We start from the raw sequence: 115,343 nt of genomic DNA on the forward strand, positions 1-115,343 counted from the left end.
CTATTAACGACTCGGATTTCAGAAGCTTTAGAAAAAAATAAAAAAAAGTGAATTAGCGAGATTTGGCTAGAAAAATTGGAGAAAAGTAGAAAAAAGCGCTCAAGTTTCTTAGATTCACGCCGAGCGGAATGTTTTGTACATAAAACAACCAAAAGCGAATAAAAGCAGTCAGTTAGAGCGGTATCAGTAAGGAGGTTTGCTGGAAGATAGAAAAGAAAAAGCCCCTTTTCCTTTGAGAGAACCGGGGCTAGGTTGGTAGCCAGAGCCTATGTGGAGATCAAGAGAAATGAACACATATCCGACACACCGGGTGCAACCTTACATTGAAAATGATTGGCAGGTGAGAGATGAGAGAGCCGCACATTCTATTATAAAGTTGCTTGCCAAAAGCCTGCATTCCCATCCACGTCTGAATGTATTGAGTACAGGCTAGGTAAACTACTGCAATAGTGACATCGCAGAGTTTGGCAATTGTTTCGCTTGAGCAAGAATCGAAGTACCTGCTTGTTGCAAAATTTGCGCTTTGGTCATTTGCGTTGTTTCTTTCGCAAAGTCCGTATCTTTAATTCGGCTGTTAGACGCATCGACGTTTTCTTGGATGTTTGCCAAGTTGTTGATGCTGTGGCTTAGACGGTTTTGCTTCGCACCTAGGTCCGCACGTTGTGAATCAACATACTTAAGTGCTGAATCCAATACTGAAATCGCGTTTTGAGAACCTTGCACGGTTGTCATATCGATGTCTTGTACTGATGTACGTACTGGCTCGTCACTTAAACCCAAATCAGAAGCTAGACCACCAGAGATTGAAATCTCACCTTGAACGTTCGGGTGCGCTACAAATACTTGCAGCTTGCCGTCTTCACTCACCGATGCGTTAATCATATCAGATTGACCGTTGATGTACGTTGCCAACTCTTCAATATCATCGCCTGCTTTCGCATTGATGCTGATTTCTAGATCATCTGGGTTGCCATCTTCATCTTCACCCATACCTGGTAGTGTGATTTTTAGATCTGCTTTAGCAGGATCAACACCCCAGTCTTTGTCTTTGCCATTCTCAGAGAAGAAAGTCACACCGCCCATACGTTGGTCATCCGCACGGATGCTTGTTAGGGCCATGATCATTGCTTCACCAGAGCTTGAACCAATTTGGAATGCTGCTTCACCAAACGAACCGTTCAATAGACGACGACCACCAAATGATGTCGTTTCTGCGATACGGTTTAGTTCATCCGTCAACGCTGATGATTCTTCGTTGATCGCCTGACGCTCAGCCGGAGAGTTAGTACCGTTTGAAGATTGGATCGCCAAGTCACGCATACGTTGCATTACTGACGTCGCTTCGTTCATCGCACCTTCTGCCGTTTGGGCAATCGAGATACCGTCGTTTGCGTTACGCATTGCCACATCTAGACCACGAGACTGAGCCGTTAGACGGTTAGAGATCTGTAGACCTGCTGCGTCGTCTTTTGCACTGTTAATCTTGTGACCAGATGAAAGACGTTCCATCGAAGTATTAAGTTCGTTGGTCGCCTTGTTTAAATAACGCTGCGCGGTCATCGCGGAGACGTTAGTACTAACTGTTACAGCCATTTTGCTCTCCTTTTGAGTTCGCAAGCTTTTGCGAAGCGGCCAGCTTTACTCTCATTTGGATAAGCACTGACCGTAAAAATTACTTGCTAAATCTGCCTATATGGCAGGGTTTAGAATCTCGTAAGTCTGTTCTGACAACATTAATACAATTTGTGTGCCAACTTGAATTTAATAACTCACTCTTTTAAAAACGAGCAAATAAACAACAAGTTAGTTCAGCAATGAAAGGGCGTATTCGCCTTATCCTTCTGCTGAGTTACGTTATCAGCCAGTTGTTGATCTATTGCCGCTTGATTTGCCGCGAACCTCATTGCCGCTTTCGGTAAAATCGTGCCGCTTGGCTCGCATTACTCGGCATTTTCCGTTGATTTCTCGCGCTTAAGGCTTTGCACATAAGGCATTAAAATTACGGATTAAAGGCGTTACTCTTCCATTCAGATGCTATGGGCATCTCGCTAGGTTTCAGCAGCGCTAGATCGAATTAAGTGTCGCTAAATATAGTTAAATAGCGTTAGGTCTTTGGTTTTACCAAAAGCCTGTTGCGAGGCTTGCAGTGCACGTGAGTTCTCGCTGAACTCGATGACCGCCTTGGAATAATCCAAATCCTCAAAATTGCTCTTCGCTTTCGCCAGAGACAAATTAAAATCTTCGTGGTTTTGCTCTTGAATATCGAGCGTGCTCAACTTAGCACCCAAATCGGTTCTTACTTTGTTCATGTGAACAAATGCCGCTTGGAATTCTTCTGTCATTTGATGCAGCTTCGCGGTCGCCGAAGCGTCTGATACTGAGCTCTCCGACCATTGCATGGTTTCTCTAAACGCATCAAAAATACTAAAGGTTTGGCGTGGCTCTAACGTAATGCTGTCGCCAGCCGATACTTGACCTTTAAGCTGAATATTCACGCCTTCGTATTTGATGCCATCAACAGGTGAATAATCATCAACCTGCACGATGCTGCCATCTTTTTCTAACTGATAACCAAACTTGCCGTTACTCATATCCACAAAGGTCACTTTGTAGTTTGAGTTATCTTCTGACGCACTCGTTGCTTGACCAAGCAACAACTCAGAGCCTTCTTGTAAATCGTATTGTGGTTCGAAATCACCAAATGGATTCGGGATCTCTGAAAACAAGTGGTTACCCGGGTAGTTGATGCCTAGCTCAATATTGCTCGCAATCTTCATCTTGCGTTGGTAATCATCGCCGGTGTACACAACGCTGCCATCGTTATCTCTAAAAAACGGCTGAGTTTTCGGCTTAGTACCGGCAAAAACGTAGTTACCTGATTCATCTTGAGTGTTCACTAGCGCCAAGAAGTTATTGGCAATCTCTTCAAGCTCGCGCTTTTTCGCGGCACGGTCTTCTGGAGAGTAAGCACCGTTGATCATTTCCATCGAAATACGCTTCGATTCATCGGTGAACTCCTCAGCATTGGCAATCACGACCTCTTGGTTTTCTAGTCGGTTACGAACCAGAACGATTGCATCAAGGTACTGCTTTAGCTGTTCTTCTTGTTGACCAATACTCTGTATGTAGTGCGTCGCCAACGGGTTATCGCTCGGCTTGGTCAACTGCTTACCAGAAGCAAGTTGCTCCTGATTGTGGTGAACTTTGTTTTCCTGACGGCGCAAATCGTTTTGCACCGACTGGTAGTTATGGAAGCTGGAAATTCGAGTTAACATCTACGGCCTCCTGTTATCGCAATTGCAAGATGGTGTTGAAGGTGTCATTTGCCGCCTGCATCACACGAGAAGAGGCCATATACGCCTGTTGGAACTTCATCATGTTTGCCGCTTCTTCATCGAGGTTTACCCCCGAGATCGACGCCACTCGCTCTTGCGCTGCTTCACTTTCTAATTGAGCGACATCGGCTAAACGACTTGCAGTAGATGTCTTCAAGCCCACATCTGTGTTCAAGTTGTAGTAAAGACTAACCAGAGTCGACTCATTGCCGTTCATCTTCTTGTCGGTTTGAATATTCAGCATCTTACGTAAGTTGCCGTTATCACCTTCAGAAGGCACAAGGTTAGCCGTAAACTTATCGTTAGGTAGTGCACCACTCGTGAGCTCAAATACCGTCGCGCCACCGTTTTTATAACCCGGATGGTTACTTGGTAGGCTTACCGACACAGGTCCAGTTGGTGGGTATGGCTGCGGAGCCATAAGCACATTGCCTTTGGTGTCCGTAACAGCAAATTGATCGCCGGTAGGAGAAACCACTACCTCAAACTCTCGTAGGTCACCTGCGTCAACGATTTCAAACTTCGCGTTGCCTTGAGCGAATGTGGTTGACGCTTCATAGCTCTGCGCTGCAATGGCTTTTGGGTCGTTGGTTTCAACTTTTATTTGTGCCGCACTGCTGCGCGTTGGGCGAAGTAAAATGTGCTCACCGACTTTAGGTTCATTGCGCACTTCCACTCGCATACCATCAAGATAGAACGCATTCCCTGAATCGGTGTTCAGCTTAACGGTTTCACCATTCGGCTTCGTCACACTGTAGCTGTCGCCATCGTAACGAAGCGAATACTCACCGCCTTTCAGCGCACTAATGTCGTTGATGTATACCGCCATATCAGCAGTAGATTGAGGTCCGGCTACCACACGAGATTTCGCTAACGGCTCTGAGTTCACATCGGTAAACAAAGGGTCACCGACATTGCCGTAGTGGTCCAAACCTTGTGATTGCAAGTGGTTCACTTCACTTGAAAAAGCAACCGATAGGCGACCAAGTTCATCCATCACTTGAGGGATGTGCTCGTCGCGCATTTTCAATAGTGCCCCAATTTTGCCGTCAATATCGTCCGATTTGATCGCTTTAATGCCGCCACCTTCAACCATAGCAAGACGACGTTCATGGACGTCAGGAAAGCCATCAATCATCTTCAGCTGGCTAGCTTCAGTGCCTGAAACAAGCGTATGTCCGTTACCAATATGCACATTGAAACCTTCAGCGTTTTTTCGCGGGGTCACGGTAACTTTGGTGTATTCAGACAGCTCTTTAATCAGCTTTTCATGTTGGTCCATCAAATCGTTATGAGGACCAGGGGTTCGCATCATCAATCGATGAACATCGCGGATCTCAACGGCAAGTTGGTTCACGCGTTCAATGCCCATATCCAGTGACTTATTCGTCACATCGGATTGCTGACGTACGGTTTCGTGGAATTCGTTTAAGGTATCGCTAAGCAGTTTGGCTTTTTCCAACACGACTTTACGCGCCCCCATGTCATTGGGAGTGTCCGCCATGGTTTTCACAGCATCAAACCATTCGTTCATGTTCTCTGGGATCTTTTTCGATGCCACAGAAGACAACATGCCAGACAGCAAATCGAGGTTCTTTTCGTTATCTAGCTTATTGGCGTAGTTGGTGGTGGACAAATTAAGCTCTTTAACGGCAAATTCATCCCATGAGCGGCGAACATTTTCCACATGCACGCCCATGCCGTAGGTAGATCCGCCAAATTGGCGTGGGTCATTGGTGCCTTGGATAACAGACTGACGGCTGTAACCCTCTGTATTAGCATTAGAAATGTTATGACCAGTCGTATTCAACTGTCGCTGAGCAGTAAGCACACTTTGTGTACCCACATTCAACAGATCTGACGCCATACATGCCCCCAAAAACGAAATAAAATCGGTATTGACCGATCACCTAGTTAGCATTTAGCAAAAGATGTGCCAGTTTAGAAAAGAAAGAGAAACCTAGGAAAAAAGAAAGGCTTGCACCATAGCAAGCCTTATCAAGAAGTGTCTTAAGCATTCAAAATCGTTATGAATTACATGCTCTCGATTTTCTGCTTCACCTGCAGTACTTTGTCTGCGTAATTTGGATCGGTTGCGTAACCTGCACTATGGATACCACGAATAAATGATTCCGAATCACCTTTCTGTTGAAGAGCGGTTTCGTAGCGCGGATTTTCATTCAAGAAACGCACATAATCATTAAAGCTGTCTTGGTAGTTAGAGTAAGAGCGGAATGCTGCAGTCTCTTTCACTGGCGTATTGTCATGGAATTCCAAGGTTTGAGTCGTTACCTTATCACCCTGCCAGCTTCTGTCCGCTTTGATGTTGAATAAGTTGTTGCTGCTACCACGCGCATTCTTCACCACCTTTTGCCCCCAGCCTGTTTCTAGCGCGGCTTGAGCAAGCAGTAATGACGGCTCGACACCCAGTGCTTTTGCTGCGCGATCAGCGTAAGGCTTCATCGAGTTAACGAAGGATTCTGGTGTATCAAAACGTGACGGCTCTGAACCAGGACGAGACAGCTGACCCGATTCAATCAAGCGCTGCTCAATCTCGCGCGCTTTTTTAGGGTCTACACGACGATATTCCACAGCATTGTTTGCCGCATCGCGCATTGCTGTTTCACTCTTGTCATCGCCCTGGCCTACCGTCAACTGCTTAACAATCATGTCAGCTAGCCCCATTGAACCTGAAGCACTCAGTTCACTTGCCATTTGTTCATCAAGCATTTGGCGGTAGAACTTTTCGTTCTGACTATTCATGAAGTTCGATTCGAAGCCTTCATTCGCCTCACGCATTGATTTCAGCATCATCGACGTAAAGATAGATTCAAACTGACGAGCAGCCGCACGCAGTGCTTCATGCTCGCCGTCTTTGCCTTCTTTTACGGCTTTCTGACGCAGCGTATCAAGGGAGCTGATGTCGTGAATAAAGCCGATATCGTTAGGATTGTTCACCATGGTTTGCCTCCTAATCGATTAGATGATGATCAACTGGCCTTCAATGGCACCAGCTTGTTTTAATGCTTGCAGAATCGCCATTAAATCAGAAGGTGCTGCACCAACTTCATTAACCGCACGAACGAGATCATCCAGTGTCAAACCCGGTTCAAACTTGAACATCTTGCCTTTTTCTTCACTCACTTCGATATCAGAATCCGGCACGACAACCGTTTGACCACCAGAGAAGCTGTTCGGCTGACTAACGTTAAGGTTTTCTTTGATTGCGACTGTCATACCACCATGCGTTACGGCCGCTGGTTTAAGACGGACATGCTTACCGACCACGATAGTGCCAGTGCGAGAGTTAACAATGATCTTTGCTGCGCCATCTGCCGGGTCAAACTCTAGGTTCTCAATTGCCGATAGGAATGCAACGCGTTGGCTGATGTCTCGTGGAGCACGAACACGCACAGACGTGGCATCGACAGCACTTGCCATCTGAGGACCAAGGAAGTTGTTTACCGCATCAGCCATACGCTGCGCAGTTGTGAAATCAGAATCCAGTAGGTTAAATGTGATGTAGTCGCCACGCCCAAATGGGTTTGGGATTTCACGCTCTACTGTCGCACCGCTAGAGATAAGACCGACCGTCGGGTTGTTACCAACGATTTTTGAGCCGTCGGCACCTTCTGCACTGAAACCACTGACAACAAGATTACCTTGAGCAACCGCATAAACTTGTCCATCTAGACCTTTTAGGAAAGTTTGTAACAAGGTACCGCCACGTAAACTTTTCGCGCTACCGATTGAAGAAACCGTCACGTCAACTTGCTGACCCGGTTTCGAAAACGCAGGTAGCTCAGCCGTTACCATTACTGCGGCAACGTTTTTGATCTTTGGCTTTGTGCCCGGCGGCATCTGAATGCCGAAGTTTTGCAGCATTGCCGCGAAGCTTTGTTCTGTAAACGGATTGGATTCACCCGTTCCTGGTAAGCCCGAAACCAAGCCATAACCCACGAGTTGGTTACTACGCACACCAGCCACCTGCGCGACGTCTTTGATACGTGCAGCATGGGCTGTGGTTGCGAACAGTGCAACGCTCATCAGTGCTAATAGGATTCTTTTCATGCTTACTTAATCTCTTGCAGTCAAATTGCCGTCAATGCGGCGTTTTATAGGGCTACATTAAAGAATCGTGCCAAGAAACCAGGCTCTTGCATATCTTGTGGTAGACCCGTGCCAGAGTATTGAATTCTTGCGTTAGATACGCGATTTGACGCAATAGTATTGTCGAAGTTGATGTCATCAGGACGAATTGTGCCGCTCAGGCGAATGTACTCGTCACCCGTGTTTAGCGTCATCCACTTTTCGCCACGGATCACTAGGTTGCCGTTTGCCAGCACCTCAATCACTTCCACCGTAATGTAACCGCTGATGCTGTTACTCTGTTTCGCCGAAGAATCGCCAGCAAACGTGTTGGTGTTGTTCAAATCGTAAGAGAAGTTGTACTTACCACCCACTTGCAGCTCTTGACCACCCACCGACAGCGGTTCCATCTTCGCGTCGTTGGTTTTCGATAGATCCGCATTTGCGCTCTTAGTCGCACGAGTCGTCTCATCGAGCGTCACGGTAATGATGTCACCAATGCCACGAGGTTTAGAGTCATCGTACAGGTCAGTAATGTGTTCTGCGCTAAACAAAGAGCCCGTTGCTGCCGCGTAATGCTCTGGCTTTTGCTTAGGATGAATCGGGGCCCATGCCGGATCGCCTGCTACTGGATCGCTTCTGCCACGCAGAGTATCAATGATGCCGCTGCTCTCGTCTTTCGACTTATCGCCTTCAACCGCATCAACCACTGTTGTTGCTTGGCTGACTTCATCTGTTTCGATAGGCTCTAGCATCGTACAGCCAGACATCGTAGCGATAAGTGCAAGTAGACAAATACGTTTCATCATTGGCTCCTAAATCCCGATTCTAGCGATTAAAGCTGCTGGTTAACGAAGCTCATCATCTTGTCGACAGATGAGATCACTTTTGAGTTCATTTCATACACACGCTGCGCTTCGATCATGTTGACCAACTCTTCAGTCACGTTCACGTTTGATGCTTCAAGCATGGATTGACGAATTTCGCCCAAACCATCAAGACCAGGGACACCTTCTTGTGGGTCACCGCTTGCGCCTGTTGGTAGGTAAAGGTTTTGACCGATTGGCTCTAGACCACCAGGGTTTACGAAATCGGTAATGGTTAACTGACCAACCACAACGTTGTTTTGCTCACCACGGATACGTACAGAGACTTCACCGTCAGTACCGACAGTAATCGAGATAGCATCTTCAGGAATCACGATCTCTGGCTCAACTGGGTAACCGGAGCCAGAGGTCACTAGCGTACCTTCGCCGTTTAGCGTGAACTGACCGTTACGAGTGTAACCAATGTTGCCGTCTGGCAGTGTCACTTGGAAAAAGCCATCACCCTCTACCATCATATCGAGAGCGTTAGTTGTAGTTTGCGCGTTACCGTGCGTGTGCACTTTTTGTGTCGCAACCACTTTAGAGCCGGCACCCAGCATCAAACCACTTGGCAGTTCAGTGTTTTGAGACGATTGACCGCCAGGCTGGTTAATGTTTTGGTAGAAAAGATCTTCGAATACCGCGCGGCTTTTTTTGTAGCCCACGGTAGAGGCGTTCGCCAAGTTGTTCGAAATCGTTGCGATGTTGGTCTGCTGGGCATCTAGACCCGTTTTACTTACCCATAGTGCTGGATGCATTGTGAACCTCTAACTCTGTTAACTCATACGAAGCAATGAATCTGAAGATTTATCCATCTCTTCAGCGGTGCTCATCATCTTGACTTGCATTTCAAACTGACGCTGAAGGTCAATCAGAGCAGTCATTTCACCCACGGCATTTACGTTACTACCTTCAATTGCACCAGTTTGGATGCTGATAGTGCCGTCTGCTTCGTAAGGCTGGTTTGGAGTTTTATGGCGGAATAAGCCATTGGTATCTTTAAATAAGCTTTGATCGTCTGTGCGTACAAGCTTAATACGATCAACCACTTCTAATTCTTCGGCCGGCGCACCTTGAGGCAGTACAGAGATGGTGCCATCACGACCGATTTCGATTTTGGAGACTGGAATGGGCAACGTAATTGGCGCGTCGTTTTCGCCCAGTACCACATGACCACTAGCGTTTGTCAGCAAGCCATTTTGATCAACTTTTAGGTTACCGTTACGCGTCAAACCTTCTTTACCAGTTTGGTCCATAACCGCAATCCAACCGCTGCCTTCCACTGTAATATCAAGATCGCGACCTGTAGTGATCACACTACCTTGCGCAAAGTTGTGCCCTGGACGTTCCGTCATGCTGAATACACGTGAAGGTAAACCTTCACCATAAGCTTGCATAGAACGAGCTTGTGCCAAGTCAGCACGGAAACCCGTTGTACTCACGTTTGCCAAGTTGTTGGCACGCAATTGCAGGGCCTGCATATTTTGCTTGGCGCCGCTCATTGCGAGAAACAGTGCGCGATCCATAAATTACTCCAAAAATTCTCTGTACGAAGGAGTAAAAGCAATAGTTATGCCAACATTAAAATAATGTTATTAATCAAAAGCTTGAATATGAAATGTAGTCTTTAAGATGGCAATTCAATGAGAATCAACCAAAAGAGAGGCAATGTTTTGATCCGCTTAGCGGCAATAGCGGCAAGCTGGAGATCAAAGCATGCCCAACCTGAATTGAGGTAATTTCAGGTTGAGCATCAGATGAATGTCATGATGTTATCAAACGAAGCGGCAAGCGCAGCGTTTGATTAAACAGATTACCTAGTGAGCTATCAACTAGCGCTCTAGCGAATCTGCAGGATATTTTGTTGTAGCTGGTTATGTACTTCTAGCGCACGAGAGTTCGCTTGGAAGTTACGCTGAGCAGAGATCAGATCCACCAGCTCCTGAGTCATATCAATGTTTGATTGCTCTAGCATACCGTTGTTAATAGTACCGAAAGAGCCCTTGTTAGATTCACCCCAGATCTTGTCACCAGAGAACTGTGTTGAATCCCATTGAGTACCGCCTTTTTTATCCAAACCTTGCTCGTTAGGAACACGAACCAGCGCTACACGACCCAATGTTACGTTTTCGCCGTTTGAGTAAGTACCCAACACGCTACCGTTCTCATCAAAGTCGACTTTGGTTAGGAAGCCTGTTGTCGCACCATCTTCATCGAACTTAGTTAGCTCAAATGGAGCGGCAAACTGTGTTGCTGAACCTAAACCAAAGTTAAGTGTTTGCGCAATGTCCGCACCGTTCAGATCAAGTGGTGTCGTGTTTGTCGCAGGATCGCCCAACGCTACCGATGTGATTGGCTGACCATTGTTTAGGCTCGCCAATGTACCGTCGTTGTTGAACTTCATTGTGTGACCAACATGACCCGTTGGCGTTGCCGCATCACCGTTTGCGATGTTCAATGGCTTCTCACCACCTTTATCTGTCACGGTGTAGTAGGTTTGCCACGTGTTCGGTTGAGTTTGGTCTTTCAAGTAGTACGTAGTTAACTTGTAAGACTGACCCATTGAGTCATAAATCGTCGAAGACGTAGAGCGGTTATATGTATCCGGGTCAGAAAAATCAAACTGAGTTGGATCTTTCAAATCACCGTTAGCAGGTAAGTTCACACCCACTTCAATGTTCGCTGTTTGTTTTGGCTTACCAAATTCTGCAGGAATATTGATTGGTTGTGGCTCGTAAGATGAAACCTCACCAGACTCTGGGTTTACTTGGTAACCAAGTAGGAACTCATCGTTCGCTGTTACCATGTAGTTGTCTTTGTTCAAATGGAATGCACCGTTACGTGTCATTTCATTTTGTTGTGGGATAAGACGATCTTTCGCTACCGCGAAGAAGCCCGTGCCCGATACACGCAAATCCATTGGGTTATTGGTGTAAATGCTTGAACCTTCGTGGAACTGTTGCGCCACTTGGTTCGCTTGTGCACCGCCACCCGGAGTGGTTTTTGCGTTAGTGAACAAAGAGTTTGAGTACACATCGCTGAATTCCGCACGAGACTCTTTAAAGCCGTACGTGTTGGCGTTCGCAATGTTGTTACTGGTGGTGTTCAAATCCAGTTGAGCGGAGGACAAACCGCTTAAAGATACATATGACATTCCAAAATCTCCTAACCTGACGTGCTATTGATTACGCTTTGCCAACTTCCAAAACTTCTGCAAGTCGAACTGGCGATTCAAAGCCTGCCAGATTGAGTAATACGTTACCGTCACCCTTGCCTAGCAACACACTGTTCACGTTCGCGTAAGTAGATACTGGGAACTCTTGAGACTCCCCTTCTACCAAGCCAGACGCTTTCACATTGTATTTGCCAGCAGGCATCGGATTACCGTTTTCATCATTACCGTCCCAAAGTACACGAGTATCACCGGCTGGTTTCGCACCTACCTCAAAAGTACGCACCAGTTGGCCCGCTTCGTTTTCTACTCGGACAAATAAGTTGTCGATCGGTTGTGCTAGCTTAACCATTGCCGCCATTGCCGCATTGTCTTGCTTCACACCCGCCGCACCTGGGACCAATACGTCACGACCAACCAAAGAGGAAGCTTGTAACGCTTGGTTTGATGTCATTGACGAGTTTAAGCTCTCGAACTGAGAGTTCATCTTGCCAATACCATCTACGGTCGCAAATGACGCCATTTGCGCAATCATCTGGTCATTACTTACCGGCTTAAAAGGGTCCTGTTGAGACAATTGCTTAGTGAGCAAAGATAGGAAGTCTTCCTGTTTCAGATCCTGCTTACCAGTACTCTCTTCAGTCTTCTTGTTCTCTTGTAGGCTTTTAAGCTGGTCGATATAGGACAAGCCGCTTTGACCAACGTTGTTAATTCCGGCCATACGCTACCCCCTTATCCTTATTGACCCATCTGCAGCGTACGCAGCAGCATTTGTTTACTAGAATCAGCCACTTGCACATTAGTTTGGTATGCGCGAGAAGCTGAAATCATGTTTGCCATTTCTTCCATTACATTCACGTTAGGCTTGTAGATGTAGCCTTCCTCGTTTGCAAGGGGATGGTCAGGGTTGTACTCCGCACTAAGCGGTTTATCGCTTTCTACAATACCCATCACTTTCACTGGCACCGTATCACCGCCACGCATGGCGTTACTTAACTCAGCACCAAACACAGCATGACGAGCCTTATAAGTGTCTTTCGCAGAACTGCTGACACTGTCGGCATTCGCCAAGTTGCTTGAGGTAGTATTCAGACGAACAGACTCAGCGCTCATTGCGGAACCTGTCACATTGAAAACGTTAAATAAGCTCATCTAAATTATTCCCCTTTGATTGCTTTGGTTAAGTTCTTGAATTTGCTGCCTAGAAAGTCGAGTGATGCTTGGTGTCTAATTTGGTTTTGCATAAACAAGTTACGCTCTAAATCCAAATCAACCGTGTTGCCATCGCCCGTATCTGGTTGCGTAGGTAGACGATATAACTTGTCCCCGACCAACGTTGTAGTGGCAGGAATGTGCCGACCATCTGTGCGGCTAAGACCAATGCTTGCCCCAGATGTTGCCGCCTGCAATTCCTTGGCAAAGTCTAAACCTCTTGCTTTATAACCAGGCGTGTTTGCTTGCGCGATGTTGGTGGAAATCACCTCCGCGTTGCGCTCACGTACGCCCACCGTGTACTGGTGGATGCCTAGTGCGTTGTCAAAAGATATAGCCATGTTTGCCTCTACATTAAGAACTGACCGTAATTAATAACTAAAAAGCAATTAGCGTGCCAAAAATAGAACATGCCATTTTGCCGCTTCAGTTATCGACGTAATGGTTTGCAATAAGCAAGCCAATGTTATTGATGGAGTGTCATACGAATCGAGTAATCAGCTCGACTCTTTAAAAAATATACACCCTATGGTCGGGAGCAGGCAAAAATGGCGTGAGCTTTTAGAACAAGGGCGCGAAAAAGCGATGTAAGAATAAGAGACGTGAAAAAGACAAGGAAAAAGAAAATCGAATAAAAAAGAAAAGCCTGACACAAGGTCAGGCTTTGGAATGGGTTAAAGAGTCCGCTATTTTAACTTGTAAATAATGCCAGGGTTGCAGCGCACCATTTCAAATCGGTCAGTCAAACCTGTTAGCGATTCTGACGCACCAAGCAATAAGTAACCACCGGGGTTAAGGCTGTTTGCCATTTGGTTTAGTACTTTAGACTTCATCTCTGGCGAGAAGTAAATCAGTACATTGCGACAGAAGATGATGTCGAATTTGCCCATAAGTGCATAACTGTCCATCAAGTTCTGAGGACGGAAGTTCACTAGGCGTTTTACGTTGTCTTTCACTTTCATGCGGCCGTCTCCCGCATCTTCAAAGAAGGTGCGGCGACGCTCAGGAGAAAGACCACGTCCCAATGCTAGGTTGTCGTACAAACCCGCACGACACATATCCAACATGCTCGATGAGATGTCCGTAGCCGTAATCGATACGTTCGGAAGCAGTCCTGGTTTACGCTGTTGTGTTTCCAGAACAGTCATCGCCATTGAGTAAGGTTCTTGACCTGACGAGCTGGCTGCAGACCAAATTTTGATTGGTCGTTTGTTTGCCGCCATCTCCGGCAATAGTTTATCAGCTAATACCGTGAACGGATAAGTATCTCGGAACCACAATGTTTCGTTAGTCGTCATTGCATCAACAGCAGCAATACGCAGCTCACGATTGCGACCTGTCACGACATCACGCAGCAGATCCGACAAAGAAGCAAGCTTGAACTTAGTCACAAGCGGGCTCAGTCGACTGCGCACTAGGTACTGTTTGCTGTCACCTAATACGATGCCACATTGTGATTCTAGAAAACGGCTAAAGTCACGATACTCTTGATCACTGATTGTAATAGCAGTCATTAATGTCTCTTTTATTGTGTTAAAGCAGATTTAACCGCGTTACCCAATTCGTCTGGGTTAAATTTCGCAATGAAGGTGTTCGCACCTACACGCTCAACCATAGCTTGGTTGAAGACGCCACTCAATGAGGAGTGAAGGATAACATAAAGGTTCTTCAAATCTGCATTTCTGCGAATTTCAGCTGTTAAGGTATAGCCGTCCATCTCTGGCATCTCGATATCCGAAATCACCAAGGAGATCTGATCGTAGATACTACCCTCTTGTGCCATTTCGATCAGCTTATTGTACGCTTCTTTACCATCTTTCACAGAGACAACTTCAAATCCGATAGAAGTAATTGCTCTTTCAACCTGTTTACGCGCAACCGTAGAGTCATCCGCAATCAAAATACGACGTACGATTGGCTTTTCTTGTTCTGCGACTGCAATTTCTTCACCGATGGTTGAATCCATGGTTTCATCTACTGGTGCAATCTCAGCCAAGATCTTCTCAACGTCCAGAATTTCAACTAGCTCGTTGTCGATGTTAGTGACTGCCGTTAGGTAGTGTGCTTTACCTGCGCCATCTGGCGGCGGCAAAATCGCTTCCCAGTGCATGTTAATGATACGCTCAACAGAAGATACCAAGAACGCCTGGATTGTTCGGTTGAACTCAGCGATCACAACAAAACACTTGTCGATATCAGTCGTCGGACGACCACCAATAGCCAAGCTTAAATCGATCACTGACACGGTATGGCCACGGATATGAGCGACACCTTTAACCAGCGGGTGTAGATTTGGCATCGAAGTCAGCTTAGGGCACTGAAGTACTTCTTTTACTTTGAATACGTTAATGCCGTAGCGCTGTCGACCCATCAATCGGAAAGTAAGTAGCTCCAATCGGTTTTGGCCGACGAGTTGCGTACGCTGATTCACCGAGTCAAGAATCCCCGTCATATGCTCATCTCCATCTCAAACTTTTTGTTTTTAAATGATACTCTACCACTGGCAGGCATAATACCAGAGAAACAGTATGGCGTATCATAATATGAATTCGACACCATTTACTATGACAATATGTAGAGCGTTATTTACAAAGTACGCTAAGTTTATCGGCATTTTGCTCAGTATGTTTAGCTTTTTTGTTCATTCAGCAACGGAAAGTCAAATTGAGCAAATCAGAACCGCCGCTGAACAGCACATTCTTAGCACGGTAGAGCAGCCAGCGGGAGGGAAATTAACAGTCAATGCGGCAAATATTGATCCACGTATCAAAGCCACGGATTGCCCAGAGCCACTGGAAACGTCTGCATCATCAACCAGTAGCACACGTAGCAACATCAACGTCTTAGTCGAGTGTCTGGCTGACAACTGGAAAGTTTATGTCCCAGTTAGGATCTCAGCGTCAGTGCCAATGATCGTTTCTACCCGCCAATTGGGTCGCGGCGAGATCATTAGCGCTTCAGATGTCACCACATCAATGATCGAGCTTCAGCGTTTTCGCAAAGATGGCTTTACTAACTTTGAGCAAGTAGTTGGCGCAAAGTTAAAACGCAATGTTCGCTTGGGTGACGTGGTCGAACGTAACGATGTGTGCGTAGTTTGCCGAAATGAAAAAGTGACGATTCGAGCCGTAAAAGGCGGCATGACCATCACCACACAGGGTACGGCATTGCAAGATGGATCATCTGGTGATCAAGTAAGAGTGAAAAATGATAAGTCCCAACGTATAATAGAAGGAATTGTGACAGGTATTGCGGAAATCACCATCACCTTCTAAGGTAGGCTGGTGTACGGCAAATCGATCAATAAAAATGCAAAAAATCTCTAAAGTTATTTTGCGCTTGGTCGATAGTCTGGATACCAGTATTACGATACGAGTTTAAGGTTGAGATATGGCAGGTATAGATAATATACGTTCAGGTCAGATGATGACGACGACAAGTCGCGCTCCTGCACGTACTGATTCTAGTGCGACCAGCACAACAGAATCAAAGAAAGCGCCAGCACAACAAGACGCGGTATCATTAAGCCAACAAGGCAAAGCAGTCAGCAAACTCCAAAAGGATATGGCAGCTTCTCCGGCTTATGACAGCGCGAAAGTGGCGGCAATTAAAGAAGCAATTGCAAACGGTTCATACAAAGTTGACCCAGAAAAACTGGCTGACAATATGATTAAGTTTGAAAATGAATTGCAAGGCAAAAGCTAACTGACTTAGGCCCAAGGTAAGTATTCATGGCAGCATTAGTCGATCTTGTAAACTTCCAACTAGAAAATGCAAAAGCACTTTCTGGTGTGTTACGTCAAGAAACACAGGCGATCAGCGCTCGTGTATCTACTGAGATCGAAAAACTCGCCAAGGAAAAGATGACACTCATTGGTCAACTAAGAACCACCGACCAGCGAATCGCCTCTCACCCGCACGTCAATCAACTTACCGAAGATGAAAACCTGAGTCAGGTTGTCGCTCAAATCCAATCTATCGTTCTCGATTGTCAGCAAGTAAACCAAATGAATGGTGAATCGCTCAATCGTGCCCAATCGAGTTTCAATAAACTCAACAACATGCTTCAACGCACGCACGGAAAGGTCGGCATGACTTACAACTCCGGCGGTAAAACTCACACCATCTCCACACTAGGCACCAACATCAAAGCCTAGCTCTTTTCTTCTGTCCCTCAGTCTATTTAAACTGCCGTCTAATACAGCAAGCTTATTAGCTTCACTCATTCCCAAAAAGTATCACGCATAAAAAAGCGACCAATTGTTGCCAATCAGCCGCTCAAAAAGATCATCTGTTTAGTGAAGATTGAATTAGAACAAGGTCTGCTGACGCTTCTCAGGCACCTGCTGCACTTCACCGTAGTCGCGCAATTTATCCATCTTACGGATATCCAAACGCAACTCTGTCACATAGCTGTCTTCAACTAAGTAACTACGTACCACTTCTGCACCACGAATCACACCGTCTACAGCACCGCTTGTGCTTTCAATGCCTAAACGTTGGTCTTCCAACTGCGCACGACCACTTACACGCATACCATATACTTGCTCGGCAAGTTCGCGGTACGCATCGATCTTAGATGCACGCATTGCACGAACGCGCTTCTCTTCCATTGTGCGACCGGTTTGTTCACTAACGCTTGCATAACCCACCGCCACTAAAATTTCGTCTTGACGCATCTGCTGCAGAGGCTGACAACCCACCAGCACTAAGGTCGCGATAATAAATAATAACTTCTTCATGTCTGTTTCCTACGGGCGGAGAATCACTGTGTATGGCTGACGGATGGTTGGGTCAGAACGAATCAACACACCATCTTGAGTACGGATGCTATTAAGCGTATCCAGATCACGACCGATACGGTCCGCAGGTAAGAAGCCTTGCGCCGTAGCAACAACAATGCGGCTCTGCATACCGACAATGCGTGCGTTGACGAGGACACCGCCTTCTTGACGTAGCATTGTGCCCGTCAATACGTACTGGATCTCTTGCTCTTGTGCCAGATCTTGCCAATCTCGGCTCAGAGCGAAATCACCCTGTTGGGTTACTTGGATTGAACCTGTCGTTTTAAAGTCGACAACTTTAAAACCGCGACGTTGGAACTGGTGGATAAACCCTTCCGATACTGAGTTACCCAACCAATTGGTTGAATCCATGTTTTGCAGGTCGACAAAAGAAGTAATCGCAACGGGCGTACGTGACGACACTGCAACGTTTGAAACCATCAACTCTTCAGTCATGCTTTCAATAAAGAAATCCATCGTATGGCGTGGACTGTCCATTAACATGAACTGACTGCCAGAGTACGGTTCTTTACCATTATAAATTGGTGAGTATGCGCACGATGTTAAAAGCGTCATCATCGATGCGGCAACAAGCCATCTTTTCATGGTTTGATTCTCCAGATAATCTTAGGTGTTACTGCTCTTTACTGACTTCATTTCTATAAAGTGCAATCTTGGAACAGTCTTTGCTTTTCTTCTGTTTGTCGAACGAAAGAAAGCTCACCAAACTTCACTGAAATTGGTAAAGCAATATTTATACCCGAACGGTTACAAACAATGAAAAAATTATTTTTTAGCCTTATATCAATCACTTTTATATTGATCCTACCATTTCGTGCGGTGGCATCTTGGTATGAAGTGACAGGCGTTGCCACGATCGTTTCTTCAGATGAAGCGGCAAGGCTACATGCGTTAGAGGACGCACTCTTTAAAGCCGTCAACTTTTCGGGTGCGGATATCGGTAGCATCAGTAACTTGATGCCACTGCTAGAAGAAAGCCGTAAAGAGTACCAATTCACGAACCATGAAGTACGTTACATCTTGGTAGAATCTGAACGTAAACGTGGCGGCAAGATGGAAATGAGGATCCGAGTGGACATCTATCCGTCGGCAACGGGTTGCCACGTGAATCAATACAAGAAGACGGTATTAGTCGGCAATATTGATGTTGCCTCTCCGCAGCAAGCGGTGATGGGACAGATCTACAACGTGGGCAATGATTTTAGTCACGTCGTCAACCGCCAGTTAGATCAAACATCGCGCAGCTTTGTTTCTGTCGGCACCACAGACTATTCGATCTCAGCGAAGTCACCAGAACGCACCCAGATGATTGCTCAAGATAATGGCGCTCAGTACATCATCGGTGGTGTGATTACAGACTTAACGGCAACCATTGATGCCAAACTACTCCAAGATGATGTGATCAACCGTCAGTTTGCACTAGAGATGAAAGTCTTTGATGGCAAAACAGGTCACGAGGTCTACCACAAAAACTATCGTGAAGTGGCACACTGGCCTTTTGCAAAAACCAGTCAAGTAGATACTCGTAGCGCACGTTTCTGGGCATCGACTTACGGTGAGATGATGCTGCGTGTGAGCCGCAATATCATGCTAGACCTAGAATCAGAGCTGTCTTGTAAGATCACACTTCCTGAAGTCGTTGCAGTATTTGGCAATACCGTAACCATGGATCTTGGTCGTATGCACGGCGTAAAAGAAGGCGACCAGCTACAACTTTGGCACACGGCGTCGTTCATCGATCAAAATGGCTTGCCGCGTAACAAGGTGTCTCAGAGTGAAATTACCCTAACGGTTTCTCGTGTTTACGAACACGAAGCGGAGCTCACGATTGACCAGCCAAACCTTGCGTCTAGCGTGCAAATTGGCGACGTAATGAACAAGATGTTGTAGATGCACGTATAAAGCATTGCCATATGCCTACTTTTGAATATCATAGGCAACGCATCTTATTTGATTACGCCCCCATGGCACAGCTGGATAGCGCAGTCCCCTCCTAAGGGACAGGTCGTAGGTTCGAATCCTACTGGGGGCGCCACATAGATCAACGCCTTAGCTATAACTTTAGCTAAGGCGTTTTTGTTTGTATCCACAAAATGTCCATGCATTGAGGTTGATGCCCCGAATTCTCCCAATAAGCAAACCTTACTCAAGGTAAAACTGAGCCATCCATTCTTTTAAGTCTTCATAACTCATTTCATATTCTTTTTTGAAGGCGATCTTTGCTTGTCAAAACGTTAATAAACGATTGTATGATGACGCCTTGCCTTTATCGACTACTCTTAGCAGACAAACTTTTTGCCGGCTTTGAGGGAGTGCCTAACTCAAGAATTCTGTCTTGATTTAGATGTATCAGAAAAGATTCAATACTCATGCTATTTACAGTTTTGTATTTTATTACTTTAATTATCTATGAGTTTTGCTTACCCTTTTAGCTATTAACAAAACTATTAGTTAGCACTATGTCTAAGAGCAATTTAATTACAAACACTGGACACCGCTTCATCTCGAAGGGCAAAACGGCCTTCAAGATTCATATCCACACACCGGATGACACGGTTTTACACCGCTCCGTAGGTTTCGTTCGCATTGGAGAAAAGAAAGGGCTTAAAAAGGCTATCAAGCTGCGTAACGAGCTTGGACGGGAGATGTGGGGTAAATTTTGGCGTCGTCTGTTGAAAGACCCTTATTTAATGACCAGACTGCCGCATAGCGTCGAACCAAAGATTGTCCATAAGCCTAACCCTACCCTAGAGGATCCTGATAATAGAGACACCTGCTACATTGCGAAATGGCGTGAGTTTAACGATGCTGGCGAGTACAAATATAAAACGGTCGTGCGCTCTATTAACAAGTACGGCAAACTGGCCGCCTATATGCAAACAAAGAAAGCGTTGCTGGATGCACACAAAGATAACCTGGAAATCCTGACGTTTATGGGGCGTCTCAACAGCATTGACCTCAAGTGACCTTTATTCCTTCCTTTCATTGAGTGTTCTTCGCTGATAAACAGATATACCTAAGTAACCTCGAGATGCTGGGTTCAGCGAGAATGACTTGGTTTGTAGACGCGGCGACGATTTAAAGGTCTAGTGGACCTAAATCAAGAACCGACAACAAAGTATACAAGCCAAGGTTCTTACTATTTGCAAAGAGTACCCTTTGGGAGTGTGTCATTGACTCGCTTTTTTATTAAACCAATGGCTGCGTCAAACAACTTGGAAAGAGCAGGTACGCTACGTTGTTTTCCTTGCTTGCTTTCGGTAAATAGGGAATCAATGACAACGCTCTGAACCCGGAATCTTAAAGTCACTTGGATATATAGAAAAAGCCCCAAAAGAGCGAACTCTTTGGGGCTTTTCGTATCTAGCTTTCTAACGGTTAGTGTTAGATTTCGCGATTATTGTTGAACTTGGTATTCAAACTCAGGAACAACGATTTCTACGCGACGGTTTTGCTCACGACCTTCACGAGTGTCGTTTGAAGCGATTGGGTTGTTTTCACCTTCACCACGAGCGTGAATGCGAGAAGCATCGATACCTTTCTCTACAAGAGCATTTGCTACAGATTCAGCACGCTTCTCAGAAACTTTTAGGTTGTATGCCGCTGGACCAGAAGTATCTGTGTAGCCAATTACATCAACGTTTGCTTGTGGGTACTCGTTTAGGAACGCTACTAGGTCGTCTAGTTTTGCTGCGCTCGCAGGTTTAAGCGTTGTGCTGTTTAGCGCAAAGCTACCTGTACCGATTGTTTGAGTTTCGAAAGTTTTCGTTACAACAACTGGTGCAACAACTTCTTCTACTACTACTTCTTCAACTACTGGCTCTTCTTCAACAACCACTTCGTCTTGACCGCCAAACTTGAATGACACACCTAGAGTTGCTGTGTTACCCATTGCTTTTACTGAATCGTTGTTGATATCAGTGATTGTTTGGTATTCCGCACGTGCTGTTACGTTTTGGCTAACGTTGAACTCAAGACCAGCCGCACCTAGGTAAGAGTAATCGTCTTTACCGTCGTTCATCATTAGATATGCGCCACCAACTTTACCGTAAAGAGCAATGTCTTCAGTGATTGGTAGGCTGAATTTAGGAGCAAGAGTGATTGCTTCTACGTGACCGCCGAAAGAAGTTTGGTCAAAATCACCAAGGTTGTCGAAGCCTGCTTCTACTGAGAAGTAGTCATTCATTTCGTAACCAACAAAAGCACCTAGAGTAGAGCCATCTTTGTCACAAGCTTGACCAGCTACACAAGCGTCTTCCATCCAAGACTTACCCATCTTACCGCCCACGTACACTTCTGCGTGTGCTGCTGAAGCCATAAGTAAAGAAGCTGAAATTACCGCTGCTAGTTTTTTCATTATTGATTCCTCTAAAAGAAGTTCTCTTGTTCGTAACGAAATGCGCCGCCTGACTGACGTTGTATTTCAATTCTTTTATTCAAATCCTTTGATTTTGATACCGAAGTAACTTCCGCAATTTTGCATAAAAGTTACTTGGGTATGGTTCCTGACCAGTGATGCATATTGCTGCTTCACTGACGGCGAGCACTATAACTCCAAGAAATCCCAAGACAAATCCCAAAACTGTCAATTTAATGTCATCGAAAAGCATGACTTTATGTGATCTAGAGCACTCAAATACGAGTGATAGCAATGACGCAAACGTTTGCGTGTCATTTCAAAATAAAATAAGTAAAGCAAATTAACTTCTCATTAATGAGACGATATTTAAGGAACTTTATGGATTTTGGTGCTAAGTCAGAGAGATATTTTGTATTGAAAGGTCAAAAAAACATTCGCCGAGGATATATTTGGATAAGTAAAACTTATTAACTTTTCGAACTATTGTTGGGAAAACATACAGATTTCGACGTCATTTATGTTGAGTTAAGATGTTTTCTTAACGTCAGGCACAAAAAAGCCGCGAAATATATCGCGGCTTTCTGATTATGTATTCAAGTAATTATGCGTTTGCTTCGCGCTCAGCGATGAACTCAAGAGCCATTTTGATACGTGCAACACAACGCTCTTTGCCAATCAGTTCCATTACTGCGTCTACAGAAGGAGACTGACCGCCACCTGTTACTGCAACACGCAGTGGCATGCCGATTTTGCCCATGCCGATTTCTAGCTCTTCGCACACAGCTGCGATAACACCATCTTTGATGTTCGCTGTCGTCCACTCAGTCAGTGCTTCAGCTTTCGCTAGAGCAAGCTCTAGAGGCTCTTTAGCTACGCCGCGTAGATGCTTCTTCGCTGCGCCCGCTTCAAACTCAGAGAAATCTTCGTAGAAGTAACGGATCTGCTCAGCTAGCTCAACAAGCGTGTTGCAACGCTCACCAACAAGCTTGATCACTTCCGTGATAGCTGGACCATTAGTTACGTCTAGTTTTTGTTGATCTAGGTGCCATTGTAGGTGCTGTGCAACGTACGCTGGATCTGAGTTTTTGATGTAGTGGTTGTTCAACCATTGCAGTTTGTCAGTGTTGAATGCAGACGCTGACTTAGATACTGCATTTAGGCTAAATAGGTTGATCATCTCTTCTTGAGTGAAGATTTCTTGATCACCATGAGACCAACCAAGACGCACTAGGTAGTTGTTTAGCGCAGCAGGTAGGTAACCCATATCGCGGTACTGCATTACAGATACTGCACCGTGACGCTTAGACAGTTTCGCGCCGTCATCACCTAGGATCATTGCACAGTGCGCAAATGTTGGTACTGGCGCACCTAGCGCTTCGTAGATGTTGATCTGACGAGGCGTGTTGTTGATGTGGTCTTCACCACGAACAACGTGAGTGATACCCATATCCCAGTCGTCAACCACAACGCAGAAGTTGTACGTTGGAGAGCCGTCAGTACGACGAATGATCAGATCATCCATTTGGTCGTTGCGGATTTCAATGCGACCACGAATTTGGTCATCAAATACTACGCTGCCTTCTTTCGGGTTACGGAAACGGATAACACATGGATCGCCATCTTTTGCCGCTTCGTTTGCCGCTTTGATTTTTGGATGGTTAGCATCGTAGCGAGGCATTTCTTTGTTTGCTTCTTGCTCTGCACGAACTTCGTCTAGCAGTTCTTTAGACGCGTAACATTTGTATGCTTTGTCTTCTTCTAGAAGCTTATCAACCATCTCGTTGTAACGATCAAAACGTTGAGTTTGGAAATAAGGGCCTTCGTTCCACTCAAGACCTAGCCATTCCATACCTTCTAGGATCGCATCAACCGCTTCCTGAGAGTTACGCTCAAGGTCAGTATCTTCGATACGTAGAACGAATTCACCACCTTGGTTTTTAGCGTATAGCCAAGAGTAAAGTGCAGTACGAGCACCACCAACGTGTAGGTAGCCAGTTGGGCTAGGAGCAAAACGAGTTTTAACCGTCATTTGAGTTCCTTAGGGATAATGAGCAACGAGAAGGCTCTCGTTGTAATGTCAAGGATAAAAGTGGCGACATTTTACCACCGTAAGTCAATACTACAATCCTTCCTTGTGGTTTAACGCCAGAAATAAAAACGGGCAGCCACCGAACACGGTGCTGCCCTTTGATTTATCTCTTAGCTAGATAACTACTATCGCTATAGAAAGCCTATATAAAAGAAGAAAACCAGATTACTTTAGGTTACGCATTGCCCATTGCATGAACTCTTGCTGCTCTTCACGGCTTAGGTCGTTGAACGACTCTTTCAGTGTTTTTGTTACCGCTGGAGAAGCTGCAATGCTCGCTTTTGTCGTTTGCTTGTTCATTGCTTGGTTGTAGTCAGCGACTTCACGTTCGTAGTCACGGAAACCTTGTAAACCACCTTTGCGAAGTTGAACCATTGAGAACTCAACGTCTTTGCCGTTCGCATCTTTTAGCGTCAGTTTAGGGTCCATTTCAAAAGCCTTGGCTTCTTCAATAGTGCGGAACTTGTTGTATGTCAGCGTAAGCTCAGCATCTTTAGGTGCATCAAATTCAAGTAAAAGCGGCTGTGAATCAAACTTACGACGCTTGCCATCTTCAAACACAATTTGACCAACATTTACAGCAAGTTGGTTTGCACCATCTTCAACTTTGATGCTGTTGTTGTCAGAGATCCACTCAGGGTAGACGAACTCACTGTTGAGAACGCGAGGAACCAATTCCGCTTGCAGAGTCAGTTGAGCAGCAAATGCAGGCGCAGAAAGGATTGCGCAAAGTCCTAATAGTGTGGTTGTTTTTTTCATCATGGTTTTCTCGTTTTATACCAATTTAGATAAGCCACTGAAACTAACAGGCCAGTCATTCCAATGGCTTATGTGAATAAGTATCAAGACAAAAAGGGCGTTTCCGCCCTTTTAGCTGCTTCTTTATTAGAAGTAGTATTCAACACCTACAGAGAACTCGTCGTAGTCAGCTGACTTCCAACGTGCTTCTGTTGGCTTGTCTAGTTGAGACGCACCGTCACCGAAGTCTAGAGTACGTGCACGAGCGTAAAGTACTGCGGATGGGTCTACGAAGTACATGATCTGTGCAGATAGTACATCATCTGCTGTGTTGTCGATTGTCTTACCGTCACGTTCTAGGTCAAAGTTTGCTGCGTAACCCAGTTTGTACTGCCAGTCACCTGTTGTGTACATAAGACCTGCAGACATTGCATCTTGCTTCTCGTTTACACCGTTGCTTGCGTCAGCTTCCATGTATTTGTATTGAGCGAAGAAAGAGATGCCGTTTTCAAACCAACCTTGAACACCTACTAGGTACGTGTTGTTTTCCCAAGTTTGACCTTCACCTTCGATGTTGCGGTTACCTTCGTACGCAGCATCCAATTGTAGTGGACCTAACTTGTAGTGAGCCGCGATGCCGCCCCAGTAATCGTCACCTTCACCTAGACCAGCTTTGTCACCTGCACCCGCTGCGATATCTAGAGAGAATTTGTCAGCAAACATTGGAGAGTCCCAACGGATTGTGTTTGATTGACGGTCTTGGTACTTAGCACCACCGATCGCACCACCCCAGTCGTAAACATCGCCTAGACCTGGGTTCGATGCTGGCCAGTCAACCAACTCGTACATTGGAGTAAGAACACGACCTAGACGAACTTGACCCCAAGAAGCGCTTTCAAAACCTACGAATGTATCACGCTCACCAAGACCTGCACCTTCACCACCGAAACTTGGGTCTACGTAACCACCTTCAATTTGCCAAATGAACGTTGGTTCAAAGTTAGCGAATTGCTTTTTACCACGGAAGCCGATACGTGATTCGTTGTTTAGCTGCATGCCGCCCAAATCGTCGTCAGTTGCTTTGCTACCAGAATCGTAATCGCGGTACGCGGCCTGCATCGCGATAATGCCGTAAACTTCGTAAGAGAAAGAGTCTTTAGTTAGGTACTCTTTCGCTGCATCACTGTTTGCACCATCAGCAAAAGCTGAACCACTGAACATCATGCCTGTGATTGCAGTAGCAAGTAGGCTTTTCTTTAGGTAAGACATTTTAAACCCCTATATTTTTAGTTTTTTCCATTTTCAAATTCGCTAACTAGGACATTGCAGGAACTTGAAACAATGTGTGGACGGGGCAAATATGACAAACTTTTTTCGCAGTAAAAAACTTTCCCAGCGGCAATCTGAGCAAGTTCAAAATGAGAAGATCAAAAAGAATATAAATCTTTAAATAACAGTTATTTATAGTGACAAATAAAAATATAAAAACGTCAAAACCGTTCTAATCAACTTCGTTTTTATATAAAAAGCTCAAAAATCGTGAGCGACTTCACTCAGGTTTTAGGCGTTTTAACGGAACTTTATATTCAGAGAGAAAAAACTTTGAGATAACTCGCAACAATAGGGGCGTAAGGTCGGCTCAATAAAGTGGATTTTGACGAATTTGTTTCGCGTCGAAAAACTTGACCTTCCCCTTGCAGGAAGGTTTATGCTCTGCACATTACTATTATTGAGGACAAATTATGTATCAGTTTGTTGTACCTATGTCGGGACTCAACTGCATGGGCTGTGCGAGAAAAGTTGAGAAAGCTTTACATGCCAATCACAGTGTTGAGATCATTAATTTGTCCCCGACGATGGTAGAGGTGAAAACCGAATCTTCACTCTCTTCTATTATCGAATCCATCGAATCGCTGGGCTACCGCGCCGGTCACCAATATCAATTCCATTTGACGGGTTTGAGCTGTGGTGGCTGCGTGAAAAAGCTCTCTTCTTTATTAGAATCAAATCAAGACGTCATTACATTCCAAGCCTCTACAACACAACTTGACATCACAACCCTACTCTCTGAGCAGCAAGTGATCGATCTCGTTGCGACATTGGGCTATACCGCTAGCATCGAGACTATCGAGGCTAAAGAAGAAGTCACAGAGCAAATAACGCCCGCAATAAAAGAAGCGCATCTCGATCGTAACCAACCCGAATCTGCCAATGTTCAGCTACAGATGCTGATTCAAGGCATGACATGTGCCAGCTGTGTATCTTCGGTCGAGAAAGCACTCACTAATGTCGAAGGCATAGAGAAAGCACAGGTCAATCTTGCAGAGCAGAGCGCGTTAATATTTGCAAACCAAGATAGTGAAATGCTTCATCAAGCCATCATCGAGTCGGTAAAACAAGCGGGCTATCAAGCAGAAATCCTTCAAGACGCAGCAACGCAACAAGAAAAACAAGCAGCACAGCAACTTGCTCAACAAAAGCGCTTTAAACTTGATGCTATCGCAGGCTTAGTCGTTGGTGCACCATTGATGCTCTGGGGGGTATTTGGTGGCAACATGGTTATCCGAGATGCCAGTGATCAAATGGTTTGGGGTGCGATAGGTATTCTCTGTCTATTATTGCTGGCGACAGCAGGTAAGCACTTCTTTACTAACGCATGGTTAGCAGCCACTCACAAACGTGCCACCATGGACACTTTAGTTGCCCTAGGTACTGGTGCCGCGTGGTTCTATTCAATGCTTGTGGTGATTTTTCCTGATTGGTTCCCACTCGCCTCTCGCCATGTTTACTTTGAAGCAAGTGCGATGATCGTCGGTCTGATTTCTCTTGGTCACTATATAGAAGCAAAAGCAAAGGCAAATACAACACGCTCATTGCAAGCTCTGATTAACCTACAACCTCAGCAAGCCACCGTCATTACTGAAAATGGCGATCAGCAAATTGCGGTTGAGCAAATCACGTTGGGCATGAAGCTACGCATCAAACCGGGTGAGAAAGTGCCCGTTGATGGTATCGTGATTCAGGGGGAATCATACATTGATGAATCTATGCTAACTGGTGAACCCGTACCCGTGTTAAAAGCGCAAGAGGCTCAAGTCTCTGCGGGCACACTAAATACCGATGGCGCTCTAATTATTGAAGCCACCGGCATCGGTGCAAATACCATGCTAGCGCGTATTATCCGTATGGTGCGCACCGCACAAAGCAGTAAGCCAGCAATTGCCAAATTAGCGGATCAGATTTCTGCTGTATTCGTCCCTGTGGTTGTCGGTATCGCAATCCTTGCTGCTTTGGTTTGGTTCGCAGTAGGTCCAGAACCTAAAGCCAGCTACATGCTTGTGGTAACGACGACTGTACTGATTATTGCCTGTCCTTGTGCTCTGGGCTTAGCAACACCATTGTCGGTCACCGTAGGCGTGGGCAAAGCCGCAGAACTGGGTATCTTGATCAAAGACGCAGACGCACTGCAATTGGCGAGCAAAGTCGACACCGTCGTATTCGACAAAACCGGTACGTTAACTCAGGGCAAACCCAGTGTGCAGCAAGTATTTACTCACGCCACCAGCCAAGAACACTTGTTAGCATTAGCATACGCAGCAGAGCGTCAATCTGAGCACCCATTAGCAAAAGCCGTGTGTGATTACGCTAAGGAAAATGCGGCTGAAGATATCGAGTTGGACGCTTTTGAAAACATTCGCGGTCGCGGCATTCTTGCAACTTACCAAGCACAGCCACTGCTGATTGGTTCATTGCAGTTTATGCAAACAGAGCAGGTAGATACTTCCGCGATGGAGCAAGCCATTCAAGATTGCGCCAACAACGCATGGACACCGGTTGCCATTTCCCTCAACAACGAACTGATTGGTTTAATTGCCATCGCTGATCCAATTAAATCTGATGCCAAACAAGCAGTCACTGCACTAAAATTACAGGGTATCAACACAGTGATGCTCACTGGTGATAATCAACACGTAGCGACAGCCATCGGCAACGAATTAGGCATTGATGAAGTCATTGCTCAGGTGATGCCAGATGAGAAAGCGCAACATATAAAACAACTACAATCACAAGGACAAACCGTCGCCATGATTGGTGATGGTATTAATGACGCACCCGCTCTCGCCCTCGCCGATCTCGGCGTTGCAATGGGCAGCGGCAGTGATGTGGCAATCGAAAGTTCACAAATGACGATTCTTAATACATCACCAATGGCAATTGTTCATGCCATCGAACTGTCTCGTGCAACATTGAAGAACATGAAACAAAACCTGTTTGGTGCCTTTGTTTATAACTCGTTGGGTATTCCAATCGCCGCTGGTGTGCTCTACCCAGCATTCGGATTCCTACTCAGTCCTGTTGTTGCTGGCGCAGCAATGGCACTGTCTTCAATCACAGTCGTGAGTAATGCAAATCGACTACGACTGTTTACCATTAAGTAAGCGACACTTCTTATAGAGGATATTATGAAGTTGAAACTATTGACCTTTACAATGCTTGCTGTCACATCGGCGAACGTATTAGCCGCTGATGTCATCAACCACAAATCGCCATACTGTGGCTGCTGTGGAGAATGGACGAAACACATGGAAGAGAACGGCTTTACCGTCGAAGAAAAGCTGCACGATGACATGAACGCGGTTAAACGCGACTTGGGCATCAAGAATGAACAGCTTTACTCGTGCCACACCGCAGAAATTAATGGCTACGTATTTGAAGGTCATATTCCTGCTGACGACATTAAAGCCTTTTTAGAAAACCCACCTCGCAACGCAAAAGGTCTTGCGGTACCCGGCATGCCTATGGGATCACCGGGTATGGAGTATGGCGATAAAAAAGACAGTTACGCCGTCTACGCCTATAACGACAAAGGTCAGGTTTACGAATACCGCTTCCACAAAGGCAACGACCAGTAAAAACAAAGCCCAGCGAGACATACCGCTGGGCTTTTTCTTAATGGACAGTTAAGACAAAACTCTTTAATTAGAAGCCGTAAGACGCACCAAATACGAATGCGTTGTTCACTAGGCTATCACCCGCCGCATTTTCCGCACCGTGTGCTTGGCTACGGAACTCGAAGTAAGGCTGAACGCCCTTACGAGTCCATGTTGCACGTAGCTCGTGGTCCATCGTTTCTGCTTCAATCATGTAAACGTTGTTGTAGCTCAAAGTCACATCTTCGTTCATTACGTAACCAATGCGGTTATCCATACGGTAGTCTGTTTTCGCGTCTGCAGACGTTGCATCGATGTGCGCGCGAGTACGGTTGCTCAATGAGATGCCGTTATCAAAGTTGTAGCCGATCTTTACAAGTGGACGGTACTGGATGCTCTCACCCGCAGAGAATAGGTGTTGGTAGCCCGCAGCAACCCATAGATGATCAGTGATGTTGAAAGATTGCTCACCACCTACAGTGATGGCTGGCGTTGTGTTGCCTGCGCCGCCATTTTCAGTTTCTAGTTTGCCTAGCTGAATACCATCAAACTCAGTGTAAACCGTAAGACCGCCGAATTGGTTATCAAACGTATGACCCGCTTCTAGCGTAGATGTCATGTCTGAGCCGTGAATTCGACCGTCATCGTGGAATTGGATGTTACCAGTTACATAAGATGAACCCGCGAAAGCGCTTGAAGCGAAAACAAGAGAAAGTGCACTTAGTGCTAAAACGTTTTTCATAATTACTGCCTTTATTTGTTCACGTTATGCGACGAGTTTTTTGGCTATCACTTGCCTCTCATCACATACTTTGGGATGTGCCTCCCTGGCGACGGCAATACTGCGCAATTTAATTCGCATTGAAAAATAAATCGTTTAAAACAGTGATCAAATTCAAATCGTGATTTTCGAAATTAAAAAAAGTTTATTAAATACAGTGGGTTGATATAAAAACTAAAAATTCGTCAAAAAAATAAAGTGTGAAGTAAGGCATATCTCCCCTTTTATTTGACAGTTAAATACACATCCAGATCACACTATGACAGACATCCTAAATTAGAAACTTAATTATCAATAAAAAATAATTAGACATTGATCACGCTTATTTTCCGAAGAAAAATAAACAAAGCCCCCAACATAAGTTGAGGGCTTTGAGTAAGGAACTATGATTTTAGTGAATACTGAGCGCTATTATTTCACGCTAGTGATACGGCTTACCTTCTCACCTGTCGCAGATACCGAGCGGATGAAGACTTCACCAGTTACATTTGGACGAGCGTTGTCTGCATAAGTCAACCAGTTCTCACCATCCAGAGAGTATTGAAGCGTTACGCCAGGGAACTGAACGTTCATTGCTAGCTTACCATCCTCTACTTTTGCACCTGGTACTGGTAGGCGGTAGTCGATACCTGATTTTTCTAGCTTAGCCAGTTCACGTTGACCAAGTACGTTCGCAAAGCGGTTGTAGTCTTGGTTTAGCGATGCTTTATCAACTAGATTAGAGTTTTGCGAGTACTCAACACCAACTTTGTAGTCGTTTTCCCAGTCAGCACGGTGCCATGCACGCTCAGCAGCAGCGAGGACGCGAGGGAATACCATGTACTCGTATTGCTCGTCGTTACGTACTGTCTCAGACCAAAGTTGTGCAGATAGACCGTAGAAAGGTTTCGCTTCGATTTCACCTTTACCAGTAAAGCCATTGCCATCGCGATCTACAGAAGTTTCTGCGTTTTGAGGCATGTTCTCTGGTGCAAAGCCAAACATCTTACGAGTATCCGTTGCACGTGTTGCCCAGTAGTAACCACGCTCTTTCGGGTCAACTTCGTATGGCATATCCATGTACACGTAATCTGGGTTAGAAACAATCACGTCGTAACCTTTCTTAGACCACTCGTACACTGACGAAGTACCGCCCCAGTAAAGAACGTCCCAGAAGTTTACGCGAGTATTTTCTGTAGCGAACGCTTTTTCGCCGTCACTGTATTTCAAACCATCTTGCCAAGCTTGGAAGTTTGGAATGCCTTTCTCAGCAACAATCTTCGACACTTCTTCCGCGAAGTGGCTTGGTAGGTGAGCAAAGTCACTGACTGTGCCATCTGTAATTAGCGTCTGACATTGTGGAGACTGTGCAAACGGCTTGTCTTGTTTAGACAGGTCAATCGTGCCTTTCCAGCTTACTTTATCTTCTGCGTTAACGTCTTGGAAACCAGCACCTAGCTTGATGTTCTTCGCTTCGTCACCACCGAAATGCCAAGTTGTTAGTGGAGCGCCAGCTTCTTGGTGCATTGCTGCCACTTCTGAAATCACCTTATCAACAAAGCGAGTTGAAGATTCCATACATGGGTTGATGAAGCTTTGCTTATTGTAGAACTGAACCGTCGTTACGTTTGATGTATCTTGAGGATCCATCAGACGGTATTCGTTCGCTTCAGCTTCTTTACCTTCTTCCATTAGGCGGTCGTAACGAGCTTCCATTGATACTACTGCTGCACGAGCGTGAGCTGGCATATCGATTTCTGGAATCACTTCAATGTTACGTGCTTTTGCGTATTTCAAGATTTCCACGTAGTCTGCTTTGCTGAAGTAGCCAGAGCCAAAGTTGTCTGTCGTTGGACCAGAGCCAAGCTGAGGCAGTAAACAGCTTTTCTCTTGTGTATCGAAACAACGGTTAGCGCCCACTTCTGTCAGCTCAGGCAGACCCGGGATTTCTAAACGCCAGCCTTCATCATCGGTTAGGTGAAGGTGAAGTTTGTTCATCTTGTACGCTGCCATTTGGTCTAGCGTTGCAAGGATTGCGTCCTTAGAGTGGAAGTTACGAGCCACATCCACCATCACACCACGGTAATCAAAACGAGGCGCATCTTTAATAGACAGTTGTGGTAGAGAATCAGCATTTTGGCTATCTACCAGGCCAAAGATAGATTGTACTGCGTAGAAAGCGCCAGCTTGGTCGAACGCTTTAATCACAATACCGTCGCCTTTGATGCTCATCTCGTAAGCACCAGATTTTGCTAATTCACCGGTGAAGTCTGCAGGAACAACAGTGATGCTTACAGGAAGCTCACCACGAACATCCACACCTACCACTTCTGCACGATCTTGAATCGCTGCAAACTGAGTCGCATCGAATGCGTCTTTAGGCAGCGCAATACCATCCGCGATATCTACTTTGCCTTTACCCGCTTCAACGTGCATTGGTGTTGGTAGTAACGTGGTTGATACGTCTTGTGTTGCTAGGTCTTCGTTTTTCTCAAAACGAGACACAGCGTTTGCAAATACATTGTTGTCGTCTGGTGTACGTTTTAGGTTATTACCTTCAAGACCCGTCACAAAAGACGCAACATCTTCAGTATTTAGAGAAGCAATCATCTTAGGTTCTGCGTTTGGAGCAGAAACGAATGCACCTGGCATGAAGTCAGTTTCAAATAGTTGCCAGTATTCACCAACCAATGGAAGAACAACCTCTTCACCGGCAGCGAAGCCGTCAAACTTATCTGTTGGTTCTAGCTTATGTAGGTCACCCGTTACACGAGAGATTTTGAACTGCTCGTTGTCAACATCCAGAATCAGACGAATGCTGTGGAAGTAAATAGCCCAATCTTTTGAGTCAACAGCTTCACCTTGGTTAACAAGCGTCATGTTTACTTTGTTACAGGAAGCCCATTCTGCGCCCATATCTTGGCACGCAAGACCTTCGTTAGCACCATGATTAGTTAACACTTCATATTGGATATCAAGGTTATCAGCCAGTGAGTTTACAACTTGTTGCTCAGAGCTCTGTAGTGAAGAGCAGCCTGCCAATGTAGCGATAACAGAAGCAGCAATCAGACTATGTTTCAACATCTTACTTTCCCCAAAAAGTCAGTGGTTCAAAACGACATTTATTAAAAATGGTGAGCACCTAAATGCGAGGCGCTTAACAGTTGCATTCAACATACAAGCAGTTATTTCTAAGCGTAAAATTAATAAAACTAAGAAGTGATCTGGCTCAAATTAAGCCAAGCATTCAAAAATATAAACATAATAATTTCAACAAGTTAAACTTGACGTTAAAAGCGGCTAACTTTTTTTGACGAGTTTGTTGCGATCTCAATCACGAATATCGATGGGTTTCGACTGATTTTGTAGGATTCTGATCACTATTGGTTATTAAGTGAACCATTAACAACAAACTCAATTGAAACACTTTCGTGAATTACCTCTCATTTCCTAGCCGTTAAAACTCGTCAATTTTTTAAAAAATGACGATTTTGCCGAACCATGTTATAGATAAAGTGCTTATTGAATTCGAGGAGCAAAATATGTTTCGACTCTTGTCCGTTATGTCATCTCTGATCGTCTTTTTTACTTCTTATTCTGTTCAAGCCGAACCACAACACTGGCTGGCAAAGAAGGGCGAGACGGAATACATGATTATCGGGTCTGTACATGTCGGCGATAAAAGCATGTATCCATTACCAGAAGCTGTGACTCGGTTCCTGACAAACAGTAATGGTTTAATCATCGAAGCAGACATTCGAAATACAGAAGGGGTGACTTACCCGGAAACCTCGCTTCACGCTAGGGATGTTTTAGATAAAACACAGCGCAAACATCTTGCTGAAATAGCCAATGACCTAGGTCTACAAGAAGCACAGTTACTCAATGCACCGCCATGGTCTGCGGCTTTGACAATCCAATTAATGTTGGTGAACAAACTTGGTTACGCGTCTGATCAAGGTGTCGACATGCACCTAATTAACTTAGCTGACCAACAAAAAGTACCAGTACTTGCTTTGGAGAGTGTGCAATTCCAATTGGACTTAATCACAGGACAAAAAGATGGCGGTAAAGAGTTTCTGCTCTCTTCTATTGAAGAATATGACGGTGGCGACAAACTGGTACAATGCTTAATCGACAGTTGGAAGAGCGGCGATGGTAGCTCACTTGAAGCAGCATCGGCGAGTGAACAATCAAGTGATGAGTTCAATGAAGCCTTTCTCTATTCCCGTAACCGCGACTGGGCTCAGAAACTCGATACAGGTAGTGTACTACCGAAAAAATCCGGTAAATACACCGTGGTGGTAGGCAGCTTACATCTAGTAGGTAAAGACAATGTAATCGAACTATTAGAAAAACGCGGTTTCACTGTCAAACCACTAGCAAAAACTCACAAAGCAGACTGCGATATTGGATAAAGAAGATAGCTCCATTTGCTGGTATGCTTACATCTACTTATCGTGTTGTATTTGTAGGCAAATGACGCTTACGTCACGCTGACAAATGCGGTCACCTATTGGATACTATCGAGTCAATCCTTAAACAACTTCAAATTTGATAAGAGCCTTTATGACGTTCAAAGCCTCATTATTATGCCTTGCTAGCGCGCTACTATTGCCATCGCTTGCCCATGCAAAATCGTCTTGTACGATTGAAGACTTCCAACCTATTGATATTACGCCGGATACAAAAGGCGGTGTTTTGGATAAAGAAAGTGGACAGTTTCTCATTAACCAAAAGCCTATGATGCGTTGTGCAAACATCACTTTTTCAACCGCCCATACTCGTAACCGCGTCGCTCATATGATGAACCAGAACTTTGAAGCTACTTACTTTGATGGCAAAACTGGTCAGTCTCATTCCGCTACTTTTGATGAAGATGAGCTAAAAGCTGGGTACATTAAAATCGGTCCAAACCATCCAAAAACGGCTTACGTTTGTTTCACGACGTCCGAAACTCCGATTAAAGACATTAGTTGTGATGTGAACTAGCGAAAAGCGCAGTTTTATCATATCACTCAGAACAATAGAGAGATTCCCGACTGCGCTCCTTCGTCGCTTTCGGGAATGACGCCTTTGAATTCAGTGCTTTTTATTCGTCATCCTCAAGAGCGAGGGACGAGCGAGTTGGGGATCTCTTACGTTTTCATTTACCAGTTGATGAAAGCTGATTTGCCTCAAAGCGTTCCTTCTCTCGCATCTCGAAGAGCAGAGTCTGTTCCCGAAGCGAAGCGTTCTCGATTCAAAAAGCCGTAAAACGCAAAAAAGCCGTAGCATTTCTGCTACGGCTTTCTCTAATACGGTCGGTGAAGAGCCATATTCTAACTTCAGGCGAACCCCATTTGGTTCACTACTATCAAAGCCAAATTTGCGACCGCTAAAACGACGAAAGCCTGCTCATTGAGCAGGCTTTCTGAAAGTGGTCGGTGAAGAGGGATTCGAACCCCCGACCCTCTGGTCCCAAACCAGATGCGCTACCAAGCTGCGCTATTCACCGAGATGTTTAACTGAGGACTTATCCCCGTCAACGGATGCGTATATTACGGATTCTTTAGTTAGACGCAAGCGCTTTTTACAAAAAAACGTAATGTCTTAATTCATTTGACGATTTACTGAACACTAGCACGTGAAATGTGACTAAGAACCCACAATAAAACACAGTTTATTAACCTTGGCAACATAATTGATCCAGATCAGTGTGCAAAAAAACACCACCCATTAACGTTATCCATGTCGGAAATATCTTGGAGGAAACGTATGGACTTTTGGCTTGATCTCCTATTTGGTAATGCGGTGGGACTATCGTCAATGATAGTAATCTTTGGGGCAATTGGTCTGATGTTGTTTTACGGCGGTTTCTTCATTTACAAGATTATGAACGACAAATCTCCTCACTAGATCTCGCTTAGCTCTAGAAACGCTTTGCACCGGAGTTGGTTACTTGCCTGCTCCGGTTTTTTATTTGATCTCAATGCACTACTCATTGATATAATCTTACTATTCCTACCCTGTTCTTTATGAGATTGCCGTTATGTCTCAAGACGACGATTTTGATCTGTTTCAACAGATGATGGGCGACGTAAAGCCTATCGACCACGATACTGCAGAGCACAAAAAAGTGCACCAAGTGACGGACGCTCAGATGGCGAAACGCGAAGCCGCAATTTGGCTTACTGAAGACGACCCAGAGTACCTGTCGATTGACCATGCAGAAATGCTCAAACCCGATGACTTTATCGAGTTCAAACGGGATGGTGTACAAGATGGTGTATACCGCAAACTACGCCTTGGTAAATACCCAATTCAAGCTCGACTTGATCTGCACCGTAAGACACTGAAAGAAGCACGTGACGAAGTAGTCAAATTCCTCAAGCAATGTATTGAGATGGATATCCGTACCGTCGTGATCGTACATGGTCGTGGCGAGCGCTCTAATCCACCAGCATTAATGAAAAGTTTCGTCAGCAGTTGGTTACAACAGATCCGTGAAGTGCAATGCGTGCATAGTGCACAACGATTCCACGGTGGCAGCGGCGCCGTTTACGTTCTATTAAGAAAGAGTGCTGAAAAGAAAATGGAGACGCGTGAACGTCATCAAAAACGTTTAGGCTAACTCGAATCTCGGTGCTAGAATGCCCGACCTTATCTTGTCTTGCTGCAATTAACTGCGGCAAGACAACCTTTATTAACCGCCGTTGTGAAACGTTAGGAGACCAACATGTCACAAGACAACGCAAAACGCTTAAACAAATACATCAGCGAAACGGGCTTCTGCTCACGTCGTGAAGCCGACCGTCTTATCGAGCAAGGTCGTGTCACCATTAATGGTCAACAACCAGAAATGGGAACAAAAGTACTTCCAGGCGATGACGTTTGTGTCGATGGAAACCCTGTTGCAGCAAAAGAAAAACCGATTTATATAGCGTTGAACAAACCAACGGGCATCACCTGTACAACTGAACGCGACATCCCGGGCAACATCGTTGATTTCATTGGTCATAAAAAGCGTATCTTCCCTATCGGTCGTCTGGATAAGCCCTCAGATGGTTTGATCTTTCTGACTAACGATGGCGATATCGTAAATAAGATTCTGCGTGCAGGTAACAACCACGAAAAAGAATACGTGGTGCGTGTTGATAAGCCTATTACTGGCGAATTCCTAAAACAGATGTCGAGCGGTGTGAAAATCCTCGATACAGTCACGCTACCTTGTCAGGTAACAAAAGAAACCAAATTCTCTTTCCGCATCGTGTTAACGCAAGGTTTGAACCGTCAAATCCGTCGTATGTGTGAAGCGCTCGGCTACGAAGTATTTAAACTGCGTCGCGTACGTATCATGAACATCTCACTTGATGGCATTCCAAATGGTAAATGGCGTTACCTGAGTGACGATGAAGTGGCAGAGATCCTAGCAATGTGTGAAGGTTCAGTGGGCACAGAGGAAGCGTCAAAGACAGATTCTAAAGGTCGTAACATTCGTAAAGCGACCGATGCCAAACTATTTGATAGCCGCGAAGAAAACCAAGGTTCAACGGCACGTCGTAACCAAAAAACACGTACCTTCCGTGGTAACAACGCGGATGAATTCCGCCATGCGCCAAATTCTAAAAAAGGTCAGCAAAAACGTCGCCAACGTGATGATGAGAATGCACGCCCTGCAAAAGAGCACTACAAAGCGAAACCACAAGGTGAACGCAGTAAGCCTCAAGGTGATCACAATAAACCTCAATCACCGAGCAAGCCTAAGCAGCATTACATGAATCCAAATGCAGCGAAGCCAAGCAAACCAACGAAACGCACAGGCGGCACGTTGAGCCTGAAGAAGTAACCATTCGCTCCATCACAAGATCAAAAAAGGACGCTCATCAGCGTCCTTTTTATTGGTCATGTATACCCAAGTAACCTCGAGATGCTAGGTTCAGCGAGAATGACTTGGTTTGTAGACGCGGCGACGATTTAAAGATCTAGTCACTCTAAATCAAGAATCGGCAACAAAGTATACAAGCCAAGACAACTCGCCCTTCGGGAGCGTGTCATTGCCTCGATTTCTGCGTCAAACAACTTGGAAAGAGCTGGCTATTACGCGGTGTTGTTTTCCTTGAACTCGAATCAATGACAACGCTCTGAATCCTGCATCTTGAAGTCACTTGGGTATATTTACAGACAAAGAGGAGCAAATTGACCACGTGTTAGACTCAACAAATCTTTGGGTGCCAATTCAATTTCTAAACCACGCTTACCTGCGCTCACACAGATCGTCTCTTGCTGTGTTGCACTTTCATGCAGAAAAGTAGGCAGCGCTTTCTTCTGCCCCAATGGGCTGATTCCACCCACAACATAACCTGTGGTCTTTTGAGCGATGTCAGGATCTGCCATGTCCGCTTTCTTACCTTTCGCAGCTTTCGCCGCCAATTTTAGGTTCAATTTTTGATCGACAGGAATGATCGCAACGGCAAGGTTCTTAGGCTCGCCGTTTAAGCAAAACAGCAAAGTCTTAAATACTTTCTTTGGATCTTGTCCCAATACTTCTGCTGCTTCTAATCCGTAGCTGTCTGCTCTTGGATCATGCTCATATTGGTGAATGGTGTGTGAAACTTTTTTCTTTTTCGCAAGATTAATGGCCGGAGTCATCAAGATTCTCCTTATAAAACAAAAAACGCTGCCCCTAGTGAGGAGCAGCGCTTTAAGTTAATGGTATCAGCGACTTTGAGTCAATCGCTTTTTACTTGTAAACCATCTCACCTGAAGGCGCGTATTCGTTTACGTCAATTGGGCTGTGTGACTCTAGGTACTCTTTCAGTACTTCAGCATCCGTAAAGCCTGTATTTACGTAACCTGGGTGAGTGTTAACTTTCGGGTAGCCGTCACCGCCTGAAGCGTTGTAACTTGGTACAGTAAAGCGGTACTCACCATCAAGTCGAAGCTGTTTGCCACCGATAAATACATTTGCTACTTTGCCATTCTCAACAGTCATTGAAATACCAGCGAACTGAGCGTAAGCGCCAGAATCAACAGGTTTCGTTGCAACAACATTTAGGTAGTCTAGTACTTCTTTACCAGACATATCTACGTAAGAAACCATGTTGCCAAATGGTTGAACGGTCAGCACATCTTTGTACGTGATGTCACCCGCTTCAATTGAATCACGAACACCACCTGAGTTCATTACAGCGAAGTCTGCTTTCGCACGCTCCATGTGTGCTGTTGCGATCAGACGACCAAGGTTCGTTTGTTGGAAACGTACCACATTACGATCACCTTCCAGTTTGCCATTGGATTCTGCAATCTTAACGTTTAGCTTGCCTTGACCTTTTTCTTGGTAAGGACGTAGGAAATCAAGCATAGCTTCATCTTGCGCGATCTCATCTTGGATAAGCACGCGTTGAGATTTACCATCAACTTTGATCTTCTTCTTCAGGTTCACAGGGATCAGATCGTAGCTCACCATAGACAATTCGCCGTTGCGGAATTCGTAATCAGCTCGACCAACGTACTTACCCCACTCGTACGCTTGTACGATGTAAGTGCCGTTTTGCTCATCTGGTTTACACTCTTCACCCGGCTTGAAGTTCTTCTTAATAACGTTTGGACCTTCCATACATACAGGCTCTTGTGAGTGACCACCCACAATCATGTCCAAATCACCTTCATTTAGGTAGCGAGCCAACGCAACATCACCCGGAGCGTTCACACCACGGTTGCCGTTTTCGTAGTGACCCATATGTGTCACTGCAAAGATAAGGTCTGGCTTCTCAGTTTCTTTTAGCTCAGCGATCAGCTTCTTCGCTTCTTCTTTCGGATCACGGAAGTCAACTTGACCAATGTACTCTGGGTTACCTAGTTTTGCTGTGTCTTCTGTCGTTAGACCGATCACGGCAATCTTGATGCCTTGCTTATTGAACATTGCGTAAGGTTGGAACAAGCGCTCACCGGTTTCCTTATCGTAAATGTTCGCAGACAGCATTGGGAAGTTAGCCCACTCTTGCTGCTTGAATAACACGTCAAGTGGGTTATCGAACTCATGGTTACCCAACGCCATCGCGTCGTAACCAATTTTGCTCATGCCTTTGAAATCTGGTTCCGCATCTTGCAGATCTGATTCAGGAACACCTGTATTGATATCACCGCCTGACAGTAGAAGAACGCTGCCACCCTCTGCTTGAATTTCTGTACGTAGCTCGTCGATCAGTGTCTTACGAGCTGCCATACCATACTCACCGTATTTGTTTTGCCAGAAGCGACCGTGGTGGTCGTTCGTGTGCAGTACAGTCAGTTTGTATGTTGTATCTTCATTCCATTCATGTGCTGGTTGCGTTGCACATCCGGCAAGAGTTGCCAGAATCGCCGCGCTCAAAGCGGTTTTTACAATCAGGCGTTGCTTCATTGTTTTACCTTTTTATCGTCTGGGGTCCACTGCAGACGCTCTTAACCCTTTAAAGGAACTCCGTCCATATAATTAAGAGCGCTAAAACTTGACGTAGTTTATAGGAAGAATTGCACGCTAACATATTGATTTCATAATTATGATGCATGGATCACTAATGACTATTTTAACAACTGCAACTCTGACGCTACGTTTCAACAGATTATAGACCCATTCACAGGCAATCGTTTTGCTGTGATATTGGCAGGCATTTCAATGCAATTGGTAAGCGAGAAGCGAGAAGCGAGAAGCGAGAAGCGAGAAGCGAGAAGCGAGAAGCGAGAAGCGAGAAGCGAGAAGCGAGAAGCGAGAAAAGAATAATTTGGCAGAATGAATATGCCAATACAAAAATGGTCAGCACATTGGCTGACCATTTCCCACAAACATTCAGTAAACTGATTATTTGATATCGATGCTGTCGAAGCTCTTAATTAGGTCATCTAGTGACTTCATTTGCGCTAGGAATGGCTCAAGTTTATCTAGAGGCAGTGCAGACGGACCATCACAGCGAGCTTGATCTGGGTTCGGGTGCGCTTCAATAAACAGACCTGCGATGCCTGTTGCTAGACCCGCTTTCGCAAGTTCAACGGTTTGCTCACGACGACCACCAGATGCCGCGCCCGACGGATCGCGCATTTGTAGCGAGTGCGTTACGTCAAAAATGATTGGGCTGCCTTTTGATGCGTTCTTCATGACACCAAAACCAAGCATATCAACCACTAGGTTGTCGTAACCATGGCAAGAGCCGCGCTCACATAAAATGATGTTTTCGTTACCACACTCAGCAAACTTCTCAACGATGTTACCTACTTGACCAGGGCTCATGAACTGAGGTTTTTTAACGTTGATCACCGCGCCTGTTTTCGCCATTGCTTCTACAAGGTCAGTTTGACGAGCTAGGAATGCAGGAAGTTGGATAACATCAACCACATCAGCGACAGGTTGAGCTTGTTCCTCAGTGTGAACATCAGTGATGATCTTCACGCCAAACGTGTCTTTCAGCTCTTGGAAGATTTTCATGCCTTCTTCCAGACCAGGACCACGGTATGAATGAACAGAACTGCGGTTTGCTTTATCGAACGATGCCTTGAACACGTATGGGATGCCAAGTTTGTCGGTTACTTTTACGTAGTGCTCACAGATCTGCATAGCAAGATCACGAGACTCAAGAACGTTCATACCTGCAAATAGGGTGAATGGCTTGTCGTTAGCAACCTGAATGTCGCCAATATTAACGATTTTCTGTTCCATTTTGATTCTCTTTTGTCTGTCTTCAACACGCCGCTTTCAGCATGCCGATAAAATTTAGTGAAGCGTAACGTGCTTTTCGCTCATCGCGTTAACTTGTGATTTTAGTAGCTCTGATGCCGGATCGTCTGGGCATTGGTCAATAAAGTACTGAAAATCTGAAACCGCTACCTGATGGCACTCCAATTGTTGGAAGATAAAGCCTCGGTCACGAATCTCGTATGGGTCGTCCGGTACGAAAGTCAGCGCAAGGTTGGTGCACCGTAGTGCTAACGTATAACGCTCTTCACGCAACATCGCACTTTTAATTAATGCCAACCAACGACCTATTACTGTTGGGTTATCCGCTTCTTCAAAGTGCTCAGGCTTCAAGGTTGCAAGTGGACCTTCTTGACCAATCAGCCAAGCTTGAAGGATTTTCTCACCGACGTATTCACCGTTAAATGGATTAATGTAGTCCGGCGTTTTGTGCATCCAATCTACTTTGATCAAAAATTGCGTCGGAAAGGTCACGCCTTTCATCGGAAAACCAAGTCGGTTCCCCAAGTAAAGTAGGACCGCCCCCAAACTAACGGGAATGCCTTTTTTACGCTCCAACACTTTATCAATGAAGCTATTGTCAGAGATAAAGTACTCTTGATCGTCGCCTTTAAAGCCCCATTCATAAAAGAACAAACGGAGAAACGAATCAAAACGTTGTTCTTCGTCCGTCTCGTGAACCAGAATAGCTTCCGCTTCTTTATAAAGACGTTCTAATTCTTGCTTTGCCCAATGCACATTAGTGTCTGGATTGATGGAGTGGTTCAGTTCTAACGCGCCTTCCACCAACGCCATGTTGTCAAAATCTTCGTCAAAAAACTCAAGCATGAAGATTACCCAAATAAGTTTGGATTTTTAGATACGGCAATATTAGCGGCCATCACTAGCCAGCCTAGAGCACCAAAGAAGGCGAAAATTCTCAGCAGCTTGTTCTTTGCCATCTTTAAAGCAAAGAAACCAAGAGCAATGTACGCAAGCACACAAGTGATCTTGTTGGTTAACCAAGGCGCTGCATCCGTAAATGGAATAAAGCCTGTCACCATGATCAAACCAATACCGGAAAGGAGTAACGCGGTATCAACAATATGTGGGAAAACTTTTAGGAATCGGTTGTTGCGCTTTGGAGAATCCATCATCAACAATACGAATCGGATCGATAGTAGCGTCGCGCTCAATGCGATCGTTACTAAGTGAATGTGTTTTAGAGCTACGTACATTTCATTTCTCTTTTATAAGTTACTGCTGACTTGCTCGTTATTATGAAGGCTTGTAACAACCAAGTGTCACTCGGTCGTTACCGCCGTAGTCTTTTTCCGTGACTACTTGTTCAAAACCAAAATGAGTCATGATCTCACGAACAGCTTCGCCTTGGTCATAACCATGTTCAAACGCGAGCCACCCATCTTCTTCCAAATATTGACGAGCGAGATCAGAGATATGGCGAATATCCGCCAAGCCATTCTCATCCGCAACGAGTGCCGATTTTGGCTCAAAACGCACATCACCTTGCGCGAGATGTGGATCTTTTTCGTCGATATACGGTGGGTTGGAGACAATTAAAGCAAACTTTGTTCCGCTGGCAATAGGCTCGAACCAACTACCTTGATCAAACGTCACATTTTTGATGTTTAACTGCGATGCGTTGTACTCTGCGAGGTCTTTCGCTTCATGTTTAAGGTCAACTCCCATCACTTGGCGCTTGGGTAACTCAGACGCCAATGCCAATGCAATCGCCCCAGTGCCAGTGCCTAAATCAAGGATTGGTCCTGTCTGCTCGTAAGTTTTATCCAATGCAACTTCAACCAAACGTTCCGTGTCCGGTCTTGGAATTAATGTGGATGGAGAGACTTTAAGAGGTAAAGACCAAAACTCGCGTTCACCGATAATGTAAGCCACAGGCTCACCCGTGATACGACGAGCCAATAACGCATCAAACTGAGCTTGTTGCTCGGGGTCCAATGCTTTTTCAGGCCAAGTCAGAAGATAGGTTCTTGGTTTGCCAAGGACATGGCAAAGAAGTACGGCTGCATCGAGAGAAGGCGACTCTTTGCCGCCTTCAGTCAATATTGCCGTCGCACTTTTCAGCGCTTGCTCAATAGATTGAACTTGGCTCATCGATTAGTTGTTCTCTGCGAGCGCCGCAAGTTGGTCTGCTTGGTGCTCTTGAACCACAGGATCAATCAAACTTTGCAGGTCACCTTCCATCACTTCGTTCAAACGGTAGATGGTTAGGTTGATGCGGTGGTCAGAAACACGACCTTGTGGGTAGTTGTAAGTACGGATACGGTCACTACGGTCACCAGAACCTAATAAGTTACGACGTGTATCAGAAACTTCTGCTGCACGACGTTCTTCTTCTGCTTGAACGATGCGAGCAGCAAGCACTGCCATCGCTTTTGCTTTGTTCTTATGCTGTGAACGCTCGTCTTGACACTCTACTACTGTACCAGTTGGTAAGTGGGTAATACGGATTGCAGAATCCGTGGTGTTAACGTGCTGACCACCCGCGCCAGATGCACGGAATGTATCGATTTTTAGGTCTGCTGCCTTGATTTCTGGCAGATCCGCTTCTGGGATTTCCGCCATAACCGCTACGGTACACGCAGAAGTATGAACACGACCTTGAGATTCTGTCGCTGGTACACGTTGCACACGGTGACCGCCTGACTCAAACTTCAGCACGCCGTATGCGCCGTCACCGCTCACTTTCGCGATCATCTCTTTGTAACCACCGTGTTCAGCTTCGTTTGAAGACATCACCTCGATACGCCAACCACGCTTTTCTGCGTATTTGCTGTACATACGGAACAGGTCACCAGCGAAGATACCCGCTTCGTCACCACCCGCACCTGCACGGATTTCTAGGAAACAGTTACGGTCATCGTTTGGATCTTTTGGAAGAAGAAGAATTTGTAGCTCATCAGTTAGACGCTCAATCGTTTCTTTTGCTTCTTTGATTTCTTCCTGCGCCATTTCACGCATTTCTTCGTCGTCTTCGTTCGCCATATCTTCAGCAGCGACAAGATCGTCTTGCGCTTGTTGATACGCTTGGAAGCACTTAGTAACTTCTTCTAGCTGAGAGTACTCTTTTGATAGAGCGCGGAATTTATCCTGATTTCCAATTACATCAGGATCACCAAGAAGATGTTGAACTTCTTCGTAACGTTCTACTAGCGTTTCTAGCTTAGTCAGAATAGAGGCTTTCATAGTGTCGTTTTCTTAATAAAAAGCGTGAGTTACAGATCATCCAAACCAAGGGTCTGGCGGATAACCGTTAATTTTGCTGGTTCGCCCTGCTCTGCCGCACTTTGCAGCGCGCGAGTTGGAGCGTGAATCAGTTTGTTGGTGAGTTTATTACTAAGTTCGCGCAGCACTTTCTCTGGGTCTGCACCGGTTGCCAATGATTGTAGGCTTTTACTTAGTAAGTCTTCACGAATTTCGTTGGCCGATTTACGATAATCACGAATGCTGTCCACTGCTTGAAGTGAACGCAGCCACGTCATAAATGCCGCGCTTTCTTCGCTAACGATCGCTTCTGCTTGAATGGCTTCTACTTTACGTTGTTCGATGTTGCTATCAATGATCGACTGTAAGTCATCCACCGAGTACAAGTAAGCGTCACTCAATTCCCCAACCTGAGCTTCCACATCGCGAGGTACTGCGATATCGACCAATAACATCGGTTGATGACGACGTTTCTTCAACGCGGTCTCAACCATGCCTTTACCAATGATAGGTAGAGGACTCGCCGTTGAGCTGATGACGATGTCTGCTCTTGGTAAATGGTCAGGAATTTCATTCAAGCTGATCACTTCTGCTCCAAATTGCTCTGCTAGACCAAGAGCTCGCTCTCGAGTTCGGTTTGCAACAATCATCTTAGTACAGCCGTTCGACGCTAAGTGTTTTGCCACCAATTCGATGGTTTCACCTGCACCAACCAACAGTACGGTTGAGTCAGACAGTGATTCAAAGATGTGTTTCGCCAATGTACAGGCAGCATAAGCCACCGACACGGCGTTACCACCAATATCAGTTTCTGTTCGAACACGTTTTGCGACTGAGAAAGTCTTTTGGAACAACTTATCAATCGACGCATCCACCGCCTGATGATCTCGGGAATCAGAAAACGCTTGTTTTACCTGACCCAAAATCTGAGGCTCACCTAGTACCAGTGAATCAAGGCCGCAAGAAACACGCATCAAGTGCTTAATCGCCGCTTGCTCTTCATGGACATAAAGGCTCGGCATCAAGTCTTCTTGACTAACTTGATGGAACTGGGCTAACCAGTCGATAAGCTTATTTCGCGCTCCTTGCTTCACGTCGCAGTACACTTCGGTACGGTTACAGGTAGAAACAATCACACTGCCATTGACGGCTTCATGGTCTCTGAGTTGCTCAAGTGCTGGTCCCAATTTATCGGGTCCGAACGCCACTTTCTCTCGCAAGTCAACAGACGCTGTATTGTGATTGATTCCAATAGCAAGCAAGGACATCTAACGTGGTATCTCTGAGATCGGTTATAAAATAGGTTCAGAATTTTACTGTAAGCACGCATTTATTGAAAGGGTAAGCCGGATTTGTTTTCCTTCACTCGGCTTTTCAATGCTATAGTTGTGAGCGATTACCGATGAAACTGATTAATAAGCCATCAAACATGACCTTACGCTCCTTTCTCATCTTGCTCATGTCGAGCATTGTTCTCGCAGGTTGTAGTTCTGTTCCTGAAAGTGTCACCAGCGTAGAGTGGCAGGCACACGAGCAGCGACTTGAAACCATTAAAAATTTTCAAGCCACAGGTAAACTTGGCTACATTGGTCCCGATCAAAGACAAAGCCTGAATTTCTTCTGGAAGCACTCTTCGTCATTAAGCCAGTTACGCTTAACGACCTTACTTGGTCAAACCGCATTAAAGCTCACTATTACGCCACAAGGCGCAACCGTCGAAACCTATGATGACCAAGTACTCTCCGCTCGTGATGCTAACCAACTGATTTACCGATTAACCGGCTTAATGATGCCAGTTGACCATTTACCTGATTGGCTACTTGGCTTACCAACAGATGCCGACTCTTTCCAACTATCACCGACCAATACTCTCCAAGCACTGGACAAACAGATCGGTTTGAACGACTGGAATATTGCTTACCAACGTTACGGTGATATTGAGTGGCATAACCAGACGTTACCTCTCCCAAACAAGCTAAAACTCAGTACGTCTGACGTAAAAATTAATTTAGTGATCACAAAATGGAACATCACCCAATGATCGATCTTTCAACCCGTTGGCCATCACCAGCGAAATTGAATCTCTTTCTTTATATCAATGGTCGGACCGAAAACGGTTACCACGAGTTACAAACTCTATTCCAGTTCGTCGATCACGGCGATGAACTAACCATTCAAGCGAACGATTCAGGTGAGATCACGATTTCGCCAGAGATCGAAGGTGTTCCTCTGCAAGACAATTTGATCTGGAAAGCGGCGACCGCACTTCAACGTTATGCGAAATGCTCGTATGGGGCACATATCGATCTTCATAAGATCTTACCAATGGGCGGTGGCATTGGCGGCGGCTCATCCAACGCAGCAACTACTTTGGTTGCGCTCAATTACCTATGGCAAACCCATCTTAGTGATGATGAATTAGCCGAAATCGGTCTTGCACTTGGTGCAGATGTGCCTGTATTTGTGCGTGGCTTTGCCGCATTTGCTGAAGGCGTTGGCGAGAAACTTTCTCCTGCTCATCCAGATGAGAAATGGTATTTAGTTGTTCGTCCAAATGTTTCTATTGCAACCGCCGACATATTCGGACATCCGGACTTGACTCGAAACACGCCAAAACGCGATTTAGAAACGCTTTTGAACACGCCAAGCGTAAACGATTGCGAAAAAATTGTACGAATGCTCTACCCAGAGGTTGATAAGCAACTTTCATGGCTGCTACAATACGCGCCGTCAAGATTGACGGGGACAGGATCTTGCGTTTTTGCTGAATTTTCGAGCAAATCCGAAGCAGAAACTATCCTTGCACAACTCTCTGATAAAGTCTCGGCATTTGTCGCTCAAGGGCGAAATATTTCGCCACTAAAAGAGACTTTGGCTGAATACCAATCAGCCTCACACCGACCTATTTAAACTGGACGCAAACCCGAGGTTTCCACCGTGCCTGATATGAAGCTATTTGCTGGTAACGCAACACCTGAACTAGCCCAACGTATTGCTGATCGTCTTTACATCTCTCTTGGTGATGCATCTGTTTCTCGCTTTTCTGATGGCGAAGTTGCAGTTCAAATCAATGAGAACGTTCGTGGTAGTGATGTTTTCATCATTCAATCCACTTGTGCACCGACTAACGACAACCTAATGGAATTGGTTGTTATGATTGATGCAATGCGCCGTGCTTCAGCAGGTCGTATCACTGCAGTAATTCCTTACTTCGGCTACGCTCGCCAAGACCGTCGTGTACGTTCTGCGCGTGTGCCAATCACTGCAAAAGTTGTTGCTGATTTCCTATCTAACGTTGGCGTAGACCGCGTTCTAACTATCGACCTACATGCTGAGCAAATTCAAGGCTTCTTCGATGTACCAGTTGATAACATCTTCGGTACACCAGTACTTCTAGAAGACATGCAATCTCGTGGTCTAGAAAACCCAGTAGTGGTTTCTCCTGATCTAGGTGGCGTTGTTCGTGCTCGTGCAACTGCAAAAGCGCTAGGCGACATCGACATCGCTATCGTTGATAAGCGTCGTCCACGTGCAAACGTTTCTGAAGTAATGAACCTAATCGGTGACGTTGAAGGTCGTGACTGTGTGATCGTTGATGACATGATCGATACAGGTGGCACTCTATGTAAAGCAGCTGAAGCGCTAAAAGAGCGCGGTGCTAAGCGTGTATTCGCTTACGCAACTCACGCTGTATTCTCTGGTAACGCTGCGGACAACATTAAGAACTCTGTTCTTGACCAAGTTATCGTGACTGACTCTATCTCTCTATCTAAAGAGATGGCTGCAACTGGCAAAGTAACCACACTAAGCCTATCTCGCATGCTAGCTGAAGCGATTCGTCGTATCAGCAACGAAGAGTCAATCTCTGCAATGTTCAACTAATACGAACATTTCAGTTAAACTGATTTCAAAAGCACCCCTCTTTGGGGTGTTTTTTTATTTGTATCGATAGGCAGAAAATCCCTTGGTCGCCCACTGCGAGAATTCTGTGCTATCATACTGCGCTTTTTGAGATTCCAGAGAGATCCTAACCTTGACTCAACCAATCAAACTTCTTGTTGGTCTTGCTAATCCGGGACCAGAATACGCCAAAACTCGCCACAATGCGGGCGCTTGGGTTGTAGAAGAATTAGCACGCGTTCACAACGTTACCCTGAAGAATGAACCAAAATTCTTTGGCCTAACAGGACGCATTATGGTCAATGGCCAGGATCTCCGTTTGCTAATCCCAACCACTTTCATGAACCTCTCTGGCAAAGCAATCGCAGCACTTGCGAAGTTTTACCAAATTAAGCCAGAAGAGATCATGGTTGCTCATGACGAGCTAGACTTACCGCCAGGTGTCGCTAAGTTTAAGAAAGGTGGTGGTCACGGTGGTCACAATGGTCTGCGTGACACTATTAGCAAACTGGGCAATAACAAAGATTTTTATCGTCTTCGTATCGGCATTGGCCATCCGGGACACAAAGATAAAGTGGCGGGTTTTGTACTAGGCAAAGCTCCAGCGAAAGAGCAAGAGCTACTAGACGCCGCAGCTGACGAATCAGTGCGCTGTCTAGATATCCTAATTAAGGATGGTCTATCAAAAGCACAAAATCGCCTCCACACGTTCAAAGCTGAATAAGGTTACTATCATGGGTTTTAAATGTGGCATCGTTGGTCTACCTAACGTTGGTAAATCAACTCTGTTTAACGCACTAACTAAAGCGGGTATTGAAGCAGCAAACTTCCCGTTCTGTACCATTGAACCAAACACTGGTGTGGTTCCTGTGCCAGATCTACGTCTAGATGCTCTAGCAAAGATCGTTAACCCACAGAAAGTTCTACCTACCACAATGGAATTCGTAGACATCGCTGGTCTAGTTGCGGGCGCATCTCGTGGTGAAGGTCTAGGTAACAAATTCCTAGCGAACATCCGTGAAACTGACGCAATCGGCCACGTTGTACGTTGTTTCGAAAACGACAACATCGTTCACGTTGCAGGTAAAGTATCTCCAATCGAAGATATTGAAGTTATCAACCTTGAACTAGCAATGGCTGACCTTGATTCTTGTGAACGCGCTATCCAGCGTAACGCTAAGAAAGCAAAAGGCGGTGACAAAGACGCGAAATTCGAACTGACGGTTCTAGAAAAACTGCTTCCTGTACTAACAGAAGGTGGCATGGCGCGTACTGTTGATCTTGCAAAAGAAGAGCTAGCAGCAATTGGCTACCTAAACTTCCTAACGCTAAAACCAACAATGTACATCGCTAACGTGAACGAAGATGGTTTTGAAGACAACGCATACCTAGATGCAGTACGTGAGTTTGCAGCGAAAGAAAACAACGTTGTTGTTCCTGTATGTGCAGCTATCGAATCAGAAATGGCTGAACTAGAAGATGACGAGCGTGAAGAGTTCCTAGCAGACCTAGGTATCGAAGAACCAGGTCTAAACCGCGTTATCCGCGCAGGTTACGAACTACTGAACCTACAAACTTACTTCACAGCTGGCGTGAAAGAAGTTCGTGCATGGACTATCCCTGTTGGCGCTACGGCACCAAAAGCGGCAGCGAAGATCCACACAGACTTCGAAAAAGGCTTTATCCGTGCTGAAGTTGTTGGTTACGACGATTTCATCCAATTCAACGGTGAAAGCGGCGCGAAAGACGCAGGTAAATGGCGTCTAGAAGGTAAAGAATACATCGTTAAAGATGGTGATGTTGTACACTTCCGCTTCAACGTATAATTAAGTGAATGAATTCTAAACACTTCATTTACATAAAAAGCCGGCCATAGCGCTGGCTTTTTTTATACCTTTCTAAAACAACAAGAAATTAAGTCCCTTAATGCAAGCCATTTTATTTCCAGTTTTAGATCATAAACGCGCCTCTTTGTTTAAAAAGGAAGCGAACGATGGATTTTGCAGGATTTATTGAAAAAAACTGTTGACGGATCTCACTCAACTTCGCATAATGCGCGCCGTTCCCGACGACAAGGCAACTTAGCGACGAGAACGAGAAAACATGGTTTTGGCTACGTAGCTCAGCTGGTTAGAGCACATCACTCATAATGATGGGGTCACAGGTTCGAATCCCGTCGTAGCCACCATTCCTAAAGGTTCTTTTTTAAGAGCAATTAGGAATAGATGCGGAAGTGGCGGAATTGGTAGACGCACCAGATTTAGGTTCTGGCGCCGCAAGGTGTGAGAGTTCAAGTCTCTCCTTCCGCACCATGTTTTAAGTGGTTTTACGACTACTGTCTGCAGGTCTATCGCCAAGCGGTAAGGCAGCGGCTTTTGATGCCGCCATTCCCTGGTTCGAATCCAGGTAGACCTGCCATTATTTAAAGTGGGATTCCTTTGACAAAAAGGGTTGTCACTTAGAGCGTGAAGGTTTATATTGTCTCGCTCAAAAAGATGGCTACGTAGCTCAGCTGGTTAGAGCACATCACTCATAATGATGGGGTCACAGGTTCGAATCCCGTCGTAGCCACCATTCTTTCTTTTGAAAGACAAAATTTAGTTGTTAGTTTTTACCAATTAACTGATAGCTTATAGAGTTCAAGATGCGGAAGTGGCGGAATTGGTAGACGCACCAGATTTAGGTTCTGGCGCCGCAAGGTGTGAGAGTTCAAGTCTCTCCTTCCGCACCATCTTGAAATGCTCTAAACAATATATGCGGAAATGGCGGAATTGGTAGACGCACCAGATTTAGGTTCTGGCGCCGCAAGGTGTGAGAGTTCAAGTCTCTCTTTCCGCACCATATATTGAATAGTCTTTTGACTATTGCCTGCAGGTCTATCGCCAAGCGGTAAGGCAGCGGCTTTTGATGCCGCCATTCCCTGGTTCGAATCCAGGTAGACCTGCCACTATTTTGATTATTGAGTTTACTCAGTAATTATGCGGAAGTGGCGGAATTGGTAGACGCACCAGATTTAGGTTCTGGCGCCGCAAGGTGTGAGAGTTCAAGTCTCTCCTTCCGCACCATTATTTGATATGTCTTAGGACTATCGCCCGTAGGTCTATCGCCAAGCGGTAAGGCAGCGGCTTTTGATGCCGCCATTCCCTGGTTCGAATCCAGGTAGACCTGCCATATTCAATGCTATTGATGTTTTACCAATTACATCAATAACTAAAGATCAAGTTGCGGAAGTGGCGGAATTGGTAGACGCACCAGATTTAGGTTCTGGCGCCGCAAGGTGTGAGAGTTCAAGTCTCTCCTTCCGCACCATACTTGATTAAAGAATATAGAATGGCTACGTAGCTCAGCTGGTTAGAGCACATCACTCATAATGATGGGGTCACAGGTTCGAATCCCGTCGTAGCCACCATTAATATAGATTTTAGATGCGGAAGTGGCGGAATTGGTAGACGCACCAGATTTAGGTTCTGGCGCCGCAAGGTGTGAGAGTTCAAGTCTCTCCTTCCGCACCATCTAAAAATAATCTATACTTTGCGGAAATGGCGGAATTGGTAGACGCACCAGATTTAGGTTCTGGCGCCGCAAGGTGTGAGAGTTCAAGTCTCTCTTTCCGCACCATACTTTCCTTTATCGGAAAGCACTTAGTTGAAAGGCTAAGACTAGTAGGGCTATCGCCAAGCGGTAAGGCAGCGGCTTTTGATGCCGCCATTCCCTGGTTCGAATCCAGGTAGCCCTGCCATTACACAACGTTGTTGAGGTTTTACCAATTACCTTGATAACTACAGAATAAGTTGCGGAAGTGGCGGAATTGGTAGACGCACCAGATTTAGGTTCTGGCGCCGCAAGGTGTGAGAGTTCAAGTCTCTCCTTCCGCACCATTCTTAAGAAACCCAGCATTAGTTTGCTGGGTTTTTTCTTTTTTCTGATTCTGGACTCGGTAGATCTCTGATTTATCGAATTAAAAAAGCGAGCTCATGGCTCGCTTTTTTTCTATCTATTGCTTTCCTATCGACCGCTTTCTATGTGATCAGAAGTCTTTTACATACCTAGCGCATACTTCAATACTTGCGCTTTGATCGGTCCTGAGTTTTCCGCCAGCTTCAATGCTGCATTACGAGCGAACTTCAATGGACCTAAATCATTACTAAAGCCTTTGTAGAACACATCCATGCCCGTTTGCATTAATAAGTTATCTGGTCGACGGGCGCGCTCATACTTGGCGAGCAAAGCATCATTAAGTTGCTCTTGCTGATTGGTAACCGAAAGCAGAACATCAACATCTTTGAAGCCGAGATTCACACCTTGCCCAGCAAGTGGGTTGATTGTATGAGCAGAATCCCCCACTAACACGCAATTCTTGTTTGAATAGCTTTGGGCATGGCGACGAGTGAGTGGGAATGAGCCAAATTGTAAAACTTCAATATCGCCTAACTCAGCAGGGAAATGACGTAGGATCTCCTCTTTTAACTGAGGTTTCGTCATCGCACACAATTGTTTAATGCGTTTTGGCGAGTCATACCACACCAGCGACCCCTGCCCGACTTCTTTACCATCCTCAGTTAGTGAGCATAACGGCAAGAACGAACGTGGACCTGAGGGAGTAAATTGTTGCCAAGTGATGTCTTGTTGAGGAAGTTCGGTTTTTACGTTGATCAACATGCAGTGTTGACGGTAATCCCATGCGGTTACGCCAATACCCGCCAATTGACGAACTTTCGAGTTCGCGCCATCAGCGCCAATCACCCAGCTAGCTTCAAACTGCTCGCCACTTTCTAGCGTTACACGGTTTACCTCGGAAAATTCTATATCTTTCAATCGCTCTGGACACATCACCGTTAAGTTGTCGTATTGAGCGAAAGTTTGCCAAAGCCCCAGTTGGATTAGGCGGTTTTCAACAATGTATCCTAACTGCTCCAATGACAGTTCATCAGAGTGAAAACGAGTACGGCACTCAGGATGTTCCCACGTTTCCAAACGACGATAAGGGCACACACGCATGCTTTCAATCGCGGACCATGCACCTAATGAATCAAGTAGCTTCACCGACTGATGAGAAATCGCGGAAACGCGAATATCCAACGCTTGAGAAGCCTCAAACGCCTTTGGCTCTGCGCCTTCTACCATTACAACGCTTCTGCCTTGCTTGGCAAACCCAACAGCCACCGCTGCCCCGACCATGCCGCCACCGATTACGGCGATGTCATACTTGTTCATTTTTTGCTCTTCATCATATTGATTAATTGGCGTTTTTTAATTGTACGTTCCATGGCTATTTTTACAAAATTGTTTAACAAAAAACCTTGCTGTATATAGGGCAAAAAACTAGATTTCATCAGGGTTTGCAGAGAATTCGTCAGATCACTAGTCAGGTGCTTTTTAAAGCAGTACAATACGCCGCTTACCGCCGAGATGGCGGCTATAATTTGAGCAATAGCTCTCCGATTTAAGTACAACTGAACGAGCGAAAGTGAGATGAGTAAGAAACTGCTAATTAAAACCTGGGGCTGCCAGATGAACGAATACGATTCATCAAAAATGGCCGACCTGCTTAATGCTGCAAACGGCTATGAGCTGACCGAAGAGCCAGAGGAAGCAGACGTACTTCTACTTAACACCTGTTCGATCCGTGAAAAAGCGCAAGAGAAAGTTTTCCACCAGCTTGGTCGTTGGAAGACACTAAAAGATAAAAAACCTGGCGTAGTTATCGGCGTAGGTGGTTGTGTAGCAACTCAAGAAGGTGATCACATCCGTCAGCGTGCTCCATACGTTGACGTAATTTTTGGTCCACAAACTCTTCACCGTCTTCCTGAGATGATTAAACAATCTCAATCGGATGAAGCACCAGTAATGGACATTTCATTCCCAGAAATCGAAAAGTTTGACCGTCTACCAGAGCCTCGTGCTGAAGGTGCAACAGCATTCGTTTCTATTATGGAAGGCTGTTCTAAGTACTGTACTTACTGTGTAGTACCGTACACTCGTGGTGAAGAAGTAAGCCGTCCAATGGATGACGTACTGTTCGAAATCGCACAGCTAGCAGATCAAGGCGTACGTGAAGTAAACCTACTGGGTCAAAACGTAAACGCATACCGTGGTCCTATGCACGACGGCGAAATCTGTTCATTTGCAGAACTGCTTCGTTTGGTTGCGTCTATCGATGGTATTGATCGTATCCGCTTTACAACAAGCCACCCATTAGAGTTTACTGATGACATCATCGCAGTATACGAAGACACACCTGAGCTAGTAAGCTTCCTTCACCTACCGGTACAAAGTGGTAGTGACCGAGTGCTGACTATGATGAAACGTCCTCACACTGGGATTGAGTACAAGTCGATTATCCGTAAACTGCGTAAAGCACGTCCTGATATCCAAATCAGTTCAGACTTTATCGTTGGTTTCCCTGGTGAAACAGACAAAGATTTCCAAGACACAATGAAGCTAATCAAAGACGTAGACTTTGACATGAGCTTCAGCTTCATCTTCTCTCCACGTCCAGGTACGCCAGCGGCAGACTACCCTTGTGACCTATCAGAGCAAGTGAAGAAAGAGCGTCTATACGAGCTACAACAAACCGTAAATGCACAAGCAATGCGCTACTCTCGTTTAATGCTTGGTACTGAGCAACGCGTTCTGGTTGAAGGTCCTTCTAAGAAGAACCTAATGGAGCTTCGCGCTCGTACAGAAAACAACCGTGTAGTAAACTTTGAAGGTAGCGCAGACCTAATCGGTCAGTTCGTTGACGTGAAGATTACGGATGTATTTGCTAACTCGCTACGTGGTGAGCTAGTACGTACTGAAAAAGACATGGACCTTCGTAGTGTGATTTCACCAACGCAAATGATGGCGAAAACACGTCGCGAAGATGAGCTAGGTGTAGCTACTTTTACGCCATAAGCTCGTACAAATAGCCATTGAGAGCCTGGTCGTTATCAGGCTCTCGTTAAGTGGCATAAAATGAGAGGCAACATTGAGCAATAAAATCGTAACGCTAGAAATCAATCTAGAACCTTCAGACAACCGCCGACTAGCAAGCCTGTGCGGTCCATTCGATGACAACATCAAGCATTTAGAACGTCGTCTAGGCGTTGAAATTAACCACCGTAGCGACCTTTTCACCATTGTCGGTAAACCTCATACCGCAGCTGCTGCGCTGGATATCCTGAAAACCCTTTACGTAGACACCGCTCCTGTCCGCGGCGAAACGCCTGATATCGAACCAGAGCAGATCCATCTGGCAATCAAAGAATCAGGTGTACTGGAGCAAAACACCGAGTCACATTTCGAACACGGTAAAGAAGTCTTTGTTAAAACGAAAAAAGGCGTGATCAAGCCTCGTACACCAAATCAGGGTCAATACCTGATGAACATGGTGACGCACGATATCACTTTCGGTATCGGTCCTGCTGGTACAGGTAAAACTTACCTCGCGGTTGCAGCAGCCGTCGACGCACTAGAGCGCCAAGAGATCCGCCGTATTTTACTTACTCGTCCAGCGGTTGAAGCGGGCGAGAAACTGGGCTTCCTACCTGGTGATTTGAGCCAGAAAGTCGACCCATACCTACGCCCTCTCTACGATGCCCTATTTGAAATGCTGGGCTTTGAGCGCGTAGAAAAGCTGATTGAACGTAACGTGATTGAGGTAGCACCTCTTGCTTACATGCGTGGTCGTACTCTAAACGACGCCTTCATCATTCTTGATGAGAGCCAAAACACCACCGTCGAGCAGATGAAGATGTTCCTAACGCGAATTGGCTTCAACTCTCGTGCGGTTATCACTGGTGACGTCACACAGATTGACTTACCTCGCGGCGCGAAATCAGGTCTTCGTCATGCCATTGAGGTACTGAGCGAAGTTGACGACATCAGCTTTAACTTCTTCCAAGCTGACGACGTAGTGCGCCACCCAGTGGTTGCTCGTATCGTTAACGCTTATGAGAAGTGGGAAGCGCAAGACCAGAAAGAACGTAAAGAGTTCGAAAAACGCCGTCGTGAAGAGCGTGATGCCAAATTGCTAGAAGCAGCAAAAGCAGAACTGAGCGCACAAGTCGCGGCAACTAAGGAATAACCATGGCAATTGAACTTGATTTGCAACTGGCAGTCGAAAATGAAGAAGGCTTACCTTCTGAGCAAGATTTCCAATTGTGGCTAGATAAGACCATTCCTCTTTTCCAACCACAAGCGGAACTGACGATTCGTATTGTCGACGAGCAAGAAAGTCACGAGCTAAACCACGAATACCGTGGTAAAGACAAGCCGACCAACGTGCTATCTTTCCCATTCGAAGTACCACCGGGTATGGAAATGGACCTACTGGGCGATTTGATTATCTGTCGCCAAGTCGTTGAAAAAGAGGCAGTAGAGCAGAACAAGCCTCTACTAGCACATTGGGCGCATATGGTTGTACATGGTAGCTTGCATCTGCTAGGTTATGACCATATCGAGGATGATGAAGCTGAAGAGATGGAATCCCTCGAGACAGAAATCATGCAAGGTATGGGTTATGAAGACCCATATATTGCTGAAAAAGAGTAGCTTTGGTTGCTCGACAGGGAAAGGCGAACTACCCAGATAACCATCTCGTACTCGTCTTTCTATGTGAGCTATCACACATCTGATAGCGTTACTTAATTGAGAAACAATGAACGAAGATAATTCTCCCTCTTCTAATGAAGGCAAGAAAGAAAAGGCAGAAGGTCCGAGTAGAAAGTCCTTCTTTGAACGTCTAGGTCAACTATTTCAAGGCGAACCAAAAGACCGCCAAGAGCTTGTGGATGTGATCCGCGACTCTGAAATCAATGACCTGATTGACCACGACACCCGCGACATGCTTGAAGGTGTAATGGAAATCTCCGAAATGCGCGTGCGTGACATCATGATCCCGCGTTCGCAAATGGTTACTGTTGAGCGCACAGACGATCTTGATACTTTGATCGCACTGATCACTGATGCTCAACACTCTCGCTACCCTGTGATCAGCGAAGATAAAGACCATGTGGAAGGCATTCTACTAGCGAAGGACTTACTCAAATACTTGGGCTCAGGCAGTAACCCATTTGATATCGAAGAAGTGATTCGACCAGCAGTCGTAGTACCGGAAAGTAAACGTGTAGACCGCCTGCTAAAAGAATTCCGTGAAGAACGTTATCACATGGCGATTGTTGTCGATGAATTCGGCGGTGTTTCTGGTCTTGTAACTATCGAAGATATCCTTGAAGAAATCGTAGGGGATATTGAAGATGAGTTCGATGATGATGAAGAAACCGATATCCGTAAGCTGAGCAAACACACGTTTGCTGTCAGAGCTCTGACAACCATTGAAGAGTTTAATGAGACATTCGGTACCAACTTCAGTGATGAAGAAGTGGATACCGTTGGCGGCATGGTAATGACTGCTTTTGGTCACCTACCATCGCGTGGCGAAGTCGTGGATATTGAAGCATACAGCTTCAAAGTAACGGCAGCCGACAACCGTCGTGTCATTCAACTTCAAGTGACGATTCCAGACGAAGAAAAGCTGGTTGAAGCCACTCAAGAGTAACGCGATACCCTAACATCGGGAATATCAGAAAAATAAAATGATGAATGTACTCTTTCATCGCCTCAAGCGGCCCTTAGTGGCCGCTTTTGTTGGCGCCTCCACTACCCTAGCATTTGCTCCTTATCAGCTATGGCCGCTTGCCATACTTAGCCCTGCTATCCTACTTATTCTTCTTGCAGACCAGTCACCTAGGCGTGCGCTTTGGATCGGTTATTCATGGGGTTTAGGGCAATTTGCGACAGGAGTAAGCTGGGTTTACGTTAGCATTGCAGGCTTTGGCGGCATGCCGCTGATTGCAAACCTATTCCTCATGGGCTTGTTAATCGCCTACCTATCCATATACACCGGTTTATTTGCGTGGCTCACTAACAAGTTTTTCCCTGAATTTACCCTAAGCAAAGCATTGCTTGCTGCTCCTGCGTTATGGCTAGTGACCGACTGGCTGCGTGGCTGGGTTATGACAGGTTTCCCTTGGCTATGGCTTGGCTATAGTCAAATTGACGCACCATTTGCCAGCTTTGCACCCATCGGTGGTGTAGAACTACTAACACTGTTCATCATGATCAGTGCTGGTGCATTGGCGTATGCTTGGATTCACAAGCAATGGTTAATGATCATCATCCCTGTGGTACTGTTAAGTGCAGGCTTTGGTATTCGCCAATACGATTGGGTAACTCCTCGCATTGAAGACACAACCAAAGTAGCGCTGATCCAAGGTAACGTTGACCAGAACCTAAAATGGCTACCGAGCCAACGCTGGCCAACCATCATGAAATACGCAGACCTCACTCGTGAGAACTGGGATGCTGACATCATCGTATGGCCAGAGGCTGCCATTCCTGCATTTGAAATTGAAGTCCCGTCGTTCTTGAGAAACATCGATACTGCGGCGAAAATGAACAACAGCGCCATTATTACGGGTGTGGTAAACCAAGGAAAAGACGGTCAATTCTACAACAGCATTTTATCGCTGGGTGTAAATCCATACGGTGATTACAGCTTTGATATGGACAAGCGCTACCACAAGCACCACTTACTTCCGTTTGGTGAGTTCGTGCCGTTTGAAGACGTATTGCGCCCACTTGCACCATTCTTCAACTTGCCAATGTCTTCCTTCAGCCGTGGCGATTTCATTCAGCCAAACATCGTGGCGAATGGAAAGCACATGGATCCTGCACTGTGTTATGAAATCATCTTTAGCGAACAAGTTCGTCAGAACGTGACCGACGATACTGATTTCATTCTAACGCTTTCTAACGACGCTTGGTTCGGTCATTCAATTGGTCCACTACAGCACATGGAAATCGCTCGAATGCGTGCTCTAGAGCTGGGTAAGCCACTTATTCGTTCGACCAACAATGGCGTAACCGCAGTGACCGACCATAAAGGTAAGGTGATTGAACAAATCCCTCAATTTGAAACCGCAGTGCTTCGCGCAGAACTTGTTCCTACCGATGGTCAAACTCCGTATCGCATCGTCGGCACTTGGCCTCTGTATATTTGGACTGGATTAAGTTTGATGTTGGCTTGGTGGTTATCAAGGAAGAAAAAGTCATAAGTGAAAAAGAGGCTCTTAGGCCTCTTTTTTACGTTTGTTAAAGCTGTTCTTATGGCTTGAGAGACTGACGACTAAAGCCAGTATGATTGCACTTAATGCATGGAATGATCACAGTTGGGTGGTTATATGTCGTCTTATGACCACATTCATCGCAGACCAATGTGCCAAGTCCAATCACCTCTCCCGCCTCATAAAGACCTTGATGTTCTAAGTCATCAAACAGTTCAACCCACTCCACTTTGGTTCGGTCTGTAATTTCGAGCAAACCTTGCCAAACGGAATCGGCAATTGTGAGATAGAAGGGTCCACTCTTACCTTCTTCATAGCTATCAGAAAACTCTTTTAAATCGGCTTTGACATAAGCTGATATCAGTGAGAGCTCGTCTTTGGTCATGTCGTTGGCAGCATCCACCACTTTGCCCGACGTTTCGAATACTTTGTTAACTTCATCCGGACTGTGCTTCAAGGTTTCAATCACATCCTCGAGCATTTCCTCATAACCTGCTTTACGTTTAGGCATAACTGACCTCCATCTTTCTACTACCAAGCACCATTTCAAGGCGTATGGGTACAGATTGGCTATTGTTGTGATCCCTAGCTTTAGGTATTCTATGACGATCTATTTAAGTCTGTTCTAACCGAACTCACAAATTCCAAGATAACCGGATACCATCGATGCAAGAACAATACAATCCACAAGACCTTGAACAGAAAGTTCAAAAGCACTGGGATGACAACAAGACCTTTGTTGTAAGTGAAGACCCAAATAAAGAAAAATTCTACTGTCTATCCATGTTCCCATACCCAAGTGGTCGACTGCACATGGGTCACGTGCGCAACTACACCATCGGTGACGTAGTATCTCGTTTCCAACGCCTACAAGGCAAAAACGTAATGCAACCAATCGGTTGGGATGCATTTGGTCTACCTGCAGAAAACGCAGCAGTGAAAAACAACACTGCACCTGCACCATGGACTTACGAAAACATCGAATACATGAAGAACCAACTTAAGCTTCTTGGCTTTGGTTACGATTGGAACCGTGAATTCGCAACATGTACACCTGAGTACTACCGTTGGGAACAAGAGTTCTTCACTAAGCTTTACGAGAAAGGTCTGGTTTACAAAAAGACTTCTTCTGTTAACTGGTGTCCAAACGACCAAACTGTTCTTGCGAACGAGCAGGTTGAAGATGGCTGCTGCTGGCGTTGTGACACTCCAGTAGAGCAAAAAGAAATTCCTCAGTGGTTCATTAAGATCACAGAATACGCTCAAGAGTTGCTGGACGATCTAGACAAACTTGAAGGTTGGCCAGAAATGGTGAAAACCATGCAGCGCAACTGGATCGGCCGTTCTGAAGGTGTTGAGCTCAAGTTTGAAGTCAAGGGTCAACAAGACCTAGAAGTTTACACAACACGTCCAGACACGCTAATGGGCGTCACTTACGTTGGTATCGCTGCAGGTCACCCTCTAGCGACTATCGCGGCTGAGAACAACCCAGAACTTGCTGCGTTCATCGAAGAGTGTAAGAACACCAAAGTAGCAGAAGCTGAACTGGCGACAATGGAGAAGAAAGGTATGGCGACTGGCCTTACTGCTATTCACCCATTGAACGGTCGTGAAGTTCCTGTTTACGTAGCAAACTTCGTACTGATGGACTACGGTACAGGCGCTGTAATGGCAGTACCTGCACACGACCAACGTGACTTCGAGTTCGCAACTAAGTACGGTCTAGACATCGTGCCTGTTATCAAGCCGGTTGATGGCAGCGAGCTAGACATCTCTGAAGCGGCATACACTGAGAAAGGTGTACTGTTCGATTCAGGTGAATTCGACGGTCTAGAATTCCAAGCGGCATTCGATGCAATTGCAGCGAAGCTAGAAGCAGAAGGCAAAGGCACTAAGACTGTTAACTTCCGTCTACGTGACTGGGGTGTATCTCGCCAACGTTACTGGGGTGCACCAATCCCAATGGTAACCACTGAAGACGGTGAAGTTCACCCAGTACCCGCTGACCAGCTACCTGTTATTCTTCCAGAAGACGTAGTAATGGATGGCGTTACTAGCCCAATTAAAGCAGACAAAGAGTGGGCAAAGACAACCTTTAACGGCGAACCTGCTCTACGTGAGACAGATACATTCGATACGTTCATGGAGTCTTCTTGGTACTACGCTCGTTACTGTTCACCACAAGCTGATGACATCCTAGATCCAGAAAAAGCGAACTACTGGCTACCAGTAGACCAGTACATCGGTGGTATCGAGCACGCTTGTATGCACCTACTGTACTCTCGCTTCTTCCACAAACTGCTGCGTGATGCAGGCTACGTAACGTCTGACGAGCCATTCAAGCAACTACTGTGTCAAGGCATGGTACTAGCGGACGCGTTCTACTTCGAGAACGAGAAAGGCGGTAAAGAGTGGGTTGCACCAACTGACGTTAAAGTTGAACGTGACGGTAAAGGTCGCATCACTTCTGCAACGGATAACGAAGGTCGCAACGTTGAACACTCAGGCATGATCAAAATGTCTAAGTCCAAGAACAACGGTATTGACCCTCAAGAGATGGTAGACAAGTACGGCGCAGACACAGTACGTCTATTCATGATGTTCGCGTCTCCAGCAGACATGACACTTGAGTGGCAAGAGTCTGGCGTAGAAGGTGCTAACCGCTTCCTGAAACGTGTTTGGAAACTAGTAAACGAGCACACATCAAAAGGTGCAGCAGAAGCAGTAGATGCAGCAGCACTTTCTGGTGACCAAAAAGCTCTTCGTCGTGACGTTCACAAAACTATCGCGAAAGTGACTGATGATATTGCTCGTCGTCAAACGTTCAACACAGCAATCGCTGCAATCATGGAACTGATGAACAAGCTAGCGAAAGCGCCTCAAGAATCTGCGCAAGATCGTGCAATCCTTGATGAGGCTCTAAAAGCTGTTGTTGCAATGCTTTACCCAATCACTCCGCACATCTCATACGAACTATGGGCTGCGCTAGGTGAAGCAGACATCGACAATGCTGTATGGCCAACGTTCGACGAGAAAGCACTTGTTGAGGACGAGAAGACTATCGTTGTTCAAGTTAACGGCAAACTGCGTGCGAAACTGACTGTAGCGGCTGACGCAACGAAAGAACAAGTTGAAGAGCTTGGTCTAAATGACGAAAACGTTACTAAGTTCACAGATGGTCTAACAATCCGTAAAGTAATTTACGTACCAGGTAAACTGTTGAACATCGTTGCTAACTAGTCTTTCACGACAAACGATACGTAGTTAGCAATAACTCAAAGCAGAGCGAACTTATTCGCCTGTAAAGAGTCATTAAACAGGGTAGTTCGCTACCCTGTTTATTTACCTCAAGCCATTCATGCTGAGTGGTTTAAGGTAAATAACCCCTTCAATTTAGGATGAATACAATCAATGCGCTTTTTCTCTTTGATTAAACTACCAGTGGTTTTGGTATTAGCGGGGCTTCTTTCTGCCTGTGGTTTCCACCTTCGTGGCGAATACTCGGTTCCGGAAGAACTGCATACCATGTCTTTCACTAGCTACGATGAATACAGCCCATTGACGCGTTATATTCGCGCTCAACTTGAATTGAACAAAGTAGATTTAGTACAACCATCTTCAAGTACACCAAATCTGCACCTGATCGAAGCGACTATCGACGAACGTACACTATCGCTGTACCAAAACAGTCGTGCGGCAGAGAAAGAACTGACTTATGTAGTGAAATACCGTGTGACCATTCCTGGCTTCGGTGCAAAAGACTTCAAAACAACCGTAAACCGCAACTACCTTGATAACCCATTAACAGCATTGGCGAAGTCGGTAGAACGTGACGTTATCGAAGACGAAATGCGTCAACAAGCGGCGAGTCAAATGATGCGTCAGCTAGGTCGAGTTCGTGCGGAATACGAACAAGGTCAACCTACCCCTGATGTGATGAAGACTAACTCTACGAACACTAACTCTTAATCAGAATGCGAATTTTTGCCGACAAGCTGGCTGACCATCTAGCGAAACACATCAAACAGGTTTACCTGATTTTTGGTAATGAACCTCTGCTGATTCAAGAAAGTCGCCAAGCGATCCAAACAATGGCGCACCAGCAAGGTTTTGAAGAAAGACACCGTTTCGCGGTTGACGCTAGTTTAGATTGGAACCAAGTATATGATTGTTTCCAAGCACTAAGCCTATTTTCCAGTCGCCAACTAATTGAACTTGAGCTACCAGAAAGCGGCGTAACGACAACAGTTAGTAAAGAACTGCAAACCCTATGTGAAATGCTACACGACGACATTATGCTGGTGATCGTGGGCAGTAAACTGACAAAAGCCCAAGAAAACGCAAAATGGTTTAAAGCGCTGAGTGCAAAAGGTGATTGGGTAAGCTGCCAAACACCAGATCTGCAACGTTTGCCGATGTTCGTACAGGCTCGTTGCCGCACATTAGGGCTAAAAGCAGATCAGCAATCACTGCAAATGTTGGCACAGTGGCATGAAGGGAACTTGTTCGCGCTCTCACAAAGCTTAGAGAAGCTCGCTTTACTCTACCCAGATGGCGAACTGACGGTTGTGCGTCTTGAAGAAGCCTTGAGCCGACACAACCACTTTACGACTTTCCATTGGATTGACGCTCTCCTTGCTGGGAAAGCCAACCGAGCACAACGCATTTTGCGCCAGCTTGAAGCCGAAGGCACAGAGACAGTCATCCTTATCCGTAGTGTACAGAAAGAGTTCAACCAATTACTTAACATGCATCGAGACCTTACCCAAATGGGCATGAATCAGGTGTTTGAAAAGCATCGAGTGTGGCAAAATAAACGCCCATTCTATAATGCTGCGCTGACTCGCCTGTCAGCCTCAAGAATTTGTGCCCTTTTATCTTTGCTCACACATGCTGAGATAAAAGCCAAAACCCAATACGATGAATCTGTGTGGCCAACTATCCATCAATTGAGCCTAGAAACCTGCTCTCCTGATATTAAGCTGGCAATTTAGCTTTCAAAGCGTGATATAGTGCGCGACCAGTTTTAACTCAACGAGATTAAAACGCCCACAGACAAAAAAGAAAATACCGAGGAAAACCGAGTGCTTCGCGAAGAACTTAAAGACTTTTTAGCCGATAAAGCCGACGACATGAAAGCGGAAGAGATTGTTATTCTGAATGTTGAAGGCAAATCAAGCGTGACAGATTACATGATCATTTGTACTGGCACGTCGAAGCGTCACGTTTCATCTATCGCTGATCACGTTGCATCTGAAGTGAAGAAAGCTGGTCTAGAGCCACTAGGTATGGAAGGCGAAAATGAAGGTGAATGGGTTGTCCTAGACATGGGCGACGCAATGCTTCATGTGATGCAAGAAGAGCATCGCGAGCTATACCAACTAGAAAAACTCTGGGGTTAATCTTTTGAAAATTCAACTAATTGCCGTTGGCACCAAAATGCCAAAATGGGTCGAAGAAGGTTTTCAAGAATACCGTCGTCGCTTCCCACATGATATGCCACTTGAGTTGGTTGAAATCCCTGCGGGCAAACGTGGCAAAAATGCAGACATCGCACGCATCTTACAAAAAGAAGGCGAAGCGATGTTGGCTGCGGTACCTAAAGGTGCGCGTATCGTCACTCTCGATATTCCAGGGAAAAAGTGGGATACCCCACAGCTAGCAGAACAGCTAGAAGCATGGAAACTAGATGGTCGTGACGTGTCGATCCTAATCGGTGGTCCTGAAGGCTTAGCGCCAGCTTGTAAAGCCGCAGCAGATCAAAGTTGGTCACTGTCAGCACTGACACTACCACACCCACTTGTGCGTATCGTGATGGCAGAGAGTTTATACCGAGCGTGGAGCATTACTGCTAACCACCCTTACCACCGCGAATAATCGCTACTTAGCTGTAGAGACAAGCGTTAATGATTCGTAAACGCCGCAGTCAAATTCGAGATTACCAAGCAGAAGCGCGTCTATTTTCTAGTCGCGCTATTGTTGCATTTATAGGTATCGTAATTTTGATGGGCTTGCTGGTTGCCAACATGTACAACATTCAGGTAAACCAGTTCCAAGACTATAAAACCCGTTCTAATGACAACCGCATTAAAGTGGTTCCTATTGCACCAAACCGTGGTTTGATCTACGACCGCAATGGTGTTCTGCTCGCTGAAAACCGCCCCGTCTTTAACCTGGAACTGACCCCAGAAAAAATCAAAGACATTGACGGCACCATCAAAGAGCTACAAACCATCCTTGAAATCACACCAGAGCAAATCGAACGCTTCCAACGTGAGCGTAAGCGTACTCGTCGCTTCAAGTCAGTTCCGTTGTTGACTCAATTGGATGAAAACCAAGTTGCTGTTTTCTCTGTCAATCAATACCGTTTCCCGGGCGTTGAGATTAGCGCTACGCTAAAGCGTTACTACCCATTCAGCGAAGTACTGACCCATGTGATTGGCTATGTTTCTCGTATTAACGACCGCGACATGCAGCGCTTAGTGCGCGAAGAAAAAGACGCCAACTACCAAGCAACTCGTGACATCGGTAAGTTAGGTATCGAGAAGTACTACGAGGACCTATTGCACGGTACGGCGGGTTACCAAGAAGTGGAAGTAAACAGCCGCGGACGTGTCATTCGTACTTTGAAATACGTTCCACCTGTGCCAGGTAAAGACATCGTCTTAAACCTCGATATCAACCTACAGCTCTATGTGCATCAGTTATTAGATGGACGTCGTGGTAGCGCGGTAGTGCTCGACCCTCGAGACAATGGTGTATTGGCTATGGTTTCTAGCCCAAGCTACGATCCAAATGCGTTCGTACACGGGATCTCAGGTAAAGCATACCGAGCACTATTAAACGATAAAAACCGTCCATTGGTGAACCGCACAACGCTTGGTATTTACCCACCAGCTTCAACCATCAAACCCTTCATTGCTGTAGCGGCTCTGGAAGAAGGTGTTGTGACACCGAAAACCACCCGAAACGATCCTGGTTACTGGCGAATTCCAAATTCAGATACTCGTCCATTCCGTGACTGGCTACGTTGGGGTCATGGTCGCGTCGACATCATCAAATCAATTGAAGAATCCGTCGATACCTTCTTCTACCAAATTGCCTACGACATGGGCATTGATCGCCTATCGAATTGGATGATGATGTTTGGTTTTGGCGATTATACGGGCATCGACATTTACGAAGAAAGTAAGGCAAACATGCCAACTCGTGAATGGAAAATGGCTCGTCATAAAACACCTTGGTACAAGGGCGACACTATCCCTGTTGGTATTGGGCAAGGTTACTGGACAGCAACACCAATGCAGATAGCGAAAGCGACCTCAGTATTGGTTAACGAAGGCGCTGTAACAGCACCTCACTTGCTAAAAGCAACCATCGACAACGGTGGCGACTTTGAGGAGCAAGAAAGCTCTGAATACGAAACCTACCCTCCTATCCAAAATGTGCCAGACAAATACTGGAATATGGCGAAGGAAGGCATGCGTTTGGTTAACCACGGTCCAAAAGGTACTGCTCGTCGCTCTTTCTATAATATGGATTACCAAACTGGTGGTAAGTCAGGGACCGCTCAGGTATTTGGTCTTGCAGAAGACGAAGAGTACAACGCAGATGAAGTCGCAGAACATTTACGTGACCACGCGTTGTTTACCGGTTTTGCGCCATTCGATGATCCAAAAGTCGTCGTATCAGTGGTACTGGAAAACGCAGGTGGTGGTTCGAGTAACGGCGCGCCTGTTGTGAGAAAGATCTTCGACCGTGTCATCCTTGGTCCTGAAAAAATCGAGTCAGATGAAGAACAAAACAATGCGAAGAAAGAGGTAGCGCAGTGATGAAAATGGATCCCTCTACAGGCAAAAACCGTGCTCTGTTTGAACGCTTCCATATCGACTTGCCGTTGTTACTCGGCATCTTTGCGTTGATGGGCTTTGGTCTTGTCATCATGTACAGTGCCAGTGGTCAAAGTTTGGCGATGATGGATCGTCAAGCAATGCGCATGGTGCTGTCACTGGTTGTCATGATCGTATTGGCACAGATCTCGCCCAGAACCTATGAGAGCCTTGCTCCATTAATGTTTGTTGGTGGCGTTATTCTGTTGTTTGGCGTGCTCTTCTTTGGTGAAGCCTCCAAAGGCGCCCAACGCTGGCTCAATCTTGGTTTTGTTCGTTTCCAGCCCTCAGAGCTCCTTAAGCTTGCCGTACCTTTAATGGTGGCGCGCTACATCGGTCGTCAACCACTTCCTCCGACGTTCAAAACGCTCATTGTTGCACTAATCATGGTTTGTCTACCAACCATTCTTATTGCAAAACAGCCGGACCTTGGTACTTCAATTCTGATCGCCGCTTCTGGTATTTTCGTTATCTTCCTTGCGGGTATTAGTTGGAAAATCATTGCCGCTGCCGCCATTGCTCTGGGAGGTTTTATTCCTATTTTGTGGTTCTTCCTGATGCGCGAATACCAAAAGGTACGTGTGCGCACTCTATTTAATCCAGAGTCAGACCCTCTTGGTGCCGGCTATCACATTATCCAAAGTAAGATTGCAATCGGCTCTGGTGGTATTTCAGGCAAAGGTTGGCTGCAAGGTACACAATCTCAATTAGAATTTCTTCCAGAGCGACACACTGACTTTATCTTTGCAGTAATCGCTGAGGAATGGGGTATGATTGGCTTCCTTTGCCTATTAGCCATCTACCTATTTATTATCGGTCGAGGTCTCTACCTCGCAAGCCAAGCACAAACAGCGTTTGGTCGAATGATGGCGGGCAGTATTGTACTCAGCTTCTTCGTGTATATTTTTGTAAATATCGGCATGGTAAGTGGCATCCTACCTGTAGTAGGCGTACCTTTACCGTTGATCAGTTATGGTGGTACTTCAATGGTGACACTGATGGCTGGTTTTGGCATTCTTATGTCGATCCATACACACCGAAAAGCATTCTCTAAGGCGACCTAGACCATGCAAAAACGCGCTTTATATTCCTTAGTTTTTTCTGCTTTGATTTTGGCGGGTTGTTCATCCACCGATCAAAAAACGCAGGAAGGACGTTATGAACTTGAATCTGATGTAGCTCCAGAAAAGCCATTATCAGTCGAGCACATTGAGGATGCGCACCCAAAATACGAACCATACAGCTTAGGTGGTAACAGCGATTACAACCTTCGAGGTTCAGACTACAAAATCGTTCGTGATGCAAAAGGCTTTACGGAAAAAGGTCGTGCCTCTTGGTACGGCAAGAAGTTCCAAGGTCATTTAACCTCGAATGGCGAGATTTACGACATGTACTCGATGACTGCTGCACACAAAACGCTGCCATTACCGAGCTACGTGAAAGTCACCAATACCGACAATGGTAAATCCACGGTTGTGCGAGTTAACGACCGAGGTCCTTTCCATGAGGGTCGCATCATTGATTTGAGCTACGCGGCAGCTTACAAGCTTGACGTAGTGAAAACTGGGACGGCGAACGTAGAGATCGAAGTCATCATGGTGGATAAACCGACCGATGAAAAGTCGTTAGCGGCCCATCCTAAGTACGTCATTCAGGTTGCTTCTTCAAAATATGAAGATCGAGCGCGAACTTTAGGCCAAGAGCTTGGTCAAAAGCTGGATACGGAAACTTTCTTGGAGTCCACGGAAGGTTCGTATCGCTTGTTGTTAGGTCCATATACTGACTATTCTCTGACGCAAGCCACACTGGATAAAGTAAAGTTGCTCGGCTATTCGTCCGCATTTATTAAAAAACACAAAACTGGCAAATGACCTTGGTGTCATGATTTTCTATGCAGAGCCCCTCTTACATAAGTGGGGATTCTGTTAAGATGTCGACAGTTAACCAAAAAATTTGAATTACCATGAATAAAAATAAGTTTGTGAAATCTATTCTCGTTTCTTCGGTTGCACTATCAGCAACCATCGCTCAATCTGCTTTTGCTTCACCAGTTGTTGTCCCAGATGCTCCTCAAATCGCGGCCAAAGGCTACGTACTTATGGATTACAACTCAGGTAAAGTTCTGGCTGAGAAAGAGATGAACACAAAATTGTCTCCTGCTAGTCTGACAAAAATGATGACCAGCTACGTAATTGGCCAAGAGCTAGCGCGTGGTAATATTTCAGAAGACGATGATGTAACCATCAGTAAGAATGCTTGGGCGAAAAACTTCCCTGACTCTTCAAAAATGTTCATTGAAGTTGGCACGACGGTAAAAGTAAAAGACCTGAACCGTGGCATCATCATCCAATCTGGTAACGATGCGTGTGTGGCAATGGCTGAACACATTGCTGGTTCAGAAGATGCATTCGTTGATCTGATGAATGCTTGGGCAGATACGATCGGTATGACGAACACGCACTTTGCGAACGTTCACGGTCTAGACAACCCTAACCTATACTCAACACCTTATGATATGGCACTGCTTGGTAAAGCACTGATCCGTGACGTACCAGACGAGTACCGTATCTACTCTCAAAAGAAATTCACTTACAACGGCATCACTCAGTACAACCGTAACGGTCTACTGTGGGATAAGAGCATGAATGTTGACGGTATCAAAACGGGTCACACAAGCAATGCTGGTTACAGCCTAGTAAGCTCTGCAACAGAAGGTCAAATGCGCCTAGTTGCGGTTGTGATGGGAACAAAAGATGCGAATGCACGTAAATCAGAAAGTAAAAAGCTTCTGAGCTACGGTTTCCGTTTCTTCGAAACAGTGGCACCTCATAAAGCGGGTGAAACTTTCGTAGAAGAAAAAATCTGGATGGGTAACAAAGACACCATTGCTCTGGGTCTTGACCAAGATACCTACGTAACCCTACCTCGGGGCGAAGCAAAGAACCTAAAAGCAAGCTTCGTACTTGAAAAAGAACTTGAAGCCCCAATTAAGAAAGGTGATGTAGTTGGTAAGCTATACTATCAAATTGATGGTGAAGATATTGCTGAGTATCCACTAATGGCACTGGAAACAGTAGACCAAGGCAGCCTATTTAGCCGCATGTGGGACTACATCGTATTGTTGTTTAAGAGCTTCTTCTAACAGTCGCTTCTGACCAACAAACAAGTCTACAAAGCCGCCAACTAGGGCGGCTTTGTTAATCTTGAGTTCACCCTAATTTGACTGTACTATTTCGCACCGCAACGAATACCAACTGGAGTTACCGATATGCTAACCATCAACTCTGATGCAAAATTGAAAGACCTGCTTGAGTTCCCTTGTTCATTTACTTACAAGGTAATGGGTCATGCAAAGCCTGAGCTTCCAGAGCTAGTTCTAGAAGTTATCCAGCGCCATGCTCCAGGTGACTACAGCCCAACAGTAAAACCAAGTGCTAAGGGCAACTACCACTCGGTGTCTATCAACATCACTGCAACGTCTATCGAGCAGGTTGAAACCCTATACAAAGAACTGGGTGAAATCGACATCGTACGCATGGTTCTATAATTTTTTGATAAATTAAATTTTTTTTGAAAGCAGCTTCGGCTGCTTTCTTTTTATTTATCATACAGATAATACAAACCACTCGAACTTTCAGTTAAAAATCTGTTACTCAGCTGTAGAGCATCAGGGTCATCCGGTTTATAATCCAAAAACTTTATATATTATCGACAGGAATTCCCATGCAACACCAACTTGTTGTGAAACGACTTGGACGCCAAGATTATGAGCCTGTATGGAAGGCGATGCATGAGTTTACTGACCAACGCACAGACGACACGCCTGATGAAGTTTGGTTGGTAGAACATAACCCAGTATTCACTCAAGGTCAGGCAGGTAAAGCCGAGCACCTGATTAATACCGGAGATATTCCTGTTGTTCAAAGCGATCGTGGCGGTCAGGTGACTTATCATGGTCCGGGTCAATTAGTCGCGTACTTCTTGATCAACCTACGTCGCAAAAAATTAGGAGTGCGAGATCTCGTTACGCACATCGAGAACCTCGTTATTAACACTCTTAAGGCATACAATATCGATTCTGCTGCACGACCTGATGCCCCTGGCGTTTATGTCGGCGGTAAAAAAATATGTTCTCTCGGACTTCGCATTCGAAAAGGGTGCTCATTCCACGGTCTAGCGTTGAACGTTAATATGGACTTAGGTCCTTTTTTACGTATTAACCCATGTGGCTACGAAGGAATGGAGATGGTTCAAGTCAGCCAAGTTGGCGGTCCTGAAGACATCGAAGCCGTGGAAAAACAACTAATACAAGAACTCGTTACTTTGCTTGATTACGAGCAAGTAGATTTCAGCACAGAAGCACCTTCTCAAGGTAACAAAGCATGAGCAAACCAATCCAGATGGAAAAAGGCGTTAAATACCGCGACGCCGACAAGATGGCATTGATTCCCGTAAAGAACATGCCAACAGAGCAGAAAGAAGTGCTACGTAAGCCTGATTGGATGAAGATCAAGCTACCAGCCGACAGCCAACGTATTCAAGACATCAAATCAGCAATGCGTAAGAACAACCTTCACTCTGTATGTGAAGAAGCGTCTTGCCCTAACCTAGCTGAGTGTTTTAACCACGGTACGGCAACTTTCATGATCCTTGGTGCGATCTGTACTCGCCGTTGTCCTTTCTGTGACGTTGCCCATGGTCGTCCGCTTGCTGTTGAAGCTGAAGAACCAAAGAAACTTGCGAAAACCATCGCAGACATGAAACTGAAGTACGTTGTAATCACTTCTGTTGACCGTGATGATTTGCGTGATGGTGGTGCAGAGCATTTTGCTAACTGTAACCGTGAAATTCGCGAACTAAACCCGCACATCAAGATTGAAACTCTGGTTCCTGACTTCCGTGGTCGTATGGACGTGGCACTTGATCTTATGAAAGACAACCCGCCGGATGTCTTCAACCACAACCTAGAAACCGCCCCTCGCCTTTACCGTAAAGCTCGCCCAGGCGCGAACTACAAGTGGTCATTGCAATTGCTGCAAAAATTCAAAGAGCAGCATCCAAATGTACCGACGAAATCAGGTCTAATGATGGGTCTTGGTGAAACCAAAGAAGAGATCGTCGAAGTACTAAAAGATCTTCGTGCACATGGCGTAACTATGCTGACACTTGGTCAGTACCTAGCACCAAGCCGTCACCACTTGCCAGTAGAACGTTACGTTCCACCTTCAGAGTTTGATGAGCTAAAAGAGATTGCACTAGAACTTGGCTTCACCCACGCAGCGTGTGGTCCATTTGTTCGCTCTTCTTACCATGCTGATATGCAGGCTCAAGGTATTGAAGTGAAATAAGCTCTCGCTTGTTTTGATAAGAAAAGGTTGGCTCTGTGCCAACCTTTTTTGTCTCCATAGAACATAAAGCATCGTCGTTCGAACAATAACCCTACTGGTTAAAACCAAACTCGCTATTTCGAAGAACCTACGAGATATCAGGAATCTTGTTTCAACACTCTCTCTAAGCTGATGTTTCCATACGCTAGAAAAACAAAAAGGTCCTCAAACGAGGACCTTTCATCAATCAAATTATCACACTGAATCGCAGAAATAGAACGAGTCAGCCTGTACTACTTTGCAAAGAAAGCGAATTTACACAGAGAACTATGCGTAAACTGGTAGACGCTTACAGATCTCTAGAACTTTCTGCTTCGTCGCTTCGATAACTTCCTCGTTGCCGATGTTATCTAGAACATCACACATCCAGTTTGCTAGCTCTTTCGCGTCATCTTCAGTGAAGCCGCGGCGAGTAATTGCTGGCGTACCAACACGGATACCAGACGTTACGAATGGGCTGCGTGGGTCGTTTGGAACCGAGTTCTTGTTTACTGTGATGTTTGCTGCACCTAGTGCTGCATCTGCATCTTTACCTGTAATGTCTTTGTCGATTAGGTCAACTAGGAATAGGTGGTTCTCAGTACCGTTAGATACGATTTTGTAACCACGCTCTTGGAATTGACCAACCATTGCTTTCGCGTTTTTCACTACGTTAGCTTGGTAAGCTTTGAATTCAGGTTCCATCGCTTCTTTGAACGCTACAGCTTTACCAGCAATAACGTGCATTAGAGGACCACCTTGGCCGCCAGGGAATACCGCTGAGTTCAGCTTCTTGTACAGCTCTTCACCTTCGTTAGAAAGGATAAGACCACCACGAGGACCTGCTAGCGTTTTGTGCGTCGTTGTTGTCACAACGTGAGCGTGTGGAACTGGAGTCGGGTACTCGCCTGCTGCGATTAGACCAGCAACGTGCGCCATGTCTACGAATAGGTAAGCATCAACTTTGTCTGCGATTTCACGCATGCGTTTCCAATCAACGATTTGCGAGTAAGCAGAAAAACCACCGATGATCATCTTAGGCTTGTGCTCAAGCGCTAGCTGTTCCATCTCGTCGTAGTTGATTTGACCTGCTTCGTCGATACCGTAAGGAATAACGTTGTAGTGCTTACCAGAGAAGTTTACTGGTGAACCGTGAGTTAGGTGACCACCGTGCGCTAGGCTCATACCTAGAACTGTGTCGCCTGGGTTTAGAAGCGCCATGTAAACTGCGCTGTTTGCTTGAGAACCTGAGTGAGGCTGTACGTTCGCGTACTCACAACCAAATAGTTGGCATGCACGATCGATTGCTAGTGCTTCAGCTTTATCTACGTACTCACAACCGCCGTAGTAACGCTTGCCTGGGTAGCCTTCAGCGTATTTGTTCGTTAGCTGAGAACCTTGAGCTTCCATTACACGTGGACTTGTGTAGTTTTCAGAAGCGATAAGTTCAATGTGTTCTTCCTGGCGAAGAGTCTCTTCCTGGATAGCTGCGAACAGTTCCGCATCGTAATCTGCGATGTTCATATCACGCTTAAGCATCTGTATCTCCTGACTCAGATTGGTACTGAAAGTTGCAAAAAAACTGAATAACGACCTAACGCAAACGTTTTCGTCGACCTAATGGCGCGCATTCTACATAATTTGATCTAGGTCATAAAGAGAAATTTACAATTTTTCTCATGCAGTTTTTTCATGGTGACAAGCAAGAAATATCATGACGATGTTGCAATCGTTTAACCATGATTCCCTGACTGTCAATTTTGTGCTTTACACCCTGTAAAACAACAATTACATAGGTTTACCGCAAATTTTACCCTCTAGCTACCGAAAAGATCATCTTTTTACTACTATGCACGCCCGAATTATCACAAACGACTGCATATTAGATGGAAAAACACTCAAGAAAAGAAGACTGGATGGCAATTCTTACAGGTACCTTTTTGGTAGCTCAAGGCGTTTTCTTTCTCCAATCCGCGAACCTCTTAACCGGAGGCACAACCGGATTGGCTCTGCTTATTAGCCAATTTACACCTTTTACGTTTGGTGTGCTTTACTTTTTAGCCAACTGTCCTTTTTACTTGCTCGCATGGAAACGCTTCGGTCGTCACTTTGCCATTAACAGTGCAATTTCTGGCGCTTTGGTTTCTATCTTTGCTGATCACCTGTATTTACTGATTTCATTGGAATCAATCAACGAAATTTACTGCGCGGTAGCGGGTGGCTTGCTGATGGGCTTGGGTATGTTGATCCTATTCCGTCATCGTTCAAGCTTGGGCGGCTTTAACGTATTGTGCTTATTCATCCAAGATAAGTTCGGTATTTCTGTAGGTAAATCCCAGATGGCAATTGACGCATGTATCTTGTTTGCGTCTTTCTTCTTCGTCACGCCTTGGGTTATTGGGTTGTCGATACTTGGAGCCTTCGCACTGAACCTCGTGCTTGCGATGAACCATAAACCGCATCGCTATTCGGTGAGCTACGGTTCATAGCCTTTCCATGATGATTGGAGCGCAATTTATAAGATTTTGCGCTCCAATGACTATATAATATCTCGCCATTCACTAATCACTCATGATGGTATGCGAGACTTTCTACAACAAGCCAAACAAACCAAAAGTCAGATTGCTATTGGCGAGCTTATCTACAATCCAGAGACTCAAACTCTGCATAAACAAGCAGTCAGTATCGATCTTGAGCCGCGTACCGTCGAGTTACTGGAGCTGTTGCTCACCAGTGTTGGACACCCACTCTCTGCTGAAACCATCATCGAGACCATTTGGCAAAGTAAGTTCATTTCAAAGAATGTCCTAACCAACCGAATCAGTACACTCAGAGCTTTGCTTCAAGAACACTTGCCGGAGCACGATGCAGCCAAATTGTTGGTCACCTACCCACGTAAAGGTTACTTCCTTAATCCAGCCAATATTCAATTGCTACCTCCAGCCCAGAAGGCTCAGCAAACCAAAGAGCCAGCTAAGAGCAACCTTGCCCCTGCGTCTCACAAATTCAAACTTGTTTATGGCTTATGCGCCGCACTTGCGCTAATGAGCATTGGGCTTGGGGTGACGCTGTGGCAACAGCAAGGCATTTCAACTCAGCAAACTCGAAACCAACTCTTAATCCCTAAAGTAGAATTGTTGCTGAACCGTGTTGATGCTATAGGCACCACTGCTCGTGAGTACCGAACTCTAGTGAAAGCGATCTTGTTGCAGCAACAAGTCGAGTATCCTTATACCGATATCGCTAACCAAGATGCGCCGAGCTACTTTCTCGATCCAATTAATGAAACCCCTTATTTCCCTGGCGCACGAAACATGCAAACCAGCGATTATCAGCTCAACATTGAGCTAAAAGATGACTCCACAGAAGGGGGACTCAAAGCACAAATGAACCTAATTTACCCAGCGACGGGCAAATTGGCGTTTCGTAATCAATACGAGCTCCGTATCAGTCATCTACAATCAGATATCTTTCGTATGCATGCAGATATCGCTCAATACTTTAATTTGCCTGCGCCTTCTCAGAGCAATTGGCAGTTAACCGATGCACACGAGAAGATGCTACTGGATGAGCAATTCTCAATGGATGGTATTAAAAACATGGATGAGTTTACTGCCATCACGATAGCTCGCCATCTCGCGTTGTACGAACAAAATCAAACCAAACTCGAAGGGTTTCTTTATCAAGTACAGTCCGAGTTCGATGCCTTACCCGATGAACTGAACTTATGGATGGGTATCCTCAATTACAAACTCGGCAATCTTGATAAGGCGAAAACCTTATTGACGACACCGGCGGGAGACTCATTAATTCAGAATGCCCTGATTTACACTTTTGTATCTCATATTGCCTACAAGCAAAATAAGCTTGATCAGTTCCGCTTAAATTACATGGAATCGCTCGTAGCTCTTTTACGTGTTATGCCTTCTGAAGAGTTATTCAGTCGTTTGTCTCAGCCGGAATCGAAAGAAACCTGCTTACAGCCTTGGAAGAAGTTGCGTGTCAGTATTAAAGAAAAGGAAATTGTGATGCGCTGGAAGGCATTAATTGAAGAATACTGCACCAATATCGAAGAAGACATTAACCCAGAAAAAACAAAGACCTAAATATAAAATTAAGCTTTCATTTAACTCTATTAGTTTTTGTTTTTTGCCCTTTTTCTCACTCAAAACTTAGCATGGCGACATTCAAATAACGGCTCGATTTATCAGCCTTCTAAAATTAGGAATGTAAACTCATGCTTAAAAAAATGACGCTTCTCGCAGCAGCTACGATCGCACTTTACGGCTGTGGAGGGGGCGGTTCTTCTTCTGGTTCTACAAGCGAAAGCAAAGGTCCACAATCAAGCTTCGACTACCCAATCCAAAACTCATCTTTCAAACCTGAAGCAAGTACAAAGCTTCACTACGTCACTTCTGCTGACGGTCAACAGGGCGAACCTATAACGATAAGCTTTGAGCCAATGGCTGTTCAAAAGCTCATCGACCGACTACGCGACACCCAGCAAGATGACCCTTTTATTCCCGTTATCCAACTTCTGGAAAACAACGGCATTACACAGTTCTACCTAGACAGTAGCGAGCAAGAAGGTAATACCATTTACTTCGCTGGTATTGACGGTGCGCTGCATGAAGTTACCGACCTTTATCTCATTGACTCTCTATCCAACGTCATGATGATGAACAGCAGCCCTCTATTTCGGTTAGAGGGGTCAACGGTGAAAGAGAAGGATCCAAACATTGATATCAGCAAACATCTCGTATCTGTAATCGTAGATTTGTCAGGAGAGCAAGTGAAACGCATGCTTGATTCCTTTGATGATAATCCTTGGGTAAACGCGTTAGCTGATAACGCTCAGTGTAAAACCACTTGGAGCCAACAAGTTGGAGAAACAGGTGCCCGTAAGACGTTTAATGTCTCCGGTAAATCGGTTGAAGCGGCATACCTAACCGAGAAAAATACTTATAACCTTGTATGTGACGGTATGGAATTGATCGATTCAAAAGAGTTTGAGAGTTCTGCTGAACGCTGGTTTAACCCAACTCTAGGATTCATTGAGCAAGTAGAACTGCTAAAGAGTGAACAGATTCAAGTGAGAGAAACGAAAGTAACTTTGAATAAGATCGAAAAAGCTTAATTCAGCCATCAAATCTTATTTAGATAAAAAGCAAAGGCTTTGGGGAGCACTCCAAAGCCTTTTGTTTAGGACCGAAATCCTTAGGGGAAGCTTAATTTTTACTCTTCAATCAGCAAGATGCGAGTTTCGTAAGGACGCAATACCTGATGACTAGAAGCAATCGCGCTGGTCGCATTTTGATAGTTGGAAAGCAGGTTCTTGGCTTTACTCATATCAAAACGATCTGGTAGTACACACTCCGCTTCTTCACCGTAGTAGTTGTTGATACATAGTAGCGTTTGCTTATCGTTCTGACGTGCGTAAGCAAAAATACGTTTGTGCTCAGGCAACAGGTCCTCGTAACGACCATCAGTGATCACCGGAACCTGTTTACGCAGTTCAATCAAGCGCTTGTAGAAGTAGAACACTGAGTTCAAATCAGCAATCGCCGCTTCCGCGTTGATTGCAGAATAGTTCTGAGCCACCTCTAGCCACGGCGTGCCTTCAGTAAAACCCGCATGTTTCGCGCTGTTCCATTGCATTGGGGTACGTGAATTATCACGCGACTTCTGCGCCAAAATCGCCATCATATCGTCGTGAGATACACCATCGCGATTAACCATGATTTCGTACATGTTCGTGCTTTCAACATCGCGATATTGGCTGATTTCGGTGTAGCCCGGGTTGGTCATGCCGATCTCTTCACCTTGATAAACATAAGGTGTGCCTTGCATCATGTGTACCGATGCCGCAAGCATTTTGGCAGATTCAACACGGTATTGTTCGTCGTTACCTAATCGGCTCACAACGCGTGGTTGGTCGTGGTTACACCAAAATAGCGCGCCCCACCCTTTGCCATTTAAGCCGGTTTGCCAATGGTTGAAGATCTGTTTTAGTTGGATGAAATCAAACGGCGCTTTCGTCCACTTATCACCATTCGGGTAATCGACTTTAAGATGGTGGAAATTGAACACCATTGACAGCTCTTTGCCATCTTGCGCTGAATACTGCTGACAATGCTCTAGCGTGGTGGACGACATTTCACCCACCGTCACGCTGCCATATTTTTGGAACACGGCTTCACTGATCTCTTGAAGATATTCATGTACGCGAGGACCATCCGTGTAGAAACGGCGACCATCACCAATATCGTCACTTGGGAAGTCTTGTTGCTTGGAAATCAGGTTGATAACGTCAAGACGAAAACCATCCACACCTTTTTCTGCCCAAAAGCTGATGACTTCTTTCACTTCTTCACGCACTACCGGGTTTTCCCAGTTTAGGTCCGCTTGCTCTTTAGCAAAAAGGTGCAAATAGTACTGACCCGTTTTTTCATCCAGCGCCCAAGCGTTGCCACCAAACTTAGATTGCCAGTTGTTTGGCTCTGCGCCATCAACCGGATCTTTCCAGATGTAGTAATCACGGTATGGGCTGTTTTTATCACCCAATGCCGATTGGAACCACTTATGTTCTGTCGAAGTATGATTCACCACGATATCCATGATGATTCGAATACCCAGCTGGTGAGCCTCAGCCAACAGGGTATCGAAATCTTGCATGGTGCCGAAATCTGGGTTGATCGCATAGTAATCGGAAATGTCATAACCGTTGTCGATCATTGGTGATTGATAAACCGGCGTCAGCCAAATCGCATCCACACCAAGGTGTTTTAGATAATCCAGCTTAGAAATGATCCCTTTAATATCGCCCGTGCCTTTACTTCCACTGTCACAAAAGCTTTTTGGGTAAATTTGGTAGATGGTTGCGGTTTTCCACCAGCTCTCATCATGCTTGGTCATTGCCATTTCTAACGCTCACTTACCATTAAACGGAAACTTAAAAATCTTAAAAAATAGAGGAGATAAACGAGGCAGCCAAATCGCTGCCTCAGTTTGAATTACGCGTTAGCGGTTTCTAACTCGCCTTTCATCTGTGCGCGCTTATACAACACAAGCGTCAGCGCTACTGGGACGACAATCGCCACCAACATCGCCAGAGCAAATACGCCCCAGAACTGCGGTTGGATAGACAAGATGCCCGGCAAACCGCCCACACCGATGCCGTTCGCCATCACACCTGCACTACCACAGATAGCAGCGGCAATCGCACTACCGATCATCGCGCTCAGCATTGGGAATTTGTATTTCAAGTTGATGCCGTACATCGCTGGCTCAGTCACACCAAGGTAAGCAGAGATAGCCGCAGGCACCGAGATATCACGCTCACCGTGTTTTTTACTGATGATAATGATGCCGACTACTGCAGACGCTTGAGCAATATTTGAAAGTGCAATCAAAGGCCAAATTGGCGTGCCACCTAGCTCTTGCATCAGTTGAAGATCAACCGCGTTAGTGGTGTGGTGAATACCGGTAATTACCAATGGCGCATATAGGAAACCGAAGATGGTTGAGCCAATCATTGCGAAGTCACCCGTCATGGCTGCTTTTGCTGCGAAAGCAACGCCGTCACCCAACATACGACCAAATGGACCAATGATAGAGTGCGCAAGAATCACAGACACGATGATAGAGACAAACGGCACGACCACGAGGTAGAGGTAAGAAGGAATGATGCGTTTTAAGTTGGTTTCAATAAACGCCAAAGCCATACCAGCAAGCATCGCTGGAATCACTTGCGCTTGATAGCCCACTTTCTCGATGGCGAATAAGCCAAAGTCCCATACTTCAGGCACTTGCTTACCAATTAAATAGGCGTTCATTAACTGTGGCGAAACCAGAGTCACGCCCAATGTGATACCCAGAATCGGAGTACCGCCAAGCTTTTTCACTGTCGACCAACACACGCCAACCGGTAGGAAGAAGAAGATCGCCTCACCAATTAGCCATAGGAAAGAGTGTACCGTTGCCCAAAACTGGCTGATTTCCGTTAGCGTTTGACCATCAAACATCTTGATGTCGCCAATCACGTTACGGAAACCAAGAATCAAACCACCGGTAATGATCGCTGGTAGCAGTGGTACAAAGATTTCAGCAAGGTGGGAAATACCACGCTCAACGATGTTCATGTTTTGACGAGCAGCGTTCTTAGATTCATCTTTGCTCGATTCACTTTTGCCGCTAAGCTCGATCAGTACTTTGTAAACCTCATCAACTTCAGTGCCGATAACGACCTGAAATTGACCGGCATTGGTAAAGCAGCCCTTCACCATAGACAGTGCATCTAACTGTTTTGTATCGGCTTTGTCAGTGTCATTCAACACGAAACGCAAGCGAGTTAAGCAGTGGCTTACACTGGCAATATTGTCCGATCCCCCGACCAGCTCAATAAGACGCTGTACATCTTGACGCGCAATCTTACTCATAACTTTGTCCACCCTGTATTGGATACATTCAATTCATCGTTTTATTTTTATAATGGGAACATTCCCACTCGATAATTTTAATATTGCCACTTCGCATTCAAAAACAAAATGGGAACAGTCCCATTAATTGAGAATGATCACAGTATAATTTTAGAGCAGATCATCGAAAGGAGGATTAACGACGGATAGGCTGCTGGGTAAAATGCACCACAGACTCATCACCATTTAATTGATTAATCAGCATGTTAGCGGATTTTTCACCAGCATGAGAGTAGCCTGGATCTACGCTGAAGACATTCGGGAAGAGAAAAGAAAGCAATTCGTTACCACCCACACCGGTAACCACCACATCTTCACGTCCCACTTCTTGCAGACGTTTAATCACACCTAGAGCGATGGTATCACTGGCACAAACAATGGCTTGTGTATCGGATTGAAGAACGTGATCCACCAGCTGATACGCACTTTCGTGGCTAAGCTTGCCAGTTTTAAAACATGGTTCGATGCGCTTTTTCTCACACCAAGCTTGGTAAGCATTTAGGCGAGCGAGACCTGTAGTGCGGTCTTCTGGATCAACACCAATGTAGGCAATACGAGAAATAGATTGTTGTTCCAGGTGGGAGAGCGCCATATCGATAACGCCTTGGTTATCGTAGTTGATCGAGGAAACCATTTGCGTGTCCATCGCGATCACGACAATGCGATTGCCCCAATCCGCCAAAGCTTGTTCATCACACCCAGTAAAACCAAACACGATCACGCCATCGACATTGCGACGTTTGAGCACATCCAAATGTTCATTGGTTTTATCGCGATCGAACTGGCTCTCCATGATCACCACGTCATACCCTGCCGAGTACAAAGCGTTGAGCATGGTACCAACGGCGCGGTTCTCTGATGGCGAATCCAGACGAGAGATGATCACACCGATCACCTTTTGGCTGCCGCCACGCATCGACTGAGCCGATTTTGAGGGCACATAACCTGATTCACGAATGATTTGCTCTACCTTCTCACGCGTTTGCGGTTTTACCTTGGGATCATTGGTAAGCACACGACTGACCGTCGACTTGCCCACGCCAGCCAGTTTCGCGATATCAAGAATGGTGAGTTTTTTGCTCATAAGTATTCAGACTAAAAGAAGGAATCAAACAAAAGGGAAGCAGCGGCTTCCCTTATCTCAGTCAGTAATGAAGATTACTTGTTTAGGTACGCAGGTACGTCTGCAATGCTATCTAATACTACCGTTGCAATCGCTTCGCCTTGTTCTGTTACTGGCTTACCAGTGCGAACCAAAATCTTAGTGCCAACGCCTGCCGCTTCTGCTGCCATCATGTCTTCGGCTTTGTCGCCGATCATCACAGATTTCTCCATGTCGATCTTCAAGAAGTCACGCGCAGAAATAAACATACCTGGTTTTGGCTTACGACAATCACAATCTTGCTTGTACTCGCCAATGCCATGCTCCGGATGATGCGGGCAGTAGTAGATGCCGTCGAACTCAACGCCATTATCAGCGAAGTTCCAGTCCATCCATTGAGTCAGAGACAAGAAACGGTCTTCGCTGAATTTACCACGTGCAATGCCAGATTGATTGGTCACAAGCACCAGCAGGTAGCCTTTATCTTTCAGCGCTTTTGTCGCTTCAAAGACACCGTCAATGTACTCAAAATCATGTTCGTCATGAACGTAGCCGTGGTCAACGTTGATCACGCCGTCACGGTCGATAAAAACAGCAGGTTTTGCCAAAACGTATTTCTCTATTTACTCGGTTTTATCAGATTATTACATACCTTATAAGCACTCACACTATCTAATTGGTGTGAGTGGGCGACAAAACAGTTGATTTGTCGTCCGAGAATCGGTAAATCTTGAGTATCCCTCTTATATATGTCCTTCCGCCAAACATTCTCTGTTTTCCTTTCCCAACAGAACATCCATACATTTAGACGTCTAGACGTCTAGACGTAAAAATATCTATTGACTTAATACTACTTAACCCATAGCATCAACTGAGAATTGAGATAGAGTTCAAAATTTACTCCTGTTAAAAGCCGTTTTTAACAGCGAAGTTCCCAGTATCTCTGTGCAGGTTGAAACATGATAGAAATAAAAAACGTCAATAAAGTGTTCTACCAAGGCAGTAAGGAAATTCTTGCCCTTAAGGACATTAATCTAGATATCGCGAAGGGCACCATCTTCGGTGTTATTGGCTCATCGGGCGCGGGTAAAAGTACCCTAATCCGCTGTGTGAACATGCTGGAAGCCCCGACATCGGGTTCCATCATCGTAGATGGCGTTGATCTAACCAAATTAAGCAAAAAGCAATTGGGAGAAACTCGCCGTAACATCGGGATGATCTTCCAACACTTTAACCTGCTGTCGTCTCGCACCGTTTTCGACAATGTCGCACTCCCTCTTGAGCTAGCAGGCAAAGACAAAGCGCAAATCACAACAAAAGTGACTGAGCTACTTAAACTCGTTGGTCTTTCAGACAAGCATGAAAGCTACCCAGCAAACCTAAGTGGTGGTCAAAAGCAACGCGTGGCGATTGCACGTGCACTGGCATCTGACCCTAGCGTTTTGCTGTGTGACGAAGCAACCAGTGCACTGGATCCAGCAACGACTCAGTCCATCTTAGAACTACTAAAAGAAATCAACCGCAAGCTCGAAATCACCATTCTTCTGATCACTCACGAAATGGAAGTAGTTAAGAGCATCTGTCACGAAGTAGCGATCATCGGTGATGGTGAGCTAGTGGAAAAAGGCACCGTTGGTGAAATCTTCGCGCATCCGAAGACTGCACTGGCGCACGAGTTCATTCGCTCTACTTTGGATCTTTCTATCCCAGAAGATTACCAAGCACGCTTACAAACCACGCGCGTAGAAAACAGCTATCCATTGGTTCGCCTAGAATTTACTGGCGCAACCGTGGATGCCCCTCTGATGACGCAAATCGCTCGTAAGTACAACATCGACGTAAGCATCCTAAGTTCTGATCTGGATTACGCTGGCGGCGTGAAGTTCGGCATGATGGTCGCAGAGCTGTTTGGTAACGAAGAAGACGATAACGCAGCGATTGAGTTCCTGCGTGAGCACAACGTGAAAGTAGAGGTACTTGGCTATGTCCTTTAATACGATTTCTGAATGGCTGAGCCTAAACAGCAACCTACTTTTGGGCGCAACATGGGAAACCCTATACATGGTTGCGGTTGCTGGCATCGTTGGTTTTGCTGTTGGTATTCCACTAGGCGTAATTTTGCACACCACTAAAAAAGGTGGCTTGCTGGAGAACACTAAACTTAATCGCGTGCTTGGCGCCATCGTTAACATTGGTCGCTCGGTTCCTTTCCTAGTGCTGATGGTTGCGATTATTCCAGTAACCAAACTGTTGGTTGGCACCTTTATCGGTACAACAGCAGCGATTGTTCCTTTGACTATCGGTGCAATCCCATTTGTGGCGCGTCTCATTGAAGGTGCACTGCTGGAAGTACCATCAGGTTTGGTTGAGGCTGCACAATCTATGGGCGCAACACCAACACAAATCATCACAAAAGTTCTGCTTCCTGAAGCAATGCCGACTATTGTTAACTCAGTAACGATTACCCTAGTAACACTTGTAAGCTACTCAGCAATGGCGGGTACGGTAGGCGGCGGCGGTCTTGGTGACGTAGCTATCCGTTATGGCTTCCACCGTTATGATGTAGTCATCATGGCAGTAACCGTCGTGATGCTGATTGTTCTAGTACAAATTATTCAGTCTATCGGTGATGCAATCGTACGCCGCGTAGACCACAGATAAGAATTGAAAATACCAATTATAAGGAGATAACGATGAAATTTAGCCTTAAGAGTCTTTTGACTGTTGCAACTGCCGCTTCTGCACTGGTTCTTGCTGGTTGTGGTGACAAAGAAGTCGACGTGAACAAAGTAAAAGTTGGCGTAATGGCAGGTGCTGAAGCTCAAGTTGCGGAAGTTGCAGCAAAAGTTGCTAAAGAGAAATATAACCTGGATGTTGAGTTGGTTACCTTTACCGATTACGTAACACCAAACGCAGCACTAGATGATGGCTCAATCGACGCAAACGCGTTCCAACACAAGCCATACCTAGATCAGCAAGTAAAAGATCGTGGCTACAAGCTAGTAACTGCAGGCAACTCTTTCGTATACCCTATCGCTGGTTACTCTAAGCAAGTAAAATCAGTAGATGAAATTGAAGATGGTGCTCGCATCGCGGTTCCAAACGATCCAACTAACCTAGGTCGTTCTCTTCTACTTCTTGAGCAACAAGGTCTGATCGAACTGCGCGATGGCGTTGGTCTACTGGCAACAGTACGTGACATCGTAGGTAACCCGAAAAACATCACTATCGTTGAACTAGACGCAGCACAGCTTCCACGTTCTCTTGATGACGTTGCGGTTTCTATCATCAACACAACTTACGCAAGTTCAATTGACCTAACACCTGAGCGTGACGGTATCTTCGTAGAAGACAAAGAGTCTCCATACGTAAACCTTATCGTTGCTCGTGAAGACAACGTTCAAGCAGCTAACGTACAAAACTTCGTGAAAGCATACCAAACAGATGAAGTTTACGAAGCAGCGAAAGACATCTTCAAAGGTGGTGTAGTGAAAGGTTGGTAATCCCCTCTTTCTACAACACTTTAAACTTAAAAAGGGCGCTCATCGGAGCGCCCTTTTTGCATTTGTTTTCATTGCGGTTTTATATCGCTAGAACAGCTGAACTTCGTCTTGCTCAAGCTTCTTTTGCTCCTGTTCTTGCTGCGTATCCACTTGCGGATGTTTAAACACATAAGGCGCTAAAAACGCAGTAAACGGGATAGTAAGCACAATGCCTACACTGCCCGCTAACGCATTCACCACTGCAAGTCCCACCAGCGGCATATTCATAAACTGGCTCGCAGGCATGTTAAGCCCCCATACCATCATGATGGTTGTTAACGATCCACCAGCAAACGCCAAAATCAAGGTGTTAGTCATGGTGCCCATGATGTCTCGACCAATATTCATCGACGCTCTAACCAACTGCTTTGGTTTGAGTTTCGGGTCGGTTTGTTGCAGCTCCGCATACGCTGATGCAATCGAAATCGCAACGTCCATAACAGCGCCAAGTGCAGCAACGACAATCGTCACGAACATCAACCAACGGATGCCCATCTTTACCGACGTTAGGTAAATCACGTCTTCGCCTTTGTCGAGGTAAATGCCCGACAAGTGCGCCATTTCACCGAACCACTGCGCCATTACACCTGCGGCGATCACACCCAATAATGTGCCGCCCATGGCACATAAACTCTTACGGTTATAGCCAGAGACGAGAATAAAGCTGACCACGATGATCACCACCATCAGCAAAATACTAACCAGCATCGGATTCCAGCCAGCGAAAATACTTGGCACCAACACGCCAACAATCAATGCCGCGGTAAAATAGAGCGCGACCATCGAGTTGATGCCCTCTTTCTTGCCAAAGCTCAGTAGCAGCGCACAGAACAGCACAAGCATAAGGTAAATCGCGTCTGAGCGTTTGTGGTTATACGCCCAATAAACGGTACCATTGGTGGTTTCGCGGATCATCATGATGAAGGTATCACCTTCACTGACATACACGTTGTGCTGACGACTGAGTGGATTGGTGACTTCTACCTCTAAACCTTCGCTCTCTCCTTCAAGAATTTTTGCTATGAAGACTTGTTTACCTGTCATCACATCCGGCACGAGCGGATCTGGCGCAACATGGTTTGAAATCGAACGAGTGACGGTCGCTTCAACAAACTCTTGTTGCTGACGAGATTTAGGACGGAAATCTTCACTCCACGACGACGAAAATTGGAAGATAAGCGTGGAGATAAGGGTAATCAGTAGGGTGAAACCCCATCGGTTATAGATTCTTTTGATCATGAAGCGCTCTTCTACATCACTCAAACAGTCTTTACCTCAAGCGAGTAAAATTAGGCGCGGTAATACTTACCGCGCCCATATGCAGGATTAATGAGTTGGGTTACAACCTGCGACTTTCTCATCAAGCGTCGCCGCGTCTTTGTTAGGGTTAACAAAGTAGCTAGACGAATCATTGATGTTCACAGACTTAACAATTGCAGGGTATTTCGGGTTTTCCAAATCAATCGAGACACAGATTTCCATGTTCTTCAATTGATCCCACAGCGCCTTGCCTTTACCTTCTCTTAGTGTCGTAATTTCACCACTTGGCAGGTATTGCGTGAACGACCAGTTACCAACGTTGCCATTAAAATCTGCCACGTTGATGCCTTTGTTCTTCTCAACATAAGCCGTCAACATATCGCGGATTGCGTATACCGGCTCATTCACTGAGTCGTAGAACACGTCATCTTTGCTCGCCCAACCAAACTTCTGGATTTGCGAACCAAAGCGGTAGCTGTTCATTGCCACTTTGTAAGTTGCATTAGGATCGAACTGTTCACCGCCAATGCTAGTGATGTTGACGCGGCTGCCTTCATTCGTCACTGTATTGTTTTCATCCAACTCAAGAGACGGCTTACTCAGATCCACAGTAAATTCGATATCACCATCAAATTGGTCGTATAGGTAAGCAGGAGCGCCTTTCTTGAACGAAACGGTAATATCACCCGGTTGGTATTGGTTGAAGTAAGAGTAAGACCATTCGATGAAGCGTTTTAGGTTGGCACCTGTCATCTCCACACCAAGCAAAGTGTTGTCGTATTTATACAAGTTAGTCGACTTACCTTTGGTGTACACTTCGTTGTCTATTAAGTTAGATTGATCAGAGAACAGAGATGCTGCAGAGACTATCGCGCCGTTACCTTTACCCATCGCCGCTTCGATTTGCTGCATTTGGATTTGGTTAATCACATCCATCAATGGTGTATCAACCACTTTCGCAAGGTGAATCGTCGAGTACAGACGCTCTGCGGTGTAGTTGTAATCCGTCGCGGTCGCTTCATCTGGGAAGCCTGATGCGCTTGGTGTGAAGTTGCCCGTTACACGACCAAGCTCGCGCGTCGCGTCTTCAACCGAAATATCATGCACGTATTGGAATTTCGCTTGTAGAGCCTGCTCTTCTTTGACCTTCTTCGTGCCGATGTTGGTTAACGTGGTGTCTTCCATTGTCCACTTACCATCGACTTTCTTCAGTTGAATCTCAGCTTTGGCAAGGTAAGCACCCCACTTACCTGGCTCAATGATTTTCACGCTTTGTGCTCGGTTATCTTGAGTGTATTCGCCAGACTTGGCTTTATCTTCAATCAACGTATTTTCGCCGCCGATTTCTGATGTTGATTTGCTGATTGGTGTGACTGTGCCGTCCGCATTCACTTGCTCGATGTAGTTCGCGTGTTCGTGACCCGCTAGAATAACGTCGAATTTATCCGCCATTGCAGACGCAATTTCATAAACGCCCACACCACCGTCTTCTTGGCGACCAAGGTGAAGCGCACCCACAATCACATCTGGATTGTACTTAGACACCAGTTGTTCAACCGCTTCTTTGGTTGCGTCCAATTCGTTCTCAAACTTCAAACCTTTGAAGTGATCCGGAGCTGAGGCTTCCCAGTTCGGCACGTTCGATGGCGTTAGACCAACGATCGCCACTTTCACACCTTCCACTTCAAACATTTGGAACGCGCGAATGTAGTTCACATCGTTACTTTCCCACTTGATGTTAGAAGACAGGACCGCACCATTAAAATGATCGAGGTTGCGATCGACAAACGAACGCTCAAAGTTAAATTCATGGTTGCCTGGTACCCAAACATCAAAGCCAAGAGAGTTCATGCTCTCAACCACAGGGTGAGTTGGGTCATCGTTGAATAGCTGCGCGGAGTTGCCCTGAACCGTATCACCGATATCAATCAGGATCATATTTGGATGTGCCGCTTTTTGGCCAGCAAGCAAGGTTGCGATGCGGGTAATACCAGCGTCATCGTCTACGGCATTTAGCGCATAGTCAAAACCAAACAAGCGACCATGTAAATCCGATGTCGCCGCGATAGCAATGGTGACTTCGTCATCTTGCGTTGCTTCACCTTTGACGACGACGTCAGGTGTGTTAGTTAGCGTTTTACCCTCTGCGACCACTGGACTGTAATCTGATGGTACCTCTACGTATTTGGTTTCATCATCGTTACAACCAGCCATCAAACCGACAACTGCAATACAGATTAGGCTTCGTTTAAATAAAGTCATCTCAATTCCTTCCAGATTATTTTTTTATATATATTTTCGGAAGGGGCCCTCTTCCCAAAACCTCAAAAAGGATATGGATATTATTTGAAATTTTTGAGAAGCAAACGTTTCAATGCTTATAAACCATGCAACTAAGTTACATTTTTCTTTGAACATGAACAAAGATCACAATCAAGGGGATGAGAGAAATGGTCAATGAAAATGCTTTTCGAATCAATGTATTGATAAAATAAATAATAGAAAATTTTACCAATCAACCCTGATTCATTTATAGCGATAGAAAAAAGCTGGCATAAACGCCAGCTTTTTAAAAATAGACTACTTGATGTGGTCCCAAGAGATATTGGAGACAATTCGGCAATCGTCACACTTAAAGTAGAAGATGTCGTGTAACGGTTCGTCTAGTAACCAGTCACCACCACATTTGGGACACTTGCGCGCTTTTTCCGCTTCCAGTGAGTCACCACCAACTCGGTATTGGTAGTAATAAGTCGGGATCTTGGTGATGTATTCAATACGACCACGCAAATCCCAACCTCGACGGAACAGCACACTGTCAGCGTCGCAAATTTCATGCAGCGCAGCGTGTTCAGCACGACAGCCACCTGCCATTTGGATTTCATCACACGCTTGCCATTCGGTTTGCCATTTCACCACCGCTTTGTGGTCACCATTCAACGTAGCACCATTACGGTAAAGCGGAATTGGTAACAGTGTCTCGCCGCTGCGCAGTGGAGAACAAGTATGAACGTACGTGGTGTACAGCACTTGCCAGCTAGGCGTCTCTTCTTCCGCCGCTTCTTCTGAGTTCAAATCACGACCCAACATGCGCATTTTCGGCGCAAGCAACGAGGCTTCCGACAAACGATTCATGCACACTTTGACGAAATCAGAATGGTAACGAGGGTGCAAACTGTCTTGCTCTGGGCAAACCACGCGAACATAAAACTCGCCATCACCCATCACGATAGGAAACTCACGACCAAGCACCTGACCGTTGTAGCGCAATGCGTCCATCAGACCATTAATCGCTTTATCAACCGCGCTTACGGTAGTGTTATCAAAACACTCAAACTGCAACTCAACAACGTACATGCTTACACTGCAGCCTCTAGTTTGCTTAGAAACTCGATGAGCGTCTCAGCCAGTACGTCGCGTTTGTCTGAGCCTAAGCGCTCAAGAATCACATTACCGGTTAAGTTACAGATAGAAATAACATCCAACTCTGCATCTGTCGCTGCGATAAATACCGTCGGCTTTAGTTTTAGACGGCGCTGAGTGACTAGATGACCAAGAATATTTTCTTGCAGACGAGTAAAGTCATCATCACTCCATACTTGCAGCAACGTCAGTTCGTTACCTTGCCAAGTTGCGTCCATATCAGCGCTGTACTGAGAACCGTAGAAGGTTTTGATGTCTTCATGCAGCGTCAGCTCAATTGCGTTCTCAACGTTAGTGAAATCCGCCATTTCTTCACGTGGGAATGCTTTCCACAATACGGCCCCGTCGCGTTTCTCTTCTACACATGGAGAAACAAGATCAGCAAGCTCTTCACTGCGTGGCAGTTCGTTATGCTCGTCTTGCCAAGCTTGTTGGTAGCGCAGGCTAAAGTCCTGTAGAGCCTGAGTAACGGTTTGGGTCATGAAGGTCTCCTGGTTAGTTTTTATCAGGTCGCGGTGTCTGCCGGATGGCAATTAATCAGCGGATTCAGTAAAATTCTCGCCATTCTAATCGAAAATGACCACAAAGTATGAGCAAATATTCTGACGCTAAAGAGCTTGCTGGCCTAACTCTGGGTAAAAAGACCGAGTACGCAAATCAATACGACGCAAGCTTGCTGCAACCTGTACCTCGCAGCCTAAACCGTGATGACCTTGAACTTGGCGACAGCCTACCGTTTATGGGTCACGATATTTGGACGCTGTACGAGCTATCTTGGCTAAACAGTAAAGGCTTGCCTCAAGTTGCCGTTGGCGAAGTCTACATCCCAGCAACCAGCGCAAACTTAATTGAGTCAAAGTCGTTCAAGTTGTACCTAAACAGCTACAACCAAACGCGTTTTGCTACTTGGGAAGAAGTCACTGAGCGTTTAGCGCAAGATTTATCAGCATGCGCTGGCGAGCAAGTACTTGTGGAAGTGAATCCAGTTAGTCACTACACCAACCAACCTATTGTCACGATGGAAGGTGAATGCATTGACGATCAAGACATCGAAATCACTAGCTACGACTTTGATGCAGCGCTTCTAGACGGCGCTGCAGGTAACGAGCAAGTGGAAGAAGTACTTCACAGCCATTTACTAAAATCAAACTGTTTGATCACCAACCAGCCAGATTGGGGCAGCGTAGAAATTCGCTACCAAGGCGCTAAGCTTGATCGTGAGAAGCTGCTTCGCTACTTGGTTTCATTCCGTGAACACAATGAGTTCCACGAGCAATGTGTTGAACGTATCTTCACTGACTTGATGAAGTACTGCCAACCAACGAAACTAACCGTATTCGCACGTTACACGCGTCGTGGTGGTTTGGATATCAACCCTTACCGCTCAACGGAACAAGACAAGCCAGCGCACAATAATCGCATGGCTCGTCAATAATCTGAGTACTTAATCAAAAGCGAATGAGCTAAATACTCAACACTCATTGCTTAAATACTCAAAAACGCCCAGCTATCTGTTGGATTGCTGGGCGTTTTTCTCTAATATTATTTATTCAAAAACGACACAGTTCGAGGGAACGAAAAGGATGTTTTGGGACAGTTCGCGTCTATTAAGGCTGATTGGCTTTCTTTGCTTATTGTTAGCACAGCCACTTCACGCGACCATTTTATCTTCCGCTTTGCTCAATGAAGCTCAGCAATTAGCTGAGATCGAACCTTCACAAGCAAAACAAGCGGCCAAAAACTACCTTTTGCAACGCGAGCTGATTGAACGCCAAGAGAATGGCAGCCCTTCCGCGATGTCTCGTGAAGAGACCGACCGCAGTATCCGCACCCCGAGCAGCACGATTGAGGCGCACAAAATCATTGCACAAGCCGATTATGCAATGGGCAACATTCGCTCTGCCATCAACAACCTTGATGAAGCAGAACGTCTAGCCAAAGAATACCAATTGCCGTACATGAATTTGGATGTGCAACTGATGCGCAACCAAATGATTTGGATGTACGACAAAAACTACGCCGCAGCAGAACAAAAACTCGGCCAGATCGAAAAGCAGATTGAAGAAGCAAATCCGGTTTTACAGCGTACCGACAGCGTTCGTTACCGCTTAGTGATGCAACGTGCCTTGCTCGCAGCAAATAGCGGTGACTCCGTAAACGCTGAGCGTTTGTATGCTAAAGCTAAAACCATGTTGGAAGACAATCGCTCAGATCTGACTCTGATTGACTACCACACAGCGGTAGGCGAATTTTACCTCAACAACAAGAAATACAACCTCGCGCTCTCAGAACTGCTTTACGGTTACTGGCAATCTATCGAGAGCGACAGTGGAGCCAGACTAGCAAAGGTAAACCGTCTATTGGCTCGACTATTCCAAGAGCGCCGCGTTTACGACAAAGCAATTGAATACCTCTCTCAGGCGGCGGACTTTTACGACAGTTACCCAAGCTCCCCAATTTTGGCTGACGTGCTAGAACAGATGGGCGATATCTACTTCTACCAAGGTAAGTTCAACCTCGCGCTGGTGCATTACTTCAATGTACTTGATCACGACAGCACCAGTAAGAATATCAACCGCATTATTAAAATACGTTTGAGCCTAGCTGCCACTTACCTTCAGCTTTACAACTATGCGTTAGCAGAGCAGTACCTAGACCGTTCCAAAGACTTATTGGAATACGCTGATTTACCTCAGCTAGAAGCCAAAGCTGCACTGCTTAAATCAGGTCTGGCATACCATCAAAATGACAGTAAAGATGTGATCGTCAATGCCAAGAGAGCGCTAGACCTGATAGAGAAAGCACCAGAAGATACGGGCTTCATTAAACAGCAAAGCTATCGCTTACTGGGTTTGGGGTATGAGCAAGCTGGCGAATACCAGTTATCCCTTCAAGCGTATAAAAAATACATCAGCCTAGTGCGCCTAGAGCAAAAGCAGCTTAACCAAATCAGTGAAGATGCCTTCCGCCAACAAAAAGAGTTTGCTGAGCAAAGCATCCACTATGTAGGTCAGGCAGACAAGCTAGCTCAAGTTGAAATGGAGCATCGTAAATTCCAAAAGATCTCGTTCGCACTGTTTATTACCGTTTTGGTGATGTTCTTATTCATCATGCGTCGTGGTGTTATCAACCAACGTCAAACAGCTGAGATTGAAAAGCTGCGTAATGATCTGTTCACTCACTCTCGCTCACGCCTGCGTAACTTACGTATGCTCAACGTCAAGCTATCGCGTTCATTGAAGAAGTCGAGCGACACATTCGAACAATGGCAAATGGGTGAACTTATCCACGAGCCGTTGAATGACCGCTTACGCTTTGTGATGATCGATTTGCCATTCTTGCGCAGCATGTACGTTCAACATGGTTACAAAGCTGGCTTAGAGTTAGAACGTGCATTTGGTGAGTTCCTAGCAGAACGCATTCAGAAGCCAACACGTTTGTACCATTTCTCAGATGCAAACTTGTTGTACATTGAGCCAAATGCCGATCGCGATGCCTCCGCAGAAGCCACCTTTGATAAATTCCAAGGCTGGGTGGACGAGTTCGCAGCACAGCACAACGTCAATCGCATCATTCGTATGGGCATCAGTGATTACCCATTCTTGCCGCGTGCTTACACCGCGATTAACGATGAAGAACTGCTCGATCTACTGTTGCTTGCGACACACATAGCACGTGAAGTTAGTTTGAAAGATAAGCACAGTCATTGGGTATTCTTAAAGGCCATTGATAATGCACCTGCCGCGAGCTTTGCAACCGGTGACATAAGGACAGCTTGCCAACATGCCATCAATCAAGGGCTAATAAAGATTCATTCTTCGTACAAGAATGAGGACGACATCAAAAAAATATTAAAAAACGGATAATTAAACAACGGTTGAGCGTGATCAGTGATGACGCTATAAAGTTTTTTGTTATTATCAAATAATCGTCAGTAGTACATGGACTTAACCGTAGTCACTTCATGGGAATCTTGGAATCCGATATTCAGTCGCAGCTTCATCAGCTGAGTTGTCAACTTGACCAACTCAGGCTGACTCATCGTGATACTTCGCTCAAATTTCAACGTGAGCAGCAAGTTCTTAAGCGAGTTGTGGCATCATTGTCTTCTGCTTGTCAGGGTTCAAACTCTCAAGTATCCAACTACCTGCGCGAAATTCAGCAAGAGCTTGAACATCATAAAGATGTAAGTACGCTGATCCCTCGCTTAGCAGTGCTAGAAAGAATGCTCAAACAGCAATCTAAGACGATGGAAAAACAAAACGGTTATCTCGACGAACAAATCAAACACAGTGGTGAAACGCTTCAACGTATCACCGGCTTGCCTGCGCAGTTAAAACGTGAATTGCGTAACCTGATGAGCTTCTCGGAAGTCCATGCTGGTAAGAAAGTCGATCAAGCCACTAAGCTACTGAGCATCTACGAGCGCGCACTCAAGATAATCACCTCTAATTCACGCCTTAACCTAGGCGAGCTAGAACACGGTCCTGATAAGTCACAACTGGAATGCCTTGCAAGCGATCTACAACACACCATCACGGAACTCGATTTTGAAGGTGAGTCTGGCGATCAACTGTTGGATATTCGCGCTAAGTTACTTTTAGGTGTCAATGCTGAATCTCTGATTGAATTAACTCTACACACATTAAAACTGGTCGTGGAAGCGACCAAGTACGAGCGTAAATCATCAGAACAGTTCCTAGAACAGTTAAACACGTCACTGTCTAGCAATCTCAAAACCGTTCATCAGAATGTTGACCAGCACCAAACTTACTTTGAGCATCGTCAAGAGCTGAACGCTGAGATGACCACTTTGGTTGAACGCAGCCAAGAGTCTCTTGAGCAAGCTCAAGACTTAGACGAGTTAAAAGGCGAAGTTTCGCCACTGCTGGCAAAAATGGCATCACTGACTGAACGCTTGAGAATGACAGAAGAGCGTGAGCAAGCACTTCAAGAACGCCTAAGCTACAGCAAAAATCAATTGGAAGCAGTGTTCGAAACGACACAAGATTACCGTCGCCGCTTGGAAGACCAAGCTCAGCGTATGCTGCTTGATCCTCTTACAAAGGTCTACAATCGCACGGCTTTTAACGATCGTTTAGAGCTCGAATATCGTCGTTGGATTCGCTCACAGCAAAACTTGCGCGTGGTGCTGTTTGACGTGGATAACTTCAAAGCGGTTAATGATAGCTACGGTTACACAGCTGGTGACAAGGCGCTAAAAATCATTGCCCGCACGATGAACAAGCGGATTGCAGATACGGAAACCGTAGCGCGTTTTGGTGGTGAAGAGTTCATCTTGCTGATCCCGGAACAATCAGAAGAATACACGCTTGAATTGATGAAAAACATTCAACGTGACATCAGCAAATTACCATTCAAGTTCCGTGAACAAAACATCATGATCACCTTAACTGCGGTTTCTACATCATTTAAAGAAGCAGACAACCCAGAATACGTCCTCGACCGTCTTGGTAACATGCTAAAAGACGCCAAACAGCGTGGTAACAACCAAGTCAACTGGAACTAAAAAGCGTTCAAAAAACAATCAAACGAACACTTTTTACGTGCTGTTTTGTCATATTGCCTCAAATTTTCAACGAGTTATCACGTTTCTCCTCTTCCAGTCTGCTAAGCTGTTTAAACGCTATAAACAAAGTCTGCCAACCACTGAGTAGAACGACACGTATAAGCTAAGTAGGTGAGTTGGTTTCTTCCCTCAAAGAAAGCACTAGCAAGGAGGCCTTATGATTACCCATATAAGCCCCGCAGGTAGCATGGATTTGCTATCACAACTGGAAGTTGAACGTCTTAAGAAAACCGCATCAAGTGAGCTTTACCAGCTCTATCGCAATTGTACGCTCGCGGTCCTCAACTCTGGTAGCCATACCGACAACTCAAAAGAGCTGTTAGATAAATACCTATCGTTTGATGTGAACGTAGTTCGACGCGAACGCGGCATCAAGCTTGAGCTTGCCAACCCGCCAGAACATGCGTTCGTTGACGGAGAGATCATCAAGGGTATTCAAGAGCACTTATTCTCTGTTTTACGTGACATCGTGTACGTAAACATGCATTTGGCGGACAACCAACGTCTTAACCTCACCAATGCCACGCACATCACCAACCTCGTATTTGGCATCTTGCGTAATGCTGGTACGTTGACGCCCGGCATTGAGCCGAACCTTGTGGTTTGTTGGGGTGGTCACTCAATCAACGCGACAGAGTACCAATACACTCGCGAAGTGGGTAACGAGTTGGGTCTACGTGAACTGAACATCTGTACGGGCTGTGGTCCTGGTGCGATGGAAGGTCCAATGAAAGGCGCAGCGATTGGTCACGCCAAACAGCGTTATACCGAGCAGCGTTACCTTGGCTTGACAGAGCCTTCAATCATTGCGGCTGAGCCACCAAACCCAATCGTGAACGAGTTGGTGATCATGCCAGACATCGAGAAACGTCTCGAAGCCTTTGTTCGCATGGCGCACGGCATCGTTATCTTCCCTGGCGGTCCGGGTACCGCCGAAGAGTTGCTGTACATCTTGGGTATCATGATGCACCCAGAAAATGCCGACCAACCAATGCCTATCGTACTTACAGGTCCGAAAGAGAGTGAAGCCTACTTCCGCTCAATCGATGCCTTTATTGCCGATACATTGGGCGAAGAAGGTCAGAAGCACTACCAAATCGTGATTGATGATCCAGCAGAAGTTGCTCGTATTATGAAACGCTCAATGGACGAGGTTCGTCAGCATCGTAAAGAAAAAGGCGATGCGTATAGCTTTAACTGGTCGCTAAAAATTGAGCCAGAGTTCCAACTTCCGTTTGAACCAACTCATGATGCGATGGCAAGCCTAGATCTGCATTTGAACCAACAACCTCAAGTTCTGGCTGCAAGTCTGCGCCAAGCCTTCTCAGGTATTGTTGCTGGTAACGTTAAAGCGGAAGGGATTCGAGAAATCGAACGCAAAGGTCCGTTTACCATCAATGGCGATCCAGTCTTGATGAAAAAACTCGACAAGCTGTTGAAAGACTTCGTAGAGCAGCACCGCATGAAACTGCCGGGTGGCACTGCGTATGAACCATGCTACCGTATTGCCCATCGAGAAAATGGTGGTCGATAGATAACTCAGCTTTCGTTACACTAGGGGCATTCCGCCCCTTTTTTATTGCTAAGTCATTATGTCTATTCATCTTGTTATCATTGATGCCCTAAACCTGATCCGCCGCGTGCACTCAGCACAACCCGATCCAACTGACATAGCAAGAACCATCACAACGACAGGCAGAACGCTGACTCGCATCCTATCTGAGGCGCAACCTACGCACATCATCGCGGTATTCGATCACCACGAGCAAGACCGAGGTTGGCGCGCGGAAATCCTTCCAGACTACAAACAAAACCGCAAACCTATGCCAGAGCCCCTGATGCAAGGTTTAGACGCAATTCAACAAGCGTGGTGGGAGCAAGGCATCGACTCACTGCTATCTGAAGGTGATGAAGCGGATGACTTAGTTGCAACCCTCGCCACTAAAGTCGCAAGTCACGGAGAGAAAGTCACCATCGTCTCCACCGACAAAGGTTATTGCCAATTGTTGTCCCCAACTTTGCAAATCCGAGACTACTTCCAACATCGTTGGTTGGATGAGCCGTTTATCGAAAAAGAGTTTGGCGTGAAACCCACTCAGCTTGCCGACTACTGGGGTTTAACAGGGATTAGCTCAAGCCAAGTACCGGGTGTACCCGGTGTTGGTCCAAAAGCCGCTAAGGAAATTCTCACTCAGTTTGAGGACATTGAAGCGGCATACGCAAGTGAAGAGCTGGTACCGAAATATCGTAAGAAGCTGGATGAACACATTGAATCTGCACGTCTATGCAAACGAGTAGCAGCGTTGAAATGCGACATCGAGCTCGGCTTTAACCTGCAAGACATTCGCTTTACCGGACCAAATAAAGCCGAGTAAGTGTATCTCTTTTACGCTGCTAGTTTTGGGTTAGACAACACGTTTATAAAATCTGTTGTGTAACCCTTTACATTCACAGCAATGATATTTACCTCATCATTAACCTACAAGATACTGATTAGTTTATAAGCTAATTCACAGTCTTAGTGAGTAATTTCATTATTTTCAAATCTCCCAATAACGGAGAAAAATAATGAAAAACATCATCTTAGTATCTTTAGTCACGCTCCTATCCTTCCCTACTCTTGCTGAAACTTGCGGTCAACACCTTGATAAAGGTATGCCTTCAACCAACAGCGATCAGTTCCTCTGCCGAGATGGCTATGCGGTTGGGTACAACTACGACACCAAAAACGCAGACTGGGTTGCTTACCACATTACCGCTGAAAGCGTGAATATCACCAACAAACGCAGTAACTCCTTCAAAGAAGACACTGAAATGCCGGATTACGCGCGCTCTACCCTAGCGGACTACAAAGGCTCAGGTTACGACAGAGGACACCTTGCGCCATCAGCGACAATGGACTTCACCCGAGAGTCAATGAAGCAGAGCTTTTTGATGAGCAACATGTCGCCTCAACTTCCGGGGTTTAACCGAGTTGGTTGGCGCGTTCTAGAAGAACATGTTCGTGATCTCGCCAATGAATACAACGAACTTTATGTGGTGACTGGACCGATTTACCAAGGCAACGAAGGAACAATCGGTAATGGTGTGGTGATCCCGAGCGCGTTTTACAAAGTCATTCTTGATCCAAGCTTTGATGAAGCCATTGCGTTCATTGTCCCGCATCGTGATGTTTCAAGCTCAGAGTTAGCCAACTTTATTACCACTATTGACGAAGTTGAACGTCAAACTGGATTAGACTTTTTTGCTCAAACGCCAGATAGCATCGAAGACAACATGGAATCAGTAAAATGGGAAGAGATGTGGCCTACCAGCAACTAAGTAATGGTCATGGTTCTTAAACCGCAATAAAAAAGCGCCTGCATTAGGCGCTTTTTTGAAAATGTTCAACCACATAGAAACGATAGCTTAGTGTGGTGAGATATTAGACAGACATTGAATGTGAATCGTGATCTCTTCGCGGTCATGGTATAGGTGCTTCGCTTGCAGCTTGAATTTCACCTTGTTCTCAATCAGGAACATTTTTAGGTTTTCAAGATCTTGCAGCACTTCATCGTAACGACCTTTCATTGGAAGCTTAAGGTTGAAAATCGCTTCTTTCGCCCAACCTTTTAGCAGCCATTGCCCCATAAGGTGCGCAACGCGTGCTGGCTTCTCAACCATGTCACATACAATCCAAGTAACGTTCTTACGGTCTGGTTCAAATTTAAAGCCATCTACCATGTGGTGTTTAATTTGACCCGTTTCCATTAGGCTATCCGCCATCATGCCGTTATCCACACAGTGAACAAACATCGAACGTTTCACCAATTGGTAAGTCCAACCGCCCGGACAAGCACCTAGGTCAACACCCCACATGCCAGGAGCCAAACGCTCATCCCATTCCTCACGTGGAATGAAGACATGGAATGCTTCTTCTAATTTCAACGTTGAACGGCTTGGCGCATCTGCAGGGAACTTAAGGCGAGGAATACCCATGAAGAACTGCGAGTTGTTGCCTGGGTATGAGTAACCCACGTAACAATGACCCGGAGCCACAAAGCAAATATGCAGTACTGGCTTCTTCGCGTTGTCTTTGTTCCACATCAGACCTTTACCACGCATCGCCTGACGCATTGGTACCGTGAACTTGCGGCAAAACTTCAATAACTCTTTCGCTTCGTTAGTATCGGGAGTTTCAATACGCAGATCGCCACAACGTGGGAATGCTTCGATTTCAGACAATTCAGCAAGAATTGGGCTGATACGGTCATCGCTTGGTAGCGCTTCGAACTCGGCAGCCACAGCAAACATCTGACGTGCAAAAATCAGTGCGCTAAAGTCTAAGCCTTTTGCTAGCTTATCTGCGTCTCCATCTTGGTAACATTCGAAGACAACATAACCTGAGTTTTTCTTCACACGAGGGAAGCCATACACTTCCAATTGTGTTGCTTTGTCCTGAATTTCACCAGCACACTCTTTCTCAAAGCCAGAACGGCAATAGAGCATTAGTTGTTTCACTTGGAGACCTCTTTGATATTAAACGCAGCAAAAAAGAACAGACACCAACCGATCATGAACAAGAATCCTCCCATAGGAGTAATTGGTCCAAACCACTTAATGCCCGTCAGCGCCAGCGCGTAAAGACTGCCGCTAAAACAAAAGATGCCGATGATAAAGCAAATCGCCGCGATGAAAAAATACTTTTGTGCTTTTTGTCCCAAATTGAGCAACAGCAAAATCGCACAAAATGCGATAGCCAAAGTATGGATGAACTGATACAAAACGCCGGTTTCAAAGACGCCCAGTAAATAAGGCGATAACTTTGCTTTCAAACCATGTGCAGCAAATGCACCTAGCGCCACTGATGTTAAGCCAGAAAGACCAGTAAATGAGAGTAACCACTTACTTTTCACAGGACACCTCTTTAATAAATGTCGCTAACTGCTCCACTGTTGAAGCAATGTTACCTGCCTCTGTATAGCCAGAGCTCTTGCGTGGCTTAAAGCTGTGATCACCGTCTGGCAGAAAGCTCACTGTGACCTGCTCTGATAATGCAAAGCCTTCGAACTCTTCGCGCTTGCCGAATGTATCGCGCTCACCTTGCAGGATTAAAGTTGGCTTTTCGATACTCGCTAAATGCTCACCTTTGTATTTCTCTGGTTTACCGGGAGGATGAAAAGGGAAACCTAAACAGGCAACACCCGCCACCAGCGCATTATCGGCGAGTAAGCTCGACATACGCCCACCCATCGACTTACCGCCAATCACGATAGGTTGAGAAGTAAAGTGAGCGATCACTTCTTCATAAGCTTCAAGAAGTTTTGGGGCACGATCTGGCGGACGCTTCTTGCCATCTTCCGCTCGCTTAACCATGTAAGGGAAATTAAAACGCACCACGCGTATACCCTGCTCAACTAATCCTTTGGCGACGGCAGTCATGAAATCGTGTTCCATGCCTGCCCCTGCGCCGTGAGCAAAAATAAACAGCGGTCCGTTTTCAGGTCCCTCAGCTATCCAATGGCTCATCCAATACTTCCTCTTGTTCTTTTCTTGCGGTTGCCAGCATCCAGTCCCTAAACGTCGCGATACGTCCCATATCCGCTTGCTGTTCGTGACACACCACATAGAAGGCATTCTTCGACACCAATACCTCATCAAATGGCGCGATTAAGCGTCCCGCTTCCATTTCAGGTTTGGCTAGCACGTTGTTACCTAGAGCGACACCTTGCCCGTGCGCAGCAGCTTGAAGCACCATGGTCGAGTGGCTGAAAATAGGACCATGGTTCACATTGATGCCTTCGATATTCTGCTGGCGAGCGAACTGCTTCCAATCTTTACGAGAGGTATCATGTAACAAGGTGTGTAATTTAAGGTCACTTAGAGATTCTAATGGTTTGTTACCTAAAAGTAACGAAGGTGAACAAAGTGGGATCAAAAACTCTTGGTAGAGTTTATCGGCACGCAAACCAGGCCAGTTACCACGACCATAATAGATAGCCACATCAACATCATCAGTCAGTGAACCTTCGTCCATATCAACCGCTTTAATACGCACATCGATGTCCGGTTCTTGGGCATTAAAATCCGCCAAGCGAGGTACCAGCCATTGGATTGCAAAACTTGGTGGCAAACTGATGGTCAACGCACCTTTTTCACTACGTTCCAATACCTTATCGGTCGCTTCTGCAATCGAAGTGAAAATATCTTTGATGTCTAGAAAGTAACTTTGCCCCTCTTCCGTTAGCAACAAAGAGCGGTTGCGACGACGGAAAAGTTTCAAAGATAAGAACTCTTCTAACGCTTTAATTTGGTGACTCACTGCTGCTTGAGTAACAAACAACTCTTCAGCAGCACGGGTAAAACTGAGATGGCGAGCAGCCGCTTCAAAAACGCGAAGTGAATTCAACGGAGGCAATCTGCGAGACATTATGGGACCTCAAGTAGGATTAGTTTTTTTTATCTGAAACATTATAAAATGTCCGTTGCCGAACAGCCAGATAAATTCTATATTTCATCCCGCAACACGAGCCTGAACGGCTTGATTCCTTTTGTGAATCAATTGGCTTCGTTGTTGCGATGTTGTGTTTGCAAACTCGTATTTCGAGTTAGGTAGATTTCTACCATATGTTTTGTCCACACTCCCTGTGACAAAACAGATACTTCCTGTATTTATTTTGACCTGTCTGTCAAATTTCTTGCACCGCCTTATTAGGCGGTGTTTTTTTATCTAAAAAATCCCACTGTCCCTCTTCTTCAGAAATTGGTATCAACATCACCTTTTCATCCTGATTTCGGATTAATTATCGTTATATCAATACAAATCCCGAAGCGTGCGATTGAGCTCAATCTTATCACTTCATTAGGGAAAATTTTGCGCGTGCTAAAACGAAAAAAGCGCAAACTGATTTCTCAATTTGCGCTTTTGTGATTGTCAGCATTACAACGCGATTATGGGCGGTAAACCTTCACGTTGTTGAAACCTTGCTCTTGCAAGTAAAGTGCTTGCAGACGGCTCATCACACCACGGTCACAGTACAGTAGGTATGTCTTAGCTTGGTCTAGATCACCAAACTGAGTACCCAGTTTGTAGAATGGAATATGTTTAACATCAACACCATCGATTTCTAGTGGGTTATCGTCTTCCTCTTCAGGGCTACGGATATCCAATACGATTGCGTTTTCTTCTACTGCTTGTACTTGTTCAACTTCTGGTGCTGCTTCCTGTGACTCTTTTGCGATATCACGGATGTCCATCATACGAGCTTCTTGAACCACTTGCTCAAGGATGCTGAAGTCGAATTTCTCTTCTTCTGCTTCTAGCTTACCTTTCACCGCTTTCACAGTTGGCTTCTTAGAGATAACACCACAGTATTCTGGCATCGTCTTCGCAAAGTCTTCTGTGCCGATTTCACGCGCTAGGTTGATGATATCTTCTTTATCCCAGTTGATCAGCGGACGCAGAATCAGAGTATCTGTTACGTTATCGATATGGCGTAGGTTAGTCAGCGTCTGGCTCGATACCTGACCCAGCGCTTCACCTGTTACCAATGCTTCGATCTTCATCTTCTGAGCGATCATACCTGCTGCACGCATGAACATACGCTTCAGGATCACGCCCATCTGACCGTCATCGACTTTCTCTAGGATTTCTGCAACTACAGGCTCGAAATCAACTGAGATGAAACGTACTTTTGCTGAAGAGCCGTATTTATTCCATAGGTAGTGAGAAACCTGCTTAACGCCGATTTCATGTGCTGGACCACCTAGGTTAAAGAAACAGTAATGTACTTTTGAGCCACGTTTGATATGTAGGTAGCTAGAAACACCAGAGTCGAAACCACCCGAGATCAGGCTTAGTACGTCTTCTTGTGTACCTAGAGGGAAACCACCTAGACCTTTGTGACGTGCCAACACTTGGTTTAGCTTGTCGTTAGTCACTTCAACGTTGATCGTTACGTCTGGCTTACTTAGCTTAACTCGAGCGCTTTCTACCGCTTGGTTAAGACCGCCACCTACGTAACGCTCTAACTCAATAGAAGTAAATTCGTGTTTACCACGACGCTTAGCACGCACTACGAAAGTCTTGCCTTCGATCAGTGAACCGCTTAGCTCCAACACTTGCTCGTAGATATCGTGCAAGTCTTTGAATTCAGTTTGTTTTACTTCAAGAATATGGTGAATACCTGGCGTGTGCGTCAGGATTTCTAAAACTTCAGCGTGGAACTCGTCACTCTCAGAGGTCACTTCAATGTGATCACGACGGTTGAATACCGCGACAGACTCCGTACGGCTCTTAACGATGTTACGAATGTTGCACTCTAAAATCTTTGTGAAGCGCTTACGCACAGATTCACTTTTTACAAAAATTTCTGGATGGGGCTTTACAATAAATTTCATAGTCTAGTTCGCAGGTTAGTTTCGCAATCAACAATGAGTGATACTCCACCTCGATGCTTCATACGCAGCAAAAGTGCGTTTTGGTCATAAAAGGTAGCCTGAGCTCACTTCAAAGGCGCAAGATTATACACCTAAGCGAAATGGAATGACAAAAAAAGCGAGCTAACGCTCGCTTTTAGTATAAGAACAAATATCCGCTTATTGAATTACGGGCACTTCTTCACTGTAAAGTGGTTCACCTTGCATGATGCTGATTTCAACACGGCGGTTAAGTGCGCGGTTTGCATCAGAATCGTTTGGCGCTAATGGCTCAGTATCAGCCATGCCTCGCACTCGTAAGCGTTGGTGCGAGAAGCCTCTTACTTTCTCCATCTCTTGGGCAACCGATACAGCTCGTTGCGAAGACAAGTCCCAGTTAGAACGATACAGCTCAGAATCCAGCGGTTGGTTGTCCGTATGTCCAGACACTCGAACAATACCCGGTACGTCTTTCACCAGTTCGGCAATCTGGCGTACTAGTGGTCTGAATTTCGGCTGTAAGAACGCCGATCCTTCAGGGAACGCGCCTTTCTCTCGCATTCGAATCACAATTTGCTGACCGAGGTTTTCTACTTCAATCGCGCCTTGCTCAATCTCTCGCTCCAACGCTTTCTTGATGCTTTCCATCAAGGTTTCCATCTCTTGCGACGTTTGTTCAGACTGCTGTTGTTGCATGTCTGCTTCTGCCGATTGATTGTTTTGCGTTGAAGTTTCTGGTGATTGTCCCCCCGTCAGCTTACCTTGGTCACGTTTAGTACCACCTGCTCGGTCAGATTCCCCTTCATGGAATTCCAACGTCTGCTGAGTGATGTCCATGGTTTGCTGCATGATGACATCAATTGGCGTCGGCTCAGGGCGACCCGGTCGAAATTCCTGAGCGATGATGCTGGTACCTTTTGGGATGTCCTTCACTTCAAGTTGGTTTTGTACACCAAAAGCGAACTTCATCGAGCCCGCAATTTGTTTGAACTTCAATACGTCCATTTCCGAAAACGAAAGCAGCAGTACGAAGAAACACATCAGCAGTGACATCAAGTCAGCGAATGTCCCCATCCACAGCGGGAGACCGGGTGGCGGACAATCACATTTGTTATCTTCATCCATCAGATGACCTCCGGATTACTCGTCTATCTCGAGAGCGCGTTTACCCTCGTTGAGGTAGTTCTTCAAGTAACTATCGATAACACGAGGGTTTTGACCATCTTGGATCGCCAAAACACCATCCATAATCAAACGACGGTTTAACGTTTCTTGATCGCGACGTAATGAAAGCTTGTCTGCAATTGGGAAAAACACCATGTTAGAAAGCACCGCACCGTATAGTGTGGTCAAAAGCGCTACCGCCATCGCAGGACCGATCGCTTTTGGGTCATCCATGTTTGAAAGCATGGCTACCAGACCAACCAGTGTACCGATCATCCCCATCGCAGGGGCTACGTCACCAAATGCACGAAACACGCCTGTACCTTGCGTATGGCGCTCATCGGTAAGTGCAATGTCTTTCTGTAGTGCCGCACGTACAACGTCGGCATCATGTCCATCAACCAGTAAATCGATGCCTTTCTGCATAAAGCTGTTGTTGATTTCCATCTCTTCAAGAGCGAGGAAACCACCTTTACGTGCCGCGTCTGCCATTTCAACAATCTTAGCGATCAGATCTTCTGGCTCATCGGCTTTAAACATGAACGCTTTACCTGCGATCTTTGTCGCACCGAAGAACTGCCCCATGGTGAACTTCATCAACACAACAAATGCAGAGCCACCAACTACGATTAGGATTGAGGTAACGTCTACGAACATACCGATGCTGCCGCCTAGCACCATCGCCATGATGACGAATGCAAAACCACCGATCAAACCTATTAGGGTTGCTAAATCCACAAAGCACTCCTCTCGCTATACTTAAATATTGCCTAGTCAGGCGAATTATTACTTGTATCGACAACTAGAACAGTTTTTTTAGAAAAATCTTGGTCAATACGTCACAAAAAGATCGTTTAGCTCCGAAGTCTATGATCAATATCGTCTTATCAGACCTGTCTAACGCTAATTTTGTGACAATTATATAAGGTTAAATTTGACCAACTTAGTAGGCTAAGGTAACTTGCGTGCATTCTATTAGAGGCTCTATTAAGGCAGATAAAAGATGGCGGTCAAGAAACCAGAAAATATGACCTTCGAAGCAACAATTGAAGAGCTAGATAGCTTAGTTGATCAATTAGAGAATGGCGATCTTGCCCTTGATGATGCCCTACGTAAATTTGAACGTGGCATTGCACTGGCTCGTGCTGGTCAAACAAAACTGAGCGACGCCGAACAGCGCGTAAGCATTCTTCTTAGCGAAGATGATGAAGCACCACTGAGTGACTTCACCCCTGAGTCAGAATAATAATCAGTAGTGAGCAATGTGATGCAAGAGACATTGACGTCTTATCAACAACGAAACAACCAACAACTCAATCTGTGGCTTGAGCAATTGCCTCACCAAGAACAGCCGCTGATTCAAGCGATGAAATATGGTCTGCTGCTTGGCGGAAAACGTGTTCGTCCTTTCCTTGTTTACATCACTGGTCAAATGCTAGGTTGTAAGCCAGAAGATCTCGACACGCCAGCGTCTGCTATTGAGTGTATTCACGCCTACTCTCTGATTCACGATGATCTACCTGCAATGGACGACGATGCGCTGCGTCGCGGTCAACCGACTTGCCACATTAAGTTTGATGAAGCCACAGCAATCTTGACTGGTGATGCTCTACAAACATTGGCATTCACGATTCTTGCTGAAGGTAAACTGAATCCGAACGCGGAAAGCCAGCGTATAAAGATGGTACAAGCACTAGCGCAAGCTTCTGGTGCAAGTGGCATGTGCCTTGGTCAAGCGTTAGATTTAGGTGCAGAGAATCGTCGAGTTTCTCTCGCAGATTTAGAAGAAATTCATCGCAATAAAACTGGTGCACTGATTAACTGTGCGGTCAAACTTGGTGCGTTAGCCGCAGGCGAAAAAGGCCTGGAAGTATTGCCACACCTAGAACGCTACTCAAAAGCGATCGGTCTGGCGTTTCAGGTTCAAGACGATATTCTTGATATCATTAGTGACACAGAAACACTGGGTAAGCCTCAAGGCTCAGACCAAGAGCTGAACAAGAGCACTTATCCATCTCTACTGGGTTTGGAGGGAGCAATGGAGAAAGCTCACACTCTGTTACAGGAAGCACTTCAAGCATTGGAAGCAATCCCATACAATACTCAGTTACTCGAAGAGTTCGCCCGATATGTCATCGAGCGCAAGAACTAAACTATAAGCGCGCATTTATATGACTCTTGATATTTCAAAATACCCGACACTGGCGTTAGCAAATACACCGGAGGAGTTGCGTCTTCTTCCGAAAGAAACATTGCCGACATTGTGCGATGAACTACGCACGTATCTGCTAAATTCAGTGAGTCAGTCTAGCGGACATTTAGCGTCTGGCTTAGGCACAGTAGAGCTAACGGTCGCTCTGCACTATGTATATAACACACCTGTTGACCAGCTAATCTGGGATGTGGGTCATCAGGCTTACCCACATAAGATTCTGACAGGTCGTCGTGACCAAATGCCGACTATCCGTCAAAAAGGCGGGCTTCACCCATTCCCTTGGCGCGAAGAGAGCGAGTACGACACTTTATCTGTTGGTCACTCATCGACTTCTATCAGTGCTGGTCTCGGTATGGCCATTAGCGCAGAAAAAGAAGGTCAAGGTCGTAAAGTGGTCAGCGTAATCGGTGATGGTGCCATTACGGCTGGTATGGCTTTTGAAGCAATGAACCACGCTGGTGACGTTCACCCTGACATGCTAGTGATTCTAAACGACAACGAAATGTCGATTTCAGAGAACGTAGGCGCGCTGAACAATCACCTTGCAAAAGTCCTTTCTGGCAGCTTATACACTTCTATCCGTGAAGGCGGCAAGAAAGTACTGTCCGGCGTCCCACCGATCAAAGAGTTGGTGCGTCGTACAGAAGAACACCTAAAAGGCATGGTCGTTCCTGGCACGTTATTCGAGGAGCTTGGCTTCAACTACATCGGTCCTATCGATGGTCACGATGTCAACGAGCTCGTCAAGACATTGAAAAACATGCGTGAGTTGAAAGGTCCACAATTCCTGCACATCATGACCAAGAAAGGTAAAGGTTATGAGCCAGCAGAAAAAGATCCTATCGGCTACCACGGTGTACCAAAGTTCGACCCATCACATAACAGTTTGCCGAAGAGCAGTGGCGGCAAGCCAACCTTCTCTAAGATCTTTGGTGATTTCCTATGTGACATGGCAGCGCAAGATCCTAAGCTGATGGCGATTACACCAGCAATGCGTGAAGGCTCTGGTATGGTTCGCTTCTCAAAAGAGTACCCTGAGCAGTACTTTGACGTAGCGATCGCAGAGCAGCATGCCGTGACACTTGCAACAGGTATGGCAATTGCGGGCGATCACCCGATCGTAGCAATCTACTCTACCTTCCTACAGCGTGGTTATGATCAACTGATCCACGACGTTGCGATCATGGATTTGCCAGTGATGTTCGCTATCGACCGTGCAGGTCTGGTTGGCGCAGATGGTCAAACTCACCAAGGTGCGTTCGATCTCAGCTTTATGCGTTGTATCCCGAACATGGTAATCATGGCACCAAGTGACGAAAACGAATGTCGTCAGATGCTGTACACAGGCCACAAACACACGGGTCCAAGCGCGGTTCGTTACCCACGCGGTAGCGGTATGGGCACTGAAATCGAAAAAGACTTCACTGCACTTGAAATCGGTAAAGGTCGTATCGTGCGTAAAGGCGAGAAAGTGGCAATTCTTAGCTTCGGTACCTTCTTAGGTAACGCACTGGAGGCGGCTGAAAACCTCAACGCAACAGTTGCTGATATGCGCTTTGTTAAGCCTCTTGATGAAGCCTTGATCCGTCAGCTCGCCGCTGAGCATGATGTTCTGGTTACACTAGAAGAGAATGCGATTGCAGGTGGCGCTGGTGCAGGTGTAATTGAGTTTATGATGCAAGATAAGATCATCAAGCCAGTACTAAATCTTGGCTTGCCAGATCGCTTCATACCTCAAGGTACGCAAGACGAGCTGCACGAAGAACTTGGTTTAGACGCACAAGGCATCGAGAAATCAATCAACGATTACCTAGCCAAGTAAATAGCGTAAAGCAATAAAATCGCGTAAATACAAAAAAGGGATGCTCTGGCATCCCTTTTGTTTATTTGTCGATGGTCAGCGCTATGTGGTGGGTACTACATCCAACCTGCGTATTTCGCCACAAAAAACAGTGCGATACCCGCCATAATGCCCGCCACGATATCATCAATCATGATACCTAAGCCGCCATGAACACGTTTATCTAACCAACCAATAGGCCACGGTTTTACCATGTCAAAGAAGCGGAACAAGATAAAACCAGTAAGTAACCATTTCCATTCTGTTAAGGGAATATTCAGTGCAGGCACTAAGCTCATGGTGATCCAAAAGCCCGCAAATTCATCCCACACGATTGAGCCATGGTCATGAACGCCCATGTCGTCTGATGTCACTTGGCAGATCTTAATGCCAATCACACAAGAGACAAGTACGGCGACCACGTATAGTGGAAAAGGCAATTGGGCTAGCAATAGAAATAATGGTACAGATGCCAGTGTGCCCATTGTGCCTGGCACTACAGGTGATAAACCGCTACCAAAACCTGTCGCCAATAAATGCCACGGGTTCTTTAATGAAATCAGAGAGAGAGGGTTGGTCATTTCCTTAAACCTATACTGCAAGTTTGGTTTCAATCTTAGGCTAGAGCCTAGCTCATATCATTTAAAGTGGTCAAAGCCACTCAGATACCAATCAAGCGGTTGATTGTTATCATGCAGCTCGAAGGTACCTTTTGGTCGAATCTGACCAATACACGTGACTTTACATCCGATATGAGACAAAGCGCTTTGTAATGAGCCACGGTTTTGCTCTGGCACAGTAAAGCACAGTTCGTATTCTTCGCCACTTGATAGAGCATACTGCTGTGCGATGACCTTATCATCTAAAAACTGAACCAGTTCTGAAGAAATTGGCAATTGGGAAACATCTAAGCTCACACCAACATCAGAACGTTTGAGGATGTGTTTGATATCAGAGATTAAACCATCAGAGATATCAATCGCAGCCGAAGCCAACCCAACGAGCGCTTGACCAGCCAAAACACGAGGTGAGCTAAGATAATGCGCTGTCTCAAGTTCCTGCGCAGCAATACGCGAGCGCAGTGAATCATCCAGAATCACATCCAGACCGGCTTTGGCATCTCCAAGGTTGCCCGTGACATAAACCCAGTCCCCGACTTTCGCCCCAGAGCGAGTCAGTGCTTTCCCTTCTGGTACAAACCCTTGCACGGTGAGCGTCAGGCTCAGTGGACCTTTTGTGGTATCACCACCAATAAGTTGAATACCAAAATAATCCGCCAGCTCAAAAAATGCATCACAGAAAGGCGCGAGCCAAGCTTCATCAGGCTTAGGCATCGTCAATGCAAAGCTCACCCACGCCGGCGTTGCACCCATTGCCGCGAGATCACTAATATTTGATGCCAACGCCTTATGTGCGACCCAAGCAGGGTTTGCATCCGCAAGAAAATGGGTTCCAGCCACTAACGTATCAGTACTAATGGCAATTTGTACGTTATCTGGCGCTTTCACTAACGCACAGTCGTCACCCGCCGCTAGGTGTACGTCTTTGCGTTGGCTTTGACGTCCAACAAAGTACTTATCGATCAGATTGAATTCACCAGACATTATTCACTTACTTTTTGATGGAAAAGCTTTTGATACAAAAAAGGTCAGCATCTGCTGACCTTTTTAATGAAGAAATCGTTATTTCTTACGTACGTGTGGCGCCGCTTTATCTAGCACACCATTCACAAATTTGTGGCTGTCTTCTGCCGCGAATACTTTTGCAAGTTCAATCGCTTCGTTGATTACCACTTTGTAAGGAACATCTTCGCGACGAGTCATCTCGTACATAGCAAGGCGAAGAAGAGCAAGTTCCATCATGTCTAGGTCCTGCATTGGACGAGACACGTATGGACGGATTTTGCTATCTAGCTCAGAGTGGCTAAGTACAACACCGCTTAGTAGTTCACGGAAGTAAGCTACGTCTGTTTCTGGAGCAGTAAGTGCAGGCTCAGATGCGTGAAGTTCTTCTTCATCGTATTTGTCGCCAGACAAAAACTGTTCTTCGATCGTGGCAACATTATCTTTAGTAATTTGCCATGAATAGATCGCTTGTAGAGCGAATTGACGTGCGTTACGACGTGCGGCTGGTTTCACACTGGCCCCCATTAGGAATCAATTTCAGATAGTACATTAATCATTTCAAGTGCGCTTAGTGCAGCCTCTGCACCTTTATTACCAGCCTTGGTTCCTGCGCGTTCAATCGCTTGATCGATAGTATCAACAGTCAATACACCAAATGCTACTGGAAGACTGTACTCCAGAGAAACTTGTGCAAGACCCTTGTTACACTCACTACAAACATAGTCAAAGTGCGGTGTACCGCCACGAATTACTGTACCTAGAGATACGATTGCATCGTACTTACCAGTTTTAGCAACACGTTGAGCTACGAGAGGTAGTTCTACGGCACCTGGGCAACGAACAACAGTGATGTTGTCTTCGCTTACTTGTCCGTGACGCTTTAGTGTATCGATCGCACCAGATAGTAGGCTTTCGTTAATAAAACTGTTGAAACGAGAAATAACGATAGCAATTTTTGCATTTGGCGCTGGGAAGCCACCCTCGATCACTTTCATAAGCTTTCCTTTAACTCTATTTATAAGTGAAAATTGTTCATCAAGTGAGAATCGCCGGATTCTATCACAATTTTGTGAGCAATATCTAATGGAAATTGGGGACGAATCACGAGTTCCTCGCCTTAGCGACGATAAGTGCGTGTAAGACTAGGAACTCGCTGGTCAGTTATTATTCGCAGACGTACTCAACCACATTCAGACCAAAACCGCCGAGTGCGTGGTACTTCTTGTTGGTTGAAGAAAGCAGGCGCATATCGTGAATGCCCAGATCAGCAAGGATTTGAGAGCCGACACCCACTCGGCGTGACGTACCTTGCTTCTTAGCAAGCGTTGGTGCTTCGCCTTTGTCTTGTGCTTCAAACATTTTCACTCGGTGAATAAGCAGATCGGTTGACTCTTCGTTGCCAAGTACAACCAGAACACCACCTTCTTCGCCAATGCGCTTCATTGCTTTCTCAAGTGTCCAGCTACGCTCTGCGTTGCGGTCACTTCGAAGGACATCGGTAAATACATCTTGTAAATGAACGCGGACCAATGGCGCTTCAGAAGCAAGGTCACCCTTACACATTGCGTAGTGCACTTGGTTATCAATCGTGTCTTTGTAAGTCACAAGCGTGAACTCACCGAACTCTGTTGGCAATGCACACTCAGCAACACGTTCAATCGTTGTTTCGGTGTTATTGCGGTATTCAATCAAGTCCGCAATAGTACCTAGCTTTAAGCCGTGCTTTTCAGCAAATACTTCAAGATCAGGACGACGTGCCATCGTGCCGTCGTCGTTTAGGATCTCAACGATAACCGATGCTGGCTCTAGACCTGCAAGGCGAGCCAAATCGCAGCCAGCTTCTGTATGACCAGCGCGAGTTAGAACGCCACCATCTTGTGCTGCTAGAGGGAAGATATGACCAGGTTGAACTAAATCAGCTGCTTTCGCATTTGGCGCAACGGCTGCTTGTACAGTGCGAGCACGGTCTGCGGCAGAGATACCTGTCGTAACACCTTCAGCCGCTTCAATAGAAACGGTAAAGTTCGTGGTGTATTGCGCATTGTTGTCTTGCACCATTGGCGGTAAACCAAGGCTTTCACAACGTGCTTTTGTCATGGTTAGACAGATCAAGCCACGACCATGCGTAGCCATAAAGTTGATTGCTTCCGGCGTAATGTGCTCGGCAGCCATGATCAAATCACCTTCATTCTCGCGGTCTTCATCATCCATTAGGATGACCATTTTGCCCGCGCGAATGTCATCAATAATTTCTTGAGGCGTGCTGATAGGCATATTCTGTTTCCCGTTATTCATAAATTTATTATTGCAGCAGCAATACGTTTAACGTTTCGGTTAGCCATGTCTACTGGCTTTAGCGCAGTTTGCAGCCAACCCTTATTAAGTCAATTAACCTGATAACGTTCTGTGATTATTGTCGGTTTCGCCTACGCAAAACCATTTTGCTGCAAGAAGTCCATGGTAATACGTGACTCTTGCGATTCTTCTTTTTGACCTTGTAGCAAGCGTTCCATGTAGCGAGCCAGTACATCCACTTCTAGGTTCACTTTGTGACCCACCTGGAACTGATCAATCGTGGTCTCTTCACTGGTGTGAGGAACAATTGTCAATTTAAAACCATTTTTACGTAGGTCATTGACGGTCAGACTAATGCCATCCACTGTGATCGAGCCTTTTTCTGCGACGTACTTACTGATTTCAGTAGGCATTTCTACCCAGAATTCAATCGCTCGACCAACTTGGTTGCGCTCAACAATCACGCCCACGCCATCGACGTGACCAGACACAATGTGCCCACCAAAACGTGTCGTTGGTAACATGGCCTTTTCCAGGTTCACTTTATCGCCAACTTGGTAAGCGGCAAAACCTGTTTTATTCAGCGTTTCCAGTGATAAGTCAGCACTGTAATAGTTGCTACCGAAGTCGACGACCGTCAAGCACACACCATTCGTTGCGATACTGTCCCCCAACTTAACGTCAGACATATCCAACTTGCCAACTTCGACCGTAACGGTAATGTCTTCGCCTTTTGGCGTGATTGCAGTTAGTTTGCCAACTGCTTCTACAATTCCTGTAAACATAATGCTTCTTTCTAGCTTTGGTTGCGTTTGACGGTTGCGGTAATACGAATATCCACCCCTACCATTCGAACGT

Annotated in this window: 104 protein-coding genes and 17 tRNA genes (1 of these 121 running past the window's edge); 65 read left to right on the plus strand and 56 right to left on the minus strand. The window is 45.7% G+C overall.

Annotation, left to right across the window (positions count from 1 at the left end; genetic code table 11):
- Nucleotides 1-438: 438 nt before the first annotated feature.
- From OH463_RS16855 to OH463_RS16920, 14 genes are all read right to left on the minus strand, one after another.
- Nucleotides 439-1,593 (minus strand): flagellin, encoded by a 1,155-nt coding sequence (locus OH463_RS16855; RefSeq protein WP_005449185.1) that lies wholly within the window; start codon nucleotides 1,591-1,593, stop codon nucleotides 439-441.
- A gap of 491 nt (nucleotides 1,594-2,084) precedes the next feature.
- Nucleotides 2,085-3,275: a flagellar hook-associated protein FlgL gene (flgL, locus tag OH463_RS16860; protein WP_005449187.1), complete on the minus strand. Its 1,191-nt coding sequence runs from the start codon at nucleotides 3,273-3,275 to the stop codon at nucleotides 2,085-2,087.
- 13 nt (nucleotides 3,276-3,288) lie between these two features.
- On the minus strand, nucleotides 3,289-5,202 hold the full coding sequence (gene flgK / locus OH463_RS16865; protein WP_005449189.1) for a flagellar hook-associated protein FlgK: 1,914 nt from the start codon (nucleotides 5,200-5,202) through the stop codon (nucleotides 3,289-3,291).
- 167 nt (nucleotides 5,203-5,369) lie between these two features.
- The gene (gene flgJ / locus OH463_RS16870) at nucleotides 5,370-6,296 is read right to left on the minus strand and encodes a flagellar assembly peptidoglycan hydrolase FlgJ (protein ID WP_005449191.1); all 927 of its coding nucleotides are present in this window, start codon (nucleotides 6,294-6,296) and stop codon (nucleotides 5,370-5,372) included.
- 18 nt (nucleotides 6,297-6,314) lie between these two features.
- Entirely contained in the window at nucleotides 6,315-7,406 is a 1,092-nt protein-coding gene (locus OH463_RS16875; protein WP_253650692.1) for a flagellar basal body P-ring protein FlgI, read from the minus strand.
- A gap of 44 nt (nucleotides 7,407-7,450) precedes the next feature.
- Nucleotides 7,451-8,230, minus strand: coding sequence for a flagellar basal body L-ring protein FlgH (gene flgH, locus OH463_RS16880; protein WP_005449195.1), 780 nt, complete (start codon nucleotides 8,228-8,230; stop codon nucleotides 7,451-7,453).
- 29 nt (nucleotides 8,231-8,259) lie between these two features.
- Nucleotides 8,260-9,048 (minus strand): flagellar basal-body rod protein FlgG, encoded by a 789-nt coding sequence (gene flgG / locus OH463_RS16885; RefSeq protein WP_005449197.1) that lies wholly within the window; start codon nucleotides 9,046-9,048, stop codon nucleotides 8,260-8,262.
- Nucleotides 9,049-9,066: 18 nt separating this feature from the next.
- Nucleotides 9,067-9,816, minus strand: a complete 750-nt coding sequence (locus OH463_RS16890) for a flagellar basal body rod protein FlgF (protein WP_005449199.1) — start codon at nucleotides 9,814-9,816, stop codon at nucleotides 9,067-9,069.
- A 314-nt stretch (nucleotides 9,817-10,130) separates the two neighbouring features.
- Nucleotides 10,131-11,444: a flagellar hook protein FlgE gene (flgE, locus tag OH463_RS16895; RefSeq protein ID WP_005449201.1), complete on the minus strand. Its 1,314-nt coding sequence runs from the start codon at nucleotides 11,442-11,444 to the stop codon at nucleotides 10,131-10,133.
- Between the two features lie 31 nt (nucleotides 11,445-11,475).
- Complete coding sequence (gene flgD, locus OH463_RS16900) at nucleotides 11,476-12,183, minus strand: flagellar hook assembly protein FlgD (RefSeq protein WP_005449203.1); 708 nt, start codon at nucleotides 12,181-12,183, stop codon at nucleotides 11,476-11,478.
- 17 nt (nucleotides 12,184-12,200) lie between these two features.
- Entirely contained in the window at nucleotides 12,201-12,614 is a 414-nt protein-coding gene (gene flgC / locus OH463_RS16905) for a flagellar basal body rod protein FlgC (RefSeq protein WP_005393132.1), read from the minus strand.
- Nucleotides 12,615-12,619: 5 nt separating this feature from the next.
- On the minus strand, nucleotides 12,620-13,015 hold the full coding sequence (gene flgB, locus OH463_RS16910; RefSeq protein ID WP_005449205.1) for a flagellar basal body rod protein FlgB: 396 nt from the start codon (nucleotides 13,013-13,015) through the stop codon (nucleotides 12,620-12,622).
- 345 nt (nucleotides 13,016-13,360) lie between these two features.
- Nucleotides 13,361-14,188, minus strand: coding sequence for a protein-glutamate O-methyltransferase (locus OH463_RS16915; RefSeq protein ID WP_009696835.1), 828 nt, complete (start codon nucleotides 14,186-14,188; stop codon nucleotides 13,361-13,363).
- An 11-nt stretch (nucleotides 14,189-14,199) separates the two neighbouring features.
- Nucleotides 14,200-15,126: a chemotaxis protein CheV gene (locus OH463_RS16920; protein ID WP_005449208.1), complete on the minus strand. Its 927-nt coding sequence runs from the start codon at nucleotides 15,124-15,126 to the stop codon at nucleotides 14,200-14,202.
- A 76-nt stretch (nucleotides 15,127-15,202) separates the two neighbouring features.
- Here OH463_RS16920 and flgA point away from each other — a divergent pair, with 76 nt between their 5' ends.
- The 3 genes from flgA to OH463_RS16935 all read left to right on the plus strand — a co-directional run bounded on the left by flgA (nucleotide 15,203) and on the right by OH463_RS16935 (nucleotide 16,831).
- Complete coding sequence (gene flgA, locus OH463_RS16925) at nucleotides 15,203-15,949, plus strand: flagellar basal body P-ring formation chaperone FlgA (RefSeq protein WP_017818938.1); 747 nt, start codon at nucleotides 15,203-15,205, stop codon at nucleotides 15,947-15,949.
- A 115-nt stretch (nucleotides 15,950-16,064) separates the two neighbouring features.
- Entirely contained in the window at nucleotides 16,065-16,379 is a 315-nt protein-coding gene (flgM, locus tag OH463_RS16930; protein ID WP_005425628.1) for a flagellar biosynthesis anti-sigma factor FlgM, read from the plus strand.
- A 26-nt stretch (nucleotides 16,380-16,405) separates the two neighbouring features.
- Nucleotides 16,406-16,831: a flagella synthesis protein FlgN gene (locus OH463_RS16935; RefSeq protein ID WP_005449212.1), complete on the plus strand. Its 426-nt coding sequence runs from the start codon at nucleotides 16,406-16,408 to the stop codon at nucleotides 16,829-16,831.
- A 153-nt stretch (nucleotides 16,832-16,984) separates the two neighbouring features.
- Here the strand turns inward: OH463_RS16935 and flgP are convergent, their stop codons facing one another.
- Entirely contained in the window at nucleotides 16,985-17,416 is a 432-nt protein-coding gene (flgP, locus tag OH463_RS16940; protein WP_005449214.1) for a flagellar assembly lipoprotein FlgP, read from the minus strand.
- Nucleotides 17,417-17,425: 9 nt separating this feature from the next.
- The gene (locus OH463_RS16945) at nucleotides 17,426-18,064 is read right to left on the minus strand and encodes a FlgO family outer membrane protein (protein ID WP_005449216.1); all 639 of its coding nucleotides are present in this window, start codon (nucleotides 18,062-18,064) and stop codon (nucleotides 17,426-17,428) included.
- Nucleotides 18,065-18,235: 171 nt separating this feature from the next.
- Between OH463_RS16945 and OH463_RS16950 the strand changes: the two genes are divergently transcribed.
- The 3 genes from OH463_RS16950 (at nucleotide 18,236) to OH463_RS16960 (ending at nucleotide 20,445) form a co-directional block, all read left to right on the plus strand.
- Nucleotides 18,236-19,369 (plus strand): flagellar assembly protein FlgT, encoded by a 1,134-nt coding sequence (locus OH463_RS16950; RefSeq protein WP_047514822.1) that lies wholly within the window; start codon nucleotides 18,236-18,238, stop codon nucleotides 19,367-19,369.
- A 68-nt stretch (nucleotides 19,370-19,437) separates the two neighbouring features.
- Nucleotides 19,438-19,514: transfer RNA gene (locus OH463_RS16955), tRNA-Arg, on the plus strand.
- Between the two features lie 424 nt (nucleotides 19,515-19,938).
- Complete coding sequence (locus OH463_RS16960) at nucleotides 19,939-20,445, plus strand: hypothetical protein (RefSeq protein ID WP_005449220.1); 507 nt, start codon at nucleotides 19,939-19,941, stop codon at nucleotides 20,443-20,445.
- Between the two features lie 431 nt (nucleotides 20,446-20,876).
- Here the strand turns inward: OH463_RS16960 and OH463_RS16965 are convergent, their stop codons facing one another.
- The 4 genes from OH463_RS16965 to chiP all read right to left on the minus strand — a co-directional run bounded on the left by OH463_RS16965 (nucleotide 20,877) and on the right by chiP (nucleotide 25,935).
- Entirely contained in the window at nucleotides 20,877-21,836 is a 960-nt protein-coding gene (locus tag OH463_RS16965) for an OmpA family protein (protein ID WP_005449221.1), read from the minus strand.
- A 604-nt stretch (nucleotides 21,837-22,440) separates the two neighbouring features.
- Nucleotides 22,441-23,868 (minus strand): glutamate--tRNA ligase, encoded by a 1,428-nt coding sequence (gene gltX, locus OH463_RS16970; RefSeq protein ID WP_005449225.1) that lies wholly within the window; start codon nucleotides 23,866-23,868, stop codon nucleotides 22,441-22,443.
- Nucleotides 23,869-24,093: 225 nt separating this feature from the next.
- Nucleotides 24,094-24,690: a YccT family protein gene (locus OH463_RS16975; RefSeq protein ID WP_017818936.1), complete on the minus strand. Its 597-nt coding sequence runs from the start codon at nucleotides 24,688-24,690 to the stop codon at nucleotides 24,094-24,096.
- Nucleotides 24,691-24,813: 123 nt separating this feature from the next.
- Nucleotides 24,814-25,935 carry a chitoporin gene (gene chiP / locus OH463_RS16980; RefSeq protein WP_038898462.1) on the minus strand — a complete coding sequence of 374 codons (1,122 nt, stop codon included), beginning with the start codon at nucleotides 25,933-25,935 and terminating at the stop codon, nucleotides 24,814-24,816.
- Nucleotides 25,936-26,408: 473 nt separating this feature from the next.
- On the opposite strand from chiP, the gene OH463_RS16985 reads away from it, so the two are divergent.
- On the plus strand, nucleotides 26,409-29,105 hold the full coding sequence (locus OH463_RS16985) for a heavy metal translocating P-type ATPase (protein ID WP_269991767.1): 2,697 nt from the start codon (nucleotides 26,409-26,411) through the stop codon (nucleotides 29,103-29,105).
- A 24-nt stretch (nucleotides 29,106-29,129) separates the two neighbouring features.
- Entirely contained in the window at nucleotides 29,130-29,579 is a 450-nt protein-coding gene (locus OH463_RS16990) for a DUF411 domain-containing protein (RefSeq protein ID WP_005449230.1), read from the plus strand.
- 67 nt (nucleotides 29,580-29,646) lie between these two features.
- Here the strand turns inward: OH463_RS16990 and OH463_RS16995 are convergent, their stop codons facing one another.
- Nucleotides 29,647-30,339: an oligogalacturonate-specific porin KdgM family protein gene (locus OH463_RS16995; protein WP_005449231.1), complete on the minus strand. Its 693-nt coding sequence runs from the start codon at nucleotides 30,337-30,339 to the stop codon at nucleotides 29,647-29,649.
- 450 nt (nucleotides 30,340-30,789) lie between these two features.
- The gene (locus tag OH463_RS17000; protein WP_017818934.1) at nucleotides 30,790-33,441 is read right to left on the minus strand and encodes a beta-N-acetylhexosaminidase; all 2,652 of its coding nucleotides are present in this window, start codon (nucleotides 33,439-33,441) and stop codon (nucleotides 30,790-30,792) included.
- A 458-nt stretch (nucleotides 33,442-33,899) separates the two neighbouring features.
- On the opposite strand from OH463_RS17000, the gene OH463_RS17005 reads away from it, so the two are divergent.
- Nucleotides 33,900-34,775, plus strand: coding sequence for a TraB/GumN family protein (locus tag OH463_RS17005; protein ID WP_009700726.1), 876 nt, complete (start codon nucleotides 33,900-33,902; stop codon nucleotides 34,773-34,775).
- A 151-nt stretch (nucleotides 34,776-34,926) separates the two neighbouring features.
- Complete coding sequence (locus OH463_RS17010) at nucleotides 34,927-35,349, plus strand: hypothetical protein (protein ID WP_005449234.1); 423 nt, start codon at nucleotides 34,927-34,929, stop codon at nucleotides 35,347-35,349.
- Between the two features lie 428 nt (nucleotides 35,350-35,777).
- Here the strand turns inward: OH463_RS17010 and OH463_RS17015 are convergent.
- A tRNA-Pro gene (locus tag OH463_RS17015) sits at nucleotides 35,778-35,854 on the minus strand.
- A gap of 260 nt (nucleotides 35,855-36,114) precedes the next feature.
- On the opposite strand from OH463_RS17015, the gene OH463_RS17020 reads away from it, so the two are divergent.
- The 3 genes from OH463_RS17020 to rluF all read left to right on the plus strand — a co-directional run bounded on the left by OH463_RS17020 (nucleotide 36,115) and on the right by rluF (nucleotide 38,185).
- On the plus strand, nucleotides 36,115-36,255 hold the full coding sequence (locus OH463_RS17020) for a DUF3149 domain-containing protein (RefSeq protein ID WP_005382236.1): 141 nt from the start codon (nucleotides 36,115-36,117) through the stop codon (nucleotides 36,253-36,255).
- A gap of 133 nt (nucleotides 36,256-36,388) precedes the next feature.
- The gene (gene smrA, locus OH463_RS17025) at nucleotides 36,389-36,970 is read left to right on the plus strand and encodes a DNA endonuclease SmrA (protein ID WP_005449235.1); all 582 of its coding nucleotides are present in this window, start codon (nucleotides 36,389-36,391) and stop codon (nucleotides 36,968-36,970) included.
- 105 nt (nucleotides 36,971-37,075) lie between these two features.
- The gene (rluF, locus tag OH463_RS17030; protein ID WP_009696823.1) at nucleotides 37,076-38,185 is read left to right on the plus strand and encodes a 23S rRNA pseudouridine(2604) synthase RluF; all 1,110 of its coding nucleotides are present in this window, start codon (nucleotides 37,076-37,078) and stop codon (nucleotides 38,183-38,185) included.
- 329 nt (nucleotides 38,186-38,514) lie between these two features.
- Here the strand turns inward: rluF and ybaK are convergent, their stop codons facing one another.
- From ybaK to hemA, 8 genes are all read right to left on the minus strand, one after another.
- Nucleotides 38,515-38,988 (minus strand): Cys-tRNA(Pro) deacylase, encoded by a 474-nt coding sequence (gene ybaK, locus OH463_RS17035; protein WP_269991770.1) that lies wholly within the window; start codon nucleotides 38,986-38,988, stop codon nucleotides 38,515-38,517.
- A 91-nt stretch (nucleotides 38,989-39,079) separates the two neighbouring features.
- Entirely contained in the window at nucleotides 39,080-40,741 is a 1,662-nt protein-coding gene (gene ushA / locus OH463_RS17040; protein WP_009696822.1) for a bifunctional UDP-sugar hydrolase/5'-nucleotidase UshA, read from the minus strand.
- A gap of 438 nt (nucleotides 40,742-41,179) precedes the next feature.
- The gene (gene kdsA / locus OH463_RS17045) at nucleotides 41,180-42,031 is read right to left on the minus strand and encodes a 3-deoxy-8-phosphooctulonate synthase (RefSeq protein WP_005449239.1); all 852 of its coding nucleotides are present in this window, start codon (nucleotides 42,029-42,031) and stop codon (nucleotides 41,180-41,182) included.
- 54 nt (nucleotides 42,032-42,085) lie between these two features.
- Entirely contained in the window at nucleotides 42,086-42,895 is an 810-nt protein-coding gene (locus tag OH463_RS17050) for a SirB1 family protein (protein ID WP_005449240.1), read from the minus strand.
- A gap of 5 nt (nucleotides 42,896-42,900) precedes the next feature.
- Complete coding sequence (locus tag OH463_RS17055; RefSeq protein ID WP_005449241.1) at nucleotides 42,901-43,284, minus strand: SirB2 family protein; 384 nt, start codon at nucleotides 43,282-43,284, stop codon at nucleotides 42,901-42,903.
- Between the two features lie 40 nt (nucleotides 43,285-43,324).
- Nucleotides 43,325-44,182, minus strand: coding sequence for a peptide chain release factor N(5)-glutamine methyltransferase (gene prmC / locus OH463_RS17060; protein WP_050936456.1), 858 nt, complete (start codon nucleotides 44,180-44,182; stop codon nucleotides 43,325-43,327).
- A 3-nt stretch (nucleotides 44,183-44,185) separates the two neighbouring features.
- Nucleotides 44,186-45,274, minus strand: coding sequence for a peptide chain release factor 1 (gene prfA, locus OH463_RS17065; protein WP_005449249.1), 1,089 nt, complete (start codon nucleotides 45,272-45,274; stop codon nucleotides 44,186-44,188).
- Nucleotides 45,275-45,303: 29 nt separating this feature from the next.
- Nucleotides 45,304-46,560, minus strand: coding sequence for a glutamyl-tRNA reductase (gene hemA / locus OH463_RS17070; protein ID WP_005449251.1), 1,257 nt, complete (start codon nucleotides 46,558-46,560; stop codon nucleotides 45,304-45,306).
- A 134-nt stretch (nucleotides 46,561-46,694) separates the two neighbouring features.
- Between hemA and lolB the strand changes: the two genes are divergently transcribed.
- From lolB to OH463_RS17170, 20 genes are all read left to right on the plus strand, one after another.
- Entirely contained in the window at nucleotides 46,695-47,333 is a 639-nt protein-coding gene (gene lolB / locus OH463_RS17075; protein WP_005449252.1) for a lipoprotein insertase outer membrane protein LolB, read from the plus strand.
- Entirely contained in the window at nucleotides 47,330-48,202 is an 873-nt protein-coding gene (ispE, locus tag OH463_RS17080; RefSeq protein WP_009696818.1) for a 4-(cytidine 5'-diphospho)-2-C-methyl-D-erythritol kinase, read from the plus strand. Before lolB ends, ispE begins: the two co-directional genes overlap by 4 nt.
- 27 nt (nucleotides 48,203-48,229) lie before the next feature.
- Nucleotides 48,230-49,174 carry a ribose-phosphate pyrophosphokinase gene (locus OH463_RS17085; RefSeq protein ID WP_005449254.1) on the plus strand — a complete coding sequence of 315 codons (945 nt, stop codon included), beginning with the start codon at nucleotides 48,230-48,232 and terminating at the stop codon, nucleotides 49,172-49,174.
- A gap of 151 nt (nucleotides 49,175-49,325) precedes the next feature.
- Nucleotides 49,326-49,916 (plus strand): aminoacyl-tRNA hydrolase, encoded by a 591-nt coding sequence (pth, locus tag OH463_RS17090; protein WP_005438598.1) that lies wholly within the window; start codon nucleotides 49,326-49,328, stop codon nucleotides 49,914-49,916.
- A 10-nt stretch (nucleotides 49,917-49,926) separates the two neighbouring features.
- Nucleotides 49,927-51,018 (plus strand): redox-regulated ATPase YchF, encoded by a 1,092-nt coding sequence (ychF, locus tag OH463_RS17095; RefSeq protein WP_005449255.1) that lies wholly within the window; start codon nucleotides 49,927-49,929, stop codon nucleotides 51,016-51,018.
- 285 nt (nucleotides 51,019-51,303) lie between these two features.
- Nucleotides 51,304-51,380, plus strand: a tRNA-Met gene (locus tag OH463_RS17100).
- A 39-nt stretch (nucleotides 51,381-51,419) separates the two neighbouring features.
- Nucleotides 51,420-51,504, plus strand: a tRNA-Leu gene (locus tag OH463_RS17105).
- A 31-nt stretch (nucleotides 51,505-51,535) separates the two neighbouring features.
- Nucleotides 51,536-51,610: transfer RNA gene (locus tag OH463_RS17110), tRNA-Gln, on the plus strand.
- Nucleotides 51,611-51,689: 79 nt separating this feature from the next.
- A tRNA-Met gene (locus OH463_RS17115) sits at nucleotides 51,690-51,766 on the plus strand.
- A 72-nt stretch (nucleotides 51,767-51,838) separates the two neighbouring features.
- Nucleotides 51,839-51,923 (plus strand) — tRNA-Leu (locus OH463_RS17120).
- A 25-nt stretch (nucleotides 51,924-51,948) separates the two neighbouring features.
- Nucleotides 51,949-52,033 (plus strand) — tRNA-Leu (locus OH463_RS17125).
- A 31-nt stretch (nucleotides 52,034-52,064) separates the two neighbouring features.
- Nucleotides 52,065-52,139: transfer RNA gene (locus tag OH463_RS17130), tRNA-Gln, on the plus strand.
- 33 nt (nucleotides 52,140-52,172) lie between these two features.
- Nucleotides 52,173-52,257, plus strand: a tRNA-Leu gene (locus OH463_RS17135).
- Between the two features lie 31 nt (nucleotides 52,258-52,288).
- Nucleotides 52,289-52,363 (plus strand) — tRNA-Gln (locus tag OH463_RS17140).
- Between the two features lie 53 nt (nucleotides 52,364-52,416).
- A tRNA-Leu gene (locus OH463_RS17145) sits at nucleotides 52,417-52,501 on the plus strand.
- Nucleotides 52,502-52,524: 23 nt separating this feature from the next.
- Nucleotides 52,525-52,601, plus strand: a tRNA-Met gene (locus OH463_RS17150).
- Between the two features lie 18 nt (nucleotides 52,602-52,619).
- A tRNA-Leu gene (locus tag OH463_RS17155) sits at nucleotides 52,620-52,704 on the plus strand.
- A gap of 21 nt (nucleotides 52,705-52,725) precedes the next feature.
- A tRNA-Leu gene (locus tag OH463_RS17160) sits at nucleotides 52,726-52,810 on the plus strand.
- A gap of 46 nt (nucleotides 52,811-52,856) precedes the next feature.
- Nucleotides 52,857-52,931: transfer RNA gene (locus tag OH463_RS17165), tRNA-Gln, on the plus strand.
- A 54-nt stretch (nucleotides 52,932-52,985) separates the two neighbouring features.
- Nucleotides 52,986-53,070, plus strand: a tRNA-Leu gene (locus OH463_RS17170).
- 160 nt (nucleotides 53,071-53,230) lie between these two features.
- Here the strand turns inward: OH463_RS17170 and OH463_RS17175 are convergent.
- Nucleotides 53,231-54,406 carry a 2-octaprenyl-3-methyl-6-methoxy-1,4-benzoquinol hydroxylase gene (locus tag OH463_RS17175; protein ID WP_188015360.1) on the minus strand — a complete coding sequence of 392 codons (1,176 nt, stop codon included), beginning with the start codon at nucleotides 54,404-54,406 and terminating at the stop codon, nucleotides 53,231-53,233.
- 258 nt (nucleotides 54,407-54,664) lie between these two features.
- Between OH463_RS17175 and miaB the strand changes: the two genes are divergently transcribed.
- The 5 genes from miaB to lnt all read left to right on the plus strand — a co-directional run bounded on the left by miaB (nucleotide 54,665) and on the right by lnt (nucleotide 60,291).
- Entirely contained in the window at nucleotides 54,665-56,089 is a 1,425-nt protein-coding gene (miaB, locus tag OH463_RS17180; protein ID WP_005438595.1) for a tRNA (N6-isopentenyl adenosine(37)-C2)-methylthiotransferase MiaB, read from the plus strand.
- Between the two features lie 73 nt (nucleotides 56,090-56,162).
- On the plus strand, nucleotides 56,163-57,260 hold the full coding sequence (locus OH463_RS17185) for a PhoH family protein (RefSeq protein ID WP_005447495.1): 1,098 nt from the start codon (nucleotides 56,163-56,165) through the stop codon (nucleotides 57,258-57,260).
- Nucleotides 57,261-57,262: 2 nt separating this feature from the next.
- On the plus strand, nucleotides 57,263-57,727 hold the full coding sequence (gene ybeY / locus OH463_RS17190; protein WP_005425552.1) for an rRNA maturation RNase YbeY: 465 nt from the start codon (nucleotides 57,263-57,265) through the stop codon (nucleotides 57,725-57,727).
- A 106-nt stretch (nucleotides 57,728-57,833) separates the two neighbouring features.
- On the plus strand, nucleotides 57,834-58,733 hold the full coding sequence (gene corC / locus OH463_RS17195) for a CNNM family magnesium/cobalt transport protein CorC (protein ID WP_005425551.1): 900 nt from the start codon (nucleotides 57,834-57,836) through the stop codon (nucleotides 58,731-58,733).
- Nucleotides 58,734-58,770: 37 nt separating this feature from the next.
- Nucleotides 58,771-60,291: an apolipoprotein N-acyltransferase gene (lnt, locus tag OH463_RS17200; protein WP_269991778.1), complete on the plus strand. Its 1,521-nt coding sequence runs from the start codon at nucleotides 58,771-58,773 to the stop codon at nucleotides 60,289-60,291.
- Nucleotides 60,292-60,340: 49 nt separating this feature from the next.
- Here the strand turns inward: lnt and OH463_RS17205 are convergent, their stop codons facing one another.
- Nucleotides 60,341-60,811 (minus strand): zinc ribbon-containing protein, encoded by a 471-nt coding sequence (locus OH463_RS17205; protein WP_005447499.1) that lies wholly within the window; start codon nucleotides 60,809-60,811, stop codon nucleotides 60,341-60,343.
- Nucleotides 60,812-60,966: 155 nt separating this feature from the next.
- On the opposite strand from OH463_RS17205, the gene leuS reads away from it, so the two are divergent.
- From leuS to lipA, 12 genes are all read left to right on the plus strand, one after another.
- Complete coding sequence (leuS, locus tag OH463_RS17210; protein ID WP_009697741.1) at nucleotides 60,967-63,540, plus strand: leucine--tRNA ligase; 2,574 nt, start codon at nucleotides 60,967-60,969, stop codon at nucleotides 63,538-63,540.
- A 171-nt stretch (nucleotides 63,541-63,711) separates the two neighbouring features.
- Nucleotides 63,712-64,269, plus strand: coding sequence for an LPS-assembly lipoprotein LptE (locus tag OH463_RS17215; protein WP_009697740.1), 558 nt, complete (start codon nucleotides 63,712-63,714; stop codon nucleotides 64,267-64,269).
- 5 nt (nucleotides 64,270-64,274) lie between these two features.
- Complete coding sequence (gene holA, locus OH463_RS17220) at nucleotides 64,275-65,294, plus strand: DNA polymerase III subunit delta (protein WP_269991780.1); 1,020 nt, start codon at nucleotides 64,275-64,277, stop codon at nucleotides 65,292-65,294.
- A gap of 90 nt (nucleotides 65,295-65,384) precedes the next feature.
- Nucleotides 65,385-65,702: a ribosome silencing factor gene (gene rsfS, locus OH463_RS17225; protein ID WP_009697738.1), complete on the plus strand. Its 318-nt coding sequence runs from the start codon at nucleotides 65,385-65,387 to the stop codon at nucleotides 65,700-65,702.
- A 4-nt stretch (nucleotides 65,703-65,706) separates the two neighbouring features.
- Entirely contained in the window at nucleotides 65,707-66,177 is a 471-nt protein-coding gene (gene rlmH / locus OH463_RS17230) for a 23S rRNA (pseudouridine(1915)-N(3))-methyltransferase RlmH (protein WP_005447517.1), read from the plus strand.
- A 29-nt stretch (nucleotides 66,178-66,206) separates the two neighbouring features.
- Entirely contained in the window at nucleotides 66,207-68,132 is a 1,926-nt protein-coding gene (gene mrdA / locus OH463_RS17235) for a penicillin-binding protein 2 (RefSeq protein ID WP_005447519.1), read from the plus strand.
- On the plus strand, nucleotides 68,132-69,253 hold the full coding sequence (gene rodA, locus OH463_RS17240) for a rod shape-determining protein RodA (protein ID WP_005447521.1): 1,122 nt from the start codon (nucleotides 68,132-68,134) through the stop codon (nucleotides 69,251-69,253). The genes mrdA and rodA overlap by 1 nt, the downstream gene beginning before the upstream one ends.
- Before the next feature lie 3 nt (nucleotides 69,254-69,256).
- The gene (locus OH463_RS17245) at nucleotides 69,257-70,060 is read left to right on the plus strand and encodes a septal ring lytic transglycosylase RlpA family protein (protein ID WP_009697737.1); all 804 of its coding nucleotides are present in this window, start codon (nucleotides 69,257-69,259) and stop codon (nucleotides 70,058-70,060) included.
- A gap of 92 nt (nucleotides 70,061-70,152) precedes the next feature.
- Nucleotides 70,153-71,331 carry a serine hydrolase gene (locus tag OH463_RS17250; RefSeq protein ID WP_005447533.1) on the plus strand — a complete coding sequence of 393 codons (1,179 nt, stop codon included), beginning with the start codon at nucleotides 70,153-70,155 and terminating at the stop codon, nucleotides 71,329-71,331.
- A 126-nt stretch (nucleotides 71,332-71,457) separates the two neighbouring features.
- Nucleotides 71,458-71,736: a DUF493 family protein YbeD gene (ybeD, locus tag OH463_RS17255; protein WP_005384135.1), complete on the plus strand. Its 279-nt coding sequence runs from the start codon at nucleotides 71,458-71,460 to the stop codon at nucleotides 71,734-71,736.
- 176 nt (nucleotides 71,737-71,912) lie between these two features.
- Entirely contained in the window at nucleotides 71,913-72,575 is a 663-nt protein-coding gene (gene lipB, locus OH463_RS17260) for a lipoyl(octanoyl) transferase LipB (protein ID WP_005447534.1), read from the plus strand.
- Nucleotides 72,572-73,537 (plus strand): lipoyl synthase, encoded by a 966-nt coding sequence (lipA, locus tag OH463_RS17265; RefSeq protein WP_005447535.1) that lies wholly within the window; start codon nucleotides 72,572-72,574, stop codon nucleotides 73,535-73,537. Before lipB ends, lipA begins: the two co-directional genes overlap by 4 nt.
- 306 nt (nucleotides 73,538-73,843) lie before the next feature.
- Here lipA and glyA read toward each other — a convergent pair whose 3' ends face one another.
- On the minus strand, nucleotides 73,844-75,094 hold the full coding sequence (glyA, locus tag OH463_RS17270) for a serine hydroxymethyltransferase (protein ID WP_005440106.1): 1,251 nt from the start codon (nucleotides 75,092-75,094) through the stop codon (nucleotides 73,844-73,846).
- Between the two features lie 347 nt (nucleotides 75,095-75,441).
- Between glyA and OH463_RS17275 the strand changes: the two genes are divergently transcribed.
- The 3 genes from OH463_RS17275 to OH463_RS17285 all read left to right on the plus strand — a co-directional run bounded on the left by OH463_RS17275 (nucleotide 75,442) and on the right by OH463_RS17285 (nucleotide 78,692).
- Complete coding sequence (locus OH463_RS17275) at nucleotides 75,442-76,044, plus strand: YitT family protein (RefSeq protein WP_005447540.1); 603 nt, start codon at nucleotides 75,442-75,444, stop codon at nucleotides 76,042-76,044.
- 90 nt (nucleotides 76,045-76,134) lie between these two features.
- A complete protein-coding gene (locus tag OH463_RS17280) occupies nucleotides 76,135-77,661 on the plus strand; it encodes a winged helix-turn-helix domain-containing protein (RefSeq protein ID WP_005447542.1) in 1,527 nt (508 codons plus the stop codon).
- 131 nt (nucleotides 77,662-77,792) lie between these two features.
- A complete protein-coding gene (locus tag OH463_RS17285) occupies nucleotides 77,793-78,692 on the plus strand; it encodes a hypothetical protein (protein WP_009697735.1) in 900 nt (299 codons plus the stop codon).
- A gap of 98 nt (nucleotides 78,693-78,790) precedes the next feature.
- Here the strand turns inward: OH463_RS17285 and treC are convergent, their stop codons facing one another.
- The 4 genes from treC to gmhB all read right to left on the minus strand — a co-directional run bounded on the left by treC (nucleotide 78,791) and on the right by gmhB (nucleotide 83,742).
- Nucleotides 78,791-80,476, minus strand: a complete 1,686-nt coding sequence (gene treC / locus OH463_RS17290; RefSeq protein WP_009697734.1) for an alpha,alpha-phosphotrehalase — start codon at nucleotides 80,474-80,476, stop codon at nucleotides 78,791-78,793.
- 92 nt (nucleotides 80,477-80,568) lie between these two features.
- Nucleotides 80,569-81,993, minus strand: coding sequence for a PTS trehalose transporter subunit IIBC (gene treB / locus OH463_RS17295; RefSeq protein ID WP_269991783.1), 1,425 nt, complete (start codon nucleotides 81,991-81,993; stop codon nucleotides 80,569-80,571).
- A gap of 175 nt (nucleotides 81,994-82,168) precedes the next feature.
- On the minus strand, nucleotides 82,169-83,116 hold the full coding sequence (gene treR / locus OH463_RS17300; RefSeq protein ID WP_038898524.1) for a trehalose operon repressor TreR: 948 nt from the start codon (nucleotides 83,114-83,116) through the stop codon (nucleotides 82,169-82,171).
- Between the two features lie 74 nt (nucleotides 83,117-83,190).
- Nucleotides 83,191-83,742 carry a D-glycero-beta-D-manno-heptose 1,7-bisphosphate 7-phosphatase gene (gene gmhB, locus OH463_RS17305; RefSeq protein ID WP_005447547.1) on the minus strand — a complete coding sequence of 184 codons (552 nt, stop codon included), beginning with the start codon at nucleotides 83,740-83,742 and terminating at the stop codon, nucleotides 83,191-83,193.
- A 351-nt stretch (nucleotides 83,743-84,093) separates the two neighbouring features.
- Between gmhB and metN the strand changes: the two genes are divergently transcribed.
- The 3 genes from metN to OH463_RS17320 are packed head-to-tail and all read left to right on the plus strand — an operon-like array spanning nucleotide 84,094 to nucleotide 86,637.
- Nucleotides 84,094-85,128 carry a methionine ABC transporter ATP-binding protein MetN gene (gene metN / locus OH463_RS17310; RefSeq protein ID WP_005447548.1) on the plus strand — a complete coding sequence of 345 codons (1,035 nt, stop codon included), beginning with the start codon at nucleotides 84,094-84,096 and terminating at the stop codon, nucleotides 85,126-85,128.
- Complete coding sequence (locus OH463_RS17315) at nucleotides 85,118-85,795, plus strand: methionine ABC transporter permease (RefSeq protein WP_005432672.1); 678 nt, start codon at nucleotides 85,118-85,120, stop codon at nucleotides 85,793-85,795. The genes metN and OH463_RS17315 overlap by 11 nt, the downstream gene beginning before the upstream one ends.
- Before the next feature lie 32 nt (nucleotides 85,796-85,827).
- Entirely contained in the window at nucleotides 85,828-86,637 is an 810-nt protein-coding gene (locus tag OH463_RS17320) for a MetQ/NlpA family lipoprotein (protein WP_005447551.1), read from the plus strand.
- 87 nt (nucleotides 86,638-86,724) lie between these two features.
- Here the strand turns inward: OH463_RS17320 and OH463_RS17325 are convergent, their stop codons facing one another.
- From OH463_RS17325 to syd, 4 genes are all read right to left on the minus strand, one after another.
- A complete protein-coding gene (locus OH463_RS17325) occupies nucleotides 86,725-87,915 on the minus strand; it encodes a YibE/F family protein (RefSeq protein ID WP_269991788.1) in 1,191 nt (396 codons plus the stop codon).
- An 87-nt stretch (nucleotides 87,916-88,002) separates the two neighbouring features.
- Nucleotides 88,003-90,198: a bifunctional metallophosphatase/5'-nucleotidase gene (locus tag OH463_RS17330; protein ID WP_269991790.1), complete on the minus strand. Its 2,196-nt coding sequence runs from the start codon at nucleotides 90,196-90,198 to the stop codon at nucleotides 88,003-88,005.
- 318 nt (nucleotides 90,199-90,516) lie between these two features.
- Entirely contained in the window at nucleotides 90,517-91,293 is a 777-nt protein-coding gene (locus tag OH463_RS17335; protein WP_269991792.1) for a Zn-ribbon-containing protein, read from the minus strand.
- A gap of 2 nt (nucleotides 91,294-91,295) precedes the next feature.
- Nucleotides 91,296-91,841, minus strand: a complete 546-nt coding sequence (gene syd / locus OH463_RS17340) for a SecY-interacting protein (RefSeq protein WP_269991794.1) — start codon at nucleotides 91,839-91,841, stop codon at nucleotides 91,296-91,298.
- Nucleotides 91,842-91,948: 107 nt separating this feature from the next.
- Here syd and queF point away from each other — a divergent pair, with 107 nt between their 5' ends.
- From queF to OH463_RS17370, 6 genes are all read left to right on the plus strand, one after another.
- The gene (gene queF, locus OH463_RS17345) at nucleotides 91,949-92,794 is read left to right on the plus strand and encodes an NADPH-dependent 7-cyano-7-deazaguanine reductase QueF (RefSeq protein WP_009702368.1); all 846 of its coding nucleotides are present in this window, start codon (nucleotides 91,949-91,951) and stop codon (nucleotides 92,792-92,794) included.
- Nucleotides 92,795-92,942: 148 nt separating this feature from the next.
- Nucleotides 92,943-95,225: a tetratricopeptide repeat protein gene (locus OH463_RS17350; RefSeq protein ID WP_269991796.1), complete on the plus strand. Its 2,283-nt coding sequence runs from the start codon at nucleotides 92,943-92,945 to the stop codon at nucleotides 95,223-95,225.
- Between the two features lie 98 nt (nucleotides 95,226-95,323).
- Nucleotides 95,324-96,889, plus strand: coding sequence for a GGDEF domain-containing protein (locus OH463_RS17355; protein WP_005447568.1), 1,566 nt, complete (start codon nucleotides 95,324-95,326; stop codon nucleotides 96,887-96,889).
- Nucleotides 96,890-97,106: 217 nt separating this feature from the next.
- Complete coding sequence (gene ppnN, locus OH463_RS17360; RefSeq protein ID WP_005447570.1) at nucleotides 97,107-98,483, plus strand: nucleotide 5'-monophosphate nucleosidase PpnN; 1,377 nt, start codon at nucleotides 97,107-97,109, stop codon at nucleotides 98,481-98,483.
- A 58-nt stretch (nucleotides 98,484-98,541) separates the two neighbouring features.
- Nucleotides 98,542-99,324 carry a flap endonuclease Xni gene (gene xni, locus OH463_RS17365; protein ID WP_005447572.1) on the plus strand — a complete coding sequence of 261 codons (783 nt, stop codon included), beginning with the start codon at nucleotides 98,542-98,544 and terminating at the stop codon, nucleotides 99,322-99,324.
- A gap of 193 nt (nucleotides 99,325-99,517) precedes the next feature.
- Complete coding sequence (locus tag OH463_RS17370; protein ID WP_009697728.1) at nucleotides 99,518-100,270, plus strand: DNA/RNA non-specific endonuclease; 753 nt, start codon at nucleotides 99,518-99,520, stop codon at nucleotides 100,268-100,270.
- Nucleotides 100,271-100,357: 87 nt separating this feature from the next.
- Here OH463_RS17370 and rlmM read toward each other — a convergent pair whose 3' ends face one another.
- The 7 genes from rlmM to pomA all read right to left on the minus strand — a co-directional run bounded on the left by rlmM (nucleotide 100,358) and on the right by pomA (nucleotide 107,248).
- Nucleotides 100,358-101,449 (minus strand): 23S rRNA (cytidine(2498)-2'-O)-methyltransferase RlmM, encoded by a 1,092-nt coding sequence (rlmM, locus tag OH463_RS17375; RefSeq protein WP_017188443.1) that lies wholly within the window; start codon nucleotides 101,447-101,449, stop codon nucleotides 100,358-100,360.
- Entirely contained in the window at nucleotides 101,446-101,844 is a 399-nt protein-coding gene (locus OH463_RS17380) for a DUF423 domain-containing protein (protein ID WP_005447577.1), read from the minus strand. The genes rlmM and OH463_RS17380 overlap by 4 nt, the downstream gene beginning before the upstream one ends.
- A complete protein-coding gene (locus OH463_RS17385; protein WP_005447578.1) occupies nucleotides 101,834-102,457 on the minus strand; it encodes an alpha/beta fold hydrolase in 624 nt (207 codons plus the stop codon). The genes OH463_RS17380 and OH463_RS17385 overlap by 11 nt, the downstream gene beginning before the upstream one ends.
- Nucleotides 102,438-103,358, minus strand: a complete 921-nt coding sequence (locus OH463_RS17390; RefSeq protein ID WP_005447583.1) for a transcriptional regulator GcvA — start codon at nucleotides 103,356-103,358, stop codon at nucleotides 102,438-102,440. The genes OH463_RS17385 and OH463_RS17390 overlap by 20 nt, the downstream gene beginning before the upstream one ends.
- A 521-nt stretch (nucleotides 103,359-103,879) precedes the next feature.
- On the minus strand, nucleotides 103,880-105,328 hold the full coding sequence (gene thiI, locus OH463_RS17395; RefSeq protein WP_005447587.1) for a tRNA uracil 4-sulfurtransferase ThiI: 1,449 nt from the start codon (nucleotides 105,326-105,328) through the stop codon (nucleotides 103,880-103,882).
- 198 nt (nucleotides 105,329-105,526) lie between these two features.
- Nucleotides 105,527-106,471 (minus strand): flagellar motor protein MotB, encoded by a 945-nt coding sequence (locus tag OH463_RS17400; protein WP_005447588.1) that lies wholly within the window; start codon nucleotides 106,469-106,471, stop codon nucleotides 105,527-105,529.
- Between the two features lie 15 nt (nucleotides 106,472-106,486).
- Nucleotides 106,487-107,248 carry a flagellar motor protein PomA gene (gene pomA, locus OH463_RS17405; RefSeq protein ID WP_005427558.1) on the minus strand — a complete coding sequence of 254 codons (762 nt, stop codon included), beginning with the start codon at nucleotides 107,246-107,248 and terminating at the stop codon, nucleotides 106,487-106,489.
- Between the two features lie 265 nt (nucleotides 107,249-107,513).
- On the opposite strand from pomA, the gene xseB reads away from it, so the two are divergent.
- Genes xseB through dxs form a run of 3 tightly spaced genes read left to right on the plus strand, consistent with a single transcriptional unit; the run spans nucleotide 107,514 to nucleotide 110,547 of the window.
- Entirely contained in the window at nucleotides 107,514-107,756 is a 243-nt protein-coding gene (gene xseB / locus OH463_RS17410; RefSeq protein WP_038898518.1) for an exodeoxyribonuclease VII small subunit, read from the plus strand.
- Nucleotides 107,757-107,777: 21 nt separating this feature from the next.
- A complete protein-coding gene (gene ispA, locus OH463_RS17415) occupies nucleotides 107,778-108,662 on the plus strand; it encodes a (2E,6E)-farnesyl diphosphate synthase (protein WP_005447589.1) in 885 nt (294 codons plus the stop codon).
- Between the two features lie 19 nt (nucleotides 108,663-108,681).
- Nucleotides 108,682-110,547: a 1-deoxy-D-xylulose-5-phosphate synthase gene (gene dxs, locus OH463_RS17420; RefSeq protein ID WP_038898515.1), complete on the plus strand. Its 1,866-nt coding sequence runs from the start codon at nucleotides 108,682-108,684 to the stop codon at nucleotides 110,545-110,547.
- Nucleotides 110,548-110,642: 95 nt separating this feature from the next.
- Here the strand turns inward: dxs and pgpA are convergent, their stop codons facing one another.
- The 7 genes from pgpA to ribD form a co-directional block, all read right to left on the minus strand.
- Entirely contained in the window at nucleotides 110,643-111,146 is a 504-nt protein-coding gene (gene pgpA / locus OH463_RS17425) for a phosphatidylglycerophosphatase A (RefSeq protein ID WP_005447591.1), read from the minus strand.
- A gap of 57 nt (nucleotides 111,147-111,203) precedes the next feature.
- Nucleotides 111,204-112,169, minus strand: a complete 966-nt coding sequence (thiL, locus tag OH463_RS17430) for a thiamine-phosphate kinase (protein ID WP_269991800.1) — start codon at nucleotides 112,167-112,169, stop codon at nucleotides 111,204-111,206.
- A 78-nt stretch (nucleotides 112,170-112,247) separates the two neighbouring features.
- Nucleotides 112,248-112,715, minus strand: a complete 468-nt coding sequence (gene nusB / locus OH463_RS17435) for a transcription antitermination factor NusB (RefSeq protein ID WP_269991802.1) — start codon at nucleotides 112,713-112,715, stop codon at nucleotides 112,248-112,250.
- Nucleotides 112,715-113,185 carry a 6,7-dimethyl-8-ribityllumazine synthase gene (gene ribH / locus OH463_RS17440; protein ID WP_005440184.1) on the minus strand — a complete coding sequence of 157 codons (471 nt, stop codon included), beginning with the start codon at nucleotides 113,183-113,185 and terminating at the stop codon, nucleotides 112,715-112,717. Before ribH ends, nusB begins: the two co-directional genes overlap by 1 nt.
- 169 nt (nucleotides 113,186-113,354) lie before the next feature.
- A complete protein-coding gene (gene ribBA, locus OH463_RS17445; RefSeq protein WP_005447594.1) occupies nucleotides 113,355-114,464 on the minus strand; it encodes a bifunctional 3,4-dihydroxy-2-butanone-4-phosphate synthase/GTP cyclohydrolase II in 1,110 nt (369 codons plus the stop codon).
- 152 nt (nucleotides 114,465-114,616) lie between these two features.
- Complete coding sequence (locus OH463_RS17450) at nucleotides 114,617-115,270, minus strand: riboflavin synthase (RefSeq protein WP_017818918.1); 654 nt, start codon at nucleotides 115,268-115,270, stop codon at nucleotides 114,617-114,619.
- A gap of 11 nt (nucleotides 115,271-115,281) precedes the next feature.
- Nucleotides 115,282-115,343 carry the end of a bifunctional diaminohydroxyphosphoribosylaminopyrimidine deaminase/5-amino-6-(5-phosphoribosylamino)uracil reductase RibD gene (gene ribD, locus OH463_RS17455; protein WP_009697719.1) on the minus strand. Its footprint extends 1,063 nt past the window's final position, so 62 of the gene's 1,125 nt are visible here — the last part of the coding sequence; its start codon lies beyond the right edge, outside the window; the stop codon is at nucleotides 115,282-115,284.

This window comes from Vibrio sp. NFR, assembly GCF_027587095.1.
GTDB lineage: Bacteria > Pseudomonadota > Gammaproteobacteria > Enterobacterales > Vibrionaceae > Vibrio > Vibrio harveyi.

Coding starts and splice junctions, on each gene's coding strand:
- OH463_RS16855 (WP_005449185.1), bottom strand. CDS start 1,593: ATGGCTGTAACAGTTAGTACTAACGTCTCCGCGATGACCGCGCAGCGT.
- flgL (WP_005449187.1), bottom strand. CDS start 3,275: ATGTTAACTCGAATTTCCAGCTTCCATAACTACCAGTCGGTGCAAAAC.
- flgK (WP_005449189.1), bottom strand. CDS start 5,202: ATGGCGTCAGATCTGTTGAATGTGGGTACACAAAGTGTGCTTACTGCT.
- flgJ (WP_005449191.1), bottom strand. CDS start 6,296: ATGGTGAACAATCCTAACGATATCGGCTTTATTCACGACATCAGCTCC.
- OH463_RS16875 (WP_253650692.1), bottom strand. CDS start 7,406: ATGAAAAGAATCCTATTAGCACTGATGAGCGTTGCACTGTTCGCAACC.
- flgH (WP_005449195.1), bottom strand. CDS start 8,230: ATGAAACGTATTTGTCTACTTGCACTTATCGCTACGATGTCTGGCTGT.
- flgG (WP_005449197.1), bottom strand. CDS start 9,048: ATGCATCCAGCACTATGGGTAAGTAAAACGGGTCTAGATGCCCAGCAG.
- OH463_RS16890 (WP_005449199.1), bottom strand. CDS start 9,816: ATGGATCGCGCACTGTTTCTCGCAATGAGCGGCGCCAAGCAAAATATG.
- flgE (WP_005449201.1), bottom strand. CDS start 11,444: ATGTCATATGTATCTTTAAGCGGTTTGTCCTCCGCTCAACTGGATTTG.
- flgD (WP_005449203.1), bottom strand. CDS start 12,183: ATGGCCGGAATTAACAACGTTGGTCAAAGCGGCTTGTCCTATATCGAC.
- flgC (WP_005393132.1), bottom strand. CDS start 12,614: ATGAGCTTATTTAACGTTTTCAATGTGACAGGTTCCGCAATGAGCGCT.
- flgB (WP_005449205.1), bottom strand. CDS start 13,015: ATGGCTATATCTTTTGACAACGCACTAGGCATCCACCAGTACACGGTG.
- OH463_RS16915 (WP_009696835.1), bottom strand. CDS start 14,188: ATGACTGCTATTACAATCAGTGATCAAGAGTATCGTGACTTTAGCCGT.
- OH463_RS16920 (WP_005449208.1), bottom strand. CDS start 15,126: ATGACGGGGATTCTTGACTCGGTGAATCAGCGTACGCAACTCGTCGGC.
- flgA (WP_017818938.1), top strand. CDS start 15,203: ATGGCGTATCATAATATGAATTCGACACCATTTACTATGACAATATGT.
- flgM (WP_005425628.1), top strand. CDS start 16,065: ATGGCAGGTATAGATAATATACGTTCAGGTCAGATGATGACGACGACA.
- OH463_RS16935 (WP_005449212.1), top strand. CDS start 16,406: ATGGCAGCATTAGTCGATCTTGTAAACTTCCAACTAGAAAATGCAAAA.
- flgP (WP_005449214.1), bottom strand. CDS start 17,416: ATGAAGAAGTTATTATTTATTATCGCGACCTTAGTGCTGGTGGGTTGT.
- OH463_RS16945 (WP_005449216.1), bottom strand. CDS start 18,064: ATGAAAAGATGGCTTGTTGCCGCATCGATGATGACGCTTTTAACATCG.
- OH463_RS16950 (WP_047514822.1), top strand. CDS start 18,236: ATGAAAAAATTATTTTTTAGCCTTATATCAATCACTTTTATATTGATC.
- OH463_RS16960 (WP_005449220.1), top strand. CDS start 19,939: ATGTCTAAGAGCAATTTAATTACAAACACTGGACACCGCTTCATCTCG.
- OH463_RS16965 (WP_005449221.1), bottom strand. CDS start 21,836: ATGAAAAAACTAGCAGCGGTAATTTCAGCTTCTTTACTTATGGCTTCA.
- gltX (WP_005449225.1), bottom strand. CDS start 23,868: ATGACGGTTAAAACTCGTTTTGCTCCTAGCCCAACTGGCTACCTACAC.
- OH463_RS16975 (WP_017818936.1), bottom strand. CDS start 24,690: ATGATGAAAAAAACAACCACACTATTAGGACTTTGCGCAATCCTTTCT.
- chiP (WP_038898462.1), bottom strand. CDS start 25,935: ATGTCTTACCTAAAGAAAAGCCTACTTGCTACTGCAATCACAGGCATG.
- OH463_RS16985 (WP_269991767.1), top strand. CDS start 26,409: ATGTATCAGTTTGTTGTACCTATGTCGGGACTCAACTGCATGGGCTGT.
- OH463_RS16990 (WP_005449230.1), top strand. CDS start 29,130: ATGAAGTTGAAACTATTGACCTTTACAATGCTTGCTGTCACATCGGCG.
- OH463_RS16995 (WP_005449231.1), bottom strand. CDS start 30,339: ATGAAAAACGTTTTAGCACTAAGTGCACTTTCTCTTGTTTTCGCTTCA.
- OH463_RS17000 (WP_017818934.1), bottom strand. CDS start 33,441: ATGTTGAAACATAGTCTGATTGCTGCTTCTGTTATCGCTACATTGGCA.
- OH463_RS17005 (WP_009700726.1), top strand. CDS start 33,900: ATGTTTCGACTCTTGTCCGTTATGTCATCTCTGATCGTCTTTTTTACT.
- OH463_RS17010 (WP_005449234.1), top strand. CDS start 34,927: ATGACGTTCAAAGCCTCATTATTATGCCTTGCTAGCGCGCTACTATTG.
- OH463_RS17020 (WP_005382236.1), top strand. CDS start 36,115: ATGGACTTTTGGCTTGATCTCCTATTTGGTAATGCGGTGGGACTATCG.
- smrA (WP_005449235.1), top strand. CDS start 36,389: ATGTCTCAAGACGACGATTTTGATCTGTTTCAACAGATGATGGGCGAC.
- rluF (WP_009696823.1), top strand. CDS start 37,076: ATGTCACAAGACAACGCAAAACGCTTAAACAAATACATCAGCGAAACG.
- ybaK (WP_269991770.1), bottom strand. CDS start 38,988: ATGACTCCGGCCATTAATCTTGCGAAAAAGAAAAAAGTTTCACACACC.
- ushA (WP_009696822.1), bottom strand. CDS start 40,741: ATGAAGCAACGCCTGATTGTAAAAACCGCTTTGAGCGCGGCGATTCTG.
- kdsA (WP_005449239.1), bottom strand. CDS start 42,031: ATGGAACAGAAAATCGTTAATATTGGCGACATTCAGGTTGCTAACGAC.
- OH463_RS17050 (WP_005449240.1), bottom strand. CDS start 42,895: ATGCTTGAGTTTTTTGACGAAGATTTTGACAACATGGCGTTGGTGGAA.
- OH463_RS17055 (WP_005449241.1), bottom strand. CDS start 43,284: ATGTACGTAGCTCTAAAACACATTCACTTAGTAACGATCGCATTGAGC.
- prmC (WP_050936456.1), bottom strand. CDS start 44,182: ATGAGCCAAGTTCAATCTATTGAGCAAGCGCTGAAAAGTGCGACGGCA.
- prfA (WP_005449249.1), bottom strand. CDS start 45,274: ATGAAAGCCTCTATTCTGACTAAGCTAGAAACGCTAGTAGAACGTTAC.
- hemA (WP_005449251.1), bottom strand. CDS start 46,560: ATGTCCTTGCTTGCTATTGGAATCAATCACAATACAGCGTCTGTTGAC.
- lolB (WP_005449252.1), top strand. CDS start 46,695: ATGAAACTGATTAATAAGCCATCAAACATGACCTTACGCTCCTTTCTC.
- ispE (WP_009696818.1), top strand. CDS start 47,330: ATGATCGATCTTTCAACCCGTTGGCCATCACCAGCGAAATTGAATCTC.
- ychF (WP_005449255.1), top strand. CDS start 49,927: ATGGGTTTTAAATGTGGCATCGTTGGTCTACCTAACGTTGGTAAATCA.
- OH463_RS17175 (WP_188015360.1), bottom strand. CDS start 54,406: ATGAACAAGTATGACATCGCCGTAATCGGTGGCGGCATGGTCGGGGCA.
- miaB (WP_005438595.1), top strand. CDS start 54,665: ATGAGTAAGAAACTGCTAATTAAAACCTGGGGCTGCCAGATGAACGAA.
- ybeY (WP_005425552.1), top strand. CDS start 57,263: ATGGCAATTGAACTTGATTTGCAACTGGCAGTCGAAAATGAAGAAGGC.
- corC (WP_005425551.1), top strand. CDS start 57,834: ATGAACGAAGATAATTCTCCCTCTTCTAATGAAGGCAAGAAAGAAAAG.
- lnt (WP_269991778.1), top strand. CDS start 58,771: ATGATGAATGTACTCTTTCATCGCCTCAAGCGGCCCTTAGTGGCCGCT.
- OH463_RS17205 (WP_005447499.1), bottom strand. CDS start 60,811: ATGCCTAAACGTAAAGCAGGTTATGAGGAAATGCTCGAGGATGTGATT.
- leuS (WP_009697741.1), top strand. CDS start 60,967: ATGCAAGAACAATACAATCCACAAGACCTTGAACAGAAAGTTCAAAAG.
- OH463_RS17215 (WP_009697740.1), top strand. CDS start 63,712: ATGCGCTTTTTCTCTTTGATTAAACTACCAGTGGTTTTGGTATTAGCG.
- holA (WP_269991780.1), top strand. CDS start 64,275: ATGCGAATTTTTGCCGACAAGCTGGCTGACCATCTAGCGAAACACATC.
- mrdA (WP_005447519.1), top strand. CDS start 66,207: ATGATTCGTAAACGCCGCAGTCAAATTCGAGATTACCAAGCAGAAGCG.
- rodA (WP_005447521.1), top strand. CDS start 68,132: ATGAAAATGGATCCCTCTACAGGCAAAAACCGTGCTCTGTTTGAACGC.
- OH463_RS17245 (WP_009697737.1), top strand. CDS start 69,257: ATGCAAAAACGCGCTTTATATTCCTTAGTTTTTTCTGCTTTGATTTTG.
- OH463_RS17250 (WP_005447533.1), top strand. CDS start 70,153: ATGAATAAAAATAAGTTTGTGAAATCTATTCTCGTTTCTTCGGTTGCA.
- ybeD (WP_005384135.1), top strand. CDS start 71,458: ATGCTAACCATCAACTCTGATGCAAAATTGAAAGACCTGCTTGAGTTC.
- lipB (WP_005447534.1), top strand. CDS start 71,913: ATGCAACACCAACTTGTTGTGAAACGACTTGGACGCCAAGATTATGAG.
- lipA (WP_005447535.1), top strand. CDS start 72,572: ATGAGCAAACCAATCCAGATGGAAAAAGGCGTTAAATACCGCGACGCC.
- glyA (WP_005440106.1), bottom strand. CDS start 75,094: ATGCTTAAGCGTGATATGAACATCGCAGATTACGATGCGGAACTGTTC.
- OH463_RS17275 (WP_005447540.1), top strand. CDS start 75,442: ATGGAAAAACACTCAAGAAAAGAAGACTGGATGGCAATTCTTACAGGT.
- OH463_RS17280 (WP_005447542.1), top strand. CDS start 76,135: ATGCGAGACTTTCTACAACAAGCCAAACAAACCAAAAGTCAGATTGCT.
- OH463_RS17285 (WP_009697735.1), top strand. CDS start 77,793: ATGCTTAAAAAAATGACGCTTCTCGCAGCAGCTACGATCGCACTTTAC.
- treC (WP_009697734.1), bottom strand. CDS start 80,476: ATGGCAATGACCAAGCATGATGAGAGCTGGTGGAAAACCGCAACCATC.
- treB (WP_269991783.1), bottom strand. CDS start 81,993: ATGAGTAAGATTGCGCGTCAAGATGTACAGCGTCTTATTGAGCTGGTC.
- treR (WP_038898524.1), bottom strand. CDS start 83,116: ATGAGCAAAAAACTCACCATTCTTGATATCGCGAAACTGGCTGGCGTG.
- metN (WP_005447548.1), top strand. CDS start 84,094: ATGATAGAAATAAAAAACGTCAATAAAGTGTTCTACCAAGGCAGTAAG.
- OH463_RS17315 (WP_005432672.1), top strand. CDS start 85,118: ATGTCCTTTAATACGATTTCTGAATGGCTGAGCCTAAACAGCAACCTA.
- OH463_RS17320 (WP_005447551.1), top strand. CDS start 85,828: ATGAAATTTAGCCTTAAGAGTCTTTTGACTGTTGCAACTGCCGCTTCT.
- OH463_RS17325 (WP_269991788.1), bottom strand. CDS start 87,915: ATGATCAAAAGAATCTATAACCGATGGGGTTTCACCCTACTGATTACC.
- OH463_RS17330 (WP_269991790.1), bottom strand. CDS start 90,198: ATGACTTTATTTAAACGAAGCCTAATCTGTATTGCAGTTGTCGGTTTG.
- OH463_RS17335 (WP_269991792.1), bottom strand. CDS start 91,293: ATGTACGTTGTTGAGTTGCAGTTTGAGTGTTTTGATAACACTACCGTA.
- syd (WP_269991794.1), bottom strand. CDS start 91,841: ATGACCCAAACCGTTACTCAGGCTCTACAGGACTTTAGCCTGCGCTAC.
- queF (WP_009702368.1), top strand. CDS start 91,949: ATGAGCAAATATTCTGACGCTAAAGAGCTTGCTGGCCTAACTCTGGGT.
- OH463_RS17350 (WP_269991796.1), top strand. CDS start 92,943: ATGTTTTGGGACAGTTCGCGTCTATTAAGGCTGATTGGCTTTCTTTGC.
- OH463_RS17355 (WP_005447568.1), top strand. CDS start 95,324: ATGGGAATCTTGGAATCCGATATTCAGTCGCAGCTTCATCAGCTGAGT.
- ppnN (WP_005447570.1), top strand. CDS start 97,107: ATGATTACCCATATAAGCCCCGCAGGTAGCATGGATTTGCTATCACAA.
- xni (WP_005447572.1), top strand. CDS start 98,542: ATGTCTATTCATCTTGTTATCATTGATGCCCTAAACCTGATCCGCCGC.
- OH463_RS17370 (WP_009697728.1), top strand. CDS start 99,518: ATGAAAAACATCATCTTAGTATCTTTAGTCACGCTCCTATCCTTCCCT.
- OH463_RS17385 (WP_005447578.1), bottom strand. CDS start 102,457: ATGAGCCATTGGATAGCTGAGGGACCTGAAAACGGACCGCTGTTTATT.
- OH463_RS17390 (WP_005447583.1), bottom strand. CDS start 103,358: ATGTCTCGCAGATTGCCTCCGTTGAATTCACTTCGCGTTTTTGAAGCG.
- thiI (WP_005447587.1), bottom strand. CDS start 105,328: ATGAAATTTATTGTAAAGCCCCATCCAGAAATTTTTGTAAAAAGTGAA.
- OH463_RS17400 (WP_005447588.1), bottom strand. CDS start 106,471: ATGGATGAAGATAACAAATGTGATTGTCCGCCACCCGGTCTCCCGCTG.
- xseB (WP_038898518.1), top strand. CDS start 107,514: ATGGCGGTCAAGAAACCAGAAAATATGACCTTCGAAGCAACAATTGAA.
- ispA (WP_005447589.1), top strand. CDS start 107,778: ATGCAAGAGACATTGACGTCTTATCAACAACGAAACAACCAACAACTC.
- dxs (WP_038898515.1), top strand. CDS start 108,682: ATGACTCTTGATATTTCAAAATACCCGACACTGGCGTTAGCAAATACA.
- pgpA (WP_005447591.1), bottom strand. CDS start 111,146: ATGACCAACCCTCTCTCTCTGATTTCATTAAAGAACCCGTGGCATTTA.
- thiL (WP_269991800.1), bottom strand. CDS start 112,169: ATGTCTGGTGAATTCAATCTGATCGATAAGTACTTTGTTGGACGTCAA.
- nusB (WP_269991802.1), bottom strand. CDS start 112,715: ATGGGGGCCAGTGTGAAACCAGCCGCACGTCGTAACGCACGTCAATTC.
- ribH (WP_005440184.1), bottom strand. CDS start 113,185: ATGAAAGTGATCGAGGGTGGCTTCCCAGCGCCAAATGCAAAAATTGCT.
- ribBA (WP_005447594.1), bottom strand. CDS start 114,464: ATGCCTATCAGCACGCCTCAAGAAATTATTGATGACATTCGCGCGGGC.
- OH463_RS17450 (WP_017818918.1), bottom strand. CDS start 115,270: ATGTTTACAGGAATTGTAGAAGCAGTTGGCAAACTAACTGCAATCACG.